This window comes from 'Nostoc azollae' 0708, assembly GCF_000196515.1.
Lineage (GTDB): Bacteria > Cyanobacteriota > Cyanobacteriia > Cyanobacteriales > Nostocaceae > Trichormus_B > Trichormus_B azollae.
In genome coordinates this window covers 3,729,730-3,845,072 of record NC_014248.1, presented here as the reverse complement: position 1 = coordinate 3,845,072, position 115,343 = coordinate 3,729,730, and the positions used below count along the sequence as shown (strand labels likewise).

The following is a 115,343-nucleotide window of genomic DNA, read 5'->3' as shown; positions in this document are numbered from 1 at the left end:
GATAGACCAGGACAGGTAGAGCATATTTTTCTTGACCTCACCTTGAATATCCCCAACCAAAGTTACTATGGTAATTGTAGTATTCGGTTATTGCCAATCCGTAATAATATTGATTGCTTGACCTTGGATGCTGTAAATTTGAATATCCAATCTGTACAGGTAGACGAAGCAGAACAGAAGTTTGAATATGACGGAGAAAAACTTGCAATTCTTCTTTCTGAGCCTACACAAATTGGTCAGCGTTTGTTAATTGCGATCGCTTACTCTGTAGAAAAACCCCAACGAGGCATTTACTTCATTCAACCAGACAAACACTACCCCCACAAGCCTACCCAAGTCTGGACACAAGGAGAAGACGAAGATTCGCGCTTCTGGTTCCCCTGCTTTGACTACCCAGGACAGCTATCCACATCAGAAATCTGTGTCCGTGTTGCCAAACCCCTGATTGCTATTTCTAATGGTGAACTAATTGATACCTTTGAAGATGGGAATCAGCAAATTTACCATTGGTCACAGCAGCAGGTTCATCCCACCTACTTAATGACCCTAGCAGTAGGTGATTTTGCAGAAATTCGGGATGCGTGGCAAGGTAAGCCCGTTACGTACTATGTAGACAAGGGACGAGAAGCAGATGCTAAACGCAGCATGGGCAAAACTCCCCGCATGATTGAATTTCTGAGCGAAAAGTATGGTTATCCCTATCCATTCCCGAAATATGCCCAAGTTTGTGTAGATGACTTCATCTTTGGGGGCATGGAAAACACTTCCACCACCTTATTAACAGATCGATGTTTGTTAGATGAAAGAGCATCATTAGATAACTTCAACACCGAAAGCTTAGTTGTCCATGAACTAGCACATCAATGGTTTGGTGATTTAATCGTCATTAAACATTGGTCTCATGCTTGGATTAAGGAAGGAATGGCTTCCTATTCGGAAGTAATGTGGACTGAACACGAATATGGCAAAGATGATGCAGCTTATTATCAGTTATTACAAGCTCGCAGTTATTTGAATGAAGATAGTAGTCGTTATCGTCGGCCAATGGTAACTCACGTTTACCGGGAAGCAATAGAGCTTTATGACCGCCACATTTATGAAAAAGGATCTTGTGTTTATAACATGATTCGCACAGAATTAGGCGATGAATTATTTTGGACAGCTATTCAAACATTTGTTCAAGATCATGCTCACCAAACTGTAGAAACAGTAGATTTATTGCGGGCAATTGAAAAAGCGACAGGACTTAATCTCACCTTCCTATTTGACCAGTATGTCTATCGTGGTGGTCATCCTGATTTTAAAGTTGCTTATTCTTGGGATGGGGATTCTAAATTGGCCAAGGTAACTGTTACCCAAACCCAAGTCAACAGTAATAATAAGGATTTATTTGATTTAAAAATCCCTATCGGCTTTGCTTACAGCCAACAAACATTAAACCTGACAAGTTTCACAGTGCGGGTCAATGAAAAAGAACAAAGTTTCTATTTCCCATTAGCAGAGAAGCCAGATTTTATCAGCTTTGATGTAGGTAATAATTATCTGAAAACTGTAACCTTAGAATACCCCATACCAGAGTTGAAAGCCCAATTAGAATTTGACCCTGATCCTATTTCTCGTATTTATGCAGCCGAAGCTTTAGCGAAAAAAGGTGGATTAGAAGTTACCAAAGTTCTATCAACAGCATTAAAAAATGATCCCTTTTGGGGTGTGCGTGTAGAAGTAGCCCAAAAATTATCAGAAATTCAGTTATATCAGGCCTTTGATGGTTTAGTAATTGGGTTACAAGACCCTAGCCCCTTTGTCCGCAAAGCAGTAGTTAGTTCCTTATCGCAAATCAAAACTCACCCTAGTTACAAGGCTGTCAAAGCTGTAGTGCAGAATGGAGATCCAAGCTACAATGTAGAAGCAGCAGCTTGTCGAACTATTGGTGCAATCGCAGCGGCTCATTTAGAAGAAAAACCCCATGAAGAAAAAGTCATCAAGCTGCTCAAATCAGTGTTAGAAGAAAGAGCAGGTTGGAATGAAGTAATACGTAGTGGGGCGATTTCTGGTTTAGCTGAATTTAAAACTTCAGAAACCGCTTTAAATTTGCTATTGGAATATACTAAAATCGGCGTGTCCCAACCGCTACGGCTATCTACTACTCGTGCTTTAGGAAAAATTTCTGTTGGTCAAACTCCTACTAATGTAGAACGAATTTTAGACCGATTAGCAGAAATAGCCAAAGAAGCATTCTTTTTAACCCAAGTTGCAGTAGTAACAGCATTAGGACAAATGGAAACCCCTAAAGCAATTGGAATTTTGCAATCTTTAGCCAGTCAAACAACAGATGGACGGGTGCGTCGTTATGCTGAAGAAGAAATTATCAAAGTTCAGAAAAATATTGGACCAGAAAAAACTTTGCGTCAGTTACGTGAAGAACTTAACCAACTCAAACAACAAAATCAAGAACTAAAAAGCCGCTTGGAAAATTTGGAGGCTAAATCAAAGTAAATTCCAACTAGGTACTTAGAGAAAAGAAAGGTGAGGAAGGTGAGGGGAATGAGGGGAATATGATTTTACTTCCCCGTCTTCCCAATCTTCCCCATCTCCCCACACCCCTAATTACTGATTAACCGATTCCTGTCCCTCACAGTGTAACCGCGTAGCAATGCGGAACATTTCTTGACCTGTATGTAAATAACGGTCATCATAATTTAAAGGGAAATAGGCCAATTCTTCTAATCGATCTCCAACTTGACTGAGGCTATAGTAAAGATGAGCAGCAGCCTTTGCTAAACTAGGGGGATTTGGTAAAGAACGAAAAGTATTGTGTGCCTGTTTTAAATCTTCACGACAGACTTTTAAATATTCTTGAAATTTGTCTATTAATTGATCATCAAAAGGATCGGGGGCTAGTTGGTCAATCTGTTCTTCTAGGGAATTAAGAATAACACAGAGAATCCGATTAACTGGTTTATACACCAAGCACAACCATTCTTCAACTTTTTCATCAGCATCTTTTCCAGTTTGCCGTTTTACTTGGTAATGTTTTTGGTCTGATGCTGTTTTCTGATGGTGAGAATGATGAACATTTTCCTGATAATGCTGATGATTACGTAGTTCTTCATCATAATTGAGCCTACTTTGAGTGTCACTCAAAAGTTCATAAGCAGCATTAATGGGAATAATTTCCTGATGATCTGTGGTTTCTTGATTGCTGTCAGAATGTAATACTCTTACCAAGCGGCGATTCAACAAGCCTATCGCCGCTTGGCTGGCATGATTACTAATTTTTAGAGTTTCGTAATGGTTAGAATCAGCCATGACCAGTTATCAGTTATCAGTTATCAGTTAATAAGTAGAAGACAGAAACCAAATTTCCAACTATATTTCACTCTTCAATATTCACTTGTGAAATCAGTAAGGGTTTAGCAATGCTAAACCCTTACTGATTTCTGAATTTTACTGAACCTAGCTGATTCCAGTTACTAACTTTGCGTCCAAGTCTTGAAACAATGGTGTGCTTAAATATCTTTCACCAAAACTGGGTTGAATCATGACAATTAAGCGTCCCTGATTTTCTGGACGTTGACCAACACGAATAGCAGCACACAAAGCCGCACCAGTGGAAATACCAGATAATAGCCCTTCTTCTCTGGCTAATCTGCGACTGTAAGCGATCGCTTCTTCATCACTAACAGTAATTACCTCATCAATCATTTCTACCTTCAACACCTGGGGAATAAAACCCGCCCCAATTCCCTGAATTCTATGGGGTCCTGGTTCTCCTCCAGATAATACAGGACTATTAGCAGGTTCTACTGCGATCGCTCTAAAACTAGGCTTTTTCGCTTTAATTACCTCTGCCACGCCAGTAATTGTACCACCCGTACCCACACCCGCCACGATCATATCCACCTGTCCATCAGTATCTTCCCAAATTTCCTCTGCTGTAGTTTCCCGATGAATTTTGGCATTTGCTGGATTACGGAACTGTTGTAACATATACGCATAGGGTGTTCTTTCCACTATTTCCTGCGCTCTACGAATTGCCCCACTCATGCCCTCAATTCCCGGTGTTAGTTCCAATTCAGCGCCATAAGCCCGCAACATAGCTCTACGTTCTGCACTCATGGTTTCCGGCATCGTCAGAATTAATTGATAACCTTTAGCTGCGGCTGTCATTGCCAAAGCAATCCCCGTATTACCCGATGTCGGCTCCACCAGCACAGTTTTCCCAGGAGTAATTAAGCCTTCCTCTTCGGCATCATTAATCATACTCACACCAATTCGGTCTTTTACCGATGCAGATGGGTTCATACTTTCTAGTTTCACCACAATTTCTGCTCCACAGCCTTCCTCCTGGGGAATACGGTTCAACTGTACTAGAGGAGTGCGACCAACCAGTTCTGTAATATTCCGAGCAATCCGCATAATACCTTTGATTCCTTTAAATGTAATACATGATATTTAACTGCCTTCGAGAATCTCGCTCTTGACAAAGAGCCTGAAGTGAATGTTTTTGCAAGACCGCATTTGCTGCTTGACGAGCTTCTTGCCAAATTTCGTCTACAATCGAACTGTCTACACTTTTGGAATTGGTATCATCTTCACCTGGTTTGATATCCAACCCTTCTAAACATTCCAAAATCTCAAAAACGCTAATTTTCCAAGGTTCTCGCGCTAACAAATAACCACCTTTAGAACCACGCTGACTCTTAACTATACCCCCACGCCTCAAAGTAGCTAATAGCTGCTCTAAATAGCGATCAGGTATATCTTGTTGGGCAGCTATTTGTCGAATTTGCATCGGTTCACCGCTTTCGTAATGAGTTGCCATCTCTAATAATGCCAGAATTGCGTATTGAGATTTACAGGATAGTTCCACAAGCTGCAATTTAAGAATAAAGGATGAATTCTTGACACTCTCCGGGAAGACAGCCACGGAGATTCTTAAGCAGTCCAAAAACGGACTCTTAAAGGCGTAGTCAATGCGCCTCTAGTAAATCCAATGAGATTTAATCCCAATGTCGCCTTTACTTTTCTCAAGATATTCGCTGCCCCATTGCAGTCGGCATTGATCTAGAAATTATTAGCTGTACCATACAAGCCGCGTTGAACAAGCTTTCCTGATTCTTTCCACTTGTCGGGTTTTTCACCCTATTCAGGGAGTAAATCATTATCCACAAAGGAAGCTTTTGACGTATAACTTTCTTCAGTTTCTACAAACCTAATACCCTATTGGTCACACATTTGAGTGATCCGGTCTTTAAGTTTAGCCGTAGGGATTTTAACAAAGCTTTGATTAGTTTTCTTACCCAAATCAACCTCTTGTCTTTCTCCTTTGTTCCACCCAAGAACAATTGTCCCAATCCCTTGTTGTAAGCAGTGATTAATTAGTAATCTCGCTGCTTTGTTTACGGCATCACACATTTGGCGATTACGCTTCTCAGTCATAGCTGCTAGTCTATTGCTCCAAAATCCTTGAGGTTTGTTCTCCTTGATATTTGAAACTATCTTATTGCACCACTGATTGACAGATTTTACATGTTTCCCATCAACAATGAATGATGTGCCAACATTAGAGATGCAGGTTAACCAATTATTTATTCCTGGATAAATTCCCAAACATTTATCCAGGGTTAGCTGTGGTTTGCCCTCTGGTTGTGATTGACAAACAAACTCGGCATAAAAACAGCGATTACGGGGGAGTATCCTAACTTCTTTGATGTCTCCAAAGTTTAGGTGAGAAAGCATTTTTAGCCAAAACCCTTCCAGACCAAACCATATTTTGACAGTTGTACCCAAGGGAATTCTGATTTTATCACCTACTGGTTTTAGTGCTTGCATTGGATATGTTACTAAAGCGAAGAAGCCGCTTTTTCTGTACTTAGGCAGCTTGGCTTTGTTGGTCGACTCTCCTTTTTTATACTTTTTATCTAATGCCTTAAATGATTTAAAAGATTCAGCTACAGAAATCAGGTTTTGTTGTGCAACCTGGGAATACAAAACTTGGTAATGTTTGTTGCTTTTGTATTCGTTAATCAAGTCAAATTTTTTAACAATCTTGCCAATTCTAAAATATATTTGTCTGGCATAGTAAATACCAAAGTTGGTTAATGTATGCGATTCAGAACAAATAAATTCTAAAACTGCCTTTAGCTGTTGGTTTGTGTTAATCAGATTTTGACTGTACAAAAACATCACCTCCTCAACTAAAAAATTCTAATAATCTACCATTCAGTGGCTGAGGCGTAAACGCCTCAAGTGGCTTTCATTCCTTGCCTTAAAGGACTGTTAAGTTTTTCCCCCACGCTCCAAAACTTAATCTCAAGGGTTGTTAGCCTTTTCTCTTATAATTCATATTCTCTTATAATTCATACCCTCTCCAGTATACTCCGGTTTTCCACTGGGGTTTATAATTTTTTTCTACCCAAAATAAAAAACCCGCCTTATGGCGGGTAAAAAAAATGTTAACAGTGTGTCAACGTTCTCAGTCTAGAAAGTGAAGGTTGTTCTCAGAGTACCGATAAAGGTATCCTCGCTGTTGTTATTTTGTCCAGTAGAAGGCAACCAAATGACACCAGGGGTAACGGAAATATTATCCGAAACGCGATACTTATAGAAACCTTCAACTTGGTAGGGAATATCACCAGAGTTAGCACCACCACCATTGTTAAAGGAATAAGGTTGCGCGCCACCAAAAATCCCTAATACGTTACCTCTCTTACCAAAGTCAGGTAATGCTACCCCAACTCCATAACTCCAAGCTTCATAATTATCATTAGCACCGAAGCCTATGACATCGTGGTAAGAAACAAAACCACTGATCGAAAGTTTTTCACTAGGTGTGAAGGCTGCGGAAATACCGTAGGAGTTGGTAGAAGAGCCGTTCGTACTGCGTAAGTTGTTAGCTAGATCAGTACCAACAATAGCACCATCATCAAGTCCTGAGTCAAACAAGGTACTACGAGCACCAAAGTAACCATGTACATAGGTAGCAGCTAAAGCAATGCGATTACCAACATTAAAGTTTAACTGACCTAAAGCAGCATAGTTACCATCGAACAAGCCATTACCATCTGTAGGATCATTAGCTTCAGAAGCCAAGTAACCCAGAGTTAATGAACTTGGTTTGAGGATACTACCTGGTTTACCAAAGGGTACATTTAAAGCAATACCAGATCCACCACCAATCCGATAGATGGGATTTTCAGAAGCAAAGGTACTTAAAGCACCGTTACCACCATCAGTTTTATCGAAGAAGTAGGGGTTGTTAACAGCGGCATAATGGCTGTGTTGACCACCTGTAGCTGCTATGTAGACTTGTGCTGGACCTACAGGAGCTTCATAGGTCAGTTTGTCTATATTAACACTGTTAGCAGTATTGCCACTAACTTCAAAGGTTTGTTTGCTTTCTCCACCGTTGATAAAGCCTTTGGCATTACCCGCACTTAAACGGGTATTCAAGATATCTCTACCAGTGAAGCTGCTTTGCAGGTTCAGACGCACGCGATCTTGAAAAACGGTTTTACCCGCAATATCACCATTAAGAGCATCAGTAACGGCAAAAATAGCTTCACCTTGCAACTTGGTGGTAGTAGAGAACTGGTTAGCTTCTAACTCTGCTGTACGCGCTTCCAAAGCATCTACACGACCGCGCAGAGTTGCCAATTCAGCAGAAAATTCTTCTTGTAAACGCTGTAAAGTAGCTAAATCCTGTTTTGTGACCAAATCAGCAGTTGTTGTGGCTATCAATTCATTAACCCGATCTAAACAGGCATTCAAACCAGCCGCAAATTCATAACGGGTTAATGCCCGGTTACCGCGATATGTACCGTTGGGATAACCAGCAATACAACCATAACGCTCAACTAAGGACTGTAACGCTTGAAAAGCCCAGTCAGTGGGTTGGACATCGGAAAACTGAGAAACAGATGTTACTTGAGACTGTAAATTTTGACCTTCGTTGCTGTAGGGTTGAACTTGGGCTAAAACCCCAGAACTCGCGGGTACTTCAGCTAATACTTCAGGTTGTTGGACAACCTCTGTTACAACTTGTGTTTCTACTGTTGAAACTTCAGTGGTGGTATTTGGAGCGGCGATCGCTGCTCCCGAAAGTAACAACGTTGCTCCCAAAACTGCGGGGCTAACTACCAAGGATTTCCACAAGAGATTAGACATCTTTACTTTTACTCCTCACACCTTATAGATGACTGTTTTTACTGTTTTTGTAGTACCTATTTATCAGAAACGCCACATCTTGGTTTAACCTGTAAATGAGGTATAGCTGGCACTACTACAATTCTAGTTTTTACAAAGCTAATAACTGATTAACAAATCGTTAAAATTTTATGCGATTAAATTAACTTATGTAACAGCCTCTACATTCCATTCTATAGTTCGATATTATATCATAAGATTGAACAAATGATCAAGATTACAATTTAGCTAAAAATATAAATAAAGAAAGTGATCCAATTTGGGATATTGGACTTACCCGTAAGGGATTCAGACGTTTGGGGTTCGGCGAAAGCTGAATCTATCCGTATAACGATTGTGGATTGATGCCACGGATAAATGAAGCGGAGGATGGAGAGGCAGGGGAGGTGGGAACTTAACTAGACACCGAAAATGCGTGTATTTCTGCGCTAGTAAGAGTTGTAACTAAAAACCTACACATTTAGGATGCGCCCTCAAAAAAAAGAGAACTTACCCATAAAAAAACTATCCGCCCTAAATTTAGATCAGATGATCTAATTTAGGGCGGCCTAGCGGGTCTTCAGCTTGCAAGGAGACTGCCGGAAGGAAGTCCGAGTTTTAGCCTAGCTAGATGATCTAACTGAGTATCTCAGCATAACTAAGGCTAACTTCTTAGAGAACAGCCCCGGCGCACAGCCGACTAACTGCAAGCTGATGACCCACGCGTATACTACTTTCTATCATGGGCATCACCTCCTTATTGCCTAAACGGTCTTAGTTTCAAAAAGGCAGAGTGAAAAACTCTGGGTTTGTAACCTTCAATTACTATAACACATCAAATTTGCTTGGCAATATTAACAATTAAAAAACCCCAGCCAAGTAGCCGGGGGTAACTTAAAAAATGATGAATGCTAAAGGAGTTAATTAATCCATCATCTAATTAGAGAGCGTTACCACGAGGTAATACCTCCTCAGGGAATACAAATTGTTCGTGGGGTTGATCTTGAGGAGCCATCCAAGCGCGGATACCCTCATTCAGCAAAATATTTTTGGTATAGAAAGTTTCAAACTCTGGGTCTTCTGCTGCCCGTAATTCTTGGGAAACGAAGTCATAAGCCCGTAGGTTTAATGCTAAACCCACAATTCCTACTGCACTCATCCACAAGCCTGTGACTGGGACAAACAACATGAAGAAGTGTAACCAACGTTTGTTAGAGAAAGCAATTCCGAAAATCTGTGACCAGAATCGGTTTGCTGTCACCATGGAGTAGGTTTCTTCCGCCTGGGTGGGATTAAATCCGGGGAAGGTATTGGAGCCTTCGCCATCTTCAAACAGGGTGTTTTCTACTGTTGCACCATGAATGGCAGATAGCAATGCACCACCTAATATTCCGGCTACACCCATCATGTGGAAGGGGTTGAGTGTCCAGTTGTGGAAACCTTGTAGGAATAACAAGAATCGGAAGATTGCTGCTACACCAAAGCTGGGTGCAAAGAACCAGCTAGATTGTCCCAAGGGATACATCAAGAAGACGCTGACGAATACGGCGATGGGGCCTGAGAAGGCGAGAGCGTTGTAAGGACGAATCCCTACTAGTCTGGCAATTTCAAATTGGCGCAACATGAAGCCGATTAGTCCGAATGCTCCGTGTAGAGCAACGAATGGCCATAGGCCACCTAGTTGAAACCAACGAGTTAAGTTACCTTGAGCTTCAGGTCCCCAGAGTAACAGTAGGGAGTGTCCCATGCTGTCTGCGGGTGTGGATACTGCTACTGTGAGGAAGTTTGCTCCTTCTAGATAGGAGGATGCTAATCCGTGGGTGTACCAGGAGGTGACGAAGGTTGTACCGGTTAGCCAGCCACCTAGTGCTAGGAAGGCGCAGGGGAATAGTAATATTCCTGACCAACCTACGAATACGAAGCGATCGCGCTTCAACCAGTCGTCTAGTACGTCAAACCACCCTCTTGACTGGGCGCGTCCAACTGCTATGGTCATTAGAAAGAATCTCCAAATGTTTATAAGTACAGGTTTTATATGCTTATAGGTGGCTATACCACCTATAAGCAGAAAGTTAACCGGGTTGTTAATCCAGTTTACAATTTTTCACGTTCTTTAATCATAATAGGTGAAAATCTCTAATTTTTCTAGGGACGATGGAAAAAATTTCATCTGTGAGACACCTGTGATCCTTCCAGAGCAATGAAACAACGATATAAAACGAAATCTCATAATTCTTGTCGCCCTTTCACAATCAACACCGAATCAACCAGGTAACGCTAGAATTAGTCCTACAGTCAGTGAAATGTGATTAATTCTAAATGTTTACCATCGACTTAAGCATCAAAAATACTGCTTTCCCGATATCTGTACAACGTAAGTCCACTGAAGATGCTGAAGCTGTTTATCAGCTGATTCTGGCAGCAATGCGTTCTGGCAATCCTGATATTGTGGAACTCAAATGCGAAGGCAAAACAGAGAAAAAAATTGCTGTCCGTGCTAGTGAAATTTCGGGAGTACAAATTGTGCAGAAAGATGGTACCGCCGTTGGTGGCGCTAGACCACCTGGATTTTTCGCCTTAGCCGCTGAGTAAACAAGGTGTACAAATGTCGGCAGTAGGCATCGAAGTTAATAATTTAAACTTCTTATGGACAAATGGGGAGCAAGCAATCAAATCTTGCTCTCTCAAAGTCCCTAAAGGCGAATTTTGGATGCTTTTGGGTACAAACGGCAGTGGCAAATCAACTCTTCTGAGACTGATAGCAGGGCTATTGGCTCCCCAATCTGGCGAAATTGGCATTTCACCTCCTGTGGGTTTTGTCTTCCAAAATCCTGATCATCAATTAGTTATGCCTACTGTTGGATCTGATGTGGCTTTTGGATTGGTGGCAGAAAAATTGCAGCCCGCTATGGTGAAAGCTAGGGTTGAGGAAGCTTTAGGGGCAGTTAATTTATTGTCCTTGCAAAAACGACCGATTTATGCGCTTTCTGGTGGACAAAAACAGCGCGTGGCAATTGCTGGTGCGATCGCACGTCACTGTGAAGTCCTATTGTTGGATGAACCCACTGCTTTATTAGATCCAGATAGTCAACTAGACTTGGTAGCTGGTGTTCGTAGTCTGGTTAAAAGTCGCGGTATCACAGCTTTGTGGGTGACACATCGCTTAGATGAGCTAAACTACTGTGATGGTGCTTTTTTCTTAGAAAGAGGTTCTTTAGTCGATTATGGTGAAGCGGAGCGTCTTAAACAGCGATTGATAGAATTACATAGCGAACCATCCTGAAGAAAATTCCACAAATTAATCATTCATTAGTACAAACATCTTTTGCTATGTTCATCTACTAAACTTCAGCACTAAAAATCAATACCCAGATGCCAAAGAACAGCTTTTTGTATAGGTATCTGGGTTTTCAATATGGAATTTTGACAACTTGGAAAAATTAATTATTCAATTCTCTGAAATTCCTACAAACCTGATTTTTGGTACTGTTGACCATCTCTTACTTCTGTCTTAAGGTTTATTTTTGCCAAAAGAAGATTTTTTTATTTTCTGTAACATAGTGTTACAGGCGATGCTTCAATTACTATAAGTCTTATGAATGATTTTTGTTAACTCTAGATAATTGTCATTAAAAACCATGCCCCCTTCCATCATCCCATCCATTTTGTTAGTGGATGGCTACAACATTATAGGTGCTTGGCCTTGCTTGAAAACAACTCGTGATGATGCCGGACTAGAGGCAGCACGCGGCGAATTAGTGGAAGCTATAACCAATTATAGTGCCTTCCAAGGGTATGAAACTCAAATAGTTTTTGATGCCCAATATCAAAACACCGCCAGCAAGAGAGAAACTATCACAGACTTTCTCACAGTTCATTACACAGATTTTGGACAAACCGCAGATACCTACATCGAAAAGGCTTGTGCGGGTTTGCGTCACCAAATAGCACAATGTTTAATTTACCGTGTAATTGTTGCGACATCAGACCGAGCGCAGCAGTTGATGGTTCAGGGGTATGGTGCTGAATGGTTATCAGCACAACAACTATGCGGTGAAGTAGATTCTACGGTTTGTCAGATGCGTCACAGATATCAACCACACAAACAATCCAAAAGGAGATTTTTAGCTAATGCCATAGACGCTAACTCCAGGCAGAAGTTAGCACAACTGAGGATGGGATTGTAGATGACAACATCAAGAAATGGCTGGATTACTCTTTTGGAGTGGCTTTGCACTGCGAAAAAGTATAAGAAATTATTATATTTTAGCAGCCTGCAAAAAAAATCAAAAACTAAATACAAACAAATTTCCCAAAGTAGTTGACATCTTCTATTTTTCGGTTTAATGTAATTGTTGTAAGCCTTCCTCAGTAGCTCAGTGGTAGAGCGATCGACTGTTAATCGATTGGTCGCTGGTTCGAATCCGGCCTGGGGAGTTTAAAAAAATCATGCATAAAGTTATGAAGGGAGAAACCAAGAATTTCATAATTGCTTGATGCTTTTGACTTTTAAGCATACTCAGTGATGCGAAAATCGTGATTAAGCCTTGACTGAGTCAAATTACTTTACTGTAATTTCAATTAGTTAAAGTACAGAGTTTAAACTTAGGGTGTAGGGTCTGGGGAATACCATAATTATATTCAGGGTTTTCAAGTCAGGACATTATATTTCTGGTGCTGTACGTCTTGAACTACATTTTTTTCTTCTCCATCACAAAAAAATGAGGGGATTGTACCTTTTAGGTTGTGGAACAAACGTCTTCCCCTACATCCCACACCCTATTTTCAGTCATCAACTTGATTGTAAAAGTAGCTGATTTCACAAATGAAATTTGATAAAATGTTTGCCTAAATTGCAGATAATGACCCCTAAGTCATAACCATTAAAGATAATAAGAATAATATTCATAATGGAGAAAAATAATTTATTTTCAGGCTTATAAGATATTGATATCTATGTTATTGTAGGGATAGGAATCAAAAAAAATGAAAGTTCACAAAACTTCAAGTAGAAATTGATGTAATCTCAACCAATTTCTTTTATTCTGGTAAATCCACGTCAAAACATTTATCTTTTCTTTAGGTCAAGATAAAACCAGATGAATGAAAAGAGTTACCCTCGTAACAACTTGAAGTCAATCAGAATTGCTTTGAGTATGTGCCAATAAAAATTGGCTAACTAGATAACATTATCTATCAGATTAGATTACCCTTGGAGTTTGGGAAGAAAGACTCTTTGAGGCTGTCTGGTACATATAGAGTCATCAGAACTGTTAGCGACTTATACCAAGTCTAAATGAGTGTAGATAGAACTGTAGAATAAAGAACATGGAAGATAAAGACTCATGAGGAAGCAATGGCACGCCCTTTCAATCTAGAAGTTCAAGAAAGTGCTGAGTATTTGTCAAAAAGCCTGAAAAATGCGCGGACAGCATTAGACAAAGAACGTTTACAAATGCTGTGGTGGATAAAAACAGAACAAGTAACCCAGCATCAAGAAGTGAGCCGAAGATTGGGCAGAGATGGGTCAACAATAACAGGATGGTTACAAAGGTATGGAAAAGGAGGACTATCTTCTCTTTGAGAGGTAAAAACTGCGCCTGGGGCAACTCCTTTAATACAAGGTGAAATGCTATCACAACTAATATCAAAGTTAGAATCCCCCCAAAGGTTTAGCAGTTATAGGCAAATTGTGGAATGGCTAGAGCAAGAATGGCACGTCCAAGTCAAATACAAGACAGTTTACAGTTTAGTGCCCTACAAACTAGGGGCAAAGTTGAAAGTACCTCGACCCATCAGCTCATCACAAGATGAGCAAGCTATAAACCTTTAAAAAAAAACATCCCCCTTGCCTTGGTAGCTTTAGAGAAACTATTGGGTGGGGGAAAACGACTGAGTTACCTGTGCCAGGACGAAACCAGATTAGGTTTGAAGACCGAAACTGGACGAGTGAGTGATTACGGCTCGTGGTGTTAAACCTGTAGTGAGGGTGCAGTGGCCACGAAAAGCATTTTGGCTTTATGGAGTTATTGAACCCACCTCTGGATGGCATTTTTGTCAGGAATATCCTCATCTAAACAGTGAAAATTTTCAGAAATTCTTGGATGTCCTATCTCAAGAATTAGGTTCTGATATGGGATTAATGCAGATGGATCAAGCTTCTGCACACCAAGCTTTGGCACTGTCTTGCCCTGAAAATATTATTCCCATTTTTCAACCATCTCACTCTCCTCAACTTAACCCCATGGAGCGATTATGGCAGTTTATTAAACGTCAGTTCAAAGGTGAAAGTTTCTCACATCTCGACCAATGCGTCAAGGAGTTCAACATGAATTAGCTCAATTATCTTCTGAGGTCATCTCCTCTTTGACCAGTTATGATTTCATCCTTGAAGCTCTGTTTCACCAAGCTTTATTCTGTGCAGCCTCATAGAGAATTCGTATTACCACAAGTAAGAAAAAGTATTTTTAACCGTGAACAATGATCACAATGGGATTTATCCTCCTGTATCAATCACGGTGAGATCTATTGATTCTGAAAAAATCTCTACAAGCAACAGCCATATAGCAATTTCCCAGAAATTAGGAAAATCATTTATTGGACTGGAAATGAGAAGTTTTCGACAGCCATGACCAAGCAAAATCGCATGAATTGTAGCAATCATTGAGAGTAAAATGCAATGTTGGTTGATTGGGTGGTTCAGGGGGAAAGTCTGCAAAAAGCTTAATCCCTATTGTAACCACTCTCCAAGAATAAACATCCTCTGAGGATGCCGTGACAATAAGCGATAATGCTGAATTTCAGCTGTTAAATAGTTCTTGATTAGGGTATGTGGATTTCTCCTAAACAAATTTCCCGTATCCATATCTTGTGTTCCTGAAAAATATAAATGTGGTTTTGGTAATGCTTTGAGTATATCTTAAGTCGCTATACCAATTCTGCCTTCTAATCGAACAACATCTCAAACCAAGTTTCAGACCTATCAACAAAATATATTGTAGGAAAACTCTCATCATGGCTATTGATAAAAAAATCAGACAGATTGCTTTTTACGGTAAAGGTGGTATTGGTAAATCTACCACTTCACAAAATACCCTGGCTGCTATGGCAGAAATGGGTCAACGCATATTAATTGTTGGTTGTGATCCCAAAGCTGACTCTACCCGTTTGATGCTTCACTCCAAGGCTCAAACCACAGTATTACACTTGGCTGCTGAAAGAGGTGCTGTTGAAGATTTAGAACTCCACGAAGTCATGTTAACCGGTTTCCGTGGTGTTAAGTGCGTAGAATCTGGTGGTCCAGAACCAGGTGTAGGTTGTGCAGGTCGTGGTATTATCACCGCTATTAACTTCTTGGAAGAAAACGGTGCTTACCAAGATGTTGACTTTGTATCTTATGACGTACTAGGTGACGTTGTATGCGGTGGTTTTGCTATGCCTATCCGTGAAGGTAAAGCTCAAGAAATATACATCGTTACCTCTGGGGAAATGATGGCGATGTATGCTGCTAACAACATTGCTCGTGGTATTTTGAAGTATGCTCACACTGGTGGTGTGCGTTTGGCTGGTTTGATTTGTAACAGCCGTAACGTTGACCGGGAAATCGAATTAATCGAAACCCTGGCAAAACGCTTGAATACCCACATGATTCACTATGTACCTCGTGACAATATTGTTCAACACGCAGAATTGCGTCGTATGACCGTTAATGAGTACGCACCTGATAGTGATCAGGGTAATGAATATCGGACATTGGCTAAAAAGATTATCAACAACAAAAATCTTACCATTCCTACACCTATTGAAATGGAAGAATTAGAAGAATTGTTGATTGAGTTTGGTATTCTTGAAAGTGATGAAAACACAGAAAAGCTGGTTGGTAAGTCAGCTACTGAAGCACCAGTAAAGAAATAGTACTAAAAAGTAATTAATGATTTACTTTGGGGAGGGTTACTCCCACCCTTTCCCAAATTTATTCAGATGTGAAAATTCAAATAGGTTTTTTCACATCTAATTTGTATTATTTAGGCAATATAAACCCACCACCAGAATTATATCTTATTGAGTTATGTAAATTATAAGCCTTTCTGCTTTCCTGTTTTAACCCGAGATGCTGCCTGAATCTAGTTTCCATTCATATTTGACTAATTCCTGGTAACTTGTTTCCTGAATCATCATTTGCTCGTACAGTTTAAGTAGAAATATCTGAGCTTGTTCACGAGATATCTGGTGTACTTGGTCGGCAACAATTCTGAGGCTAAATTCTTGTTCTAAAGATAATTTCATAGGCTGATTCATCGCTGGCGCCTATACCCAATTAGACCAAACCTAAAGCATCTATACTAGGTATTTAAGTTTTAAGTACTCATACACCCATTGAGTTTGAGGGTATTACCTTATTGAGGGGTATCGTCCATGAATTTTAGGGTTTACGAACTTATATAAATAAGTATAACAAGTATAACGAATTATTTACAATAATGATGTGATGAGACTCAGATAAACATGAAAAAAGACGATCAACTTGTGATAGAGTACGTTAGTCCTGAAGTGATACAGTTGATTAAGGTGTATGCGGTGGTTAATAACTACACACAGGCAGAGATATTGGGGCGTATTGTTGTGGAGTGGCAGGCGCAGCAAAGGTTAAGCGAAAAACCTCGACGGAATGAGGATGAGTAGGTTTAATGAACTACTTAATCTCCTAGCTGTTCCGTGGAGGAGAAATATTTCAAGTGTGAAAAACTACTGTTAATAAGGGTAGGAAAGCAAATAGAAAGATATGCCAGGATTGTAATTGAGCTTCTGGTGTTGTTTCTGGTGGTGTTAATAAAGCATCTATTCTTTGTTCTAACCGATCAACTCCAGAAGAACCCAAAGCTGCACAGCACACTTCTGATGCTAGGGGTTGACTATTTACGACTAATAACAAAGATTCTGCTAATACCAACGGATCTACTTGGGATGCTGCATAACTGTCAGCTCGTAATTCCCGCAACATTAACAGTTCTTGCCATAAGGATTCTGTATTGGGCAAACAAGCAGTGCAGGAACGCATCCAACCTAGCCAAAAGAACCAGAACGTATCCCTATACTGATAATGCCCTTGTTCGTGTGCTAAGACACTTTCTAGGTGGGCTGGAGAGAGTGTGTCTAGTAATCCTTGACTAAGTACTAGTTCTGGTTGCCAAAAACCCATTTGACCGGCAAATAAAGCCGCTGTTTGTAGGAGTCTGACTTGTTTACCAGCTAGATTTATTTGTGGACATTGACGGGCGGATTTAATGGATTTCCAGCCCTGAAAGGTGAGTTTGATGCCTAAGATGTTGAAAAGTACCAGGAAGATTAAGGCTAGTAGATAGCTGGAGGAGTTGGTATACATTCCTCCCATTTTCCCTTGTGTACCCATGCAAACTACTGCTGTTGCTGTCATGAAAATGAGTAGGGGGGGAAAGAGGAATAAAAATAGCGTTCGCTCCCATCGTAAATGCCAATTACCTTGGGGTATATTAGCGAAGTATCTTAAGCTGTAGGCTACGGTTACAGCAGTGAGAATCATTAGTAGATGCATAATTTTATTTTTCTCCCCTGGCTTCCCGTGCGGCTTGAATGCGTTTAGCGATCACTTCTATTTGGTCACTAGCAGCTTGATCTAAACTATCAGCAAAGGCGGCAACAACATCAGGATTACCCACTGCTAAAAATCTCTGTAACTGTTCATGTGCCTTAATCATCTCTGCTTGTTGCTTAGTTAGCAATGGCCGCCAATAGAATGCTTTTCCCTGTTTGTCGCAAGCTAACCAGCCTTTTTCAGTCAGACGACGGAGGACAGTCGTAACGGATGTATAAGCTAATTCGCGGTTAGGATCAGCCAGAATGCGGTCGTGTACATCTTTTACTGTAGCTGAACTCAGTTCCCAGACGATGCTGAGAATTTCTGCTTCTAAGGGACCGATGGATAATTGTTTAGGCCGATAATCGGGTAAAGGAGCCATGTCGATAATTTTAGCGAGGATGTTCTTTATATTTTTAGATTACAAGTTGACTGTCATTTTGCTCTAATTTAAAGATGAAGGTTTCGCGTAAAGACGGAATCTCCGTTACGAGATCCCACAGGGTAGAAGCAAAGGCCAAAAGGAAGAATATAGATTAAAACATTGTATCTATCGGCGGAATAAGTAGGGGTAAGAGAAAAAAAGAAAAAGTTGAGGGTGGGACACAGGGCGTTATAAAATATGAGACATGAGGCAAAAAATTTTAGCAAAAGACTTATCACAAACAGAGTTGGTGCAAAGCATTGAGGGAAAAGGAATTTCAGAGGAATCCATGGGTCAGAAAGTAGAGATATTACTGAGTCTAATAGAGCAGTTACAATCAGAAGTTAAAGAATTACGGGCAGAAAATCAAGGGTTAAGAGATGAAAACAACCGATTGAAGGGAGAAAACGGTCAGGCAGAGATAAAAGCCAAGAATCAAAAAGGCTTCACAAGTAATCACTCATTGGAGAAAGAGCGACAAACACCAAAAAAGGACAACAAAGGCAGTAAGAAGGCTGGGATTAAAATAGACAGAGAAGAAATACTAGAATATCCCCAAGAATTACTGCCAGCAGAGGCGCAGTTCAAAGGGTATGAAGAAGTAATCATCCAAGACATCATCCTGGCAACCGATAACGTACTATTCCGGAAAGAGAAATACTACTCACTATGAGAAGGAAAAACCTATTTGGCAGAACCTCCTTGGGGTTATGAGGGAGAATTCGGTCTAGGAATAAAAACCTTGATTATCAGCTTGTACTATGGGGGCAACATGACCCAAGGCAAGTTGTTAGAGTTCCTAGAGAATATTGACTTGCTCGAGCATTTTCAACTACCAACTAAATGGCAAAACCCTCTCCAAGTATTACCTCAAGAAACTGTGTTGAGTGAGGCAGAGTTTCATACCCTACTGGATATACATCTGCTTAAACTGGGTTCACAACAACGGACTCGGATTATGGAAGCAGCAGCTATTGCTTTCTATCATCAACAAACTGATTGGCCAGTGGTGCAAACTCTGGTCTGTGATGATGCTCCTCAATTGAAGTTACTGACTGATAATATCGTTTGGTGTTGGGTAGATGAAGGAAGAAATTATAAGAAGTTAAGTGCGTTTATTGCTTGTCACCAAAAGGTTTTAGATAAATTCCTGGATGATTTCTGCAATTACTACCGAGACTTACTCCCTTGTCAAGATTCTCCCAGTCAGCAAACGGCAGATAAACTCCGGTATAAGTTTTGGAAGTTGTTCCACACTGACAGTGGTTATCAACAATTGGATGAGCGAAAACCATTAACTCTGGTCAAAATTTCTGAGTTGCTTTATGTTTTAGAGCATCCTGAATTGCCTTTGCACAATAACCCGGCTGAGTTAGCTGCTAGAACTATGCTATGTATGGTGCAGCGAGGTAATATTAGTGATGCCACTCAGACTCTCGAAGGGACTCAGGCCTGGGATACTTTTATGTATCTTGTTGCTACTACTCGTAAGTTGGGAATTAGCTTTTTTGAATATATTCGTGACCGCATTTCTAAGGTTGGGAATATTCCCTGTTTGGCGACTACTTTTTACGAAAAATCTGCTCTCAATCCTTTTGGTTGCTCATGGATGCCTGAATAACTTCTTCCGCGAAGTATTCAGGGGATACAAAATTCCGGCATAAATATATTAAAACTTCTGTAAACTTACAACCCATATTCCGCAGTTCGATAAGTGGCATAAATAAACTACATTTACAGGGAATTCAGAACTATAGTTTTTTCGAAAATTCAGTAGCCATGAAAATATAAATTATGCACGTCAAAGTTCCAGCTTTCTCATTGTGTCAAAAAAAGCTAGTTAGACAACAATGTTTAATTTGAATTTTTCAATCACTTATGAAAATACAAGACTATGCAATAGTGAATTAGAGATTTGAAAGCTCAGAAAATAAATAATACCTTTGACAAGCTGTAGCTAGAAATTGGAAAATTCGACAACGTTCCTCTGTCAAGTTCAGAATCCTATGGATTATTTGTGTCATCAGAAAATAAATCCCTTGAAAACATACGCCAGTTGCTGCCTCTTTCAGAGGACCTTCCCTAACAAGTCGGGGCACTAGCCCAACGCACTGGCTCTGAAATGTCCAATAATTCTTGTCTTAAATTATTTAGGCAATTATTATACTCTCCATGCAAATGCAATGAGGTTGAACCTAAATGGGAATATTTGGTTGCTACTCCATATTCTTTTACTACTTCTAAGGCAATTATTAGGAAGAATTCAGTTAATCCATATTTGTATAGCTTATCCATTACTCTGCCTATTTTATCATCATTTAAATCTTCCCCTTCAATTCTCGCTCCTAATAAATGTTCTATGGCTTTTCCCTCAAAGAATTGAGGAAATAAACATCATAGTCTCCATAGGAGATCTAGTCCATAATGATTGCTTTGACTATTTCTCCTGCATTCACTTTCTCTCTACTCTCTATTAAGAATATCTCATTGATTCTTTCTACAATTCCTATGTCATCTATTATTCCTGTTATTATTCCCAATTGATCTAAGTTCTTACTCTTAAACTCTTCTTTTTAGTAATTCATATCTTTGAGTATTTTTACTTAATTCAGGCTCCTTTACATTCATTTTCTCATCTTTTATCCTGGATTTATTCTCAATACCCCACTACCTGAATCCTTACGTATTGTCTATTTTTTCTACTATTTAAAGTATGTGTTTACTACGTAGCTTTTTGTAAGTTTTTTGCATTGTAGTGTGTGTATACTTCAAAATGAAGTGCACAATGTGGGTTACATTAGCTCAATGAAAGGATACACAGAAATGACACAGAAACAGATTGCAGTATCTTTATATAAGCAAGACTATTTACTCTGGATTGAAGATATCGTCTAACAAGTTACGGAATAGGGATATTGAGGATTTGGATTTTAAGAATTTGATTGAAGAGATAGAGAGTTTGGGGCGATGCCTGCAGCAAGCGTAGCTATCGCAAAAACACGAGCTTGAAAATCGACCCGGTTTTTTCTATGTTTTCGATTAGAAGAAATTATACAAAGTCAGAAAGCTTAAAACCTTGCTTAGTAAGCTTTCTATAATTTCTTAGTAATTATGTATCAATTAAGAGATAGAGTTTTGTACTGTTAGTTGGTGACATGAAGTAGGTAGAATATAACCGCAGTAGTAGTATAGAGCAGGTATATCTAGCCCGTGAAGATATTTGTATATCATACTCCAGAATTAACCCCAACTGATGAAGCGCCAGAATGCGCGATCGCCGTCGATGTCTTGCGAGCCACTAGCACAATGGCGACAGTTTTAGCGGCTGGAGGCGAGGCGGTGCAAGTCTTCAGTGATTTAGACCTACTAATGGAAGTTAGCGAAAAATGGCCTGCTGAAAAACGATTACGGGCTGGAGAACGAGGTGGTGGTAAGGTAGATGGCTTTGAATTGGGCAATTCTCCCCTAGATTGCACCGCAGAACTGGTAGAGGGGAGGCGCTTATTTATTAGTACCACCAATGGTACTCGTGCCTTACAACGGATACAAGATGCCCCGATCGTCCTCGCAGCTGCTTTAATTAATCGAGCTTCGGTGGTGCAGTTTCTCCTAGAAAAACAACCAAAAACAGTCTGGATTGTTGGTTCTGGCTGGGAAGGCAGTTTTTCTTTAGAAGATACCGTTTGTGCTGGTGCGATCGCTCATAGTATTTGGCAACAAACCAACTCTTCCCTCGAAGAATTAGCTGGTAATGATGAAGTTGCGAGTGCGATTGCACTTTATTCTCAGTGGCAAAATGACTTATTGGGATTATTCCACCAAGCTAGTCATGGTAAGCGATTATTACGCCTGCAATGTTTAGAAGATTTAAAATATTGTTCCCAAACTGATATTTTGGATGTTCTAGCTATACAGCATGAACCAGGTGTTTTAAAAAGTCAAAATAAATAACTAAAAAGTTATTGTTTCTAGTTTTATTGTAAGAATTCAGGAGTCAGTAATCAGAATGTTTGAGAAATTGGTGAATTATCAAATAAGTAGGTAGACACAAAGAAACATAACTATGTAGCAAAATGTAAATTACTTGAAACCCTTGGGATTCCTTGATTCCCCTTTGCTGCATTCGCCATGACATAATGACATAGTTATAAATTTTTCCGCCCACCTACTTAGGTATTTTTGGCATTAGCCTGAAAAAGCTGATTACTGAGGCTGTTCGCGTAGCGTGCCGTTAGGCATTAGCTGAATGCTTACGTTTTATTTACCCCATTCTAGATAGAATTTTAGAATGGGGTAAATTTTAATTTTAGAGATGTAAAAATTTGCTAATAACATCAGTATTTTCTTATTTATCTACTTTACTTGGTAGATTATGATATGACACCAGCCAAATACTAACCCTGTAATACCTAATTATCCTCAATTTCTACCTGGCTGAATGCTTACGAATTTTTACCAAAAACTCGACAACTGCACACCTAACCAACCCGAAAAATTTTCTTGCTGAGTAGTATTAGGATTTTTTACTGGCCGCAACTGATATTTAGTCGGATGTTCTTTTCCTAAACTTACAGAATAGTTACGCAATTCATCTTGATGGAAAACCGTGATTTGGATAGTATCGTAAGGTTGGTAATCGTGCAAACGATCACTCAACTGGCTTGTTCCTACCTTAATTCCATCAATTGCTAATAACTCATCACCAGCATCAATTCCCACAATGTTTGCAGGGGACCCCATTTCCACAAACTTAATTATTTCTCGTCCATATTCAGTTTTTATTTTCACACCCAAATAAGGTTCTTGTTCAGATTCTTCTACCAATTGCAACCCAAAAGGTTCTAAATAATCATTAAAAGGTAAATCATCTAGTCCATGAATGTAGCTTTTAAAGAAATCCGATAAATCCATTCCAGCCACAGATTCAATGACTTCTTGTAGTTGTTCTGGAGTATAACCAATTTCAGCCTTACCAAATTGTTCCCACATTTTCAGCATAACATCATCAAGAGAAAGCTGATTATGATGACGAGAACGAATCAATAAATCCAGCAATAGCGATACCATTTCGCCCTTCAAATAGTAAGAAATTTGGGAATTAGCACTATTAGCATCTGGACGATAAAGTTTAATCCAAGCATCAAAACTGGACTCAGAAAGATGTTGTACGTTTCGTCCTGGTGTTAATTGATATTTGGTAATTTCTTGATCTAAATGATGAAAATAAGATTTGATATCATAAATTCCTGCCCGGAAAGGAATTATCAAATCATAGTAACTTGTGGTTCCCTCACAAAACCAAAGAGACTGTGTATAGTTCTCTTGATCATAATTAAAAACCTCGAAATCTTTGGGGCGAATTCGCTTCACATTCCACAAATGGAAAAATTCATGCGCTACTAATTGAATAAAACGTTCATATTTATCTTTCAGACGAAATCCAAACCGATGATAAAGTAATGAACAGGAATTTTTATGTTCTAATCCACCATAAGCTTGGTTGAATAAATGCAGCAGAAACACATACTTTTGATATGGCAAATCGCCAAATATTTCTGCTTCATATTCAATAATTCTCTTAAAGTCCTCTAATATCTTTTGGGGTTTACAGTTTCCCTGTCCCCAGATTGCTAACTCATGAGGTTTTCCCAATACCTCAAAATTAAACAATTGATGGTTACCAATCTCAAAAGGAGTATCAACAAGAGTATCAAAATCCGCAGCTAAAAAAGTATTAGTTTCTTCAGTAATTGATGATAAACCTGTCGTTATTTGCCATTCAGGGTTTGGTGGGACAATGGTAATATGAATTGGTTGTTCTTCCCAACCAGGAATTCGTAAAAACAGCGCCGCACCGTTAAAATAACCATGGGTAGCATCCAAATGATTTGTGCGTACTGACAACTCATTTGCAAAAACGCGGTAACCCAGAACTACTTCAGAAACATCTCCCTTTTCAATTTGCCAATGATTTTTACTAATTTTTCGCCAATTTAAAGGTTTAGACCCAGCAAAGGCAGCAAAGTTTTGTAAATTCTTAGCGTATTCTCGCACCAAGTAAGACCCTGGTGTCCATACTGGCATTTTCAAATCAAGAATTGGTAATGGGTAGCCTACAAGATGTAAAGTCACCTCAAACAGATGATTTTCTGGTTGGGGCATTGCTACCCAGTAATGAATTGCTGGTTCAATTTCCTGAACTTGAGTTTTCAAACTAACTGCTATTAGTTCAATCATCTTGTGTGCCAAGTCTAGAGTTATTAGTTAATGGTCAACACTTTATAGATAATAGTTAATAGTCAATATGCTATTAACTCATCCTACATCTACAGTCAGTACAGACTAGAACTTATTAGCCAAATTTTCAAGCTGTTTGAAGTTAATGACATAAATAGACTGGCTAGTAGGAACACATTTGATCCATCCTCTTTCATGAAGTTTCTCCATAATTTTGGTAGTTTCATCTAAGCTGATTTCGGCTACTTCTGCCAAATCTTTAAAAGGGATATAATAAATTTCCTTGCCTTGATCTGACTCCTGACCATAGTTATCATTCAGGCTAACTAAAGTATGAGCGAGTTTAACCGCTGGTGGTGAAGACCGCATTTGTAAGCGCATATTTATTTGCCTTACTCGTCGCACCATCAGTTGCAGCATTCGGTGATGTAACTGTGCATCTTTAAACAAGATTTGGATAAAACGTTCTCTGGAGACAGTCAACAATTTAACTGGAGAAAGGGCAACAACATCAGTTGAACGTGGGGATTCATCTAAAACCGCCATTTCACCAAAGAAATCGCCCCGACCCAAAATGGCTATTGTCACAGAATTATCGCCATTGGTACGCCGGACTTTCACCCAACCAGAAATCAAGAAATAAACTGCGTTACCCCAAGCATCTTCCATTAAAACTGCTCGTCCAGATGGGTACTCGTGTTCAACGGCTATGTTGAGTAGGCATTCTAAAGTTTGGGGACTGGCTGTACTCAACAAGGGGAAAAGATCGCTAAAAACCTCGGTTTGCATGAAAGAAATATTCACAAGGAATTAAGTCAATAGCGGAAAACTAAGTGTGTCAATTTTAGTTTCTTCACAGTTAATACTTACCATATCTTAATATGGCATAAGTTACTGGTGCAAGGAGACTGGGGTATGGGTGTAAGAGTGTAAGGGTGTAGGGGAGCAGAGGGGAAAATTTCAATGCCCAATGCCCAATGCCTAACTTCCATTAGATATAACTTTGAGCTTGGAATCTTGCAATCCAAAATTCAGTTATTGTTGAGTTCTTAAGGTTTGGGCGGCAAGATAGATTTTTGTCCATTCGCCTAAGACCTGATGGGTTTTTAGTTGTAAATTTTGGGCTATGGCTTCTATGGAGTCACCTTTTTTCAATAGATTGAGGATCTGTTTGCCCAGAGAAGTTAATTTTTCCTCCATTTGTTGCCATTGATGTTGTGTTAGACCTAAGTTGTGTTCTGGTAAGGAAATGGAGAGCCAGTTATCAACAAGTTCTGGCTTGCCTTTAATAGCAAAAACACGCACAGCATGATAGCTGATTTTTTCTCTGAGTCGGTATACTTTTTTAATGGGCTTATTTAATCTTTTGGCAATTTCTTCTTGAGTTTTCCCTTGGAGATATAATTGCAGCCAGTCTACTGCCTGTTGACCTAAGTTTTGCAGTAAGTATTGCTCAAATTCTTCATATACAGCTTGACGTAGTGATTGTTGTTCTTCTAGTTTTTGTGCTTCTTGATATTGAGTGATCGCTTGATTATCTACTAGGTTGAGTGGATTGTCTGTATCTTCTGTAAGCACTTCGTCAGAAACAAGTCTGATTAAGTTGTTAGTAGGAACTTGGGTTAATCCACCACGCTGAATGCGGCGTAGATAATTCACAAAGCGATACACTAATAGGGCTTGGTTACGCACTGGACGCAAACAATATTCTTCTATGGTGGCGAACAGTAAAATGTCCTGCAATCTTCTATCTGTGGTAATCTCCGCGATGGTGGACATTTCCTGCTGCATATATGAGTCACTTTGCAGCAGCTCTTGGAGGACTTCTTGTAATACGTCCATGACACTGCGCTGGCGATCGCGACTGAGAGCAACCCACCTCTGAATTTTATTTCTCAGGGTCATCACACTACCCAATCGACTGAGTAGGTTACGATAAGCGCGTTCTCGCCCCATACCTAAGTATCGCTGCTGTAAGATCCGCCAGCGATATTCCATTGCTTGTTTGGCAATTTCCAATTCTTTTGAGTTGAGTAGATCAAATCGCTGTAAGTCTGCCCCCAACAACCAAAGCATAATACTTTGTCTAATCGCCTCACTTTGTTCTGGACATTCCGCTGCGAGTCGCTGTTGCCAGTATTGCGCCAGTTTTGCGGCATCATTTTCCATAGTGAGATTGCGTTCCTCGAAGCTCTGCTTTAAAGTGTGCATCACAACCGCCATCGAAACCTATAGTTATTAACTACTAGTTTTCCCTGATCTGATAAATACTCAATCCACTTCTTCAGGAAATTTGTGTACTGATTTTCTAATACGTCTTACTCTACTCAAATCATGCATGAATATCTCAATAAGGTCGTTTAATTTCCCATTTATGGGGTAAAAATTATTAATTACTAGTTAAGACGTATATTTTCTATGTAAGTTTCAAGTTTTTCTAATGATTTTTGAGGTACTTCTTTACATTTATTGGTATTTGTTAGACAATACTATTAGTAAAGTTGCTTGTAAATTTTTTAAGCTGCCTAAAAGAGTAACTGTTGTATTGATACTCTCGCAGCCAAAGGCAGTTCTCAATAGTGAAATTGAGAACTCAAGTTAATCACAGGTTGAGATTTTTGAGTCGAAATACAGTTAGTTTATCCACAAAGGTTAGAAATTTACCTTGCTGAACGGGAAAAGCTCCTTGTGAATTCAGTATTAGAATACTAATATAAATAGGCTGTAGGTGTAATGTGACCGAGATCACTGAGTTTAAGTAATTCCTTTGGGCGATTTCCGCAATACATGGAATATCGCTAAAAGTATGAATTTTTCATGAACTAACACTTCCGATACTAAGGTAAGTAAGTTCCTATTGAGGAAGCAAGAGGTGAGTCAGCGCGGTCTTGGGACGCCACTGGGCTGGACGGGATTCCCCCAGGTTGCGACTGACTGACGTATCGCTAAAGCGTTCGCGCAGCGTGCCGGAGTATAACTCTCAAGGGGCAAAAGGTTATTCTTCACCTACACCCTTACACCCCTACACCCCTACACCCGTTCATCTATCTACTGTTGGAGGATCTAACGATGGGATTTTCTACAGAGTCTCGATACTGTTGAACTTCATCTGTATAGGCGATAGGAAGAACTGCTTCAACATTTTCATGGGGCCGGGGAATAATCACCCAGGATTCTAAGGTGCCACCATAAACATTTTCTGCAGCTTCGACACCAGCAGCCATAGCTGCCTTGACTTCAGAAACGTCACCACGAATATTGACTGTAAAGCGGGCGCTACCTACTCTGATGTAACCAACGAGGGTAACTCGTCCAGCTTTTACCATTGCATCTGCTGCTGCTAGTACACAGGGAAAACCCTTTGTCTCTAATGATCCAACTGCCTGTAGTGACACTATTAATCTCCTTTATGAATAAAATTATGTGCTACAAGTTAATTTGGGGAAGTTGCCTTCCTAAGGTTGCCAGTAAACTCACTTAAAAAATGCGGAAAGGTTCAGATTTTGAAGTGAAGTGGATGGGAAGAATAGTTTCCACATTTTCTGGAGGATTGGGAACTATGTAGTGAGTGATCACCTGACCACCATAAACTTCTTTTCCAGAAGCAATTCCAGCTGCAACTGCTGTTCTGACTTCTGCAACTTGTCCTCGGACAGCGACTAGTAAGCGTCCGCTTTCTGCAATGCCATAATATACGATTGTGACAGCGGCAGATTTGACCATTGCATCTGCTGCTGCTAGTACACAGGGAAAACCTAAAGTTTCAATTACGCCAACCGCCACTGGCATGGCTTGACTCTCCTGAATCAGCAATAAGTGATATTTATTGTACGAGGCTTTGGTCCCGATTATGACGTTTGGGAAAATTTTCTTTTTTGATTGTCAGTGGTCAGTTGTCAGGTAAACTGATGTTTATGTTTCCAAGTTTTTTACCTGCCGCAGTTGGGCAACTGAGTGAACCGACTTCTATCGCTTTGGCTCAAAGTATCCAAAGTCAGGCGATCGCAACTCCTTTAAGTCCTGAACCCATTACTACTACTTATGTACATCAAGGTAGTGGAGGTACACCGATTTTATTAGTTCACGGTTTTGATAGTTCTATTTTAGAATTTAGACGGTTGTTACCGTTGTTGGCCAGGAAGAACGAAACGTGGGCTATGGATCTATTGGGTTTTGGCTTTACAGATAGACAGCCGGATATTGCTTACAGCCCGGTGGGCATTAAAACTCATCTATATTTTTTTTGGAAAACCCTGATTAACCAACCTGTAATTTTAGTTGGTGCTTCTATGGGGGGTGCAGCGGCCATTGATTTCGCGCTGACTTACCCACAAGTGGTACAGAAACTGGTGTTAATAGACAGTGCTGGTTTAAAGGGCGCCTCGGCTTTGAGTAAATTAACGTTTGCGCCCTTATATTCTTTAGCGGCTGAGTTTTTGCGAAATGCCCAAGTGCGCAATCGCATTTGTCGTACTGCGTATAAAAACCCAAGTCTGATCTCCAGTGATGCCTTACATTGTGGAGACTTACACGTAAAAATGCCTAATTGGAATCAAGCGTTGATTGCTTTTACTAAAAGTGGCGGTTACAGTGCTTTTAAATTTAACCAGCTTGCACAAATTCGACAACCAACGCTGATTTTGTGGGGCGATACAGATAAAATTTTAGGAACCGGGGATGCTCAAAAGTTTAAGAAAGCAATTCCTCAAAGTCAACAGATTTGGATTAAAGATTCTGGTCATATCCCCCACTTGGAACAACCAGAAATCACAGCCCAACATATTTTAGATTTTTGAGGTTAGATTTTAATCGTACAACCAAGTGTTATTGGCAAAATCATCATTGGCTTGATTGGGAAGTTCCTGGAGTCTTTCAGGTGATCTGTATGACTTTTTAGGGTTAATGGATAAAGATTTGGAGATTTGTTTAACTGGTTCTCTAACTGCTTCCTTAACTGGTTCTTGAGGTTTCTTCAACACTTCAATTTCTGCTATTAATTGGGAATTATACTCGGCTAATTGCAAGGCTGTTTTCTTAGTTTCATGTAGTTCTGTAGTCAACCGTTCCACCAAAGCATTCTGTGTAGACAAATCTGCTTTTAAATCACTAATTTGCTCCCTGAGAGAAACTTCTTTTTTCTGTGATTTTTCCAGAGTTGTCGTCAAGTCTTTAATTGTGACTTCCAAATCTGCTTTAGTCGGATTTGTGCGCCTATTAGCAGTGGGTATATAATCTTCCGTAGTAGAAGAATGTTGTTCTACAACTTCTTGTGCAGTTACTTCAATTGCTGTTTCTCCCACCTGGGGTGTAAATCTTTGTACTTCTTCTTGTAGTAAATCAGAAAGATCTTTCTTAGCCATTATTTCCTCGAATCATACATTCCTTAAATTCATCAACCACACGACGGTAATCAGATGCAGCTTCCCGTGCGTTTTTTCCTCGCCATTGAGTAATTGTGACAACCTCAAGGGCCGCTCTTTCATCAGCTTTATAAGTACGAATGAAAGTATTAAAAACTAGAATACCTAGTTGTACAAGAATTATTTAAACCAATAATTCTCTGACGATGTAACCATTATAATCTCCTGCATTTAAATTCATATCTTTGACAAGATTTAGCACCTGTAATTACTTCACCTCTAGACAATGTGGCTAGATTTTTAACACCTAAATCTACACCCACAACACATCTAAATTTGAGATTGTCCGTTCTACTTTTATCTGAGAACTAATAAACAATCTGTCATCTTGAGGACTTATTGTTACTGATCTCGGTTTAACCTGTGGCAATCTTTCCTAGGTCTTTAATATAGATACCTATCTTGGGGACCTGAATTTTGTTATTACCTAGGATTTTTACAGTTCCTTCTAATGTAAAACTTTCATGCTTGCCTTTCTTTTTAAATCTTGGCACTCCTAAGATTTTTTGAAAATATCTATCCCAAGACTTTCTCAATGCTCTTAGTACTTCTTGAGGAGCAGATTTGGAAGATTCATAATACGATTAATTTTCAGGTTTTACTAATGCTACTTACGATTTATGTAACTCTATTGCTGTGGGAAATGTGATTTTATCGTCAGGTTTTTTTGGTTATGGTCTAATAATTGTTTAATTAATCCTAATCCCCAATTCCAAGCATGACGAGCTACTTCACAGTGTTTAACTATGTTTACTCCTAGATTCTCATTTAACTTTAACTCGGTTTTAAAGCCTAGTAGCAATATCTTTTGAGTCCTCCATTTTCTTGTTTCCATGACTTCTCTATCCATAAAGTCTAGCAGAGAATACTGTGATTATTTCTAATATATCTTGGACTAAATTCTCCCTAAGACTACTATCTTATGTGTGATTAATGATAACTACTTCTGTTCCAAATTGTTCACATAAACTAAAGATTAATTCAGTTCCAAATCTCAATAATCTGTCTTTGTGGGTAAAAACTAATTTTTCCACTTTACTTTTCAGTAATTAAGCGAATTAGTCTCTTTAATCCTCTTTTACTGTAATTCAATCCTGAACGTAAATCTTCAATGACTTCAAATTGCCAACCACGTTGAGCGCAATATAATTCCAGTACTTGTTTTTGGCGCTCTAAATAATCTTTTTGGTCATAGCTGGAGACTCTACAGTAACCAATGGTGTAAGATAATTCTGATTTTACTCCTAATAATTGAGCCAAATCATAACGTCTGTGTCCATTGGGAGTTATTTCAGGTATTAATTTAGCCTGTAATTCCCACGTCCTGACAGTGTAAATACCTATGGATTTTAAATTTGACGCCTCCGATATAGTTAATTTACTTATATTTTATATATAGCATACTTGTTGAGTAAATGTGAGTAGATTTAGAGAATTATTTTTATTCATTTCCCAGCTCCTTAACTGTGCGTATTGACTTTAGTTAACAGTACCCGATGGGGAGTAACCACGAGAATAGCAGCTTGTCTAACTATATCAATGAGAACAGTTCAGTCCATTGCTACTGGGGGTATGGGTAAAACCAAATAATCTGCAATCTCTACTACCTCTGCTAAAGCTTCAGAACGGAGTAGACCTGTCAGGAAAATTAGCTTGGTGTGAAAAAAATGGTAGAAGGGAATTTTGAGGGTGTACCAAAAGGGAAAATCCACTAAATTAACTATATTCAAGAATATCCACATCCTACAAAACAAATACTGGGAATAACTAACCATCAGTTTCAAGAGTTGTTAGCCCAAGGTGAAATGTGGCATAAAAAACTTCAAGGTGACATAGAAAGTAAAAACATAGGTATAAATCACAAAGGAGGAGGGGGGAAAGGCAAACTATAGATAAAACAACAGGTATGTCTATGCTTGTTCTATTGGAGGAAAATGCCACCATTTGAGGTTTTAGGTTTGCATTTCGGTATATGGAAAACGGAAGCAAAGGACACATTTCATTACTGGCTAGAGATATTAGGAAATGTTTCCCCTCCTAGTCTCCTTGAACAGCTAGAAAAACATGATAGCGATTATGCCATGGCGACTCAGAATAAAAGGCAGGAAACAAAGAGTTTTCCACCAAGGGTATTGTTGTTGAACAGGTCATTAGACTTGTAAAAATATTCCGGGTACCTCAACAAAGATTTCCCCTGAATTCCCCAATTTACTCACAAGTAATTCTTACTAACTATTTGTGGTTTAGTCACATTAGGAATTGGTTCATTAGTTTTGCCCATTTCATACATGTTATGGATATGAGGTCAGTTATGAATTTGTCATCAACATCTTCATGGATAGGGACTATCAGTTACTATTCCCAACCCTGATTTTTTCCTTGGCTCTTTCCTAATCTTAACACTATGGAAAGCCAGACACAGACTCGTTTCTAAATCTTCGAACGTGTCTAATTAGATGCTGTATAATTATTAAGGACTATAGAAGAAGAGTTTAATCTTGACATTTCTGATGCAGAAGCAGAGATTATCAGGACAGTTCAAGAACTCGTTAATTTCATTTCGTCTATCTAAATTAAAGTAACAGTAGTTCGAAATTTTTCCTAGTCTTGCTCTTGTAAAATACAAGAGATAAGCAAGCAGTAAGTTATTTAAAAATTACCTCTTCCCGAATTTCAATATCCAACGCACGTTGAACTTTCAAAATTTTTGTGAAACTAGAAGGAATTAGCATGTTGATTAGCCTCATCATGTTGAATCTGTTGTTCCTTCACGTTTGTTTGGTTTAAACGTTCCCCTAATTGTTCTTGAGTTAAACCGTGAACAATAAGAGCTTTAATTAAAGCTTCTGGTAATTATTCTAAAGGTTTACATTCTAACCTAGAATTTTCCTTGCTTTCAAATTTTTATATTCTTCTACTTGCTCTAATAGTTCTTCTAGTTCACCATTAAGTGAACCTAAATATGATTGATATCTTAACTTTTCATTTTTATTATCTTCGGGAGGTACTTTTTTTCTCGGATTTTCTATTGCTGATTGAAATTTTCTAATCTGAGCTTTAGTAATTATGTATTGACGTTCATTTTAAATCATACTTAACCTTTTGATTTACTCTTTATCTTGGTTAGCAATATTACCCTAGTTAGAGTAATATTATTTGGTTAATGTTCTACAAATCTATTGCAATTATGCCTATATATATATATATATATATATATATATTAAGATTCTTATCTTTTCGAAAAGATTCAAAAAAAGTTCATAATCATTGGCGTAAAGATAGACTTGAAAAATTTCACCTCCATAAGTCTTTGTTTGTGCTAATCTTTTATTCCTGCCAGCGCCAAGTAAATTTATATCTAACTAAAGATTGTAATATTCTGAAATCTACACCCTTCTCATCCCATAGAATATCAAACCATAGAAGATCAAAGTCTTTTGGATAGGTTTTTCTATTGAGAAAACTACCACCAATATAAATTCGATTAAATCCCGCTTATTTTAATATTTCACTAACTCTTTTCATACGTTCCAAAAGTTGTTGACGGTGTTCATTAGTTGACGGTGTTCATTAAAAGCTAGAACATCTTTGATCTCTTCCCAGGTGGAAACATAAATACTAGCAGGTAAATTTATTTCGATTTTGATCAAACTTTTGGGTTATTCTTACTTATCCTTGTTTTGTTAACTATAGTGAAAATGAGCATCTCCTTTATGCTTTATCTCTGAACCTCTAATAAATAATGTAACTATTACACAACTTTTTTGTTCTGTTGATCCTAGTGGGAAATTTACCCAAAAAAAACCGGGCTAACCGCTAATGCTTGGTTAACCCGTTCAGCTTTGGGAACGCACAGAGAAATTGTTATTGCAATACCAACTTAACGTTGGCATTTTGCAGGCCGCGCTGTTTTACTTCAGCCAAAGTCTTGTTAACGGCGTATTTTTGGTTAATAGAGTTAATCAACTCCGTTTGGTTGTGCTTCTTAGCAACGCCCCACAGGTCAGCGATTAGGTCAAAAGAATCATCGCTATTACGAGACCAACCTAAATCGTACTCGCCTTCCAATACAGCAACAATGTCGGAACGTACACGCTGACCGTTATAACCACGAACATCAGCGTCAGTCTTTAGGCTGATACCCAGGTCGCGCAAAGAAGCTTTGAGGATTTCGGCATCGGTGATTTTAGTACGCAGAGTGCTAAAGTGAGACATTTGGGTTTCCTCCAATGAGAAGATTGATGAGAAAAACGACAACAGTTTCTTTTTCAGCGAAGCCGCAATAATTGGGAAGCGGCTTTTTTCCTGATCTGTTAGCCTTCTGGCTAACCTTTCCCCTCTGGCATACAGAGGAAAGCTTTTAGAACTCCATTCGCTGATATTCAGCGACAGAGGATGCTGCGGGTCTGGCACGCTGTCTGGCCCAGTCTCTTAAAGCTGTGACCTGTTCTTGCATCGTTCGTGACAGCGGTAAAGTAGACTTCAATGCAGCAATAATATCTAGTTGGGTGAACTCCCGATCTTGGGCGAAAGCTTCATACATCGCCGCCACTATCGCCTGTTCAATTTCTGCCCCAGAAAAACCATCAGACATTTTTGCTAGTTGTTCCAGATCAAATCTAGCAATATCTTCACGGCGTTTGGTCAGGTGAATGTTGAAGATATCCTGACGTTCTTCAGGTGTGGGCAAATCCACAAAGAAAGTTTCATCAAAGCGACCTTTTCTCAAAAACTCCCCAGGTAGGCGTTCTACCCGGTTAGCAGTCGCCATTACAAATACTGGAGATTTCTTTTCTTGCATCCAGGTGAGAAAAGAACCAAAAATTCTGCTTGATGTCCCCCCATCGGAATCACCAGAACCTGCACTACCAGCGAAGGATTTATCCAATTCGTCGATAAACAGAATCGTTGGGGAAATTGATTCTGCTGTTTTCAGCGCGTTCCGCAAGTTTGCTTCACTCCGACCCACCATTGAGCCGTCGTAAACACGCCCCATATCTAATCGCAAGATTGGTAAACCCCACAGACGGGAAGTAGTTTTGGCAATTAGCGACTTACCACAACCAGGAACACCAAGAATTAACATCCCTTTAGGCTGGGGCAAACCATACTCTCTCGCTCTTTCTGTAAAGGCGTTAGAGCGTTGTTTTAGCCACTTTTTCAACTCTTCCAAACCGCCAACTGCTTCAATAGTTTCATCTTCTTCGATGTACTCTAGAATACCGTTACGGCGGATGAGTTGCTTTTTCTCAGATAAAACTATATCTACTTCATCTTCCGTTAAGCGTCCAGTTGTCACCTGAGCCTTACGATATACTTTCTCAGCTTCATCTTTAGTTAAACCTAAAGCTGCTCTAAGAAGCCTTTCTCTGGCCTCAGTTGTTAACCTGCGACCACGATGCTGCTCTTGATGCTGAGTTAAAACTTTGTTTAACTCTGACATATCCGGCAGTTGGAAGTCGATGACAACAACTTCTTTTTCTAGTTCTATTGGTACTTGCTGCATGGGAGACATCAAAATGATGTTCTTTTGCATTCCCTTAAAACTAGCAATCGCATCCCGAAGCGATCTCGTTGTTGCCGGAGCATCAATAAAAGGATGTAAATCTTTAAGTATAAATATACCGGGTTCTTTATGCCGAATTATCCACTCAATCGCCGCCTCTGGCGAAACGGTATTATGCTGAGTGACATTCCTGGGTTGACCGTACTCCACAATGCCGTGAGTTACCGTCCAAACGTAAACTCGTCGCTGAGGCTTTAACAATTGAGCGATTGTATGGATTGCTTGCTCTGCCCGTTCTTCCTCGGAGGTCACAAGGTATATTAAAGGGTATTGAGCTTGAATGAGAATATTGAGCTCTTCTTTCATACTATCGACCTACTTGAGACCTTATAGAGACAGTCAGTACAATCATCGCCGTTAATTAAAGACAAACTATGAACTTATCCATTCATAATTCCTAACTAGCAGGGGACTAATTCTTCCTCACCCTTGGGATGGGTTTGATCTTGTTCAATTTCATCAATGGGTAGATGATCTTGACCAATTATTCCTGGTTGATTGGCCAAAGTTACTAATTCACCATCTCGTAAAATTAGCGAACCTTCACAAATTGGACAGGAATATACCCTGTGCGTTCTGCCATAACTGCCATAAGAAGACTCTTCAAACTCTTCTACTAATTCTGAGTTGGTGAGGTAAAAATTAAGAGCGCGTTCTGCTAGGTCTGACATCGGTTCAGAGTCAACTGCGGAACGAATCTTCAGCCTTCTATGTAATTCCGGCGATAAATACAATGTTACCTTTTGCTTAGTTTGCATATAACTTATTAACGGTCTTACCCGGGTATGTATCTCACCTTATCGCCTCCTTTTTTCCTTGTCAAGACCGCAAGACGTTTTGACAGCTATTTCGTTATATATCTTTATATAAGTCAGGAGTTAGGAGTCAGGAGGATAAGAAAATAATTTCCAATGCCCAATGCCCAATGAAAATCTGAGTTGCAAAGCCAATCAGAATATACTGAAAGTAAAGTAGGGTAAAGGGTGTGACTTATGTCTATTGCTGTGTTAAAAACTCGCAGATGGATGCGAGTAATAGCGGGTGCAGTCTCCAGTATTGGCACTATTGGCACAGCAATTATTCTGTCTGAGTGTAATATCACCAATATTTATGCATCCGAAGTTACGTGGAAAACTTACAGCAACACGCAGTATAGTTTTGAGTTTCCCTATCCCAGCAATTGGAATTCTTCAGGAAATTCTGATAACAACGATGGTATTGCCTTTGTTACACCAAATAACAGGAATGTAGAGATGCGGGCGTGGGCTAGTAAGCACTTAGAAGTTAGTATTCACGAACAATACTCAAGAGAGCAGACAGAGAATTTTCAAACTGCTGAGGGAGTTTTTGGAGTGCTGTCTGTAGAGGTTGGTCAACAAACTACTTCTATGACACTGACCATAACTCAAGGTCAGGTGAAATATAATTGGCGGGGAGAAAGCAACAGCAAGGAATTTAAAGAGTACTATCGTTTGTTTTATTACATTGCCCAGCAGTATAAAATCAATTAAAAATTAAAAATTAAAAATTAAAAATTAAAAAAACTCCTGCCTTTTGCCTCCTGCCTTCTACCTGAACTGACCAGAATTAATGAGCGAGAGGGGACAGAAACCTGATAGATTTAGCTATCAGCGAGTAAAAACTGGTAAAAATGAAAGTCCTGGTTATTGGTGGCGATGGGTATTGCGGTTGGGCAACTGCACTCTACCTTTCTAATCGAGGTTATGAAGTTGGAATTTTAGACAGTTTGGTGCGCCGGCACTGGGATAATGAACTCGGTGTTGAGACTCTAACCCCAATTGCACCAATTCAGCAACGTCTCCAGCGATGGCAAGATTTAACTGGTAAATCTATCGACCTGTTTATCGGCGATATTACCAATTACAGTTTTCTGCACAAAGCTTTGCACCAATTTCAGCCAGATGCCATAGTACATTTTGGTGAACAGCGTTCAGCACCCTTTTCCATGATTGACCGTGAACACGCGGTACTCACTCAGGTTAACAACGTCGTTGGTACTTTGAACTTGCTATACATCATGAGAGAAGATTTCCCAGATTGTCATTTGGTGAAATTGGGAACAATGGGTGAGTATGGTACACCGAATATTGACATTGAAGAAGGTTATATCACTATTGAACACAACGGGCGTAAGGATACATTACCTTATCCTAAACAGCCCGGATCAATGTATCACTTAAGCAAAGTTCACGATAGTCATAATATTCACTTTGCTTGCCGGATTTGGGGTTTACGGGCAACAGATTTAAATCAAGGTATAGTTTATGGCGTTCTCACCGAAGAAACGGGGATGGACGAACTATTGATTAACCGCCTTGATTATGATGGTGTATTTGGTACAGCATTAAACCGTTTCTGCATTCAAGCTGCCGTAGGACATCCCCTCACTGTCTACGGTAAAGGTAGACAAACTCGCGGCTTTTTGGATATTCGGGATACGGTACGATGTATTGAACTAGCGATCACAAACCCAGCCCAACCAGGAGAATTCCGCGTATTTAACCAATTTACCGAAATATTCAGCGTTGGTGACTTGGGAATGATGGTCAAAAAAGCTGGTAACGCAATGGGGCTAAATATATATATCAACAACATTGATAACCCCAGAATTGAAAAAGAAGAACACTATTTCAATGCCAAAAACACCAAACTCTTAGATTTAGGTTTAGAACCTCACTATCTCTCAGATTCTTTACTTGATTCACTGTTAAACTTTGCTGTCAAGTATCAGAAGCGGGTTGATAATAACCAAATTCTGCCTACAGTCTCTTGGCATAGAAAATAACTTGTGACTGGGGATTGGGGACTAGGGATTGGGAATAAATTAATTCACTCCCATGACCCCATCCTCACAAGGGTAAGTATCACCCCCATAACCCTCATCTCCTCTGCCTCGAGCTTTCTAGTCTTTTATGAGAATTGCCCTATTCACCGAAACTTTTTTACCCAAGGTTGATGGGATTGTTACCCGTCTACGTCACACTGTTGATCATCTCCAACGGGATGGAAATCAAGTCTTAGTATTTGCCCCGGAAGGTGGAATTACAGAACACAAAGGAGCGAAAGTTTTCGGAGTTAGTGGTTTTCCTTTACCTCTTTATCCAGAGTTAAAATTAGCTCTGCCTCGTCCTGCCATTGGTCATGCTTTAGAAGAGTTTCAACCGGATATTATTCATGTTGTCAATCCTGCCGTTTTGGGATTATCGGGTATTTTTCATAGTAAAGTCTTAAAAATTCCTTTGATCGCTTCTTACCATACCCATTTACCTCAATATCTACAACATTACGGTTTGGGGATGCTAGAAGGATTACTATGGGAATTGCTTAAAGCTGGACACAATCAAGCAGCCTTAAATTTGTGTACCTCGACAGCGATGATAGAAGAACTCTCTGAACATGGGATTGAAAGATTAGATTTGTGGCAACGGGGAGTAGATACAGAATTATTCCATCCTAATTTAGCCAGCGAGGAAATGCGATTACACCTCACGCAAAATCATCCAAAAAGCCCCTTGTTGCTGTATGTTGGTCGTCTTTCAGCCGAAAAAGAAGTTGAACGCATTAAACCCATCTTAGAAGCCATTCCTGATGCACGATTGGCATTAGTAGGAGATGGACCAAACCGCCAAAATTTAGAAAGGCATTTTGCAGGTACAAATACTCATTTTGTTGGTTATCTGATGGGTAAAGAGTTGGGTTCAGCTTTTGCCAGTGCGGATGCTTTTATTTTTCCTTCCCGTACAGAAACATTAGGCTTAGTGCTACTAGAAGCAATGGCCGCAGGTTGTCCAGTAGTTGCAGCCCGTTCAGGTGGCATTCCTGACATTGTTACAGATGGTATAAATGGTTATCTTTTTAACCCAAAAGCTGATATTCAAGAGGCTATTGATGTTACTATCAAGTTGTTAAAACAAAGACAAGAAATAGCGATTATCCGTAAAAACGCCCATACAGAAGCAGAAAAATGGGGATGGGCTGCTGCTACACGACAACTACAAGATTACTATCAAAAGGTAATAGGAGTCAGGAATCAGGAGTCAGGAGTCAGGAGTCAGGAGAAGATTCATTAACTTTTGCCTTTTGCATTTTGCCTTTTGCCGTTTGCTACTGATAACTGATAACTGACTTTATGACACTTCCCAACGCCGGCAGCGTCTTGGCTACATTAACTGAACTGACACAAGTTAATCGCACCCACGCCCTACTGAGTCGCGTTAAAGACCTTTCGGTTAATGAATTTGTTTGCTTACTTGACTTTATCACGGCTGAATTTCAGCAATTTCTCAGAGCTATTGATCTTATCAATAATGAAGCTCTAGAAAGTATGCTCGAGAAAGTGCTAGAAGCCATCACACTCAAGATTGGTCAAATTCTCCAAGCAGAACATACAGCTATTTTTTTAGTGGACTATGATAAGGCTCAACTATGGTCAAAAGTTCCCCAAGATAATAGCCAAAAATTCCTAGAAATTCGCACTCCCTTAAATGTAGGTATTCCTGGTCAAGTAGCCAGCACAGGTAAATATCTCAATATTTCAGAAACAGCTGCTCATCCTCTTTTTAGTCCAGAGTTGGAAAAACAAATGGGCTATAAAATTCGCAATCTTTTATGTATGCCGGTTGTGAGTAGCAAAAAGCAAATTGTAGCTGTAGTACAACTGGCAAATAAAGCTGGTGATATTCCATTTGATCATGATGATGAAGAGTCTTTTCGAGACTTTGCTGCTTCTATTGGTATTATTTTGGAAAGTTGCCAATCTTTCTATGTAGCGGCTCGAAATCAACGGGGTGCAACGGCTTTGTTGCGTGCTACCCAAACTTTAGGACAAAGTTTGGATTTAGAAGCAACTTTGCAGATAGTCATGGAACAAGCCAGGATTTTAATGCAAGCAGACCGCAGTACACTATTTTTGTATCGCAAAGAAATGGGGGAACTTTGGACAAAAGTAGCGACTGTTAATGATACAAAATTGATAGAAGTCCGCATTCCTTCTAATCGTGGTATTGCTGGTTATGTCGCTTCTACAGGTCAAGCACTAAATATCCCCGATGCTTATCAAGATCCTCGCTTCGATCCAACTACAGATAACAAAACTGGATATATAACTCGTAATATTCTATGTTTACCAGTTTTTAATTCTGCTGGTGAGTTGATTGGTGTCACTCAGTTAATAAATAAACAACAAGGCAGTTTTACGACTTCAGATGAAGAGTTTATGCGAGCTTTTAATATCCAAGCAGGAATAGCTTTGGAAAATGCTCGCTTATTTGAAAGTGTTTTGTTAGAAAGACAGTATCAAAAAGATATTCTTCAGAGTTTATCTGATGCTGTAATTTCTACAGATATGCAAGGTCAAATAGTTACTATTAATGATGCAGCCCTAGAGTTACTTGGTTGTCCTTTGAAGTTAGCTAATGGTAAAACCAATAAGCTGTTGTGGAAACAAAATTTACTGGGTCGTCCAGTTTGGGAGGTTGTACCAGTTGAAAATTTGCAACCACGTCTGGAAGATAGTTTAAAGTATGCAGCTAGGCATTATGTCCCAGAGCAAAATTTACAAGTGGGATTGTATGACTTAGATAGCAATATAACTCAAAATCCAGGATTGAAAAATCAGAAGTTAATTTTGGCGGTGCGCGATCGCAATAATCATAATATTTTTATACCTTGGAATCAACCCCTTACCCCACAATCTGAGTTACTTAATGCTCATGTGGTCAAAATATTAGAACGTAGCATCAATCTAACTGTCAATCCCTTAACTAACCCAGAAGGAGGAGTGAGGGGTGGTTTAGTGGTCTTGGAAGATATCAGCAGAGAAAAACGCCTCAAAAGCACTATGTATCGTTATCTCACACCCCACGTAGCCGAGCAAGTTATGGCGCTGGGAGATGATAGTTTAATGGTCGGTGAACGTAAAGAAGTCACTATTTTATTTTCTGATATCCGTGGTTATACTAACCTCACAGAAAACCTGGGAGCAGCGGAGGTGGTATCCTTGCTCAATCAGTATTTTGAAACCATGGTGGAATCAGTTTTTTGCTATGAAGGAACTTTAGATAAGTTTATTGGTGATGCTTTAATGGCGGTATTTGGTGCGCCACTACCATTAACAGAAAATCACGCTTGGCGAGCAATACAATCAGCATTGGATATGCGCCAAAGACTGGAAGAATTTAATGAGAAGCGAATTATTCAATCCCAGCCGCAAATCCATTTTGGTATTGGTATTAGTTCAGGGGAAGTGGTTTCGGGAAATATTGGTTCTCGGAAACGCATGGATTATACAGTGATTGGCGATGGGGTGAATTTAAGTTCCCGCTTAGAAGGAGTGACAAAAGAATATGGATGTGATATTATTTTAAGTGAATTTACTTATAAGTTATGCGGTACTCGGGTCTGGGTGCGTCAACTAGATAGAATTCGTGTCAAAGGAAAACATCAGGCTGTAGATATTTATGAATTAATTGGTGATCGCACCATGCCCCTAGATGCCAACACCCAAGAATTTCTATACCATTATGATGCTGGACGTGGTGCTTATATATCACGAAATTTCACCCAAGCGATTGCCAGCTTTGAAATTGCCAAACGAATTCGACCTACAGACCAAGCCGTACATACCCACCTTGAACGTGCCTACAATTACCAAAAAACACCACCACCAACTTCCTGGGATGGTGTCTGGACAATAGTAACAAAGTAGCAGGGTGTAAGGGTGTAAGGGTGTAGGTAAAGAATGTTCTCCTTCATCTTCCCCATCTTCCCCATCTCCCAAATCTCCAATCACTCATTCTCTGAGTCAGAACCTTTGTCTTGAAAGGGGTCTTCACCTATTCTCAGTTGCTTTTTTGAGCGTTTTAACTGCTTCCACAGCATTTTGATTTGTTTGTAAGCTTCCCCTGGTGGAAGTTTGCCACTGGTTTCTAGGTTGCAGATGTAACTTACTCTCTGGGCAAATTCCTGTAAATTTGCATTAAAAACCAAGTTCTCAGGCTGTACATGACCGTAGTAGCGACCACGAGGATAGAGAAAATCATCTTTACTAACCATTTTTTTCTCCATATATTTAACTCTCCTCCTGATTTTCTTGTTTGTAGCATAACCACTAACCACTCTGATCTGTATTGTGTTCAGCGAGGAGAATGCTAATGATTAAAGCATGATTACGACAAAGTGATTCAGAGATTAGTCAGTATCAGCTTTGACTTAATGAATCAAGACTTAAGCTATTAAGTAAAAAGTTGTCAAAGAAAGTTTATGCGCATGGGAAACTGGCCAAGGCTATTTACGAACACTTACCCGGTATATAAATTATGTAAATAAATATTACAATCTCCTAGAGGAAGATTTCAACACTGCTCACATTCTCTCAATTATTTCATTTTATTCCTTAATTTACAAAAATGGGTTTTAATTAACTTCAACTAAAAGACAAGTAATTAAAGTATTAATATATATACTTTTTTACAATATTATAAAATTTTATTTACCGAAAATTACAAAAAGTTACCGAAAATCATGAAAATTTTGTGCAGAGTTTACCAGTTTCACCGAAAAGACAGGGGAATAGGAAACATGGAAAGTGGGGTGCAGGGTGCAGGGTGAAGAATTAATTCTTTGGTCTGAACTCCTGACTCCTGACTCCAACCTCAAGAGTTTCAAGCTTAACTATTTTCTTATAAAATAGTTAAGCTTGAAACCATGATCCTCTCAATACTACTTGGTACTTGGTGTTGTACACCTAACTGGACTTGGGAAAAGTTTACTGGGTTTGGGTTAAAGGTTTTTTCTTTCCCCAAATAAATATCAATTGTTCTCCAACTGTATCTACAATTATGTTTGTTCAAACTAAACTCTACGAAGGCAAAGCAAAAATCCTTTACACCACAGACGATCCGGACATTTTGCTGGCTGATTTTAAAGATGATGCAACGGCATTTAACGGACAAAAGCGTGGCAGTATCCAGGGGAAAGGCAGCATAAACTGTACCCTTTCCAGCAAATTGTTTCAACAGTTAGAATCCCATAATATTAGGACTCATTTTATTGATTCTCCAGCCCCTAATCAAATGCGGGTCAGAGCAGTTAAAATTTTGCCATTAGAAGTAGTTATCAGAAATATTGCGGCTGGGAGCCTGTGTCAACAAACAGGATTATCATTAGGTACAGTTCTGCTACAGCCTTTGGTAGAGTTTTATTACAAAGACGACAAATTAGGAGATCCATTGCTAACACGTGATCGCTTACTATTGCTAAAACTAGCTACAGAGGAACAATTTGACGGCATTACCGATCTGGCATTGCAAATCAACGAGTTTCTCAAGGACTTTTGGCAACAGTGTGGGATTACCCTAGTAGACTTTAAACTCGAATTTGGTTTTGACTCACAACAGCAGTTGCTTCTAGCAGATGAAATTAGTCCTGATACCTGTCGTTTGTGGGAAATGGCTGAAAACGATCCTAACCGTCGAGTAATGGATAAAGACCGTTTTCGCAGGGATTTAGGGAATATAGAGAATGCCTACCAGGAGGTTTTACAACGAGTATTAAAAGTGCTGGAAAGCCAAAAGCTTTGAATTTTTAATTTTTAATTTGAATTCCGCAAAGCGGTAAGTGTGGTAGTGAAGAGGAATATGAATAAAATGCATTTATCTCCGATGTTACTGGCAGTTGTGGCGATCACAACCCCTTTTGATAGTTCATTGAGTGCAACTGCACAAACTCCTGATTATACTCAGCAAGTAACAGAAGTTGCCACGGTAGGAACAAACCAACATCTGCCACAGAAAAGCAGTCAGAATCATCTTGATCAACAACAAGAATCAGTCATAGTCACGAAAACAGAAGTTAGAGAACCCGAGTCTCCATCCTCTATAACTCCCTCCATAACTCCTATTTCAGCCTTAACCATTGACTCAACAACAATAGCAACACCAGAAGTAATTCCTCCAAATATCAGCACCTCATCAAAAACAGCACAAGCTTTAAAAAAAGCAATAGCTCCTAACTCAGCAAACAGAGAAAGGAAAGCGGTAATTATCCCCACAGCACAAACCCTAAAAGCATCGCTATTATCTACCAATTCAGTAGGGATAGAGACATCACAAGCAATTATACCCAATATCACCACCCCATCCAAAACAGCACAAGAGCAAGAATCAGAAGCAACTGCTGACACAAATTATATACAGGAAAACGTCGAACCACCCACAGCACAACCAGCTTTCCCGACTAATCCCGAAACAACACCAACAGCAGAACCTCTTGTATTAGTTTCAGAAGTAGCAGTCAAATCTCTAACTGGTGCTATTGCAAAAGAACTAGAAGATAAAGTTTATCAAGCCATTCGTACCCAAGCAGGACAAACAACTACTCGCTCCCAACTCCAAGAAGATATTAATGCTATCTTTGCCACGGGCTTTTTCTCTAACGTGCAGGCCATGCCAGAAGATACGCCCTTGGGTGTAAGGGTAAGTTTCGTTGTTAGTCCTAACCCGGTTCTGAGTAAAGTACAAGTAGAAGCTAATCCGGGAACTGGTGTAGCTTCAGTCATACCTGCCAAAACTGTAGATGAAATCTTCAGTAAACAGTATGGACAAATCTTGAATTTGCGAGATTTACAAGAAGGAATTAAAGAACTAACCAAAAAGTATCAAGACCAAGGTTATGTGCTGGCCAACGTGATTGGAGCACCTAAAGTATCAGAGAATGGAGTTGTTACCCTACAAGTAGCAGAAGGGGTAGTAGAAAATATCAAAGTCCGTTTCCGCAACAAACAGCGTGAGGAAGTAGACGACAAAGGTAATCCCATTCGCGGACGAACAAAAGATTATGTAATTAAGCGAGAATCCGAATTAAAGCCTGGTCAGGTATTTAACCGCAACATCGTGCAGAAAGACCTGCAAAGGATATTTGGTTTAGGATTATTTGAAGATGTAAGTGTGTCCCTTGATCCTGGTACAGATCCAAGTAAGGTAGATGTGGTACTCAATGTGGCGGAACGCAGTAGTGGTTCAATCGCTGCTGGTGCGGGTATTAGTTCTGCCACTGGGTTATTTGGTACTGTTAGCTATCAACAGCAAAACCTGGGGGGTAGAGCGCAGAAACTGGGGGCTGAGGTACAGTTAGGAGAAAGAGAATTGCTGTTTGACCTGCGGTTTACAGATCCTTGGATTGCTGGTGATCCTTACCGTACTTCCTACACAGCTAATATTTTCCGTCGTCGTTCAATTTCTCTGATTTTCGAAGGTAAAAATGACGCTATAGAAACCTTTGACCCTAGTGATATTACTAATGAAGATGACCAGGATCGCCCCCGAATTACCCGTTTAGGCGGTGGTGTATCCTTTACCCGTCCTCTTGCTGCTAATCCTTACCAAAATTCAGAATGGACAGCTTCAGCAGGTTTGCAGTATCAACGAGTTTCTAGCCGTGATGCTGATGGCAATCTGAGAAAAGAAGGGGCGATATTTGATGATAATGGCAATCAAATTAGCCCTACAATTCCTCTGACGCAATCAGGTACAGGTGAAGACGATTTGCTATTATTGCAACTGGCCGCACAACGTGATCGCCGTAATAATCCCTTACAACCTACCAATGGTTCTTACCTCCGCGTCGGAGTTGACCAATCTGTACCCGTGGGACAAGGCAATATTTTACTGACTAGGCTACGGGGTAACTACAGCCAATATTTACCAGTAAAATTCATCGGCTTTGGTAAAGGCGCACAAACCCTAGCATTTAACCTCCAAGGGGGTACAATTCTTGGTGATGTACCTCCCTACGAAGCCTTTACCCTTGGTGGTAGTAATTCTGTGCGGGGTTACGATGAAGGGAGATTAGCAACTGGACGTAGCTATATACAAGCATCTGTTGAGTATCGTTTTCCTGTCTTTTCTGTAGTCAGTGGCGCTCTATTTTTTGATTACGGTAGTGACCTGGGAAGCAATACCAGAACAGCAGAAATTTTGAACAAAAATGGTACTGGCTATGGTTATGGTCTAGGTGTGCGTGTACAGTCACCATTAGGACCAATTCGTATAGACTACGGTATGAGCGATGATGGCGATAGCCGCATTAACTTCGGGATAGGGGAAAGGTTTTAAATTGGTCAGTGGTCAGTGGGTCATTAGCAATTGATAACTGATAACTGATAACTGATAACTGATAACTGATAACTGTTGAAAATCACGGTGTGTACTAAATCTAAATATCGAGCAGATGAGTAATAACAACGTAAATATATTGGCTTTTGGTCTATGCACCAACACACTTTAGCTGCGGAAGTTATCCAAAAGGGTGTGGGGCTGCATAGTGGTGTGAGTAGCAGTTTGAGGATACTACCAGCAGAACCGGGAAGTGATCGCTATTTTGTGCGGGTGGATTTGCCTAATTCTCCTATTATTCCCGCCACAGTTGCTGCTGTTAATCAGACTCTTCTTTCTACTCAGTTGGGTACAGAGGAGGTTTATGTCCGCACAGTAGAACATTTATTGGCAGCTTTGTCTGCTATGGGTGTAGATAATGCTCGCATTGAAATTGATGGTTCAGAAGTGCCGCTTTTGGATGGTTCAGCTCAGGTTTGGACTGATAGCATTGCCGCAGTGGGCTTAGTATTACAACCAGTCTGTGACAAACAATCACCGATATTTATTAAAGAACCGCTTTGGGTGCATCAGGGGGATGCTTTTATATACGCCATACCTGCGCCAGAAACCCGTTTTAGCTATGGGATTGATTTTGATTTACCAGCTATTGGTAATCAATGGCACAGTTGGTCATTATCTACTAATCTAGAAAATACCTTTATTACAGAAATTGCCCCGGCTCGTACTTTTGGTTTATTACATCAAATTGAATATCTACAAAAATCAGGATTAATCAAAGGTGGCACCTTGGATAATGCCCTGGTTTGTGGTTCTGATGGTTGGGTAAATCCACCATTGAGATTTGCAAATGAACCAGTACGCCATAAAATCCTGGATTTAGTAGGAGATATTAGCTTACTGGGCAAATTTCCCCTTGCTCATTTCTTGGCATACAAAGCCAGTCATAATCTGCATATTCAACTAGCACAGAAAATTTTAGAATCATTTTAGAATTTAATTCTGTCTCTTAGTTTTGACTCTGGTTACTAATCCAAGCAAGAAGGAATTAGTAATTAAGAACTACAAATTACTCATTACAAATTACCCATGTCAACTCTCACCCAAGCTAACTCTACCGACATGACTACATCTGAAGGAGATCATCAGGAAACCAATACACTGACAATTAAAACAACCTACTCTGTGGAAGAGATTCAACAATTACTACCGCACCGTTATCCCTTTTTACTGGTAGATAAAATTATTGACTATGTACCAGGAAAAATGGCTGTGGGTGTGAAAAATGTCACCTTTAATGAACCCCACTTTCAAGGTCATTTTCCCGGAGGTGCATTAATGCCTGGTGTACTCATTGTGGAAGCCATGGCGCAAGTCGGTGGGGTGGTCATGACCCAAATGTCTGATAGCCCCAGAGGACTGTTTGTATTTGCAGGTATTGATAAAGTCCGTTTTCGCCGTCAAGTAACACCTGGTGATCAGCTGGTTATGACCGTGGAACTGTTATGGGTTAAACAGCGTCGTTTCGGTAAAATGCAGGGTCGAGCCGAAGTTGATGGACAAATAGCTGCTGAAGGAGAATTGATGTTTTCTTTGGTTAGCTAAAATTCTGCTTTGCTGTTCTGGGCATAGCCGTGAAATGCCCTCAGCCAATTATAAGGGAGGATAACAGTAGTAATAAAAAACCACAAGCGTATTTACTGATATCTGGATTTTCGTCATCCTCACACATAGCTTGTTTTGCCCGACACTTTTTTTCACTGAACTCAGTTCTGGAGAGTCACCCTTGAAGACACTTATTCATCCAACTGCTGTAATACATCCAAATTCGGAACTCCACTCAACGGTGCAAGTCGGTGCTTATGCTGTGATTGGAGCGAATGTCAAAGTCGGACAGGAAACTGTTATTGGCTCTCATACTGTTCTAGAAGGTCCATGTGATATAGGAGCGCGAAATCATATTTTTCCTGGTGCTGCCATCGGTATGGAACCCCAAGACCTGAAGTATGTAGGAGAACCAACTTGGGTGAAAGTTGGCGACAATAATTCAATTCGTGAATATGTGACTATTAACCGTGCTACTGGTAGAGGGGAAGCGACGGTAATCGGTAATGGTAATTTATTTATGGCTTATGTTCATATAGGTCATAATTGCGTGATTGAAGACTCGGTGGTGATTGCTAATTCTGTGGCTTTAGCGGGTCATGTTCACATTGAGTCAAGAGCTAGATTAAGTGGCGTTTTAGGTGTGCATCAATTTGTACATATTGGTGGTATGTCCATGGTGGGCGGGATGACTCGCATTGATCGAGATGTAGCGCCTTATATGTTAGTTGAGGGTAATCCGTCACGGGTGCGATCGCTCAACTTGGTGGGAATAAAACGCTCAGGAATGTCTGCTAAAGAATTCGAACTTCTGAAAAAAGCTTTTCGTATTCTCTACCGTTCTAATTTGCTTTTTAAAGATGCTTTGGTCGAGTTAGAAATGTTGGGAGATACGGAACAATTGGAACACCTACACCGTTTCTTACGGCATTCACAAATGCCAGGAAGACGCGGTTTGATTCCTGGAAAGGCGAGAAAAGGCACAAGAGATGAGTCGTGATTTATCAGTGATGAATGATGGATGAATCACTCCTAAATTCATCATTCATTCATTGGATTCCATAAAAGTGAATACAAGAAGGAAGCAGAAAAACCAAACTTTAAAATCTAAAATCTAAAATTCAAATGCGGATATTTATCAGCACTGGGGAAGTTTCTGGAGATTTGCAGGGGGCGCTGTTAATTACGGCGCTTCAGCGTCAGGTTATGACGAGGGGGTTACAATTAGAGATTGTGGCTTTGGGTGGGGATAAAATGGCCGCAGCTGGGGCAACTATTTTGGGTGACACCAGCGGTATTGGTTCGATGGGAATAATTGAGGCTTTACCGTATTTTATACCTACTATACAGGTACAACGACGAGCAATCGCTTACTTGAAACAAAATCCCCCTGACTTAATAGTGCTAATTGACTACATGACCCCTAATATCGGGATTGGTAGTTATATGCATGAACATTTTCCTAATGTGCCTGTGGTGTATTACATCGCTCCCCAAGAGTGGGTTTGGTCGCTGAGTTTCGAGAGAACAAAACGCATAGTTAGCTTTACGGATAAGTTATTGGCGATTTTTCCTGAAGAAGCTCGTTATTATCAGGAGAAGGGGGCTAGAGTTCATTGGGTTGGTCATCCTTTAGTTGATAAGGTGGCCAATGCGCCGACTCGAGAAGCAGCGCGGACAAGTTTAGGAATTAAACCAGAAAAAATTGCGATCGCTCTTTTAACCGCTTCTCGTCATCAGGAATTAAAATATCTATTACCAGTAATTTTTCAAGCTGCTCAAAACCTACAATCTAAATTACCAGAAGTACATTTTTGGATTCCTCTATCTTTGGAAATATTTAGAGATAGAATTGAAAAAGGTATTCAACATTATGCTTTACAAGCAACAATTGTATCAGATCAAAAACAAGAAGTTTTTGCAGCTGTTGATTTTGCAATTACCAAATCTGGGACTGTAAATTTAGAATTAGCTCTGTTAAATGTACCGCAAGTAGTTGTTTATCGTCTTAGTCCTTTTACTGCTTGGGTAGGGCGTAATATTCTTAAAGGTTCTATTCCCTTCGCTTCACCAGTGAATTTAGTTGTGATGCGGGAAATTGTCCCAGAATTGCTACAAGAACAAGCCACAGCAGAGAATATTACTCAAGCTGCAATGGAATTATTATTAAATCATGAAAAGAAACAAAAAACTTTAGAAGGTTATCAAGAAATGCGGGAATATTTGGGGGAATTAGGAGTGTGTGATCGCGCTGCAAAAGAAATTTTAGAAATGAAAATATAGGTGATAGATTACAGATGACAGGTTGCAGATAATAACAGGTTACAGATAAAATGTTTAGACAACGGCCAATTGCAGTTGACTTATTTGCAGGTGCAGGAGGTATGACCCTTGGCTTTGAACAAGCAGGTTTTGATGTACTTGTATCTGTAGAACTAGACCCAATTCATTGTGCAATTCATAAATTTAACTTTCCCTTTTGGAAAGTCTTATGTAAAAGTGTAGAAGAAACAACAGGGTCAGAAATTAGAAATAGTTCTGACATTGGTAATCAAGAAATTGATGTAGTGTTTGGCGGTCCACCATGTCAAGGCTTTTCATTAATTGGTAAACGTTCTATCGATGACCCTAGAAATACTCTAGGTTTCCATTTTATTAGGTTGGTTTTGGAACTACAACCTAATTTTTTTGTTTTGGAAAATGTTAAAGGAATGACCGTAGGTAAACACAAAGAATTTACTACGGAAATAATTGATAAGTTTGAAAATAATGGTTATAAAGTAAATCGAAATTATCAATTATTAAATGCTGCTAATTATGGAGTACCACAAAATCGAGAAAGATTATTTTTATTAGGTTGTCGTCAAGATTTAAAATTACCAAATCATCCAGATAAAATTACCCATCCTGCCAAATCTAATAACTCTATAGCTTGCACCACAATTGCACTATCAAAATTACCATCAACACCTACAGTTTTGCAAGCTATTCAAGACCTACCGGAAATAGAAAATTATCCAGAATTATATCAACAGGATTGGGTAGTAACTGATTTTGGAAAACCTAGTAATTACGGGAAAAAAATGCGTCATCCTAGCCTATCCAAAAATAATTATTCCTATCAGCGTAAGTTTAATCATAACATTCTAACATCCAGTTTAAGAACAAAACATAATCCCGAATCCATCGAAAGATTTGCATTAACTCCCTATGGAAAAATCGAACCAATCAGCCGTTTTTATAAACTAGCTCCTGATGGCTTATGTAACACACTCAGAGCAGGAACAGCAAGTAATAAAGGTGCATTTACTTCCCCTCGTCCCATACATCCTTTTAAACCTAGATGTATTACTGTTAGAGAAGCTGCACGGTTGCATTCTTATCCTGATTGGTTTAGATTTCACCCTACAAAATGGCATGGTTTTAGACAAATCGGTAACTCTGTTCCTCCACTTTTAGCTCAAGCTGTAGCATCAGAAATTATTAAAGTGTTAGGTATAAAATCTTCCCAACTTAAGTTTGGTAAAGATTTAAAAGATTTAGGAGAAACCAGGTTATTAACATTTGATATGTCAGAAGCTGCTAAATATTTTGATGTTAATCCTGATGTTATAGAACCTAGAATTAGAAAGAAATGAATTATACAGCAGGAGTCAGGAGTAAAACTCTCTTGCTGTCTTGGTTTCAATTTAGATTCTGTACCTCATTGATCTGCAATATACTGTAAATATTAATAGGCAATCTAACCCACCCTTAACTAATATTATGTCACTACTCCAAGATTTTGTGTAAATGAGATAAGCCATTTTTTTCGCTTTATTATTTGCATCTTAGCGCGAAATAAAAGATCTGAAATGTAAGGTAAGCCACTACAACCAAACAGATAAAAATACTAAACTCAGATTCTATTACCAACAAAAATTATGCAAAAGCTGGGTTTATTTTTAATCATTATCTCATTTTTACCCTGGCTGGCGATGGCAATAATTTTGCCATTTATATCACTTTCCGTTGCCCAAAAAGCCCTGTTAGTACCAGCGTTATTGGTTTTGGCTGAAGTTATATTTTGGTTAGGTGCGCTACTGGTAGGAAAAGAAGTAGTGCAGCGATATCGACATTATTTGAATTTCCGTTACTTGCGGATATTGTTCAAAAGATGGAAGCGGAAAAACAGAAAAAGATTCTAATTGGATAGAATAAGTATTTAGAAACCTTTGTATAAATTAAGAAAATGGCAGGATACAAACTCAGCGAAACCGAACTACAACAAGCCCTCAATAGTTTACCAGGATGGCAAATTAAAGAAGGCAAGTTATACAAAGAATACAAATTTAATTCCTTTGCTACAGCCTTGGGTTGGATGGTAACTGTCGGCGTTCACGCGGAAATAATGGAACATCACCCGGAATGGTTTAATGTTTACAGCACGGTCTGGGTGAATCTTGTTACCCACGACAACGGTAATGCTATCAGCAATTTAGATATTGAACTAGCGAAGAAAATGGAAGAAATCTATAGTTCGTAATTGGGAATAGGAATTAATTAATCTCCTCCATTTTCCAGTCCCTAATCACCTAACTTGTTTCCTGAATTTGTAACCTAATCGTTTGTTCTCTTGGACCACTCAGTTGCAGTTCCATGACTTCTCCTCCCAGCGGTTCTACGCAACTGAGGAGCGCTCGCAAATTGGGGGTACTTGCACCAGTATCAACGTATAATCTATCAGCCAAGTTACTGATTTTTTTCCAAGTCATGTATAACTTGGCTATACTTTGTTCCATTTGAGATGCTTGATTTACTAAATCCGCCGCAATACTCAAACAGCCTATTCTTTGGGCTTCTTCTAATGCGGTTTCAATATCCACATTTTCTTCTGTCAGTGCCTGAACTTGGGCAGCAGATTTGAGATATTTTGCTAATTGACGGGCTTCTGTGGTGGCTTGTTTGAGAGTATCAATATCAGGATTAGCCGCTATATCCCTTTGTAATACCCTTCGGTGTGATTCTGGCAGTTTTTCCATTTCCTTGACCAGAGGGGCAATATAGCGAGCAGGAAGGCTATTATCTGCGGCTTTTTCCTTAACTGGTTCAGGTAAGAATTCTGAAGACATGGCTGTCCATTCGTCGCTGAGTTGACGGACTTCTCTGCGGGTGATGCGATCGCCTTTTTGGGCGGCTTCACTCACCATCTGTTGTACTTCTGGGGGGGCTTTGGCGGTTTCTACAAATGCCCGTTTACTAAAATTATTAACACTGCCTGGATCAAGTTTGCCTTCTTCTAGGAGAGTATCAGCACTGTTAGCCAATTGAATCCAGGAATAAGCTTGAGTTTTACTAATTTCCCGTTCCTTCAACCATTTGAGGAAACCAGTACCTCTGCTATCACCACCTTTTTTTTCTCTATCGCGGATAGCCCGTAAAATGCGACCTCGCCAAATTTCTGTTTGCAAATCAAAGCGATCACATACTTGCCAAGCTACATCTAACTGCTGTAAAAAGTCAGACTCAGCAATCTGTTCATCTTCTGGATCTGGGAGTTCAAAGTCTAAGTCTACTGGCTGTTGCAGTGCAGCAGCAAGGTCATTCATAGAGTCGGTATCTTGCACGATGGATAGCTGGTTGGTGTGTGCGATCGGTTGATTGTCACAAATACTGCGTACTTACACAGAATAGGCAACAACAAACAGCTAAATATTATATAGCAATCCGGTTTGATTTATGATGGCTTGCGTGCCGTAAGCCAGAATTACTCGTTAGGGCAGAGAATAGGCAATAGGGAATAACCAAGAATAAAACTTCTAGTGTACGGAACGGAATTTTTTCAAAAATAGAATAGAATCCTAGAGTTAAAAAATTAAACTAATTGTCTAGAAGCACAACAGCGATCGCCCAATATAAACCCGGTCTTCCCAGTAAAAATAACATTACCCATCCCCCTGGAGGAAAGGGATGGAAGAAATTACTCTGTAAAACATTACTGGTCATCGTAGTGTGTACAGACATATCCCCTTTAGGGGGAGCACAGTCAAAGGGAGTTATCAACCCGTCAATACCAGGAGCTGTAACTCCCACCAACACTATTTTGTTTTGGAAAGTCTGAGTAGGTATTTGTTGCTATACTACATCCACAAAGGAATATTGTGGTATCTTGTGGGCTTTAATGTACTTTTGCCTTGTCCACGGAAACTGTCCAAACTCATTTAAACTTTTATCATCTATTACCACTATTACCACACGCTCATCCTAGTTAGCTTCTCCGCGCAGGCGAAATAGGTATGATCCATTCCAGTGCTTAAAAGATTCCCAGCAGGACAATAACAGCCACTATCAACATTCACATCCAACTGGGGCGCAAACGCCAAATAAATCGATCTTTGTTTATTTTTATAGGTGACAGACCTGGAAAGTTTGCGAACTTCTAAGTAGCGGTTAACTCTTACCTGCAATTTATTCTGTGCTAATACTTGACGGATTGTTAACAACGTAACTACAGATACACCTAATAATAGCTAATGTCTTTTGATTCCGATGCTGCTATTTGATCCTCGTTTCTAACTTACGCGATACCAGGCACTTTCTAATTGTTTCCGATAATCTAGAAATTAGACTTCAGCTAAACAAAAATGAACCACGTAGACTATCTCCGCATTAGTTTATCGTTGTAATTTCCGTTGTCTGTACTGTATGCCAGAGGGTGCAGAATTAAACTATATCCTCAAACAACAGTTGTTAACTGGTGGGGAACTTCTCACTCTGATTCAAGAGGTATTTATTCCTGTCGGTTTTACCGAGTTTCGTTTGACTGGTAGTGAACCTCTGTTACGTCCTGGTGTGGTGGAGTTGGTGAAGGAAATTGCCAATTTTCCCCAAACTCAGGATTTAGCAATGACTACTAATAGATTTTGATTAGCACCCATAGCGAAGAATCTCTATGATGCAGGTTTAAGAAGGATTAATATTAGTTTAGATTCTCTTGACCCAGATACCTTTGAGCAAATTATGGGTAATCATGGGCGTGGACGTTGGCAACAAGTTTGGGAAGGGACTCAAGCTACCTATAATGTGGGTTTTGATCCGTTAAAGTTAAATGTATTTGTAATTAATTCCTGGTGTTAATGACCATGAAATTTTAGATTTAGCCGCGCTGACGATTGACAAAAATTGGCACGTCCGGTTTATTGAGTTTATGCCTATTGGTAATGGTCAATTATTTAGCGATCGCCCAAATCTTTGGTAATGGACCTGCTGGTGTGTTTCAAATTCCAGGAGGGAAGAGAATACTAGGTTTTATCAGCCAGATATTATAATGTTTTTGTGATCGTTGTAATCGATTAGGTCTACGTGCTGATGGCTGGTTAGGTCCCTGCTTATTAAATGAAACTGGTCAAATCGATTTAAAAACCTCTTTGCTTGCTGGTATTAGCACCGTTCAATTGCAACAACAAGTTCGACAACTATTAAACTTCAAATCTGAAATTAACTTTAAACAACGCGACTCAGGTACAGTCGGCTATTACACCCGTACCATGTCGCAAATTGGGGGTTAGTCATTAGTCATTAGGAACAGGGAACAGCGAACAGAAAAGAATAACAATTCATCACTGATAACTGATCACTGACTACTGACTACTGACCACTGACTATTACGCTTGACGTGAGTAGTATTCCACCACAAGCAGTTCATTAACTTGTAGTGCTACCCATTCTCTTTCAATCACACTATTAACTTTGCCAGTTAATTTATTTTTATCAAATTCTAAGTGATTGGGGAGGTTAGCTAAACCGGGATATTGCAAGTTAGATTCCACCAATTTCTTGGATGCTTCATTATCCCTCACAGCAATTTCTTCACCAGGACGGCACTGATAGCTGGCAATATTCACTACACGACCATTAACAGTGACGTGACCATGATTTACTAGTTGACGTGCTCCGGGAATGGTGGGGGCCATACCCATGCGAAAAACTGTATTGTCTAAGCGCATTTCGAGCAATTGCAGCAAAACCTGTCCAGTAGAGCCAGTTACACGCCTAGCTTTACGAACGTAGCGCAGCATTTGTTTTTCTGTTAACCCGTAGTTCAAGCGGAGTTTTTGCTTTTCTTCTAGACGGATAGCATACTCAGAACGTTTTTTACGGTTCTGACCATGTTGTCCTGGTGCATAGGCGCGTCTAGCACTTTTTCGAGTTAGGCCTGGTAATTCGCCCAAGCGGCGGACAATTCTGAGGCGAGGCCCTCTATATCGGGACATGAGTTTCCTTAATTTAATCCTGTTTAAACTTTACCCAAATTTTTAATTATTACATTCCTTGCTCCAATTAGCTAGAGGATTATCAATAAAATTATCTGTGAACAGATAGATATACAGCAGATTGCAGGTAAATAAAGTCCGCAGTTTCCATCAAAAAATGGCTTACGCCAAGCCCCACTATCAAGTATCAAGCGTATTTTACTCCTGACTCCTGAATTTTGCTGTAAATTCCGCATTTTTGATGCGTGCTTAGATTATACACAAGGAGAGAAAAATCAGCACAATCTGATCATTAAGGACATTATTGATGATTTAGGTTTAGTTATCAATTTGAGAAGCAAAAAATTCCTGAATTTTAGAACAGGGTGAGAAAATTCTAAGTTAGCATAGCCTTGGGTGTTTGGAGAATAACGGAGAATAGCAATGATAAAAAGGCTAAAACAAATTAGCAGCAGAATTTTCACAGTTCCAGTTGTAGCTATAGCTGGATTGTTAACAAATATTCTGCCGAGCCACGCTGTTATAGACTCTTATAGAAATGATTACCGTGCCTGTGCAGCGCAATTATTGAGTGTAGGAGTCGCAACACAAGCAGCATCTCAAGGTTGTGCCACAGCAATGCGACCCAGAGAGTTGTCTACCTGCGTGGCTCAAATTAAAAAGCAGACACAGATTAACCCTAAAGATGCCCTTTATTCCTGTGGTCAAGCCCGCCGTCCGGAAGATTTAGCTACCTGTATAGTGGGTATTAGCAAAAGCACTAAGGAGGAAATTAATCAAGCTACCTTAACCTACTGTGGACGTAGTTTATTACCGATGACTTTTGCTCAGTGTGTAGTTGGCTTGGGTCAAGAAATTGAGATGACTTCAATTCAGGCTTTGGATACTTGTATAGATACCAGTGATCGGTCTAGTGGCATTGGAACTGGAATGACAACACCACCGGTTTCTATGCCTCGTTTTGAGACTGTTCCCATGCCATCAGCTCCTAGCATTAAGTAAATTGGTAACGCTTTAAAGTTAGCAGTGAGTCGCATAATTCTAGGGTTGGGAAACTTTCCACCCGACTAGTCTGTCCAACCAAAGATGATGGGGTTAAGGCAAGTTTGAGGAGCAAATAAAATAAGGTTCCAGCTTTAACCCTCTCGAATTTGCTTTCACTGACTACTAAGATAATGTGAGAACTTTGCTTTCTACACATATCACATTTGTGTCAGATTACTGGTCTTGATTAGCAAACACCATTTGTAAGACCATAGGCATACCTCCATCTTGGTGATATTTATCTGCCCAAGCACGGATGATTTCATCTAATTCTTCCATAGCCTGCTGCATTTGTTCAATGGGGATATCCAATTCTTCCACAGCACGCATAGAATTGGCTTTTCTTTCCGCCCAATCTTTCATCATGCGGAAATAGCGAGCAGTATCTTCCACCATTGTGTAAGTACGCTCTTGGTCGTCTGCTGGGGCGTAAAAAGGACGAGTCAGTGCATAGAAGGGCATTCCCCAAGGTGAATCAATGCGTGTGACTGTACCTGAGTAGAGTAAACGGCGCTTGATATGTTCTGCTAAGGCTTCACTCAGGGGCATTTGGTGGTGAGGTGGTAACTCCTCTTGTGATCGCTTGTGGAGAAACTCAATCAACTCCAAAAACTCAAAGGAAGTAACTAACTGAGCATCTGGTAAGTTTTTGGGCAACTTGCGCTCAATTTGCTTTTTCTCTTCGCTTGTCAAGCTTGTACCAGGAACACGGGATCTTCCTGGATGCCAAGGATATTTTTCCATCCATAGATATGGCAGTTGAATCAAATAGCGCGGTTCTTGGGAACCCAGCATTTTTAGCAATTTACCTTCAGTCAGAGCTTGTCTTACTTCTTCAACAATGATTTTTACTCGCTTTGGCTCAAGGTGGTGCAAATGTCCTGTCATTCGCAGGTTTTGTCCCTGCTCCAGATAGGTCATATAAATTGCACACTTAGCTGCTGTTGCGGCTGCATCCAAAAATGCTCCATGCCTGTGTCCACTTGTACGCATGGCACTGAAAGCTAGATAAAGCATGATCTGATCCATCGCACTCGGACCCAGACGTTTGATCAGATCTATGTCGTTACTCATATTCACAGACAGATGAATGGCACGTTTACAAGAGTGATATTCAAATTAAACTACTCATCATACACCCAATTACAATTTTTGTCTTCACCTGAAATGAAGGTTTGTCATGCTTTCACCATAGTTTGGCTATGGTTTTGATGATATTAGGGTGTAGATCGCTAATTCTAACAGCAAAGGTGACTTAGCTCACCACTAAATTATGGCATTGCGCTACATCAAATTAAATCTAATTAATGCAGCTAATTTGCTTTTTTTGCCAACTGAACTTTTGGCTGCAATGCAATGCTGTTCACTCATAAAAGCTAATCCTAGTTTAGCACCTAATTTATCTTGATTTAGAAATATGAAAGTTACTTGAATTCAAAAGTCAATGTTCTCTCAAAATATGTAGTTTCATGTTTCTGCATCATTTAATTCTTGAAGCTAGAAGATTGCGATTGAGTTTGCACTTTCTCAAAGCTGAGAGCAACAGCACCACCAGTTACTAATAAAACTCCCAAGATTTGAATGAGATCCAGTTTTTCCTGAATCATTAATCCAGCAAAAATCACTGTTAAAATTGGAACAACAGCACCAATTATAGCCGAGCGTGGCCCACCTAATTTGCGAATTCCAAAGTTGTTAAATAAATATCCACAAAGAGTGAGAACACCCAACATAAAAGCACTTAAAATCACTTCCAGTAAATTGGATGATCTAATAGCTAAACTCCAATCGCTTGGTAATGGTACTAATAAACAGATGAAGCTTAATAGCAACATTGTGGCAAAGTTAATTAAAGCAAATGAAACTGGATGCAGTTTCGGAGCGCATAACCTAGTAAAAATTACGTAAATAGCAAAAGCTATTCCGGACATAATTCCAGAAATAATTCCTAAAGAGGTATTACTCGTACCAGTTGAATAACTACCCAAGATTAATAATTGACCAAAAAAGATGCTGGAAATTGCACCAGAACTAAATAAATTAGGACGCTCACGAAAGAGAAACCATGATAAGAGTCCAGTAATCATGGGATAGATAAAGAACAGTGCGATCGCGATTCCTGTTGTTACTTTACCAATAGCAATGTAAATCAGTACCTGTGACAAAAATAAAAAGCCACCACTTACAACTGATAACAATAAAACTGGTTTTGTTTTGTCACTATTGGTAGCAGTACTTATACTCACTGAATCAAATAAATTTTGTAGGTCTTGCCAAACTGGGGGATGTAAGATGGGAGCCAAAAGTAACATCAATGGCACAACCACCAATAACCGGAGCATTAAAATTAAGAAAATATTCCCCAAGGTTGGTGATATCAATTGCTGGGTTTCAAAATTTCCGAGCAAATCAGAACCTTCATTAAAAAGCGCCTTCACAGCTACGTTATAAAGCGATGACATCACTGTTGAGGATGCAACCAACAGAAAACCTCCCTGAATCGGCGACCAGTTTGGAGAATTGCGGGTTCTTTGTCGTCGATGTATTGTTTCCCCGTTGGGTGTTAGTGGGGGTTGGTATTTAGTTGATTGCTTTGCTGAGAAATCAGGAGAAAGAACAGAAATTGGCTCAGGTGTTTTGGATTGAGTTGGTGGTTCTGTGGTTAATTGTTGTGCTGAAGAATCAGCAGTGATAACAGAAGTTAACTCAGATATGTTTTGTTGAGTTGGTGGTTCTGTGGTGGATTGTTGTGCTGAAAAATCAGCAGTGATAACAGAAGTTGACTCAGATATGTTTTGTTGATTTGGTAATTCTGTGGTGGATTGTTGTGCTGAAAAATCAGCAGTGATAACAGAAGTTGATTCCGAGGGCTGATTTTCCTGGGGGAGTGGAAATGTAATCACAGCGTTGATTGCTGAATTTTCATTTTTTGGCGATTCCTGAGTTACCAAGGAAATTGGTTCAGCAATAATTCGTTCTGGTGATTTTTCCAAAAAACCGTTTTTGTGAGGTTCAGTTAGTTGTAAAACTGTTGGCGCACCTCCTGTTACCACCTTGAGAGGAATGGTTTCTCTGGTCTTCTCTAGTTCCCCTCGGAGGCGATTCACAAATTCTGATAAAATCTCTTCCCCTTGCTGCCGTTGGTCATGCATTCGTGATAGCTGCTGGGAAAGATGACTCTGATAATTTTTGAGTTCTTGTTGCAGCGAGCTAAAAGCAATGGTGACAGTATCATCGAGATTGTCCAGCATTTGGCTGACATTTTCACTGATCTCACTAGCTACTGTAGAGTTGATTTTAGCAGATCTGAGCGCGGCACGTTCAGAAGGCTCAACTTCAATTGATTGGGTAGCTAATGTCTTCAGTGAAGATTGCAATTGGGAGGATATGTGCTTTGCTAAAACTTCCGCCAGCTGACGAATTAGAACTTGTTGTTCGGTAATTTGTCGAGCCTGTTGTAACTTGTCTTTTTCCTCTATCAGTTTTTGGATATCATTCACTAAACGGGTTTTTTCAGCTTCTAGACGCTTTACATCGTCTTGCAAAGACTTGAGAAGATTTTTTTGTAGATTTTCTAGGTCTTCAACTATATCCCAGAGGGCATTTTCAGCTGCTCTAGATAGGTCGCCTCTGATTCGTGGGTTGTCTGGTCGCTTTTCAAATCGCCCCATTAGTTTCTAACCTCTAACACCTTGACGATAAATTCAGATACCAGTTGTCAGTTATCAGACTGATAACTGTTCACTGTTCACTGTTTGCTGTTCACTGTTTACTGTTTACTGTTTCAAAGCCTTGCAGATTGCTAGGTTGTTAAAAACCAAAATTTGTGCGAAGTGTAAATTGCGTGACAGTTTCCGTTGCTCTGAGGAATTAAAGTATTGTTCTGGGAAAAATAGAAGATAATACTATCTGGTTCCTGGACAATATTCTAATAAATGACTAACAATTCTGCAAAAATAGGCTTTAGTTTTGGGAGTATTTGCAGAATATACCAGTTTGTGATTGGGTTTAATTCGGATTGAATGTAGGGGTAAAGCACCAAAACTTTTAGAACTACTCAGTAGTATTACTCAGGTTATAAACGGCGGATGTATTGCACTCATGATGAGAACTGCTAGGTAAGAACCTCAATAGATTTCATTTTAAATTTAATATGATCCGGATAATACTGAATATTATGGCGCTGATTACAGCACTGATTGGGACTGTAATTACCCAGGCTGTGGCGATTCCTTGGAGTGTTTGAAATTTGATGGATTTGAGGTTTTGCACCAGTCCAATGCCTACTACACCACCAACAAGCGCATGAGAGGTAGATACAGGTAGACCTAATCGGGAAGCTAGTAAGATGGTAGTGGCTGTGGCTAGTTCGGCACAAAATCCGCTACTAGGTTGTAGGGAGATGATGTTTTCAGCGATGGTGGCTATGACTTTTTTGCCCCATATTGCCAAACCTGCGACTATGCCGACACCACCAAGAATCGTAATCCATAAGGGAATCGTGATTCCGTTGTTCGGGACGCTATGTGTTTGATTGATGTAGTAAATGACAGCTAGGGGTGCAATCGCATTGCCGACATCATTTGAACCATGTGCAAAAGCGACAAAGCAAGCACTTAATAGTTGGAAGCGTCCGAATAATTGCTCTGTGGGATTAGTGATTGGTGATTGGTGATTGGTGATTGGGGAGTTCAGTTTTCTCCAGCTATAGAGTATAAGTCCAATTGCTGCTGCTGCACCTGTGAAAATGGGGATGTCGTGAGCAGGGATGTTGAAACCGACTTTCTCAATTAAAAAGTTTGTCAGTGGTTTAGTTAAGGATGGTAGAACTATTACACCAAATATACTCAGTAAAGTTGTGCTTAACCAGGGAATCCATTCTTGTAATTGTAGGCGAGGGTCTGGTTGAGATAAGATCCAGTGTTGGATGAAAACGTAAAAAAAAGCAGCGATAATTGCACTAATAATGGGTGTTAATACCCAACCTATGGTTATTAAACGAATAGATGACCAATCTATTGCTTCTATGCCTAATGCTACCCAAGTAAAGCCTGCAATCGCACCGACTACTGCATGAGATGAGGAGACTGGTAAACCTAGTGCGGTGGCTATTTGCAGCCATACCCCGGCTGATATCAGTACCGTTACCATCCCTAAAGCGAGGGTTTGTGGTGTAGCGATAAATAAGTCGGGGTGGGCAATTTTCGTCCCTAGTGTTTCTGTCACTCCATGCCCGAATAATACAGCACCTGTAAATTCTAGGATTCCGGCAATAATGATTGCTTGTTTGAAGGTGACGGCTTTAGAACCTACAGATGTTCCCATGGCGTTAGCAACGTCATTTGCACCCAGGTTAAAAGCAACGTATAAGCCTAAGAAAGCGATTATAATCATAATTGTCTGATAGCGTAGCGTGGCGCAAGCCATATCAGGATGTCCAGGATTTAAGGATGAACAGGATTTTAGAATGAAAGGTATTCACTAAAAATCCTTTTCTTATTACCAATTACCCATTACCAAATTAGGGATAAATCAAAATTTTATACGTTTCTGGTGTGGGTGTGATCGCTTGGTTTACAGCTTGTGATAAATCTTGTAGGGGATAGTGATCGCTAATCAAGGCTTTAACATCAATGCGACGATTAAAAACTATATCCGCAGATAGACTTTGCAGACGGTAAGATGAACTATAACTACCCATTAGGTCAATTTCTCGATGATAAAGAATATTTGGGTTAATGGGAATTTCCACTTCATCGGGAAACTCAGCAAAAAAGAGAATTCTTCCACCTTTGCGGGTACAGTCTAATGCTTGAAAAAATGCTTTATCACTGGGGACAGCTAACAACGTGAAATCAACACCCATACCTCTAGTTAAAGCTTGAATCTTTCCTGGTAAATCAGGATCACGGGCATCAAAAGCCGCTTCTGCTCCTCCCACTTGCACAGCTTTTTCAATTCTAGAAGGTAGCAGGTCAGTTGCGATCGCTCTCCCACCAAAATACTTCACCAACATTATAAACATTAACCCAATTGGACCAGCCCCAGTTACTAACACAGTTTGTCCTGGTCCAACTTTAGCTTTATCAAGAGCTTTTAAACAGCAATTAGTCGGTTCAACAAAACTGGCTTCTTCAAAACTGATATCATCAGGAATAGGAATTAACCCACCATTCTGCACAATATGGCCTGGTACTTTCACATACTCAGCAAAACCACCACCACTAGGATTAAAACCTGCGGTAGTGGAGATATGTTTATAAACATCGCACATCGAGAAATTATCATTTAAGCAATAGGCGCAACGCATACATGGTATATGGTGCATCACCGCTACCCGTTGTCCTAGCATCCACCCTTGTACTTGAGAACCTACAGATGCGATCGTTCCAGCCGTTTCGTGTCCAAATATGCGAGGTGGTTCATACAAAGGATAACGAATTTTTTTAACATCTGACTGACACAAACCCACAACCCGCACCTGTACCAGGACTTCATCTGCTTCCAGTGTCGGAACTGGGATTTCTTCGTAGGATAATTGATTTACGCCTCTAAATACTTGTGCTTTCACGTTGGTTTCTTATCATTCAACGTTACTAGATTTAACATTTTTTGGTTGAGGTTAGGTTATGAAGTTTGATATTTCTTTCTTTTAGCTTCTTCTAATTGTTGCTCTAAGGTTTGTTCAAATATTTGGAATCCTTCAACATCTGCTGATGAAAGATATCCACCAATTACGCCATTCTCAAGGCTGAGAATATCACCACGGTTGTCTTTAGCAGTAATTGTTAAAATTTCTCCTTTTTGCCAGAGTCGATACCGTTTACCCTCATAGCATTTACCCCCTCCTGCTGCTGCCATACCTAGTCTACCCAAGGTCTTTTTGGCAGTTTGTACAATTTCATCAGCATAAAATTGGCAGTGAATACTACGAGTAAATTTTGGTACTTTATTCTTTCTTTTTAAATTATCGTTTTCTAACTTGTCAAGGGTTTCAGGAATACTCCTTGGAAGTTTAAGCTCATTAGACTGTTTCCAAATAACTTTAATCCTTGTTCCTGGATTTTGCTCATCAAAGTAGACTAAAAAATCATCTGGATGTCAAGTCTCAATCTCATAAGAAGCTAAAGATGCTTCAGGAAAGTCATCAAGGTTAGTAGTAACAATTACTGGTGCTGTAGCAACTATAGCAGCAGCGACAACATGATGATCGGCTGGCTCGTTTGTCATCCAATATCTCAATTAATAAAGGTATGGTTTTTTATTCTGATAGTTTTTGACCTGGTTTAATTTCTTAATTTCAAGAATGACCTTCAGTATATTCCTGCACATAAAAGTATTCATCCTGTTCATCAAAATATTCAAAAATCGTCGGAATTTGTTGATACTCTTCTCCCAATTTGCCTAATGCTTGGGTTTCTACTCTGAAAAGTCGCAGATATTCTTGCCAATATTGATTTAATATTTGTTGCTGTTCTGGAATAAGTAGGTGGGCGGAAAAATTTATAACTATGTCATGGCGAATGCAGCAAAGGGGAATCAAGCAATCCCAAGGGTTTCAAGTAATTTACATTTCGTTACAAAATTATGTTTATTTGTGTCTACGTATTTAGGAAGATTTTCAATATTTAATTTAGGTCCTATCGGTAGTTGGAGTTGTTTTAAAATCCGAATTGGTTGGTTTTGGTGATTAAAGTATCTGACTTTATAAGTAATTCCAAAATTAGTCTTGTTAGATAAAAGATCGGTAACTTCGTAAGTTATCTCAGCAAAGTACCTATTTTCAAGATTTTATTCATAAATAATCTCAATTTAATTTCAGTGAGTTACGCCAATAGTTAATCTAATGCAATATATAATCAGCATGACAAATTTCCTCAAGATATCAATATATGAATCAAACCTATACAACAGATGTCTTAGTGGTCGGAGGGGCAACCGGTGGAACTGCGGCCGCTATCCAAGCAGCACGACGAGGCGCTAAAACTATCCTGGTTAGCGAATTCTGCTGGTTAGGCGGAATGTTAACATATACTGGCGTATCTGCAACGGATGGCAATGAATTACAATCTTTCCAAACAGGTCTATGGGGAGCGTTTATACAAGAATTACACCAACGACAGCCAGGAGGATTAGATAATAGTTGGGTGAGCTTTTTTAGTTATGATCCGCGTATAGCTGCAGAAATTTTTGCAGCCTGGGTGCAGGAATTACCCAATCTACAATGGATATCGGGAAGAATCCCTTTAGGAGTATTGCATCAGGGAGACTGTATTACAGGTGTAAGCTTTGCAGATTTCACAGTCAACGCCAAAATTATTCTTGATGGTACAGAGTTAGGAGATTTGTTGGCTTTAGGGGAAGTACCTTACCGTTGGGGTTGGGAACTAAAGTCAGAGTGGGGAGAAACTAGCGCACCAGGAAATTTTAACTCTCTGACTGAAAAATATCCTGTGCAAGCACCGACTTGGGTTGTACTGATGGAGGATTTTGGGGAAAGTATCGCCCCAGAAATTCCATCTGCTCCTAATTATGACCCATTGCTGTTTACTGGGGCTTGGGATGACTATGGGGCAGAAAAATTTTTGAACTATGGACGTTTGCCTGGAAATCGGTTTATGATCAACTGGCCTATTTGTGGCAACGACTACGGCCAAGATGTCGGGCGTTTGATAAAGTCAGATATAGCAAGACGTGAGTTTAACCAAGAATGTTTCTGGCATAGTCAGAACTTTGCCCGTTTTATCCAAACTCAGCTTGGTAGACGCTACGGTTTAGCAGAAGGAGTTTTTCCTAGTCTCTCTCCAGCTTTTGCACTTCATCCCTATTTTCGGGAAAGTCGCCGCTTAGAGGGACTCATTACTGTCTGTGAGCAGGATATCCTACCATTAGCAGGTGGTACAGTTGCCGCTAAGTTTGATGATGCGATCGCAGTCGGTAACTACGCCAATGACCATCATTATCCTGGTGTCAAGTTCTTACTGCAACCCAAATCTATTCGCTGGGGGGGACGTTGGACAGGAACACCCTTTACTATACCCTATCGTTCTCTGATTCCTAAGTCTACAGATGGTTTGCTGGTCTGTGAGAAAAATATTTCTGTATCCCATATTGCTAATGGGGCTACCAGAGTGCAACCTGTAGTCATGGGTATTGGTCAAGCAGCGGGTATGGCAGCTGCTCTGTGTTGTGAGTTAAACTGTCAGCCCAGGGATTTGCCAGTGAGGAAGTTGCAAACAGCTTTATTAACTGATGAGCGATCACCTACTGCAATTGTTCCCTTGTTCAATTTACCAATGAATCATCCAGACTGGTTAGACTGGCAAATTCATTATTTAGATAACTCAGAAACCTATCCCACCAGTGGAAATTGTCCTTGTTTATCAGTTGAACCGCGTGATTACTCGAATCTTGATTGTTTCATAGGCATTTTTAATCGTCTAGACCAACAAGACTACAGGTTTACTATCACAAACTCAACTCAATTATTACCGAGAACTTGGCAAGTTGTGACTTTGGGATCATGCATTGATGAGCAACTGCAACTCCTGACCCAAAATCAAAAGCTTACTGTCTGGGGTCGTGCAAATTTATCTGGTAATTGGCTACTTGTCGAACATATCGACGAAGTATCAAATTGATTTTTTTGCAGTTAAATACAATACTTTTTTATAAATTGTCCGGATCATTATCTAAAAGCTAAGTATCAGTGAAGTAGAGAGTTCTAAAATAGACATCTACTATGCGTGCTGCCATTTCACTTTTAGTATCGAGTCTGGTATTCGGCTCCTTAGCTTTTAACTACGACGCAATGTTCACTAGCCTTTCCCATTTGCTGATTGCTAATTCTGGTTCAGGAAAGCTGCTTGCAGACAATTCCAAACCCGGTCCTAACCAACCAGAACAGCCAGCACCTCATCGCGGTAGTGGACGTAAGGAGTCCATAGAATTTTTCCTAAACATAAGTTCTGCCGTTTAACACCCCCTGGGTCAAACTGCTTTTAGGAGAATTGATTACCAGAACAGAAATCAATTTACCGGAATAATCGGGTGTCCCATATCCTGGACACAATTGGTCGGACAGAAACAAAGACAGCCTAAGCACTATACAACTCAACAACACTTCCAAATTTTATTTTCCTCGACAGAGATATAGACAGTTAAAGCACTACACAACTCAACAACCGTTCTGTAAATTCATCTTCTCTGACAGAGATAAAGACAGTTAAAGCACTACACAACTGACTGGAGTTTAGTACTTCTTCAAAACATCCGGTAATTGCAAAAACCTAACCTTGTATTGGTGACCCAGTTACTCATCACTGATATATAAGTGCTAACCTAGCTGAAAAGTTGATGCGATACCAAGTTGGATAGTTACAGCATTTTTCAGTATTTAGACCACACTCCTGTTGATGTATTTTTTTCTTTGTGCCTACTCTTCTCTATCTCTACGATATGCTATGCAGTCAGTGAGCTATGGAGGCAGGGTTTGACGATCCGCTACGCTAACGAAATGGTGAAGTGCCATTATATCTAGGTGCGAAAAAATATATGGTTAATTTACCTGAGAATCGCTGTAACTAGGCTTAATTAAGCCAAATTATGTCAAATCTTGTGAAGGAAACCGAGAATGGGGAAAGGGGAAAACCCTTGCCCTTTCCCCCGTTATTTTAAACCCTTTGGAATTCCCATTTTCTCTTCTTGACTGACAAGAAATTTGATTTTGGTGTACTGCTGGTAGCTATATCAGTCAGCAGTCGGCCGTTTACAACTCTTGTCTGATCAGGATGAAATTGTCAACGGTTACAATCCATAATTAAGCCTGCTTGTTAGCGATATAATAGTTACTAAAAAGGTACCTTCGCATCTAAATCTAACTAAACCCGCCCTTCTTCAAACGCTCTACCAAATCATCAGCAGTGTAATTCTTTTAGTAAGGTTCATGGAAGGTTTTTGGGAAATTGTTCATCATTAATTCCATTTCCGGTGAATCACTCAATTGAATCGAGTCACAAATAATAAAAGTTCCTCCTGGTTTTGTGACTCGGAAGCATTGCTCAATACCTATTTGACGCACAGACGCTGGCAACTCATGAAAGAGAAAAACAGACGTTACTGCATGAAATTAGTCATCTAGATAAGGCAATTCTTCGGCGTTGGCTTGTAGAAGTTGTGGTAATTCCACAGGATTTTGAGATCATAGCTCATTGGCTTTCGGCAAATAAGCTGGTGATAAATCAGTCCAGAATAAAGAAACTTGAGGTAAAGCGGCTCGAATCATTTTTAGAGTCAGACCAGTTCCATAAGCTACATCTAAAATTCGGATTTGTTTTTGTGGAAGAGATTGGAATTTTGCCAATCCCTGTTTCAGGGGAGCGAGAATAGGTCGCCGCATGGCATCAGCTAAACAACCAAACAAAATTTCTACCTGTAAGTCATATCAGTCATACAAATTAGCTCATAGGTCACTTAAATAACCGTTAGTTTGGTGATGAAAATTCTGCACACAGTAGCTGGGATAGCCTTCTTGATCTATTTCTGCTGAAAGATATTGCAGGCGATTTTTGGTGATTCGCTCCCATATCAGGGGTACCTCTAGCCATATTAATAGATAGTAGCGGAAAAAGTCTTCCCAAGAATGATCAAATAATCAACTGTGGGGATATATTCCTGTTTGGCCATCTTGCCAGTCTGTTTCTAGCAACTGGTTCAATCTGTTTTCCAGTTTGAGTATTAATTCTTGCGGGATATGTTGGCTCATCGGTAATAGTGTGGGATGCACTAGCTTCGTTAACTGTGAGGTTAGGGTCTTGCTCACAAGACTGAAAGAATTCTTTCCTTGTTGAACAGTCTGATAGGTTAGGTTTGTTAAGGTGTCGGACATAAAAAATAAGTTAAATTTTATTACTCTTAATTATTATTAAATTTGAATAGAAATTAATAATAGAGGATTCTTGCGAGAAAAATTCCTATTTTCAGCTATGGGATATCAAACCCTTGATATTCAGCGGTGATCTTTCTGGCTTTTGACTCGAATTCTGGAAGCTGCGATCACTTAAGTGTGAAGTTTTGTGATGAAATTGCTATTTCGTAGCTTACGATACAGAATTTCAGCTACTATCATAAATGTGTGAAAGAAAATTAATTCTATTAATAAAAAATAGAGAGGACTAAAGCTATGTCTATTCAAGAAAAGTCCCGTGCATTAATGGTTCGTCAACATCAGCAAGTTAAAAACCGTCAACAATCCATGCTGATGCGTGCGGCACAAGAACTTGGTCTTCCCGAAGAAGTATCTCACTATTGGAATCCCATTCAAGGGAAAGTAGATCCTACCACTCAGACCCTTTATAGCCGGAGTAATGCAGCGATGAGCTAAAGAGTAGGATTTCAGGAGTCAGAAGCCAGGAGTTCAGAGGAATAGATGATTCTCCCACCTCCCTCATCTCCCCTATACCGCTACTTCTATAAAAAAAGCCACCCTTGAGGGTGGCTTAAAAATTTACTATTATTGCTCAATTGCCATTAGCAATCGTAATACAAAAAAAATTCGTAGGGATGAGGACGCAACTGCATCTGCTTCACTTCGTTAGCCAGTTTGTAGTCAATCCAGTTTTGAATGAAATCTTTTGAGAATACGCCAGTTGCAGTTAAGAAAGCGTGGTCATCTTCCAGTGCTTCCAAAGCTAGTTCTAAAGAACCTGGAGTAGAAGGAATCTTAGCTAGTTCTTCTGGAGAAAGTTCATAGATATTCTTATCTAAGGGTTCACCAGGATGAATTTTGTTCTTGATACCGTCAATACCAGCGCAAAGCATGGCTGCGAAGGCTAAGTAAGGGTTAGAAGTGGCATCAGGACAACGAAACTCCAATCGCTTGGCTTTGGGGTTGTCTCCAGACAGAGGAATCCGCACAGAAGCAGAACGGTTTCCTTGGGAGTAAGCCAAGTTTACTGGTGCTTCATAACCTGGGACGAGGCGCTTGTAAGAGTTTGTAGTGGGGTTTGTGATTCCCAACAATGCTGGAGCGTGCTTGAGGATACCACCGATGTAGTAGAGTCCCATTTCGCTCATGTCAGCATATTTGTCACCTGCAAAAAGGGGTTGACCACCCTTCCAAATAGACTGGTGACAGTGCATACCAGAACCGTTATCACCAAAAATGGGTTTGGGCATGAAGGTAACGGTTTTGCCGTATTTTCTAGCCACGTTCTTGACAACGTATTTGTAGGTCATCAGCCAGTCAGCAGCTTCGATTAACTTACCAAATTTGAAACCGAGTTCGCACTGACCACCGGTTGCAACTTCATGGTGTTGCTTTTCAATGGGTACGCCACAAGCTGCCATTGTCAACAACATTTCTGTCCGAATATCTTGGAAGCTATCGGTTGGAGGAACTGGGAAGTAACCTTCTTTGAAGCGTGTTTTGTAACCCAGATTAGGACCATCCACTTCACCGTTTTTACCCTTTCTACCGGTGTTCCAACGACCTTCTACAGAGTCTACATGATAGTAGCCTTCATTGGCGGTTTGGTCGTAGCGGACATCATCAAAGATGAAGAATTCAGCTTCTGGACCGAAAAAGGCTGTGTCACCGAGTCCTGTGGAAGCCAGATAATCTATTGCTTTTTGGGCAATTACACGGGGGCAACGGTTGTACCATTCGCCTGTACGTGGTTCTTTAATGCTACAAATAATACTTAGAGTTGGCTCTTTCATAAACGGGTCGATCCAAGCTGTGTTGGGATCTAAGACCATTATCATGTCGGATTCTTCGATGCCTTTCCAACCCCGAATACTGGAACCGTCAAAGGGTACACCATCAGTAAATGAGCTTTCCTCAATTTGGTTCTGGTAAACCGTAAGGTGCTGCCATGTACCTGGTGTATCGATGAATTTCAGATCAATCATCTGAATTTTTTCATCTTTTATTCTTTTCAACACTTCTTGTGGGGTTGTCATTGTTACTCCTTGTGTACCCAATTTCCTAAAGTAAAACCACACTTTGCCAATATATCCTCACCCTGCGGCGGTAACCCAAGTTGTGACACACCACCTGGAATATCGTAAATAGTTGACTTGAGGAAAGTTTGTGGTTTTCGTTAAAGGTTGTCTGGATTACAGGTTATATTAACCTTTCTTTCTTAATCTGCACAAAACAAGAAACTTCATCTTAACGGGGTCAACTTTGGCATAGAATCCTTTAAGTGGTGGTATGGAAAGTTTTGTGCCGTATCTATAATTTATGCAGATGGCGCAAAATTTAATTGAGTCAGGTAGGGTGGGGCGCACCCGAACTCAAGCTTGAGGAGGTGTCTGTAAGGACACGCTATGCTTTGTAAGTCCGGGAGTGATTCACGGTTTGAGCAACCCAAGAATCTCACCTCTAAAGTTGTGAGAACGTCAATGGTGCATAACTGCAACCAAATTAATATCAAATCATAGATAGCAACGATTGGGAGAAAAAGGAATGCGCGATGCAGTTACAACTTTAATTAAGAATTATGACGTAATCGGCAGATATCTTGACCGGAATGCGATGGATAGCCTCAAGTCTTACTTTGAAACTGGTACGGCAAGAGTGCAAGCGGCAGCTGTGATTAATTCTAATGCGGCAGCTATTGTTAAACAAGCTGGTTCTAAATTGTTTGAAGAATTACCAGAATTGATTCGTCCTGGTGGTAATGCTTATACGACCCGTCGTTATGCAGCTTGTTTGCGTGATATGGATTATTACCTGCGTTATGCTACTTATGCGGTAGTGGCTGGTAATATGAATGTGTTAGATGAGCGTGTATTACAAGGGTTACGAGAAACCTACAATTCTTTGGGTGTACCCATTGGTTCGACTGTTCAAGGTATTCAGATTATGAAGGGTATTGTTAAGGAGCAAGTAGCAGCAGCTGGTGTTGCTAATACTGCTTTTGTTGATGAGCCTTTTGACCATATCACTCGTGAGTTGAGTGAACAGGATGTTTAACTAGTCCTGGTGATTAGAAATTAGAACTATACAAGCAAAGTTCGCGAAGGCGGACTAAATTAATATCGCACTTTGGCTGTTTGCACAAGGTGCGTTTACTTTTGTTAAAAACTGTCAGAATCGGAATTTACAGGATGTTGATGAAATATTATGGGCTTGCTACTAAATGTTGTTATCTAAAATAAAACTACAATTATCTGTCTGATTCATAAGCTATGTTTGCTCTGATATCACCAGATAAAACCCAAATTCCTCCTGGTGCAGTGGTGCGGATGCCTGCAACATGGGAAGAGTATCAAGCTCTATGTCAACAACGGTGCGCTCGCACAATTCCACGACTAAAATATCGAGATGGGGAAGTCATACTGATGTTACCTTTGCCACAACATGGACGAGATGCTCACCTGATCGCCAGTGTAATTACTACCCTTCTCGATTATCTTCAGCGTGAATTTGATGCTTTCATCCCGATAACGATGGAACTCCCTGAAGAAAGCGGACTAGTAGTCAACCAAGGCAATGTTGCTGGGTAAGCCCCTCTAATTGATAAACTAGTCAAAAAAGGGGTTAACCATGGCGAAAAAGTATGTTGTAGATTTAAGCGAAGAGGAAGTTTTACAACTGCAAGCAATCCTCAAAAAAGGAAAGCACAAAGCAAGAAGTATAAACCGTGCAAACATTCTTTGAATGGTATCTGAGGGAGAAAAGGAAACGGCGCTGCCGCAGTTCGAGTTCATGTTGCCAAGGTGGAAAGGACAAGAGAAAAGTTTGTGATTGGTGGATTAGAGTTTGCTTTAAAGGATGGGGAAAATCCACCAAAACCCAAAAAATTAGATGAAAAACAAGAAGCATTTTTGATTGCGACTGCTTGTTCTAATCCGCCAGAAGGAAGAGTGCGTTGGACAATGCAATTATTAGCGGAGCATTTAGTGAAGGTTGGTATCATAGATTGAATCTCAGACGAAACAATACGCCAAACTCTAAAAAAAATGAAATTAACCCGTGGTTAAAAGAACAGTGGTGTATTCCCGAAGTTAACCCAGAGTATGTGTTCAGAATGGAAGATGTTTTGGATTTGTACAATGAGCCATATGATCCGAAAAAACCTACACTCTGCCTAGATGAACGCCCATATCAATTAGTAGAAGAAGTAAGACTTCCTTTGCCACCAGAACCACATCAACCTGAAGGTTATGATTGTGAGTATAAACGCAATGGTGTTGTAAATTTATTTGCCTTTTTTGAACCAATAGCCGGGTGGAGGCATATTTAAGTTACACAAAGTCGGACAAAAGCTGATTTTGCTAAACAATTAAAAGATTTAGTAGATATTTATTACCCCCAATCTGATGTGATACCTTTACTTTTTGATAACCTAAACATTCATACTCCAAGTGTTTTATATGAAGTTTTCTCTCCACAAGAAGCATGCCGCATTATTCAAAAATTAGAGTTTCACTATACTCCTAAACACGCTTCCTGGTTGAATCAAGTAGAAATTGAATTATCAGTGTTATCTCGCTAATGCTTAGAACGACGTATTCCTAATGTAGGAATATTATCTTCTGAAATTGCTACTTGGGAGTCACAGCGTAATCAACAAAAACCCAGTGTTTATTGGGGTTTTAGAACCAAGGATGCACGTAAAAAAAGCAGCGTTTATATCCGAGTATTTAACCCAGCAAAATTGCCTTGGCAGACTACTAGAACCCGATTACTCTCTTTAAAAGAGACCTATTGCAAAACTCTTTATGTAGTATTATAGACAGATTTAGATTTTATGTGTTTTTGGTGTTCTTTGCGCTCCCTAATTCAAACATAACCGTGTAACTCTAACTTTTGGCTAAAACAAAGATAAACCTCCATTATTATAACATAAAATTAATTCTGCAAGAGGTATATTGATAACTGGCAAGCAGTATCTGGCAAAAATCGCATTATCTGTAGTATTGATCCACCACCGGATTTGGTGTTAGTAAGCAGTGTTACTACTTATACCGATATCAACGACTATCTACCCTATAGAGTTCCTCAAATTTGGCTGTACAAACAAAAGTAACTGTTTATTTATCAACTTTACCAAAACAGCTATTTACCTGAAACCCATAGCTACTATTTCCCCAATTTCAACTTACATAAGATTCTTCAGCAGTGTTTGGAAACTGCCTATAACCGCAATACAAGTGCAGCTATACGAGAATTGTATACAAGAATTGAAGAAATTTCTTAACTCGTGAAACCCAGTTGTTAGGTGATATGGAAAGTGTATGTATATGCAAAGCCGCTTTTATCAGAACAACTTGAGTTATGCGAGTATAAAGTATTCACTTATATGACTGTATAGTACATAAACTATGTTACTACATCTACCAATGCTCAGGGGAACATAATACTAATGAAGCTTCTCTGGAAGTAGAAGAAGGTGATTCTGAATCAGAAGAATTAGAAAACCTGGTTAACAGAGGAGAAATTATCCATCATGCTTTAGGTTTAAAATTACCAGGAGAATAGAATTAATTGGTTAAACAACGATTAGATACTTTATTAGTAGATTTGGGTCTATCTCCCTCTCGTCAGCAAGCACAACGGCTGATTCAAGCTGGTGAGGTAAGGGTCAATCAACAAGTAATTGATAAAGCTGGAACTGAAGTTGATATTACCGCACAAATTCAAGTTAAACAACGTCCTCCTTTTGTTTCTCGTGGCGGTGAAAAACTTGGTAAAGCTTTAGAATTTTTTGGAATTTCTGTAACTAGACGTATTTGTTTAGATGGGGGAATTTCTACAGGAGGTTTTACAGATTGTTTATTACAAGCTGGTGCAATTCAAGTTTATGGAATTGATGTTGGTTACGGACAAGTTGATTGGAAAATCAGAACTGATGAACGAGTTATTTTAAAAGAACGCACTAATTTACGTCAATTACAACCAGAAGAATTATATCCTGAAAATGCGACTTCGCCTGATTTAGCAGTGGTTGATGTGTCGTTTATTTCTTTAACTAAAGTTTTACCTGCGGTGTGGCGTTTAACTCAATTTCCTAAAGAAGCAGTTTTATTAGTAAAGCCTCAGTTTGAAGTTGGAAAAAACCGCGTCGGTAAAAAAGGTGTGGTGCGTGATGCAAAAGATCATGCTGAGGCGATTCTGCAAGTATTAAAAACAGCCTTGGAGTTAGGTTGGAAATATAAAGGTTTAACTTGGTCGCCAATAACTGGCCCTGCGGGAAATATTGAATATCTTTTGTGGTTAGGGATGGAAAGTGAGACAATATCACTGGCTTTAGATGCTGTTGAGGAAATGACTAAATCAGCTGTTGCGGATTTTCGTTAAAGATAATCATCATAAATGTGGGATAGTTGGTAATTAGATTTCCAATTACCAACTATCCCAAAAAATTTCATAAGTCGTAGATTAAGCACTCCAAAGCATCTGGATATATCTCGCAGTAACTTTCTAAGGGTGTTTGCCGATGTTGTGCCTGTTTCTGATGTGCTTTTTCTGCTTGTAATTCTTCTACAATATGCCAAGCTACTGCACAATTCGCTGAGTTCATGCCGCTTTCTTCACAGGTAGCACGAGCTTCCACAACTGCTTCGAGAATTGTTTGTTCAATGGTTTTAGATCTATTTTTATAGTATTTAATAGCAGAAACTCCATCTAAACTTGTCATGATATTTTCACCGTTTTCCAGTGAGATAAAGATATCTGGATCTTACACTTTTGGATTTGAGAAGAATGTTATTTATTAACCTTATTTAGATGCTATTGTCGAGAGTTTATAGATAAAAAATACTGTTGTGGATGAGTCAATATTTCAAACATCCCCTATTTTACCCCTGAATTCTTCCCGTAACCGATATAGAATTGTATTTTTATCAACTTGAGACAAAATCTCTTGGATAACGGTATTAGCACCTAATTGTCCCCAGGTACAGCCTTTTTCTAGATATACCTGTGCGGCTTTACCGATGATATAAGAACCATAACCAGCAATACTAGCTTGAGCAATACCTCCGGTGAGCTTTGCAAACAAACCACTGACTGTAATATTAAGGGGATTATCACCAGGTACGATCCCACCTGTAGTATTACCTAAACCTAACATTAAATTACTACCTATTTCTCCCAGCAGCAAACCACCAGAACTGAATAAAATACTTTTTAGTAAGTTAGTAGCTTCATAACCAGTCATTGGTAAACCATACAATTTAGCCAAAGAACGAATTAACGCTAAATCGGTAATTGCTCCACCAATAATATCTAAAACAGGAACGGGATTTAAACCGACAGCAAGGGCTTTATATTTAGTAAACTTCCAAATGATATCTTCAGCTTCTTGTTGACGGGAATCAATGGTTTTTTCAGCTATAGTGGCTTCTGCATCTCGCGCTTGAATCAGTGCATTTAAAGCCAATAATGATCGCCCTTCTCGATTTAGTATATTCAGAATAGTTTGCTTGAGTTCATCTACCTGGGGTGGTGGTGTTTCCCACTCATAACTTAAATTCCCATCCGGGTATTCTATCCTTACTTCGATTGGTGCAGGTTCAGCCGCTATCATCACAATTTCATCAGGTAATAACGGTTTATTGTGCAGATTTCCTGCTCCCAATTGTTGTAAATTTTTATAAATAGCTTTCCTATCTATTTCTGGGTACAAATCAACTTTATTAAACACCAAAATTAAGGGTTTTTGGGCTTTTCGTAATTCTAGCAACCCTTGATACTCAGTCCGGGTGATATCTCCAGACACCACAAACAAAATTAAATCTGCTTGACGTGCAACATCTCGCGCCATTTGCGCCCGTGATTCACCCTCAATTTCATCCAAACCAGGAGTATCAATTAATTCTACTAGCACCTTTCCTCCTGGTTTCCAACGCACAGAACGAGGCCATTGAGTTACACCATTGAGAGGTCCAGTTTGGAGAATTTTTTCCCCTAATAAAGAATTCAAAACCGCAGATTTTCCCCGACTCACCAAACCAAAAGCAGCTATTCTCACCACATTAGAATCTAGCTTGTTGAGTGTAGCTATTAAGGTTTCTATTTCTGGTTTTACCAAACCTGCCAGTTCTGGTTTTGATGATAACTGTCCTGACTTGCGGAGATAACTATACCAAGATATCGCTTGTGTGAGACTAGCACGGGCGCGGTTTAAATGAGTTTCTTGCAGATTACGGACTGAGTTAGGCTGAGACAAGGCAGAAAAAAATGGATTACATATCCACTTATAGCAGTTGCCAGGAAGATTAGGACATCAACTTTTTATGTCAGCGTACCGTAGATATTGGACTTCTTTCAGAAATTGGGGAAAGGGGTAAAGAGGATAAGAGGTAGAATTTTTCTTTACCCTTTAACCTTTTCCCCACTCTTGCGAAAATTACAGTGATGAGAGCAGAAAGCCCACCAGTGAAACCCTGAAATCTTTTTAGCTTTCAGGGTTTAACCTCCTTTAGGGGTGGGATGAATGCGATACACTTGAGGGGGTGATAAAGAACCGGGAAGGGTTTCTATATAAGGGTTATAGCCTTTACACCCTACTGATAAAATGTCCACTTGTTGCGAATAAAACTGATGACTTGTTCCATTAACAAGACCATTCTCTTCCTATCTTCAGGGTTGATGCTGACGTAGCTACCTGATAATTGCACAGTTTATTATCAATAAGCATCAGTTTTTTATCAATTTTTCCAAGGGTTTTTCAAGGGGTCTATCACGTAAAACCTTCGTCATATAATGGTTTCACCTTGCTTGTCGCCCCCTCAAGCGATATACTTTTTTATGGATATAAGGTGGCGATTTCAAAACTCGGAGAGGAGGTAAAAAAGCTCTCTCAGTGGGATAGCGTCAACTGGAGGGGAAATTTGAATTAAATAAATTAACTATAGGAGAAGAACTTATTACCACACCTTACAAAAAGCTAAGAAAAGCCGAACTTTCCGAAACTGAAAAAAAAGAGAATAAGGAATTATCTTCTAGAATTTGTTGAACATCTCATTTGTAGGCTGAAAATTTTTCGAGTCGCTAGTGACAGATTTCGTCTAGCTCGACATCGTTATAGTCAGGTGATAGAGAAGGTATGTGGATTAGTTAGGTTACATTTAAATACTTCATTTATACTAAGCCATAATATTTGAATGATCAGATTTCATATTTACCTTTTTAGAAAGCTATGTTTCTCAAAACTTTTGATGATTTTCAGATTTTCATCCCCAAACCCTGATTTTTACGTTCAGCAACGATAGCTCTTTTATCTCAATTATATCTCCTGTAATCCCTTCAAAGTAAGATTTTTAGCTTTTATGGATAGGTTTAATGCCCTAGGAAACAAAAAACAAGTGATAGCCGAATGTATCACTAGAGCAAATTATGGCATGATTATCGGCAACTTTGAACTCGATTTTAATGATGGGGAAATTCGCTACAAAACCAGCATTGATGCAGAAGGTGAGCGCCTCAGTTTTGCACTAATTAAACAGGTAGTTTACGCCAACGTAACATCGATCAACACCTGCCAGGAATTATGGCAGTAATTGAGAGTGATGTGTCCCCAGTAGATGCGTTTGCCCAAATCGAAAGCTAACAATTTGATCGGAAACAATAGCATGATAGTATTTAACAATGTTTTTGACGTTGAAGTTCCTAGACAAATCCTGTTGCAAATTAATCAAACCGATACGGAAGGTTGGAGAAAATACAGTATGGCACTTGCCACAAATAAAAAGGGTGATAAATTGGTGGTATTTGAATACTCTTTCAGTAGTTTGTGTACTGAACAATTCACGGGTCCTATAAACGATCTCTTAGAGAAAAAAATACAGGACTTACGCAACTGGCACAAATAGGGGGCCGGATGTAGCCCTGGCACGCAACAATTGAACTCAAACCAAGCAAATAGGAAGACTTGGGCGTTTTAGTTGCTGAATTAAATAATTAGAAAGCAATCTATGCTTGTTTTGATAAACAGTTTAACCAGTTTTATAGGCTAAATTCTTTAATCTAATCCAAACCAACATTGCACAAGCAATATGATTTCTCTAAAGCCTAGCTTTACGACATTGACAAGATTCAATACCAGTTATTTGTTTAATCTCTCGGTGAAAATACTCGATTTTTCCAACGAATTTTACATACCTCTTGTACAACATTCGTAGAACTTTGAGATAAATCGTTAGTAGCGATATAATCCGTTCTGTTGGTAGAAACAGCAACCCGGAATAGTTTCACTTTTTTCTGAGCGGGAAACCCTTTAATTTTTATAATTTTACCACATTCTAACTCTTCAGTACTCCATTCTCATAATTTAATAGGTTTATCTTTTTCTTTGGCAAATGTATCATCAACTAACCGATCCTTTTCTAAAGGGCAATAATAAATTTTGTCTAAACTATTAATATACAGCATGGAACTATTCACTGCATACCATGTGCCCATAAAAACCGTATCAGACGGTAAAAGCTGATGATACACAAGGTTGTGCAGCATATCTTTCACATAGTCTATCTTGGTTTTACCATCCACATCAGGATTAAAAATGCGGTAATCTATTCCCCAAAATCTTTGAACTTTAGGATTCACATATACACAACTGACTACACCAATTCCTTGGAGTATGCCATGTTCATTACCACTATATTATCTCCTCACCATCTCTATTTCTTCAGAATATCTTTCGTGTAAAACAATATCATCAAATATGATGTACCCATTACCATCAGGTTCTACTACCTCTTTCACCTTATCCCATAGTAAACGAGATGTTAACTTTTCGGTTTTTAAATAATAGTTAATTACATTATGGCTAATACTTTCTAAATGCTCTGCTCAATTAGTAATTGTATATATAATTAATTTGACTACTTTATAAGTATTGGTAGTAATCAAGTTTAGTAAACCTCATTACCGTCAGCAACATTTATCTAATACAATCTCCTACCTATTTTCTCATGAATATTTGAATAATGTTTCCTGTTGCAGCTACTTCTTATGGGTTGATAAAGCTTTCGGTATCCGATTTATTTAATAGCGATGTACTATATTTCACCCATCGCCTGTGCCAGTTACCTAAGTCCTGATCATGACTTAGTATAAATGAATAATTTAGATCTAACCTAACTAATCCACATACTCCCATTATCACCGGATTATAACAATGTCCAGCTAAAGGAAATCTATCACTAGCTACTCGAAAAGTTTCGACTCTATATATGAGATGTTCAACACCAATTCTTCTTGATAATATTTTCTTATTTTCTTCTTTTTGAATCTCTGAAATTTCAGCCTTTTTGGGCTTATTATAAGGTCTGGTAATAAATTCTTCTCCTATATAAGCTTTGTCTCCCAAGAATCTTGGTTTGACATGTAGGTTTCGGTGATTATTTCTAAATAGTGTAATATTGCTTATATTAGCTAATTCTCCAATATAAATATCAACTATATCTTCACCTCCTGGCAATACTCTAAATTTATTTTCCAGAGTGTGTATTTTCTTATTGCATGAATAATATTTTCTCTGCTCTTGGGAGTTACCTAGTCTTTCTATAGCTTTTTCTGCACTATCTATTAGTAATTCATACTGACTCAGTTCTTCCCATAACTCTTGATATTTTTGCTCATCTTTTTTTGCTTCTTCTACTTGGGAGACAGGTAAAATTTTCCTCAAAATTTCTACCCAATGATTAAATATGATTAAATGTATTATTTGCTTTTATCCTCCATAGATCAAACAATAATCCTAGAATTTCAAATGTTGACTTCTCTCTGAGGTCTACTAGGCATAGACATACTCCCTCCTTTGGGGCCATTTCTGCTCTACGTCCTCCTCCAGACGCTATTAACCTAATTTTTCTTTTTTCAATTTCTGCCTGTTTCTCTAGATGCCTTTTTTCTGCTAATGCTACTAATGTGATAAAGTCTTCATACTTAATGCCAATTAGTCTTTTTAATTCCTGGGGGTATAATTCTATTCTTTCCAGGGGACTGGATATTACTGGTATACAGAGTTACATCTTCTCTATTTATTTTCCCACAACATTTATTTTAAAGATAGGTCTAATGGAAACTTACCAAATTTTTGTGGAAGAACACAAAGGTAAAATAAGCTGTCTTTCTGGCCCTGAACAAGGTACATAATTTCAAATTGACATTCCTATTAAAGTTATTGAAGAAAAGACGTTTTAAAAACTGGAGTGACATAGTTGCATAAGACATAAAAAATTAGATCTTATACACATCCCTTTAAAGGGAATAAATTAGGTAATAAATTATTACTGCACTTTAAAAAAATGAATTTAGAAAAATATAGATTCAACTATTCTTTAGCAGGTAATCTTCAGAAACCTTTAATTCTGTTTTTACACGGCTTCATAGGTAACATTGAAGAATTTGATGAAGCTATAAGATTACTAGGTGAAGATTTTTCCTATCTTATCCTTGACCTACCCGGACATGGTAAAACCCAAGTTTTAGGAAATGATAAATATCATCAAATCGAATGTATTGCCAAAGGCATAATCCATTTATTAGAAGAATTAAAAATAGAAAAATGCTTTTTAGTGGGTTATTCCATGGGAGGAAGATTAGCCTTATATTTAACCCTACATTTACCTGAAAAATTTATCAAAGTTATTTTAGAATCAGCTTCTCCAGGTTTAGCGACAAACATAGAAAGATTAGCCAGAATTAAAAGTGATAGTCAAATTGCCAGGAAATTAACGACAATTACGGAAAAAAGTGATTTTCGGATTTTCCTAAACAATTGGTATAATCAGCCTATATTTAGTAAGATCAAAAATCATCCCAAATATCAAAAAATGCTAGAAAGTAGGTTAGAAAATAAACCTTTAGAATTAGCAAAATCATTACAATTTATGGGTACAGGATACCAGCCTTCCTTGTGGGAAAATATTAAAGAAAATAAAATACCTTTGCTTTTATTAGTTGGAGAAAATGACGAAAAATTTATCAACATTAATACAGTGATGTCCTACAGATGTAAAACTGCCCAACTAAAAATCATTAGTCAAGCTGGACATAATACACACGTGGAAAATACATTGTCATTTGTCCAGAATCTGCATCACTTTATTAGTGTAGGATGTGGAGTGTGAGGAGATGGGGAAAATTATTTATTACCTCCTGACTCCTGACTCCTATTATTTAATATTTGCCGGTTTAGGTTGACTAGCAGCTCTTAATTCTTCAGCCAATACTTTTTGATAAATTTTAGGTAAGACTTGGGTATTAGAATTAGTTTCTATGCCATACCCTAAACTTGTCCAAGTAGGGGAAAGTCGGCGTAAAACTTCATTTAACTGCTGCTGACGCAACAGTTTAGAAAGATCAGTTCCCCAAACTTTTGGATCATTCAACCAACGATAAACAACTATATCTTGATACTCACGTTCAAAACTGTAACTAGACCAAAATATTACCTGAGACGGGTTGGGATGATAGCGAGGTGCAATTTCAGCCCAAGTAGTATTAATAATTTGATATCTACCCGCAGCCGTAGAACAATTACCTGTATTTGGTCCAACGACAATAGTCACACATATCTGAGGATGACGACTCAGGTCATTTACTTGTTGACCACCATATAATAGAGAATAAGGACGTTTACTATTAGCCTCACTGAACGAAATAGTCCGCATTAAGGCTCGAATATAAGGATCACCTTCCGTCATAACTAAAGGAGGTTGTTTTTGCTCAAAAACGGGGTCATAAGATAAAGGCAAATTGTCACCAATATACCACTGTAATAAATAGACAAACCCCAAAAGCGAGGCTATCGGGGCTATTAGTTTTTCTACACCTTTGAGTTTAAAAGTCATTAGTCATTAGTCGTTAGTCGTTAGTCGTTAGTCATTAATAACTTTTTCTCTGTTCCCTATTCCCTATTTGTTGAAACAATTCCTGGAAGGTTTTGGGCGTAGCTTCAGGTTTAGCGACAATTTCCACAATTTTATTGCGTGCAGCAGGTTCAAAGATAGACTCTACACAAACCTGAGCTACTTTTTGCCGGGGGATGCTACCATCAAACAAAGTATCAGCACCCTCCATTACTACGGCATCAGAGTTATCTTCATTTTTCAGCCCTCCAGGTCGCACAATTGTATAGGTGAGTCCACTTTTTTCGATGTATTCCTCAGCTTGCTTTTTCCACACTAAAATTAACCAAAACAGGTTTAGGGGATGAAAAAACTGAGAAACACATAAAGAAGAAACTAAGATAAAATGTTCAACTTGCTTGGTTCTAGCTGCTTCTACTAAATTTTTTGTACCTTCAAAATCTACTTTATAGGGGGCTGTGGGGTCGAAACTGGGTTTTGCACCAGTAGCGCATATTACTACCGTACTATCACCTAAAACCGCAGTCAGGCTTTCTGCTTGTAATACATCACCTATAACTAACTCGACTTCAGGAGACAGAATAGCTTTGGCTGTTGCTGAATCCCTGACCAAGGCACGGACTTTGATATTTCTGGCTACTAACTCTTGTACTATGCGACGACCTGTTTCACCTGTTGCACCTGCTACAAATATTTTCATGATTGACGCTATACTAGCAAACTAATGTGTACTGGTTTCGTTCTTAATTGTAGTGGTTCTATGGAGTTGATGACAGTTTATTGATGTTTTCATGAAATTTACATTTTTGTGTGAAAAATCTTTCTGTAATTGGGAATTCTAAATATAGACAAACTGCCAACTATACAAAAAACGCATTTATTATGGTAGCAAATAACTGGGAATGTCAATCCTTGGAAAGAACAGAATCAGTTTTACTAGTGGGTTCAAGTGTCGCAGTAGATGAAACTCTATCGAAAAAGAGCCATTCGGGACCAAGTAAATTTTATAGTCATCATCAAGACTGCATGGAAATGTATGCCCCGATTGAAAAGGTGGCTGAATATCTTAATAGTCACTCTTCATGGTTTGCACACTGTGCTGAACCGATGACGGTACAACCTTTGGGTGATAATGGCTATGGGTTGGTAATTGGTCGGTTTGGTGCTTTTGGTTATGAAGTTGAACCAAAAATTGGTTTGGAACTGTTGGACCCACAGGAAGGTAAATACCGTATCCGTACAATTCCCATCCAAAACTATCAAGCTCCTGGTTATCATGTGGACTATAATGCATGCATGGAATTGGTAGAAAGTTTGCCTGAGATGACACGGGTAGAATGGGAATTAGATTTGATGGTTGAGCTTCATTTTCCTAGCTTTATTAAGCGTTTACCAAATTCTTTAATTCAATCTACAGGGGATCGATTACTTAATCAAATTGTCCGTCAAGTCTCCTGTCGCTTAACCCGCAAAGTCCAAGAAGATTTTCATCAGTCTCTCGGTATCCCCTTTCTGGTCAATTCTAAGAAAAAGCGTCATTAGTCATTGGTCATTAGGAACAGGGAACAGGGAATGTTTATCTTTCTCCTGCCTCCTGCCTCCTGCCTCATGACTATTCTTTGGTAAGAATTCTGATGATAATTTCTACACCAGAAAACGCTTGCCAAATAAACAGACCTAAAATACTGAAATTCAGCAATATATGAGTCGCCCGCGCCCAATTTGCTCCTTTTTGCATAAAGGGCGATAGAGACGCGGAAAGTGCTATCAAACCTGTCATCCCTAAGCCTGCTAACAGGTGGGGTCCAACAAATAATTTGCCGTTATTGATGTAAGTAACAGCCATACCTCCAATTGAACCCGCTACCATCAAAGCTAAGAGAATCGACCCAATTTGGTGGTGTTTAATTGTATATTTGCCTTTAATCAATTGTTTTTTCTCTTCACCTTGAGCATTTCTGGTACGCTGTATTTGTAAGCCTAAGTAAGCTGCATACAAGGATAATGCTAATAATATCCACATGATTGCTGGGTGAAAGAAGTTCAACCCGTATTTCACTGCTGGAGAAAGTTCAAGGCTCATCGTGTGTTCATCCAATGATTAAATCTTAATAAAACTTAGCATACCTTAGTTTCGCAATCACTACTCCGTACCCGGATTTCTTCTTGCCTCTTGGGAAAGTGGTTAAACAATCTCAGAGTGAACTACCCAAACTGACCTGACGGTAGAGTCTGGGCTTCCTGTCCCACAGAAAGCACAGTAGTAGATTTCTTTGGTCCTCTATTACTGTGACTTAGAGTAATCCAAGGAAAAAATGATCCAAAACCAGGGATACTGAGAGAATAATTAGTGCACAGTACGGTTTATGTCTCCAAAATCACTAATCTAACTAAGTGATAGTCTAAGGTCGTTGTATATCAAGACAGCACAAAAGCTAAAGAGTAATACTTTGACGATTCTTGTCGCCCCCTCAAGCGAAAACGATTAACGCAGCTCAAAATTTCCGAGTTGCTATATGTTTTAGAGCATCCTGAATTAGCATTACATAATAACCCGGCTGAGTTAGTTGCTAGGACGATGGTGCAACAGCGTAATATTAGTTATGCCACTCAGATTCTTGAGGGGACTGAGGCTTGGGATACTTTTATGTCTCTTGTTGCTACTACTCGTAAGTTAGGAATTAGCTTTTTTGAATATATCCGTGACGGGATTTCTCAGGTTGGAAATATTCCCTCTTTGGGCACTATTATTCGCGAAAAATCTCTTCTCAATCCCTTTGGTTGCTCATGGATACCTCAATAACTCCTTCCCCCTCCAGTTTTTTCACCGTGTTTACCACCACCTTCCTCGATACTTCTTCCACCAGTATTAAGTTGTGATTGATGGAATAATACCCCTGCTCTTGCTACTCGCTCTCAAAGTCCTGCTGTAATCGGACTATGTCGTAAACATGGACGTGGTACATCCCGGTTGTGGTTTTTACATACACATCATTTCGGTAGCCTTTGGCGATAGCTTCTATCTCATCGCCTTCGTCATTATATAAGTAGGTGGGCGGAAAAATTTATAACCATGTCATGGCGAATGCAGCAAAGGGGAATCAAGCAATCCCAAGGGTTTCCAGTAATTTACATTTTGTTACATACTTATGTTTATTTGTGTCTACCTACTTAGGTAATCAATTTCCATTTCTATTTCTTCCTTATATTAATATACGGATGGTGGATGCCTTAGAGTTTAGTTAAATTTTTTTACTGTTGCACTATCTATTAGTATTGATCCTCGACTTTTTCTAGTACTACTTGTGTCAACTCATTTTTGAATTCTTCAAAGTCCAGTTTTCCATTTTCACCAGGACAATCTCGAAGTAGTTTGGATCATTGCCACGCTGAATGATTTTGGGACTTTTAGGGATGCTCTTGACTTCACAAGTACCTCCGAATTTCCTAAAGTCTTTTTTCTTGTCAAAAAGGGACACGCCATGGGTGTTCTTCAGCTTTTTTGTTTGGCTATCCTAGACTTGCTATGCAAAATTAATACTTAATACGAGCTTAAATTCATTAGATAGCAAGGGATTCAATATTTTGCACCACTATTGAAACACCAATTCCTGTTTCCATTGCTGGTTCGTTACGTACATAACTGATATCAACAATACAAAGCATCTCAAATTTTTCAGAAGCCAACCGTGATATTTTTAAGCAAAATGCAGGTTCAATTGGTTCAAAATAAACAGGACTTAGGCAACTGGCACAGGCGATGGGTGAAATATAGTACATCGGTATTAAATAAATCGGATACCGAAAGCTTTATCAACCCATAAGAAGTAGCTGCAACAGGAAACATTATTCAAATATTCATGAGAAAATAGGTAGGAGATTGTATTAGATAAATGTTGCTGACGGTAATGAGATTTACTAAACTTGATTACTACCAATACTTATAAAGTAGTCAAATTAATTATATATACAATTACTAATTGAGCAGAGCATTTAGAAAGTATTAGCCATAATGTAATTAACTATTATTTAAAAACCGAAAAGTTAACATCTCGTTTACTATGGGATAAGGTGAAAGAGGTAGTAGAACCTGATGGTAATGGGTACATCATATTTGATGATATTGTTTTACACGAAAGATATTCTGAAGAAATAGAGATGGTGAGGAGATAATATAGTGGTAATGAACATGGCATACTCCAAGGAATTGGTGTAGTCAGTTGTGTATATGTGAATCCTAAAGTTCAAAGATTTTGGGGAATAGATTACCGCATTTTTAATCCTGATGTGGATGGTAAAACCAAGATAGACTATGTGAAAGATATGCTGCACAACCTTGTGTATCATCAGCTTTTACCGTCTGATACGGTTTTTATGGGCACATGGTATGCAGTAAACAGTTTCATGCTCTATATTGAGTAGGTTAGACAAAATTTATTATTGCCCTTTAGAAAAGGATCGGTTAGTTGATGATACATTTGCCAAAGAAAAAGATAAACCTATTAAATTATGAGAATGGAGTACTGAAGAGTTAGAATGTGGTAAAATTATAAAAATTAAAGGGTTTCCCGCTCAGAAAAAAGTGAAACTATTCCGGGTTGCTGTTTCTACCAACAGAACGGATTATATCGCTACTAACGATTTATCTCAAAGTTCTACGAATGTTGTACAAGAGGTATGTAAAATTCGTTGGAAAAATCGAGTATTTTCACCGAGAGATTAAACAAATAACTGGTATTGAATCTTGTCAATGTCGTAAAGCTAGGCTTTAGAGAAATCATATTGCTTGTGCAATGTTGGTTTGGATTAGATTAAAGAATTTAGCCTATAAAACTGGTTAAACTGTTTATCAAAACAAGCATAGATTGCTTTCTAATTATTTAATTCAGCAACTAAAACGCCCAAGTCTTCCTATTTGCTTGGTTTGAGTTCAATTGTTGCGTGCCAGGGCTACATCCGGCCCCCTATTTGTGCCAGTTGCGTAAGTCCTGGATACGTATAAATCAGAAAGGAGGAGGGGGGAAACGGAAACTAGAGATAAAAGAATAGGTATGTCTATGCTTGTTCTATTTGAGGAAGATGCCACCATTTGAGGTTTTAGGTTTGCATTTCGGTATATGGAAAACGGAAGCAAAGGACACATTTCATTACTGGCTAGAGATATTACGAGATGTTTTCCCTCCTAGTCTCCGTGAACAGCTAGAAAAACATGATAGCAATTATATCATGGCGACTCAGAACAAAATGCAGGAAACAAAGAGTTTTCCACCAAGGGTATTTTTGTTGAACAGGTCATTAGACTTGTAAAAATATTCCAGGTACCTCAACAAAGATTTACCCTGGATTCCCCAATTTACTCACAAGTAATTCTTACTAACTATTGGTGGTTTAGTCACATTAGGAATTGGTTCATTAGTTTTGCCCATTTCATACATGTTATGGATATGAGGTCAGTTATGAATTTGTCATCAACATCTTCATGGATAGGAACTATCAGTTACTATTCCCAACCCTGATTCTTTCCTTGGCTCTTTCCTCATCTTAACACTATGGAAAGCCAGATACAGACTCATTTGTAAATTTTCCGACGTCTCTATTCTGATTTAATAAAATTTAGATCAATTAGTTTTGTAAAAATCTTTATTTCTATTTCTGTGTCAATGTTGAGATGATTTTTTTCATAAAGGTCTATTAATTTTATTAAGTCTGTGATATATCGTTGAGCATGAGGAAGATTAGGATGGTTAAAATTGATAGCATTATTAAGTTCTTCAGCTATTCCGGCAACAAGTTTCCCCAAGCTAAACATTTTTTCTTTTTGAATTTGATCTTCCCAGTTGATGATGGCAGATGATGGCAACTGATTTTTTATGAGTTCGCTAAGGTAAAAACCTGTCTAAAGCAGCTTTAAGTTGGGCTATTTCTACATCTATATTACCTTCTTGTGCTGCTCTACCTATACACTCGGTTAAATGTTCATCTAAAACAATCCGTGCTACTTTATCTAATGCACCTCTAACAGCGGCAATTTGTAATAAAACATCAGGACAAGGAGTATTTTGTTGTATCATTGTTTTTATACCGCGAATATGTCCTTCTATTCGTGAAATTCGGTTAACAATACGCCGTAAAGATTCTTCACTATGTATATGAGGATGAACGGATTCGCCTTCCACCGCAGTATGATCTGTATGTTCGTGGTTGTGATCGTGATAGTGATGGTATGTGTGTTCTGCTTTCTGAGATGAAGATGAGGATTCTTCTATTAATCGGTTTGATCCATTCATGAGTGATCACAGTTTTGGTATTATTTCAGATCCTAACCTAGAGCGCCTATAGAGATTTGAGATTTTGGGTTTTGAATTTGAGGTTGGTGGAATAACCGAACCTAGTACTGGCAAATTTCCATAATAGCCTGGTTGCTGAATATTCCAGTAACTTGATTAAAGATAGTCAGTAAATCGAAATATCATTTTTGCAATCTGTTATTCTTGTTCCCTACACTCTATACCCTGTCTTTGATTAGGTTGTGACTATGCAAATTTTCAAATTACCCCGGTCTATACGCCAAGTTAGTACCCATGTTTTAGCGATTTTCCTAGGAGTTTTGCTGACGGTTACTTCTTTGGAAGTTTTGCCATCTCAAGCTGAACCTGCTCCTCCTCTGGTTCCTCAAAAATCATCTCCTGTGGCTGCGGCTATTGGTAATAGTAGTTTTGTGACGGCTGCAGTGAATCGTGTTGGACCGGCTGTGGTCAGGATTGATACAGAACGGACGATTACTCGTCCTACTGATCCTTTGATGGATGACCCGTTTTTGCGGAGGTTTTTTGGTGATGGGTTTCCTCAACAGTCACCGACTGAACAATTACGCGGTCTGGGTTCTGGGTTTATTTTCGATAAAAGCGGGATAGTTCTGACTAATGCTCATGTAGTTGATCAAGCTGATAAGGTGACAGTCCGCCTCAAAGATGGCCGCACTTTTGAAGGTAAAGTTAAAGGTATTGATGAAGTGACTGATTTGGCGGTGGTTAAGATTAATGCTGGTAATGATTTACCTGTTGCTTCTTTAGGTTCTTCTCAGAATGTCCAGGTGGGAGACTGGGCGATCGCAGTGGGAAATCCTTTAGGATTTGATAATACTGTAACTTTAGGTATTATTAGTACCTTAAAACGTTCTAGTGCCCAAGTGGGAATTAGTGATAAACGTTTAGATTTCATTCAAACTGATGCTGCTATTAACCCTGGTAACTCCGGTGGTCCTTTATTAAATGCTGAAGGAGAAGTGATTGGGATAAATACAGCGATTCGTGCAGATGCTATGGGGATTGGGTTTGCAATTCCTATTGATAAAGCTAAGGCCATCGCAACTCAATTGCAACGAGATGGTAAAGTTGCTCACCCCTATTTGGGCGTACAAATGGTGACATTGACACCCCAGTTAGCGCAACAAAATAACATTGATCCAAATTCCATGTTTGAGATTCCAGAAGTGCGCGGCGTTTTGGTGATGAGGGTTGTACCCGGTTCTCCTGCTGCTACTGCGGGTATCCGTCGCGGAGATGTCATTGTTAAAATTGATGATCAAGTAATTACAAGCGCCGATCAATTGCAAAGGGTAGTAGAAGATAGTCGTCTAGGTCAAACTTTCCAGCTAAAAGTGCAACGAGGTAATCAAACACAAATACTTTCAGTGCGTACTGCTGAGTTGAAAGATATTCAGTAGGTAGAAGGGAACAGGTGACAGGTGATAGGTGACAAAAGGTATTCTTCCCCTACACCCTACACCCTACACCCTTTCTTCACTTGCTAACTTGATTAAATTATCCAATTGTTGCTGCATTTGGTTTTTGACTAATTCATAGCATTTATTCACATAAGTGCGATCGCTTGCCGCTTCTTTTCCATAGCGTTCAAAAACTATGGGTGGACAAACCCTGGTATACATCCGCACAGGCAAAGGAATATTAGGCAGAGGCCCGACAGCTAAACCCCAAGGTAATCCCAAATAAACAGGAAACACTAAGGGATCTACATCAAAAAGCCAAGGCATACCCCATTTATGAAATTGCTGCATAATTTTATACAAATCAGTTAACACAATCAAGGTGTCATGGGCTCCCCAGGAAATTGCTGGAACAATCGGTACATTCTCCCGCAGTGCTACTTTTATAAAACCCTGACGGTCAGCGAAGTAAATCTTATCTCGCATTTGATGAGGTCGAAATACATCCTCTGCTCCACCAGGATAAACTAATATACTAGCTCCAGAACGCAAAGCAGCATAAGCCATTTTGGGATGAGCCATAATAGCACCGCCTTTCATAGCCATTTCTGCCGCTGGGGGAAAAACTTCCCAGACTTTCGGATGCATCAAACCGTAAATTGGTTTTTGGGTACCAAACCGACGCAACCAGTCGTACAGCATCATTGATGTATCCGGTGATGCGAGTCCCCCGTTGTGAGAACCGACAAAGAGGACTTTTCCTTCTGGGATATTTTCCCAGCCACTAGTTTGGACTTGAAAATAGTAGTTATACAAAATGCCCAATATAGGCATGAGATTTTCAATGAACTTTGGATCTCGCTCCTCCAAAGACCACCCTGGTTTTGTATTCTGGGTATGTTTTATTTGTAACATCGAGAGCTTGTATTAAGATAAATTAAGAATCTTAAATCATTTCCGAAAAATCTTCAGTTGGGTGGGCATGAGTTACCAAAAACTTTTAACCTGTAACCACTCCCCAGTACCTAGTCCCCAGGTTTCCAAGTACCGTGGAAGCTGTGGGGAATAACGCTGGGTAATCCTATTTTACAAACTGGTTCTTCATCCAAGCGTGGACTGCCCCCACCTAGAGTATTGCTATTAAATAGCCAAACTTCGCTACTATCAGTATTACCATCATAAACCACAGTTAAGACCCAACCTCGGTGGGAATTTTGATGATCAGGAGCATAAATAGGTTCAGAAGGATAAAGATTTTCACGTAAATTAGCTTCTGTCAGAGTTGCAGTTTGATGATCAAAACTAGCAATGCTATTTAAGATTTCTCCCTTTGTATCTGTTCCTTCCCGAAAAATAGACATATAGCTATAACGAGAGAACTTACCCACATTTTTGGTAGGAACATGAGGAAATTCACAAGTTCTATTTAACAAAGTTTCAATTCCCGTTACTTTGCCAGATTGTGGATTAACTTGTACCCGCGTCAAAGTATTTTTAGGAACTGTTTGAGTTTCCCCGGTCGCTACTTGGCGCAAATATTCATTAGTCTGAAAATCTGCATATTTCGCAAAATCAATAATTACTGTACCGCTATCATCAACATAACCATTAGCAAAATGCCACTGAAACCAAGGATCAGTTACACCACGACTGACTACAGACAAAGTTTCTCTATCAATCACTATAATCTTAGTTCCCTGATCCGGTTGCCAGGTTAAGGAATCACTATAGGTACTAGTTCCAAACAGAACAGACCAAATATTTAACCGCACCGCAGGAGCAAAAAATACTAAATATTGTCCTGCTAACACAAAATCATGTATTATGGGAAAACCTTTTAAGGTCAACTTTGCTTTTTTGAGAATCTTACCAGTGAAGTCACTTTTATAAATATGCAGTATGGCATTAGGACCCGGACTCATGCCAAAATTAAAGATTTCTCCTGTTCCATAGTCAATTTTAGGATGAGCAGAATAGGGTTGTCCTTTAGCCAAACCACCTAAATTATTTAAACCTTTGGTCTCTAAAGACTCTAAATCTAGTGCATAGGGATTATCCCCTTCCCATAAGGCTAAAAGTTGATCAGGTAATGCCAAAACCGAAGTATTCGCTGTGTGTTTGACTGGTTTTCGCCATTGATTCCAAATAGCCCCCGGTGCAGTCATACCATAATTACCATACAGCCACTTACCCCTAGCAGTTTCTTCTTGATAACCAGCAGTCTGCACATAGCGATAAACCCCGGTAGCACCAGCATCGGTAAAATGGACAGCTAAAATAGCCCCATCCCCATCAAACCAGTGTCCTACTGATACACCACCCCGTTCTAATCTGGCTGCACCGTTGCGGTAAAGTGTACCCCGTAGACCATCAGGGATTTTACCCGCGAGAACAGATAATTGTGTAGGAGGAAATTCAGTTGCAGGTTGAGATATAGCTTTTGCCCAACTTTTTTTATTTGACTTTTTATCAATTGTTTGCATAGTAATTTTGCTGCTATAGAGTTTTGCTGATTACGAGTTCTTCTCAATTACCTACTAGTACAGTACGGCGTAAATAAACCAACCATTCCAAATCTCTGAAAAGCTAAGGCCATATTCATTTTGAATTTTGTTAGCGTAGGGTCTCCGAAGGAGATATATTTGTTAGGGTAGCTCTTCTGAAAAAAGCATTTTGAATTCACGGTGGTACTAGCTATCTCTTTTTGGCTAGTAACTGATAACTGATAACTGATAACTGCCTGATTAAATCAATTTTGCTGATTCATAAAGTCTTTTAAACATGGCTTTAATTTTAGTACCATAATCTAAGTCTGCTGACCATCTTCCTGATAACTGATCAACAGAAGGAGCTACACCTCTAGTTACAAATCTAAACCGAGGATCTACCTCTTGTTGTACCAAAGGTTCTAAACTGGCATAGGCTTTTAAATGTTGGATATGCGCTCTCACTCCAATTCTGGCACTAGAAAAAGAAGCTGCTTGTGTTCCACCACCTATTGCACCTAAACCAGCAAAATTATTTTGTTGAGGTTTAATATCACTACCAAATCGTAAAAAGACAGTTTCCAAACACATCTGACAAAACGCAATATCATGATTTACTCCTTCCATTGCCGCTTCTTCTCGATAGAGTTTGGGAATATCAGGAAACTGGACGAGAGCATTTTCATTGTTATTTCGCAAAAATAATTGTAGCTGTAATTCTGTGGTATTACCATTAGAAACAATTTGGTTAATTTGTCCTGGACAAACTGATAAAATTGAACGTAGGTTCAGAGTTTTTGTTGCACTATCCCATTCAATAGAAACATTAAACTCTCGAAGTTCAATGGCTTTAATGTAAACTACTCGCTGATAGGTAACACGAACAACATTAGGTGATTTGGATAAATCAATCCGTAAGCGATCTACTAAATCAATAGGGATATAAGAGTTACCATTAATCAATACACCTTGCTCTGCATAATTTCGACCATTAATGTTAATATTAATGGGTGGATAAGTTCGTTGTGGGGGAGTTCCCGGATTAGGGTCAACTGCCCTACTCCAAGCCACCAATCCATCCACTATTCCTAAAGCAAAATCACGGCGACGAGTTTGTAACAAACTGTGATCATCTGGACTGCTAATAAAGCCTACTTGCATTAATAAAGCAGGGACATTTGTCTGACGACAGAATTGTAAACTACCTAAGCCGCTATCTGTATCGGGTTTAACTCCACGATTAGGTAATTGAGGGACACGACGTAACAATCCCATCAGCACCATTTCTGCATTTTGCTTGCGTTGATTGTTGTTAGCAATATAAAAAACTCCAGCCCCCCTAACTGTAGGACTACCAGCAGCATCGGTGTGAATTTCTACGGCGACATCACCAGTTCGACCGCGAGAATTAATCCAGGTAATAGTTTGAGCAGCACTTAAATCATCAGGAACAGCTAAGACTTCCACCGTACGCACTCTAATTTCTGTAACAATTAAATCCCGTAACAGAATCATTTCTTTTGCTTCAGTTGTACCACCTGCGATCGCACCAGAATCAATTCCACCCGCTTCCCTGCCCCCATGCGCCGCCGAAATGAAAATACGTCCCATTTTGGTTATTCCAGTTGTTAAGCTCCAGCGTATGCAATTTTAGCGATTATTCTGGGCTGAGAACAAGAATATAATTGTTAGTTGGCATTAGTCATTAGGAAAATTACTTCCCCAGTTGCCAGTTCACAGTTGCCAGTTCACAGTTGCCAGTCCCCAGTCCCATGCAAATCCCTCGCTTACATCCAGATACCATAGAAGAAGTTAAACACCGGGCTGATATTGTTGATCTTGTTTCAGAGTACGTAGTTTTGCGTAAGCGTGGAAAGGTTTTTGTCGGGTTATGCCCCTTCCATGATGAAAAAAGCCCTAGTTTCACGGTTAGTCCCAGCAAGCAGATGTATTATTGCTTCGGTTGTCAAGCTGCCGGTAACGCCATTAAATTTCTCATGGATTTGGGTAAATACCAGTTTACAGAAGTGGTGTTAGATTTAGCACGGCGTTATCAAGTACCTGTCAAAACCTTAGAACCGGAACAAAGACAAGAATTACAACATCAGTTGTCTTTGCGTGAGCAGTTATATGAGGTTTTAGCGTCCACAGCCCAATTTTATCAACACGCCCTCAGACAAAGTTTAGGACAAAAAGGGATGCAGTATTTACAAGAACATCGTCAATTCAAAACCGAAACAATTCAACAATTTGGTTTGGGTTATGCACCCGCAGGTTGGGAAACCTTACATCGGTATTTGGTGGAAGATAAACATTACCCAGTCCAGTTGGTGGAAAAAGCGGGTTTGATTAAACCCAGGAAAGATGGAGGCGGTTATTATGATGTATTTCGTGATCGCTTAATGATTCCCATCCGTGATATACAAGGACGAGTTATTGCTTTTGGTGGGAGAACGCTGACAGAAGAACAACCAAAATATTTAAACTCCCCAGAAACAGAACTTTTTAGTAAAGGTAAAACCTTATTTGCATTAGATCACGCCAAAGATGGTATTTCTAAATTAGATCAAGGAGTAGTTGTAGAGGGATATTTTGATGCGATCGCTCTCCATGCAGCAGGGATTAATAACGCCGTCGCTTCCCTGGGTACAGCTTTAAGCATGGAACAAGTCCGGTTGCTATTACGCTACACCGATTCAAAACAATTAGTTCTAAACTTTGATGCAGATAAAGCCGGAATCAACGCCGCAGAAAGGGCTATTGGTGAAATCGCGACATTAGCCTATAAAGGCGAAGTGCAGTTAAAAATCCTTAATATACCCCATGCAAAAGATGCCGATGAATACTTGCACAGTCATACAGCAGAGGAATATCAACAACTATTAGCAAACGCCCCACTTTGGTTAAATTGGCAAATTGCGGAAATCATCAAACACAAAGATTTAAGACAAGCTACTGCTTTTCAAAAAGTTACAAAAGAAATCGTAAAACTCTTGCAAAATATAGTTAATAGTGATACACTAAATTATTACATTTCCTACTGTGCAGAAATACTCAGCTTAGGGGACGCTAGATTAATACCCCTCAGAGTTGAGAATTTACTAACTCAAATTGCACCCACTAGTGTGCAAAGTCTACCACTGCGCTCGCGCAAACAGAAGTTGAAAACGCCGAAGCTATCTCTAGTAACCACTGAACGGAGTTTATTAGAACAAGCAGAGGCGTTATTATTACAAATATATTTACATTGTCCAGAACAGCGCCAAGTAATAATTGATGAACTAGAAGAGCGAAATTTAGAATTTAGCCTTTCTCATCATCGCTTTTTTTGGCAACAGAGTTTAGAGTTTCCAGTAGAAGAAGTAGATTTAATTTTTAGTTTGGAAAACAAGTATTTAGAATTATCAGAAGACTTAATATTAATTTCTCATTTATTTCATTTGAATGAAAAAACCAACAAAGAAATACTGCGCACTCCCCAAGTACTTCAAGCCACATTTGCTTGTATGGAAATAGTCTTGAGAGAAAAACGCTATCGTTATTTTATGGAACTGTGGGAAAAAACTGATCCACTAACAGAACCAGAGAAAGATAAGTTTTATGCTGATGCTATGTATGCTGAAAAAATGCGTTTACAAGAATTAGATAAACAACGGTATTTTTCAATTAGAGAATTACTTTAGTATATATGGGGCATTGGGCATTGGGTTTGTTTACGTTTCATATAGGATTGCTGTATAATTGATACATCAGCTTGAATTTCTGGCAGGACCTTGATAATTATTGAATACTTCTAGCGTTTCATTAGTTTCAGTTAGCTGTTGACCAGAAGCCTGAAATCAAGTTTTTTTTGAGGTGTGCCAAAATCGTCTCTAGATTACGCCCCTAGACTCTGTTTCAGAGGGCAGAGTTTAAATTTACTAAATCCCCTCAAGGGGACTGAAACTAGTCTTAACTTGTGCTTTGCTGAAGGTAAAATGGTATCTTTCAATTTACTAAATCCCCCTCAACCCTCAAGGGGACTGAAAGGATTTTTCAGCCGCCACCATAACTTTGGTACTGGCTTGTTTCAATTTACTAAATCCCCCCAAGGGGACTAAAATCTTACTCCATCATTAGTTCTGCATCCTGGTAGCTGTTTCAATTTAATATACTGAAAACGGTTTAAAAGTGTCATTCTGAACGTTCGCGGAGCGTCTATGAAAGAGATAGTGAAGAATCTCGGAGATACTAGAGCCTACTACGGCACGCTCCGCGTTCACCCAGTATCCCAAAGGAATACGCTGCACTACGTTACCCATGGCTTACGCCACCCTGCACTATCAGTATGATATAAGTCCAAGTTTCACCGGTTTCCGGTATAAATCCCCGCAAGGAGAATAAAACAGTCTTCAATAACACAAAGTCCTCAATGCCCAATTACCAATTACCAATTACCAATTCTCTAATCTTTGATTGATAATTCTTTTAATAGACGAATATAACCATCAAGACCATGATCTTTAAATCGTGCAGAAATAACATTTAACCTAAATCTTGAACCTATCTGTAGTTCCTTATCCACATGACTATATCCTTGCCACCATCTTGGTAATGCAGAAACTATATCCATACCATGAACAAATCTATAACTTTTAGGAATTTGTTCATTATAGGGCTTGGAAAATCCATTACTTCCCACTTTTGGCGCTCCAAAAGTATAACCTTCTATGGAAGTTAATTTTTTAACAAACTTGTACTGAACATCTACTACACATAATGTTCCTAATGCACCTCCTAAAATGTTACCAGTTACAGTAACATTAGTAGTATTATTATTTATTGATATATTTGTGAATCTGACTTCTGAGAGAACAGTAAGCGTTAGTAAAGCCACGATGCGTTAATGAACCAGAAGTATTTTTTGTTTTATAGGTATAAGTTTTATCTTTTTGAGCAACAATTTGTCCACGAATTACTTCTTGCTCAAATGCTTTCCACTCTTGACTGGTATCAAAATTTGTTTGCCAGTCAAACGATGAACTACTACCTTGAACAACAAGAATAATTCCTGATGAATCTGATAAAATAGCGAGTTGAGTATCAGTAGTTGTTTCATTAATTAAAATTTATTTTTCCTTCCCATTAGAAAAGATAATCTTTGAAAAATCTTGATAAACTTCTTTGCAGCAAAGTACCATTTTGAAAGCTTTGCAATAATCAAAGGTCATAAATTTATCCTGTGGTTATAAAAATTGATTTCAAGAAATAAAGGGGAATCGGAAAAACCTATTTAAGTAGGTTGGCGTTAAAAATTGTCCTTATGACAGGCAAAAGACAAGAGGTGAAGCAGCGCGGTCTTGGGGAGCCACTGCGGTGGATGGGTTTCCCGGCATAAAGCAAGTGGCGTGGTTTCCTCTATGTAGGCGCTTCGCCTTCCCCAGGGTCCCACTGGAGAAACCGAAGGGCACTCATGCAACAGGGAAGAGGGTTTTGGTGATTTTACTTTTTGTTACATACTTCTGTTTTTTCCCGCCGAGGTACTTAGTAAGTTCTTCAAAATCAGAAATGGAATTCCAGAAAAGAGTCTGCTTTTTCTGTGCTTCATTTATAAAACAGCAGCAAAAAAATGCTATAGCAGGAGTCACAATTCAGAATTCAGGTGTAAGAGAACTCCACAAAAAGAAATACCCAATGTCATTCTGTTAGCGAAGCTTGGCGTAAGCCATACGCAACGACATAGGAATTATAGGCTACGTTTCGCCTTCACGGAGTGTCCCGAAGGGATACAGTATGACAAAACAGGATCATTTATTTTGTGGCTTACTCTAAAACCATTTTTTAGAAGGAGTTTCATTATCACTTGATTTCCTAAGCTCATTTCCCGTTGCTATATTCAAATTTTTCTTGTCTAGTAGTAATTACTTAGCTAACTGTCACAATCAAGTCTATTGTAGAGTGCTTTATATGTCAAAGATCTGTTATTATTAAATAATATATGGATAGGTCCCATGCACCCTATTAATATGCCAGTTGTGTAAGTCCTATCTAGTTTAAACTCTCGGTAGGTGATGTAGCAAATATATTTTTTAATTTAATAAGTTTTAATTCTTTTAAAATTTAGCTACTTTGTGTAATTTCAAATTGAATTACATCTTTTAAACTGTCTTGGGTTTTTAAGTTGGTAAAAATGAAGAGTTGATCACCACGCATTTTTTTTTGCGTCTCGTTCACAGTTAAATCAGCACCAAAATAGGGTGCAAGGTCAGTTTTATTAATGACTAATAAATCAGATTTAGTTATATCTGGTCCACCCTTGGGGCGAATTTTATTACCAGCAGTAACGTCAATTACATATATTGTTAAATATACTAATTTGGAACTAAAGGTAGCAGCTCAGTTATCACCACAACTTTCTAAAAAGACTAGATCTAAATCTGTAAATTTTTCTTCTACTTGTTCAATTGCAGCTAAATTCATGGAAGCATCTTCACAGACAGCTGTCTGGGGACAGCCTCCTATTTCAACTCCCAAAATGCCGCTCTCCAAAGCCTGAGAACGTACCAAAAACTGGGTATCCTCTTGAGTATATATGTCATTTGTCACCACTGCCAAGTTATAGTTCTCCCGCAGTGCTTTACACAAAGCATTCACTAAAGCCGTTTTTCCTAAACCTACAGGGCCAGCTACGCCAACTCGAAAAGTATTCAATTTAGTCATTGGTAATTGGTGATTGGTGATTGGTGATTGGTGATTGGTGATTGGTGATTGGTGATTGGTGATTGGTGATTGGTGATTGGTGATTGGTGATTGGTGATTGGTGATTGGTGATTGGTGATTGGTGATTGGTGATTGGTGAAATTATTACATATTCCCTGTCACCTATTCTTTAACTCCTAAATAACCTTGTATGTATATTGGGTTTCATGCTACATACTTGCTAACGATAATCCCCAACTGCAATAAGCGAGGTCATCATCCTCCAAAGCGAGAATTTCCAACATGGTATCAGTTAATAATGTTTGTAATTCTAATAACAATACTTGTCCAGCAGTTTGGCCGAGGGGAATGAGTTTTATTCCCGCAGTAATTAAATTATTTACCCAACTAACTATGCATATATGCTAATAATGCAGCTTGGTGGTTAATTTGCCAGTGAGATGAAGCAATGCCAAAAGCGAGCGCATAATTGCAAGGATAACCCACAGCAGTAGCTAAGGGAATAGTTGACGGTGCGAGTTTACCCAATAATTGTATGAGCGCCCCATTTGCCAACTAGAACCCCGTCACTCTTCCGTATCCCTCACCGCAGATAACCACAAATTCCACCGTTTTAAATCTTGCCGATCTCCTAAATTTGCAGCCTGTAATCCCCTCATCATCACCGCTTTATCTATGGGAATAGACCCATCTTTCAACTCAGATCCTAACCAATCTTTTAGATTATTACTATCATTAATAGTGCCATCTTCCACCAAAATTTCTAAACCTTCCGAATAGCTATAAGGCCCCACAGGTAAAGCTGGACTAGCCAATTGCAAAATAGATAAAAAATGAAAATTAGTGAGCTGGATTAGTTCCATAAGCTCCTAATTCTGGTTGAAAAGGTACAACTTAGTCCTTAATTTCCAAGCCTAATTTTACCAACATCGTTTGTAAAATCGGGTCAGGAGACAAGCGTAAATAGTTCTGTGTAATTCCTACAGGTACATGACGATTTCCCAAATCATAAGCAGCCCTTAATAACAAAGGTATGTCTGCAACCACAGTTAAAACAGATTCAGGTTTTGCAACAATTTTCATGAAATTACACTGGCTTTCATGTGTCAGAACATCACCATCATGGAAAACCGTACCTCTTGGTAAACGCAAAAACACGACCGTACCATCAGGTAAAGTAAATCGGTGACGGCTGCGGGTGCGTTCTTCTGCGGTAAGTTCCAGGATCAAATGAACCGCAATATCAACATCAAAATCAAATAGTTTACCTTGCATTAAGGTCAGCATAAATAGGTTAGCGTTAAAAATCGTCGTTATGAGAAAGCAAAAGGCAGAAGGTTGTAGAGGATGTTTGGAAAGTTATAAAGTTTATCCAAAAACCTCCACTCCCTACAAGGGAATGGGGGTAGGGGGTTAGGTTGAGGACAATTACTGGGTTCATATAATACTTTTCAAACAATCTCTTAGAGGATATTTGAAAAGTCCTTGCTTATGTATCAAGCGAAAAAGTTTTCAAACACGCTCTTAGCGGGACTTAAACAAAAGTTAAGAGTAAAAAGGAGTATAATGGGATTTCGGTGTAGCTTTCACGTTAAAAGAAGCTGATGACAGAAACCACTGCCGCGGCAATGGCACCATGGTTTGAAAGATGGTGTCACTTGATGATGTATTTACTCATCAAGCGCAAAAAAGAGAGTTTAGACATGATTTAGGGGGATGATTGGGTAAAAGTGAGAGAAAAAACCTATTTCAAATGGCAGAGAATGCCATAGGGGTGACTTACCACCGATTAGACCACTTTTTAACTGAAGCACCTTTTTTAACTGAAGCACCTTGGTCCAGTTCCCAAGTCAATGAGCATTGGTTAGAGATTATGAACAAGTGTAGTCAGAGGAGAATCACCAGAGGATTTAGCTTAATAATTGATGATTATGGCCATAGAAAAAGGGGGAATTTTAGGGATGGAGTAGTAGTAACAACACATACATCTATTATGATGGCAGTAAAAGCTTACCATTACATATAGAGTTATATCACCACAGTGATTCTTGACCCAAAGGGAAACAAGAGCCTCTATTTGAGAATAAACCTGAGTTAGGAATTAAATTAATACATCTGACCTTAAGCCATCGTTATCAACCAGGAATAGTAATTATAGATCCTGGATATGGCCACAATAGATCTTTCTTATTAAAGATAGAAAATCGGCATTTAAAGTAGTTAGGAGGATTAGCTAAAAATCCCAAAATCCTTGCTAGTGAGTGACCAAGAGGATAGTCCAACAATAATTAGGTTAGATGAATTAGTACAAAGTTTACCCCAAGAGGCTTTTACAGAAATTCAACTGGAGTTAGATAAAACTAAAACATTATGAGTAGTAACTAAAGAAGTAGAAATATCACCCTTAACTGGAAAGGGCAATATTGCTATCGTCATCAACGGTTCTACTTTCTCTCAAGCCACTGATATGGACTACTTTATGACCAATGTTTCTTCATCAACTGTCACACCCCAATGGATAGTTGATACATATTCTTAAAGAAATTAGGTAGAAGTTGTTTACAGGGAAGCCAAGGGATGGTTAGGACTCAAAGAATATCAAGTTGGAGATAACAGCAGTTGACTGCGCCATTTTATTTTGGTTTTCTGTGCCTACACTTTTATTCTTAGCCATCAGTGGACTGGAGGATTAAGACCAAGGTGGGCTAAGAAACCTTTGAATACTTTTACTCAAGCTTTAGAAGGGTTTAGAATAGCCATATCTTTTATATTTATTGATTGGTTCAACTTGAATCCGGACGTGTTTCCTTCTTATCAAGCCAGTTTGGGCTACATTTGGGCTTGATTTTCGTTTACGTCCCGTTAGATAATTTTACTGTTCGTTACACGCTTCGGTTTTTTTGTGCCTTTCTGCATAATTACGAATTAGGAATTAGCGATTAGGAATTAATCTAATTCCCGTCGTCCTTCCAAAGCTCTAACCAGTGTCACCTCATCAGCATACTCTAAATCACCACCCACAGGTAAACCAAAAGCAATCCGCGTAACTTTCGTAAAAGGTTTGAGTAACTCACCTATATATAAAGTAGTGGTTTCCCCTTCTACACTAGGACTAATAGCCATAATTACTTCTTGTGGCTGTTGTTGACTGACTCTCCGCACCAAAGCTTGAGCCGTCAACTGTTCAGGTCCAATACCATCCATGGGAGAAATCACCCCACCTAAGACATGATATTTACCTTTATACTCGCGGGTTTTTTCCAATGCAATCACATCACGGGAATCTGCAACCACACAGATAGTTGTATTATCCCGGTTAGGATTGCGGCAGATATCACATACAGGTTCAGATGAGAGGTGATAGCAAACTTGACACAACCCTACCTGTTTTTTCGCATCAATTAGTGCCTGTGCCAAAGCTTCAACTTCTGCCTCTGGGCGCTTTAAAATATGCAACGCTAGACGCTGGGCGGATTTGGGTCCCACTCCGGGGAGGCGTTGCAGTTGTTCAATCAACCGGGCTAAAGGGCGTGCGTAAACCGTGGTCTTGTCTCCTATCTGTTTTTATCTCTACTATGATGACATTTTTAGGGTGTTTTGGAACAAGGGTTGGAAAGTGATTAAGTTAATTATCTAAACTTACACATTTCAAGGATATTTGTATGGATTTGGTTACGGGATCAATCAGATTACATCCCAATAGACTTAAGTACAGGACTTAGGCAACTGGCACAGGCGATGGGTGAAATATAGTACATCGGTATTAAATAAATCGGATATGGAAAGCTTTATCAACCCATCAGAAGTAGCTGCAACAGGAAATATTATTGAAATATTCATGAGAAAATAGGTAGGAGGTGGTATTAGATAAATGTTCCTGACGGTAATGATATTGACTAAACTTGATTACTGCCAATACTTATTAAGTAGTCAAATTAATTATATAATTACTAATTTAGCAGAGCATTTAGAAAGTATTAGCCATGATGCAATTAACTATTATTTAAAAACCGAAAAGTTAACATCTCGTTTACTCTAGGATAAGGTGAAAGAGTTAGTGGAACCTGATGGTAATGGGTACATCATATTTGATGATAGTGTTTTAGACAACAGATATTCTGAAGAAATAGAGATGGTGAGGAGACAATATAGTAGTAATAAACATGGCATACTTAAAGGAATTGGTGTAGTCAGTTGTGTATATGTGAATCCTAAAGTTTAAAGATTTGGGGTAACAGATTACCGCATTCTTAATGCTGATGTGGATGGTAAAACCAAGATAGACCATGTGGAAGATATGCTACAAAACCTGGTGTATCATCAGCTTTTCCCCTTTGATACGGTTTTGATGGACACATGGTATGCAGTAAACAGTTTCATGCTGTATATTGATAGCTTAGACAAAATCTATTATTGCCCTAAAAAAAAAATCGGTTAGTTAATGATACATTTGCCAAGGGAAAAGATAAACATATTGAATTATGAGAATGGAGTACTGAAGAGTTAGAATGTGGTAAAATTATAAAAATTAAAGGGTTTCCCGCTCAGAAAAAAGTGAAACTACTCCGAGTTACTGTTTATACTAACACAACGGATTATGTCGCTACTAAGGATTTATCTCAAAGTTCTACGAATGTTGTACAAGAGGTATGTAAAATTCGTTGAAACATCGAGGATTTTCACCGAGACATTAAACAAATAACTGGGATTGAATCTTGTCAATGTCGTAAAGCTAGGCTTTAAAGAAATCATATTGCTTGTACAATGTTGGGTTGGATTAGATTAAAGAATCTAGGCTATCAAACTGGTCAAACTGTTTATCAAAACAAGCATAGATTCCTTTCTAATTATTTAATTCAGCAACTAAAACGCCCAAGTCTTCCTATGTGCTTGGTTTGAGTTCAATTGTTCCGTGCCAGGGCTACATCCCGCCCCCTATTTGTGCCAGTTGCGTAAGTCCTGAAGTATTATCAACAAGGTCTAAGAGCTATGAGGCTTATAGAGCATATCTTGTAGCTGATTTCATCCGCCCTTCAGATTCGGATCAGGATTGGTTATGCTCTAAGTGCCTGTATTCATGGATGATGCTACTAAACTAAATTCTCAGGAAATACAAGTATCTATTTTGAAGCTAGTTAGTAAACAATCACATAATGCTTATTTCTTTGATTCAGAAGTCTTAGCAAAAGACCTGTCAGGAACACTAATTTGGTGTCAAACAAATGCTAGAAAGAAATTGTGAGGGTGTACCAAAAGGAAAAGTCCACTAAATTAATTATATTCAAGAATATCCACATCCTACAAAACAAATACTGGGAATAAATAACCATCAGTTTTAAGACTTGTTAGCCCAAGTTAAGTTGAAATGTAGGATAAAAAACTTCAAGGGGAGATAGAAAGTAAAAACATAGGTATAAATCAGAAAGGAGGAGGGGGGAAAGGGAAACTAGAGATAAAACAACAGGTATGTCTATCCTTGTTCTATTGGAGGACAATGCCAACATTTGATGTTTTAGGTTTGCATTTCGGTATATGGAAAACGGAAGCAAAGGACACATTTCATTACTGGCTAGAGATATTACGAGATGTTTTCCCTCCTAGTCTCCGTGAACAGCTAGAAAAACATGATAGCGATTATGCCATGGTGACTCAGAACAAAAGGCAGGAAACAAAGAGTTTTCCACTAAGAGTATTTTTGTTGAACAGGTCATTAGACTTGTAAAAATATTCCGGGTACCTCAACAAAGATTTCCCCTGAATTCGCCAATTTACTCACAAGTAATTCTTACTATTTGTGGTTTAGTCACATTAGGAATTGGTTAATGAGTGTTGCCCATTTCATCAATGTTATGGATATGAGGTCAGTTATGAATTTGTCATCAACATCTTTATGGATAGGAACTATCCGTAACTATTACCAACCCTGATTCTTTCCTTAGCTATTTCCTCATCTTAATACTATGGAAAGCCAGATACAGACTCTTTTCTAAATTTTCGGACCTCTCTAAGATAAAATTTATGCTCAATAGACTGAAATAGTGGACTAACTTAATTGATAAAGTTACCCGAAAATTATATCTGTGGGTAGCTATTTTGATCTTCGGAGTTTCTAGTACAGTAACTTGTATTTTAATAGAAATAGTATCTCAACATTTAATAAGCGATTGTAATCCCATTTCTTGGTGTAATGTTTTATTTGTAGGAAACCTGTGTAACTTAATAGGTTTATTGATCATTTATTGGCACTACTAGAACAAAGCAACTCTCAGGCAAATTTCTGTAGAAGATAGCTTTTATCTCACTAAAGTATAGCAATCCTAAATGAATCATGAGTAAATAGTGTTACTGCATTTGTAACTTATGAAACTAGAATTTAAAGCTATGAATTACCCTTAATATACCACTTTAGCCACAAAACACAAATCTATTTGGTGTTTATGTTATCTTTAATAAATTCAGTATTTTCTCACCAATGATTCCGGATTGCTATATTATATATAGTGTTGTAATTGTAGTTTTAGGTCAATTACTTTGGGTGAGAGGCTTCAAAACTTCCCCTGTATCCACAACTTCCTTCGTGAGTTCAGTGACACCGCTAATCAGTATTTTAGGATCTTTCTTATAGAATCTTGGGTGAAATTCCTACTCAGGCACAATATATTGGTGGTAGCTTGGTTTTAGTGGGAATATTTTTAAGCCAAATCAAAACTAAACGCCAAATTAATCAATTTGTATCCCAGATGAGTGTAACTCAAATTAAACAAAAGATCGAAGCAGAAATGGGATTTAAGGGGTTTTAACTACAGTTTGATTTCTGCTAAAATAGTCAAATCAAGCTAAAATGTAAACATAGTCTGCCTTTCCCATTCAATGATACCTATGCTGGAGAATCTGCAAACCCAAATTTATCAACTCGAACAATTCGCAAACACCCTTGTTGCTAACCAACTCACCCATGTCAGTATCGTAAGTATTGCCATTATTTTTGCAGCTGGCTTACTCACTAGTCTTACCCCATGTATGCTGTCTATGCTGCCTATTACTATTGGTTATATTGGTGGTTATGAAGCAAAAAGCCGACTTCAAGCAGCTGCACAATCAACTTGGTTTGCTTTAGGATTAGCCACAACATTGGCAGGTTTAGGAATTGTAGCAGGTTTAGTGGGAAAAGTATACGGTCAAGTAGGAATTGGTTTACCAATTATTGTTAGTATTATTGCTATTATTATGGGCTTGAATTTATTAGAAGCTCTACCCATACAATTTCCATCTTTGAACGAAACAAATTGTATTTCTCAAGATTTACCTCCTAGAGTTCGTTCATACTCTATCGGGTTAACTTTTGGTTTAGTTGCTTCCCCTTGCAGTACACCAGTTTTAGCCAGTTTATTAGGTTGGGTTGCTAATACCCAAGATTTGATTTTAGGTGCAGTTTTACTACTTTCCTACACAGCCGGATATGTTGCACCATTGATTTTGGCAGGTACGTTTACTGCCACAATTAGAAAACTATTAGAATTGCGTCGTTGGTCTGGTTGGATTAATCCAGTTAGCGGTGCATTATTGGTTGGGTTTGGTGTATTTTCTTTACTTTCTCGTATTCCCCTTGGTAGTTTCTAGACAATGACTGTAGATAACACAACATCCAAAGACTTAAATTTGTTTTCCCTACCTATTCGCTTTTTACGACGAGAAATTTTACCTGTGCTTACAGATTTAAGATTAGCAATTATCTTGTTGCTAATAATTGCTTTCTTCAGTATTGGTGGTACGGTAATTGAACAAGGACAAGTACCGACTTTTTATCAAGCCAATTATCCAGAACATCCGGCTTTATTTGGTTTTCTAACTTGGAAGGTAATTCAAGTCCTTGGTTTAGATCATGTTTATCGCACTTGGTGGTTTTTAGCTTTATTAGTTTTATTTGGAACAAGTTTAACAGCTTGTACTTTTACTAGGCAATTACCAGCTTTAAAAGCTGCCCAGAAATGGCAATATTACGATGAACCACGCAAATTTAATAAATTAGCCTTAAGTGCAGAATTAGATGGTATCTCTGTTAGTTCACTGACACTAATTTTAACGAAAACCCGTTATAAAATATTTCAAGAACAGGAAGAAGATAATCTTCTTTATGCCCGTAAAGGTGTAGTCGGACGCATTGGACCGATTATTGTGCATATTGGTATCGTCATGATTTTATTGGGAGGAATTTGGGGTTCGATGACAGGTTTCATGGCTCAGGAAATGATTTGTAGTGGTGATACCTTCCAAGTAAAAAACATTATTGATGCTGGTGCTTGGTCTTCTCAAAAAGTTCTGAAAGATTGGGCTGTGAGAGTTAATAAATTTTGGATTGATTATACTCCAAAAGGAGGAATTGACCAATTTTATTCAGATTTATCTGTTTTGGATAATGATGGCAAAGAAGTCAACCATGAGAAGATTTATGTAAATAAACCTCTCCGTTATCATGGTGTAGTCTTTTATCAAACAGATTGGGGTATTTCTGCTGTTCAGGTGAAATTAAATAAAAGTCCAATTTTCCAATTACCAATGGCACAATTAGACACTAAAGCTAGAGGCAGAATTTGGGGAACTTGGATACCGACTAAGCCTGATTTAAGTGAAGGTGTTTCGTTATTAGCAAAAGATTTGCAAGGAATGGTATTAATATATGATACTAAAGGTAAATTGATTAATACGGTTCGCACCGGAATGTCTATACCTGTGAATGGTATAAATCTCAAAATTATTGATGTCCTTGGTAGCACTGGTTTACAAATTAAATATGACCCAGGAATACCGATTGTATATATGGGCTTTGCTTTATTAATGCTGGGTGTGGTGATGAGTTATTTTTCCCATTCCCAAATTTGGGCTTTACAAATAGGAGAAAAACTTTATATTGGTGGTAAAACTAACCGCGCTCAAGTTAGCTTTGAAAGAGAAGTGTTGGGAATTTTAGACCAGCTTAATGACCAAGGAAAAAAATAATTTTTCTTTCTTATTGGGGCATAGTAGCAATTGGGTGGTGTATTTTATTATTGTGATACCACTCAAGATGGTGCATATATGTTATGGATCAATCCCACATTCAGTGACTGATTGCAAGTATTCAGCAAGAACTGATCCCACAATTAATTGTCGAAAGTGTCCATCCTCACAACCCAGCAGAAGTGCGCTATCTTCCCTCACCTTGGGAACTACTAGGTACAGGAAACTACGCAGCAGTAGTTTATCATCCTGGATACCCAGACATGGTGGTCAAAATCTACGCACCTGGTCGTCCTGGGTTTGAGGAGGAACTAGAAGTTTACCTTCGTCTTGGTTCCCATCCAACTTTTTCTGAGTGTTTTTATGCTCAAGAAGGGTTGTTAGTCTTAAAAAGATTATATGGTGTTACCCTTTATGACTGTCTTCACAGGGGTTTGCGTATTCCTCCCAAAGTTATCAAAGATATTGATAGTGCTTTGGACTATGCACAGACTCGTGGACTTTACCCTCATGATGTTCATGGCAAGAATGTCATGATATTTGAGGGTCGGGGTTTAGTTGTTGATATTTCTGATTTTCTGCACCAGGAAAAATGCTCAAAATGGGATAATTTAAAAAAGGCTTATTATTGTCTATATCTGCCTATTTTATATCCTTTGCGGTTACGAGTAACTTATTCACTTTTAGATATGGTTCGCAAAACCTACCGCTTTGCAAGTTCTTTTGTAGGTAGGGTATTTAAATCTCTGCTGCCATAACCATAATGTTTTTATTAGAATAAACAAGGAAATAAGCAGAAATTATGCTCACTGGGATTAAACAAAAGGCAAACGTTGGTAAAAATGGCAAGATTGAATTACCTACAACTGATTTAGCAGAAGGGACAATTGTAGAAGATGAAACAACCTATCTTTTTCAATCAGAAGTAAACAAACAATGTCTACTAAAAGCAAGAGAAAATCTTGAAAAAAGAAACTTAATCTAAGTTGATTTAGATGAATATAAAAAAAGTAGCATTTCAAGAATTAGGACAATGGGTAACAGAAGACAAAAAAGTCTTCAAAAAAATATTTTCCTTGATTAAGGATATTTAAAGAGAACCATTTTCAGGAATAGTTTGTAGTCCGGACTTAACTCCTCACTACAAACATATTCTCTATTAAAAAATCACTTCTTTTTTGTGTTTTACTTCCACAACAGTATGTACATTCCCACGGGGAGTAAAATCAGCTTTTACTGTCATTTCTAAAGGATCGCAAGCAGCTACAAAATCATCTAAAATTTCATTTGCTGATTCTTCGTGAGAAATGTAGCGATCACGATAACTATTAATATACAGTTTTAAAGCCTTCAACTCTACTACTCGTTGATCAGGGATGTAGGATATATGAATAGTTGCAAAGTCTGGATAACCGGAAAACGGGCATTTACAAGTAAATTCTGGTAAAGTAATGTCAATATTATAACGCCTACCCACACGCGGATTAGGGAATATGATTAGTTGTCCTTCCGCTATCTCGCGTTCACCATATTTCATTTCTTGATTTACTGGGGTTACAGTGTCAGGCAAAGAATTACTCATAAAATTATGCTTGAAAAAGTGGAGAGATTCATAAATACTAATTTAACACTCTCTGTGATTTTTTTCCCAATCTGGACAACTCGCTTCATCCCAACCTTGGGGGTGTATGGCACAAACTAACAAATTACCACCATAAACTTGACCATGATAATTACTACAACCTATACAAGCTGGTTGGTGTTCGCTTGTGGCTTCTACTGTATAGGGAAAACCAGGATCTACATCTGCTACTATGTCTTCTAGTTCCCAGTAAACTTCCAGAAGCGGTTCAGCTAATTCCTGTAAATACTGGTCAAGATCTGTAGCAATGTTGTTGTGTACTTGTTCAGTAATTTCTTCTGTTAGCTCAAAAAATGCATCTACCATGTCATTAATTCCTTGGAAGAAGCTTTCTACTTCATCAGCCACAGTTTCGATGATATCAATTAAGTCTTTTTGCCACGGTTCCATAAGCTTAACAGTCTTACTGGCTATCAATATGGCGCTTCTGGACACCTGGTTCTAAATGCAAGAGTAGGCAATAAGGAATGCACATCAAACCAGTTTTGGGTATAACGCCTTTCCCAAACTAAAAAGTAACAACTTAATAGTGATCGCAAAATCCATCATCTGCCTTTACTGATCGCGTTTGACGCGTTTGAGTTGTTTTAACTCTTTTTGAGTTGTTTTAACTCTTGTTGTAGTTCTAGAACTTGCTGACGTAGGTGATCCACGTTTTCTTTTGGGGCTTCTTTGACAGTTAGTTCTTCATCTACCTCCAAAATTTCGATGCGACGAGGTTCAGAAGGGGCTGTTTTTTCCGTTGTTTCACCAGATCTTGGGGGCTGGTGGGCTTGGTTCATCATATCTTCTACGAAATGACGAGCTTCTTCTGTATTCATTTCGCCCTTAGCCACCATTTCGTCAGCCAGTTTTTGGACTTCTGATCGCAGTTCGGCTAATTTCCCCCTTGCTTTTTCACCAGCGTAAGAAGCCAAGCCTACACCAAGGTAAAAAGCCTTTTGAACAATATCTCCAAAACCAGGCATTGCTGCAAAGCACTCCTAAAAATGGGGTGACCCGGAGACTACGCCTACCACAAGCATCCCTTATTGCTGCTACCTTCCGGTTCTGACAAGGTTTGGGCGTTGAAGTCGCATAGATCCAGGTCTTCAATAATCATAGCATCAAAAGTTTGTAATTGTGTGTCATTCCATAACAATTTGCCATTCGTAAAGTTTATAACTGACACAATCGTTCTGTACCAAGGGATCAGCAGCTACTATCGCCAGGGCTTCATCCATGGAAGCTGCCTCAAAGAGCATCATGCCCCCACCCCGTTGCACCCAATAGCCGGTTTTGGCTTTATGTCCTTTATTTATCAATTCTTGTACATAAGCTGTGTGGGCGGGGACATATTGATCAAAGGTTGGTTTATGCACTCTACCTGCTTCAATCTTTACAAACCAGGGCATATCAATTTGAGATTTTCGATTTAGGACTGAGAATAAATTATCATAATTTATTCTCATCTTTTTTGTTCTTGATCTATTTACGTTATCATTTAACTTAATAAAATCCGTATCTCCGACTTTTCAAAGCAGTTAGATATCTATTACCGATAAAAATCCCAAATCGAAAATCTGATGAGTCGCTTTTTTATTGCCCTGTTACCACCGAAAGAGATTCAGGACTACGCCAACGAAGTTAAACAGTATTTCATCGATAAATATGCTAGTCGTGGCGCACAAAATTCTCCACCACATATCACCCTACAATCACCATTTAAAATGGTAGATCAGAATTTAACACTTTTAGAATCATCCCTCAAAAATTTTGCTGAAAACAGACAGTCAGTACCGATAATACTTATTAATTTTGCCGCTTTTGTTCCGCGTGTTATATACATTGATGTTGTTAAAACTCAAGCACTCTTATCACTACAAGCAGATTTAATGACTGATGTAGAAAATAATTTAGGTTTTGTTGATAAAGTTGACCAAAGTCGTCCCTTTACGCCCCATTTAACAGTTGCGTTTCGGGACTTAGCAAAACAGAATTTTCACGCTGCTTGGCCAGAATTTAAAGAACGTCAGTTATATTTTGAATTTACCGCGACTTATCTTACCTTGCTAGTGCACGACGGTAAACGGTGGAATATCAAATCAGAGTTTTCTTTTTCGTCTTCAATCCAAAATCATTAAGATTAAATAAGTTGTTGCTCAGACTTTTTATACAGAATATTTATATCTACCAAGATAGGTTTGATACTCTAGAGTGTCAAATCTTGATCAGGTAAGTTCCTATGTCTGAACCTTTTATCAGTGAAATTAGGATGTTTGCAGGCAACTTTGCCCCCAAATACTGGGTATTTTGTGATGGTCAACTTCTTTCCATCCCTGAGAACACTGCTCTGTTTAGCATTCCTGGTACAATCTATGCAGGTAATAGACACCTTCTAAGGCATTAGGTGAAACAATTACCAAAGAAGAAGCAGAAGAGTTATTGATGATGCAGCTAGAGAAAAGCTATTTAGCACCACTGCAAAGAATTCCTGTCTTGAACAAATTGAACACCAACAGGGTGCTTTATATAACTTAGTATTACGTGCTAACCTCTATAGTGTATCTAATTTCCAGAGCATTACTAGAGTCTTGCAAAAAAGCAGTGGGATCAAATTGAAGAGACATTTGTAAAATATAGAAATCCTGCTAGTAATGTTGAAGCGGGTTTAAAATGCAGGAGCCTGGTTGAGGCTAAACTATTTTTGACACAAGTAGATTAGCTTTGCTTGAATAGTACCAGTTAAGGGGACGGTAAACTCTTAGATCAATCAAGAAGAATAAAGTTGAGTATCGTCCCATGAATCATCCAACTGATAGAAAAATTAGCTCCCTGTTTTGCTCTTTTACAAGAAGTTACAAACGAATTCGATATTAAAACTTACTCACTCCACCAGAACGACGATAAAGCAACTAAATAAACAACGGTCAACCCAGCAAAGCAGTCAGTGAACCTACAGGAAGTTCTACTGCACCCAGTCGCGCTAATAAATCTGCAAACATCAGTAACCATGCAACAGCTAATGCTGAGAATTGTAAAACAAGACGGTTATCTGTTCCTATAATTAAACGCACCGCATGAGGAACTAGTAAACTGACAAAACCCCGATTAAACCAGCGATACTAACAGCACCTGCAGCTAATAAAGTGGCAATACCGCCAACTAATCAACTCGCTGGCAATAAGGAGGAAACTCCCAACCCTACAGTTAAATCATCACCTAATGCTAAAACATTGAGCGATCGCGCTAACAAATAACCGCACAATAAAGCCACAATAATATAAGGACTAGGTGTAGAAATTTCTGTCCAACTCTGACCATTTAAACTACCAACCAACCAGCTTAACCCGATTTGTAACTGTCAATCTTCAGCCATTAATAAGAGCGTACTCTGCACATAACTAAATAAAGCACTAACAGCAACCCCTCCTAAAATCAATCTTTCTACAGCAATTCTCCCATCAGTACGACCGACATAAATAACTATAGCAGAAGTCAAAACTACACCCAACCATGCTGCGAAAGGAATGGCTATAGGGAAAACTTGTAAAACAATCATGATAATTACAATTAGTCCTGCACCTGCGGAAATTTCTAATATAAAAGGGTCAGCTAAACTATTACGTAACATTCCTTGCAACAATGCTCCAGACATTCCCAAAACCGCGCCAAAAATTAATGCTGCGACAATGCGAGGTAAGCGTAAGTCCCAAATAATAGTCTGTTTAATTGGGTCTCCTTGGCATGTCAGTGCTTGGTAAAATTCAGAGATATTAAAAGTGCCTGCTCCTTGAGAAAGGGAAAGTACAAGGGTGATTACCAAGGCGCTAGTAAGAAGTAAAATTGCCTAGATTAGGCGATGTTATAGGAAAATTGTCTGCATTTTTTATTTTCATTAAAGATAGATAATATCAGTAATTTGAGAAGTTATTTTTCTCTGGATCCAAAAAATATGATATTTATTATATTAAGCTAAATGCTTATCACTAAGTTAGCAGGATAAAGGTTTCTAGTTTTTTGCATAGATAGATTTGGGAATTATAACTAATTAACCGGACATAAAATGAATCATAATTACAGCAGGAGTCACGAGTCAGGAATAAAAGGCTCTTGCTGTCTAGCTTTCAATTTAGATTCTGTGCCTAATTGATCCGTAATCTGCTGTAGAATATCCCCGACTTTCGAAAAAATTTTCATACTTTAATTACAGTTATCTTCAACTGTAAAGCACACAAGACTTTCGTGAAAATTGAATATGAGTCCTATAGACAGTTGTTTATCAATACCGGGAATAATCTAAAGTTCTGTTATTTATAAGACAAAGTAATATTTCTTAAATGTACAGTACTAGACATCAAAATCATTTCTTTTTATTTCATAATATTTAAAGAAAGCAAGGGTAGTGAAATTATCATATTCTCTTTCCAAGACTTGTCGGTTCAATGGGATAATGGCAAGGGTTTAAGGGAAATAAAAAACCTGTAACTCGTAACCTCTA

At 38.9% G+C, this 115,343-nt stretch carries 104 protein-coding genes, 1 tRNA gene, 1 other RNA gene and 12 pseudogenes (1 of these 118 running past the window's edge); 57 read left to right on the top strand and 61 right to left on the bottom strand.

The features are described 5' to 3' along the window. Positions 1–2,496, top strand: partial view of a M1 family metallopeptidase gene (locus AAZO_RS17995; protein WP_013192332.1) — the 3' portion only. 81 nt of this gene lie to the left of the window's left edge; only the last 2,496 of its 2,577 coding nucleotides appear in the window; its start codon lies off the left edge, out of view; the stop codon is at positions 2,494–2,496. A gap of 111 nt (positions 2,497–2,607) precedes the next feature. Here AAZO_RS17995 and AAZO_RS17990 read toward each other — a convergent pair whose 3' ends face one another. From AAZO_RS17990 to psbD, 6 genes are all read right to left on the bottom strand, one after another. Continuing rightward, a complete protein-coding gene (locus AAZO_RS17990; RefSeq protein WP_013192331.1) occupies positions 2,608–3,309 on the bottom strand; it encodes a DnaJ domain-containing protein in 702 nt (233 codons plus the stop codon). A 147-nt stretch (positions 3,310–3,456) separates the two neighbouring features. After that, positions 3,457–4,419 carry a cysteine synthase A gene (gene cysK, locus AAZO_RS17985; protein ID WP_013192330.1) on the bottom strand — a complete coding sequence of 321 codons (963 nt, stop codon included), beginning with the start codon at positions 4,417–4,419 and terminating at the stop codon, positions 3,457–3,459. Positions 4,420–4,435: 16 nt separating this feature from the next. Then, on the bottom strand, positions 4,436–4,873 hold the full coding sequence (locus tag AAZO_RS17980) for an RrF2 family transcriptional regulator (RefSeq protein WP_013192329.1): 438 nt from the start codon (positions 4,871–4,873) through the stop codon (positions 4,436–4,438). A 350-nt stretch (positions 4,874–5,223) separates the two neighbouring features. After that, positions 5,224–6,189, bottom strand: a complete 966-nt coding sequence (locus AAZO_RS35605) for an RNA-guided endonuclease InsQ/TnpB family protein (RefSeq protein ID WP_338027211.1) — start codon at positions 6,187–6,189, stop codon at positions 5,224–5,226. A gap of 294 nt (positions 6,190–6,483) precedes the next feature. Next, a complete protein-coding gene (locus AAZO_RS17970; RefSeq protein WP_013192328.1) occupies positions 6,484–8,169 on the bottom strand; it encodes an iron uptake porin in 1,686 nt (561 codons plus the stop codon). A 958-nt stretch (positions 8,170–9,127) separates the two neighbouring features. Beyond that, positions 9,128–10,183 carry a photosystem II D2 protein (photosystem q(a) protein) gene (psbD, locus tag AAZO_RS17965; RefSeq protein WP_013190434.1) on the bottom strand — a complete coding sequence of 352 codons (1,056 nt, stop codon included), beginning with the start codon at positions 10,181–10,183 and terminating at the stop codon, positions 9,128–9,130. Positions 10,184–10,506: 323 nt separating this feature from the next. Here psbD and AAZO_RS17960 point away from each other — a divergent pair, with 323 nt between their 5' ends. The 8 genes from AAZO_RS17960 to nifH all read left to right on the top strand — a co-directional run bounded on the left by AAZO_RS17960 (position 10,507) and on the right by nifH (position 16,101). After that, on the top strand, positions 10,507–10,779 hold the full coding sequence (locus AAZO_RS17960) for a UPF0367 protein family (RefSeq protein ID WP_013192327.1): 273 nt from the start codon (positions 10,507–10,509) through the stop codon (positions 10,777–10,779). Positions 10,780–10,792: 13 nt separating this feature from the next. Further along, positions 10,793–11,470: an ABC transporter ATP-binding protein gene (locus AAZO_RS17955; protein WP_013192326.1), complete on the top strand. Its 678-nt coding sequence runs from the start codon at positions 10,793–10,795 to the stop codon at positions 11,468–11,470. Between the two features lie 355 nt (positions 11,471–11,825). Then, a complete protein-coding gene (locus AAZO_RS17950) occupies positions 11,826–12,374 on the top strand; it encodes an NYN domain-containing protein (RefSeq protein WP_013192325.1) in 549 nt (182 codons plus the stop codon). A gap of 178 nt (positions 12,375–12,552) precedes the next feature. Then, positions 12,553–12,624 (top strand) — tRNA-Asn (locus AAZO_RS17945). 919 nt (positions 12,625–13,543) lie between these two features. Continuing rightward, complete coding sequence (locus AAZO_RS34160) at positions 13,544–13,771, top strand: helix-turn-helix domain-containing protein (protein ID WP_041640488.1); 228 nt, start codon at positions 13,544–13,546, stop codon at positions 13,769–13,771. Between the two features lie 45 nt (positions 13,772–13,816). Continuing rightward, the gene (locus AAZO_RS43990; RefSeq protein WP_049790750.1) at positions 13,817–14,020 is read left to right on the top strand and encodes a winged helix-turn-helix domain-containing protein; all 204 of its coding nucleotides are present in this window, start codon (positions 13,817–13,819) and stop codon (positions 14,018–14,020) included. Positions 14,021–14,140: 120 nt separating this feature from the next. Continuing rightward, positions 14,141–14,524: a transposase gene (locus AAZO_RS17935; protein WP_144031327.1), complete on the top strand. Its 384-nt coding sequence runs from the start codon at positions 14,141–14,143 to the stop codon at positions 14,522–14,524. Between the two features lie 677 nt (positions 14,525–15,201). Then, positions 15,202–16,101, top strand: coding sequence for a nitrogenase iron protein (gene nifH, locus AAZO_RS17930; RefSeq protein WP_013192322.1), 900 nt, complete (start codon positions 15,202–15,204; stop codon positions 16,099–16,101). A 186-nt stretch (positions 16,102–16,287) separates the two neighbouring features. Here nifH and AAZO_RS17925 read toward each other — a convergent pair whose 3' ends face one another. After that, positions 16,288–16,485 carry an NblA/ycf18 family protein gene (locus AAZO_RS17925; RefSeq protein WP_013192321.1) on the bottom strand — a complete coding sequence of 66 codons (198 nt, stop codon included), beginning with the start codon at positions 16,483–16,485 and terminating at the stop codon, positions 16,288–16,290. Positions 16,486–16,713: 228 nt separating this feature from the next. Here AAZO_RS17925 and AAZO_RS35600 point away from each other — a divergent pair, with 228 nt between their 5' ends. Further along, positions 16,714–16,869, top strand: coding sequence for a hypothetical protein (locus AAZO_RS35600; RefSeq protein ID WP_187289676.1), 156 nt, complete (start codon positions 16,714–16,716; stop codon positions 16,867–16,869). Between the two features lie 49 nt (positions 16,870–16,918). On the opposite strand, the gene AAZO_RS17920 is transcribed toward AAZO_RS35600, so the two are convergent. Both AAZO_RS17920 and AAZO_RS17915 read right to left on the bottom strand, forming a co-directional pair. After that, positions 16,919–17,758, bottom strand: coding sequence for a M56 family metallopeptidase (locus AAZO_RS17920; RefSeq protein ID WP_013192319.1), 840 nt, complete (start codon positions 17,756–17,758; stop codon positions 16,919–16,921). 4 nt (positions 17,759–17,762) lie between these two features. Then, entirely contained in the window at positions 17,763–18,182 is a 420-nt protein-coding gene (locus tag AAZO_RS17915) for a BlaI/MecI/CopY family transcriptional regulator (protein WP_013192318.1), read from the bottom strand. Positions 18,183–18,429: 247 nt separating this feature from the next. On the opposite strand from AAZO_RS17915, the gene AAZO_RS17910 reads away from it, so the two are divergent. Together AAZO_RS17910 and AAZO_RS31220 are read left to right on the top strand one after the other, a co-directional pair. Continuing rightward, positions 18,430–18,897, top strand: coding sequence for a hypothetical protein (locus AAZO_RS17910; RefSeq protein ID WP_041641372.1), 468 nt, complete (start codon positions 18,430–18,432; stop codon positions 18,895–18,897). 15 nt (positions 18,898–18,912) lie between these two features. Continuing rightward, positions 18,913–19,845, top strand: a complete 933-nt coding sequence (locus AAZO_RS31220) for a hypothetical protein (protein WP_228371274.1) — start codon at positions 18,913–18,915, stop codon at positions 19,843–19,845. 512 nt (positions 19,846–20,357) lie between these two features. Here the strand turns inward: AAZO_RS31220 and AAZO_RS34150 are convergent. After that, positions 20,358–20,764: pseudogene (locus tag AAZO_RS34150) on the bottom strand (DUF4277 domain-containing protein); the annotation flags it as partial. 299 nt (positions 20,765–21,063) lie between these two features. Here AAZO_RS34150 and AAZO_RS42750 point away from each other — a divergent pair. Both AAZO_RS42750 and AAZO_RS17895 read left to right on the top strand, forming a co-directional pair. Further along, a complete protein-coding gene (locus AAZO_RS42750) occupies positions 21,064–21,210 on the top strand; it encodes a DUF29 family protein (RefSeq protein WP_338026924.1) in 147 nt (48 codons plus the stop codon). Between the two features lie 224 nt (positions 21,211–21,434). Next, on the top strand, positions 21,435–22,175 hold the full coding sequence (locus tag AAZO_RS17895) for a 2-phosphosulfolactate phosphatase family protein (protein WP_013192317.1): 741 nt from the start codon (positions 21,435–21,437) through the stop codon (positions 22,173–22,175). A 501-nt stretch (positions 22,176–22,676) separates the two neighbouring features. On the opposite strand, the gene AAZO_RS17890 is transcribed toward AAZO_RS17895, so the two are convergent. From AAZO_RS17890 to AAZO_RS17870, 5 genes are all read right to left on the bottom strand, one after another. Further along, positions 22,677–24,461, bottom strand: coding sequence for a M61 family metallopeptidase (locus tag AAZO_RS17890; RefSeq protein WP_013192316.1), 1,785 nt, complete (start codon positions 24,459–24,461; stop codon positions 22,677–22,679). A gap of 105 nt (positions 24,462–24,566) precedes the next feature. Then, positions 24,567–25,250, bottom strand: a complete 684-nt coding sequence (locus AAZO_RS17885; RefSeq protein WP_013192315.1) for a Crp/Fnr family transcriptional regulator — start codon at positions 25,248–25,250, stop codon at positions 24,567–24,569. 246 nt (positions 25,251–25,496) lie between these two features. Further along, the gene (locus tag AAZO_RS17880) at positions 25,497–26,684 is read right to left on the bottom strand and encodes a HetZ-related protein 2 (RefSeq protein WP_013192314.1); all 1,188 of its coding nucleotides are present in this window, start codon (positions 26,682–26,684) and stop codon (positions 25,497–25,499) included. Positions 26,685–27,505: 821 nt separating this feature from the next. Beyond that, positions 27,506–27,856, bottom strand: a complete 351-nt coding sequence (locus AAZO_RS17875) for a carbon dioxide-concentrating mechanism protein CcmK (RefSeq protein WP_013192313.1) — start codon at positions 27,854–27,856, stop codon at positions 27,506–27,508. Positions 27,857–27,938: 82 nt separating this feature from the next. Next, entirely contained in the window at positions 27,939–28,250 is a 312-nt protein-coding gene (locus AAZO_RS17870) for a carbon dioxide-concentrating mechanism protein CcmK (protein ID WP_013192312.1), read from the bottom strand. 125 nt (positions 28,251–28,375) lie between these two features. On the opposite strand from AAZO_RS17870, the gene AAZO_RS17865 reads away from it, so the two are divergent. Continuing rightward, positions 28,376–29,257: an alpha/beta fold hydrolase gene (locus tag AAZO_RS17865; RefSeq protein ID WP_041643399.1), complete on the top strand. Its 882-nt coding sequence runs from the start codon at positions 28,376–28,378 to the stop codon at positions 29,255–29,257. A gap of 9 nt (positions 29,258–29,266) precedes the next feature. Here AAZO_RS17865 and AAZO_RS17860 read toward each other — a convergent pair whose 3' ends face one another. From AAZO_RS17860 to AAZO_RS42745, 5 genes and pseudogenes are all read right to left on the bottom strand, one after another. Continuing rightward, entirely contained in the window at positions 29,267–29,821 is a 555-nt protein-coding gene (locus tag AAZO_RS17860) for a hypothetical protein (RefSeq protein ID WP_013192310.1), read from the bottom strand. Between the two features lie 416 nt (positions 29,822–30,237). Further along, positions 30,238–30,417, bottom strand: a complete 180-nt coding sequence (locus AAZO_RS39115) for a hypothetical protein (protein ID WP_049790800.1) — start codon at positions 30,415–30,417, stop codon at positions 30,238–30,240. Between the two features lie 92 nt (positions 30,418–30,509). After that, positions 30,510–30,716, bottom strand: coding sequence for a helix-turn-helix domain-containing protein (locus AAZO_RS39110; RefSeq protein ID WP_228371273.1), 207 nt, complete (start codon positions 30,714–30,716; stop codon positions 30,510–30,512). 7 nt (positions 30,717–30,723) lie between these two features. Then, a pseudogene (locus AAZO_RS17850) lies at positions 30,724–31,267 on the bottom strand (IS607 family transposase). Positions 31,268–31,431: 164 nt separating this feature from the next. Then, the gene (locus AAZO_RS42745; RefSeq protein WP_187289515.1) at positions 31,432–31,593 is read right to left on the bottom strand and encodes a hypothetical protein; all 162 of its coding nucleotides are present in this window, start codon (positions 31,591–31,593) and stop codon (positions 31,432–31,434) included. 180 nt (positions 31,594–31,773) lie between these two features. Between AAZO_RS42745 and AAZO_RS35590 the strand changes: the two genes are divergently transcribed. Further along, positions 31,774–32,043, top strand: coding sequence for a helix-turn-helix domain-containing protein (locus tag AAZO_RS35590; protein WP_228371737.1), 270 nt, complete (start codon positions 31,774–31,776; stop codon positions 32,041–32,043). A 1,165-nt stretch (positions 32,044–33,208) separates the two neighbouring features. Here the strand turns inward: AAZO_RS35590 and AAZO_RS43985 are convergent. The 4 genes from AAZO_RS43985 to AAZO_RS17825 all read right to left on the bottom strand — a co-directional run bounded on the left by AAZO_RS43985 (position 33,209) and on the right by AAZO_RS17825 (position 36,205). Further along, positions 33,209–33,361 carry a hypothetical protein gene (locus AAZO_RS43985; protein ID WP_420807071.1) on the bottom strand — a complete coding sequence of 51 codons (153 nt, stop codon included), beginning with the start codon at positions 33,359–33,361 and terminating at the stop codon, positions 33,209–33,211. A gap of 384 nt (positions 33,362–33,745) precedes the next feature. Further along, positions 33,746–34,096 carry a DUF1257 domain-containing protein gene (locus tag AAZO_RS17835; protein ID WP_013192307.1) on the bottom strand — a complete coding sequence of 117 codons (351 nt, stop codon included), beginning with the start codon at positions 34,094–34,096 and terminating at the stop codon, positions 33,746–33,748. Between the two features lie 145 nt (positions 34,097–34,241). Beyond that, positions 34,242–35,753, bottom strand: a complete 1,512-nt coding sequence (ycf46, locus tag AAZO_RS17830) for a stress-responsive protein Ycf46 (protein WP_013192306.1) — start codon at positions 35,751–35,753, stop codon at positions 34,242–34,244. A 95-nt stretch (positions 35,754–35,848) separates the two neighbouring features. After that, a complete protein-coding gene (locus AAZO_RS17825) occupies positions 35,849–36,205 on the bottom strand; it encodes a slr0373 family blue light stress response protein (RefSeq protein WP_013192305.1) in 357 nt (118 codons plus the stop codon). A gap of 234 nt (positions 36,206–36,439) precedes the next feature. On the opposite strand from AAZO_RS17825, the gene AAZO_RS17820 reads away from it, so the two are divergent. From AAZO_RS17820 to AAZO_RS17805, 4 genes are all read left to right on the top strand, one after another. Then, complete coding sequence (locus tag AAZO_RS17820) at positions 36,440–36,958, top strand: hypothetical protein (RefSeq protein WP_013192304.1); 519 nt, start codon at positions 36,440–36,442, stop codon at positions 36,956–36,958. A gap of 140 nt (positions 36,959–37,098) precedes the next feature. Next, complete coding sequence (locus AAZO_RS17815) at positions 37,099–38,253, top strand: NAD-dependent epimerase/dehydratase family protein (protein ID WP_013192303.1); 1,155 nt, start codon at positions 37,099–37,101, stop codon at positions 38,251–38,253. A gap of 127 nt (positions 38,254–38,380) precedes the next feature. Then, positions 38,381–39,538 (top strand): glycosyltransferase family 4 protein, encoded by a 1,158-nt coding sequence (locus AAZO_RS17810; protein WP_013192302.1) that lies wholly within the window; start codon positions 38,381–38,383, stop codon positions 39,536–39,538. A gap of 59 nt (positions 39,539–39,597) precedes the next feature. Next, on the top strand, positions 39,598–42,174 hold the full coding sequence (locus AAZO_RS17805) for an adenylate/guanylate cyclase domain-containing protein (RefSeq protein ID WP_013192301.1): 2,577 nt from the start codon (positions 39,598–39,600) through the stop codon (positions 42,172–42,174). Positions 42,175–42,254: 80 nt separating this feature from the next. Here the strand turns inward: AAZO_RS17805 and AAZO_RS17800 are convergent, their stop codons facing one another. After that, positions 42,255–42,533 (bottom strand): DUF7219 family protein, encoded by a 279-nt coding sequence (locus tag AAZO_RS17800; protein ID WP_013192300.1) that lies wholly within the window; start codon positions 42,531–42,533, stop codon positions 42,255–42,257. 773 nt (positions 42,534–43,306) lie between these two features. Between AAZO_RS17800 and purC the strand changes: the two genes are divergently transcribed. The 9 genes from purC (at position 43,307) to AAZO_RS17755 (ending at position 52,709) form a co-directional block, all read left to right on the top strand. After that, a complete protein-coding gene (gene purC, locus AAZO_RS17795; protein ID WP_013192299.1) occupies positions 43,307–44,047 on the top strand; it encodes a phosphoribosylaminoimidazolesuccinocarboxamide synthase in 741 nt (246 codons plus the stop codon). Positions 44,048–44,113: 66 nt separating this feature from the next. Then, positions 44,114–46,579 carry a BamA/TamA family outer membrane protein gene (locus AAZO_RS17790; RefSeq protein WP_013192298.1) on the top strand — a complete coding sequence of 822 codons (2,466 nt, stop codon included), beginning with the start codon at positions 44,114–44,116 and terminating at the stop codon, positions 46,577–46,579. Positions 46,580–46,732: 153 nt separating this feature from the next. Then, positions 46,733–47,572 (top strand): UDP-3-O-acyl-N-acetylglucosamine deacetylase, encoded by an 840-nt coding sequence (gene lpxC / locus AAZO_RS17785; protein WP_013192297.1) that lies wholly within the window; start codon positions 46,733–46,735, stop codon positions 47,570–47,572. Positions 47,573–47,668: 96 nt separating this feature from the next. Next, on the top strand, positions 47,669–48,184 hold the full coding sequence (gene fabZ / locus AAZO_RS17780; RefSeq protein WP_013192296.1) for a 3-hydroxyacyl-ACP dehydratase FabZ: 516 nt from the start codon (positions 47,669–47,671) through the stop codon (positions 48,182–48,184). A gap of 181 nt (positions 48,185–48,365) precedes the next feature. After that, positions 48,366–49,184 (top strand): acyl-ACP--UDP-N-acetylglucosamine O-acyltransferase, encoded by an 819-nt coding sequence (gene lpxA, locus AAZO_RS17775; RefSeq protein ID WP_013192295.1) that lies wholly within the window; start codon positions 48,366–48,368, stop codon positions 49,182–49,184. Between the two features lie 125 nt (positions 49,185–49,309). Continuing rightward, entirely contained in the window at positions 49,310–50,467 is a 1,158-nt protein-coding gene (gene lpxB, locus AAZO_RS17770; RefSeq protein ID WP_013192294.1) for a lipid-A-disaccharide synthase, read from the top strand. A gap of 50 nt (positions 50,468–50,517) precedes the next feature. Next, positions 50,518–51,822, top strand: a complete 1,305-nt coding sequence (locus AAZO_RS17765) for a DNA cytosine methyltransferase (protein WP_013192293.1) — start codon at positions 50,518–50,520, stop codon at positions 51,820–51,822. A gap of 285 nt (positions 51,823–52,107) precedes the next feature. Continuing rightward, positions 52,108–52,371, top strand: coding sequence for a transporter suffix domain-containing protein (locus AAZO_RS17760; RefSeq protein WP_013192292.1), 264 nt, complete (start codon positions 52,108–52,110; stop codon positions 52,369–52,371). 44 nt (positions 52,372–52,415) lie between these two features. Next, positions 52,416–52,709, top strand: coding sequence for a 4a-hydroxytetrahydrobiopterin dehydratase (locus AAZO_RS17755; protein ID WP_013192291.1), 294 nt, complete (start codon positions 52,416–52,418; stop codon positions 52,707–52,709). Between the two features lie 49 nt (positions 52,710–52,758). On the opposite strand, the gene AAZO_RS17750 is transcribed toward AAZO_RS17755, so the two are convergent. Continuing rightward, positions 52,759–53,772, bottom strand: a complete 1,014-nt coding sequence (locus tag AAZO_RS17750) for a hypothetical protein (RefSeq protein WP_013192290.1) — start codon at positions 53,770–53,772, stop codon at positions 52,759–52,761. Between the two features lie 271 nt (positions 53,773–54,043). Then, positions 54,044–54,292: a CHASE2 domain-containing protein gene (locus tag AAZO_RS17745; RefSeq protein ID WP_081462820.1), complete on the bottom strand. Its 249-nt coding sequence runs from the start codon at positions 54,290–54,292 to the stop codon at positions 54,044–54,046. A gap of 515 nt (positions 54,293–54,807) precedes the next feature. Here AAZO_RS17745 and AAZO_RS17740 point away from each other — a divergent pair. Next, positions 54,808–55,731: pseudogene (locus tag AAZO_RS17740) on the top strand (GTP 3',8-cyclase MoaA). Between the two features lie 96 nt (positions 55,732–55,827). Here AAZO_RS17740 and rpsD read toward each other — a convergent pair. Continuing rightward, positions 55,828–56,436 (bottom strand): 30S ribosomal protein S4, encoded by a 609-nt coding sequence (rpsD, locus tag AAZO_RS17735; protein WP_013192288.1) that lies wholly within the window; start codon positions 56,434–56,436, stop codon positions 55,828–55,830. A gap of 423 nt (positions 56,437–56,859) precedes the next feature. Here rpsD and AAZO_RS17730 point away from each other — a divergent pair, with 423 nt between their 5' ends. After that, a complete protein-coding gene (locus tag AAZO_RS17730) occupies positions 56,860–57,438 on the top strand; it encodes a hypothetical protein (RefSeq protein ID WP_013192287.1) in 579 nt (192 codons plus the stop codon). A gap of 216 nt (positions 57,439–57,654) precedes the next feature. Here the strand turns inward: AAZO_RS17730 and hetR are convergent, their stop codons facing one another. The 7 genes from hetR to AAZO_RS17700 form a co-directional block, all read right to left on the bottom strand. After that, positions 57,655–58,554, bottom strand: a complete 900-nt coding sequence (gene hetR, locus AAZO_RS17725) for a heterocyst differentiation master regulator HetR (RefSeq protein ID WP_013192285.1) — start codon at positions 58,552–58,554, stop codon at positions 57,655–57,657. Between the two features lie 410 nt (positions 58,555–58,964). Then, on the bottom strand, positions 58,965–61,151 hold the full coding sequence (locus tag AAZO_RS17720) for an EamA family transporter (RefSeq protein WP_013192283.1): 2,187 nt from the start codon (positions 61,149–61,151) through the stop codon (positions 58,965–58,967). A 466-nt stretch (positions 61,152–61,617) separates the two neighbouring features. Further along, on the bottom strand, positions 61,618–62,907 hold the full coding sequence (locus AAZO_RS17715; protein WP_013192282.1) for an inorganic phosphate transporter: 1,290 nt from the start codon (positions 62,905–62,907) through the stop codon (positions 61,618–61,620). A 94-nt stretch (positions 62,908–63,001) separates the two neighbouring features. Continuing rightward, the gene (locus AAZO_RS17710; RefSeq protein ID WP_013192281.1) at positions 63,002–64,051 is read right to left on the bottom strand and encodes a zinc-dependent dehydrogenase; all 1,050 of its coding nucleotides are present in this window, start codon (positions 64,049–64,051) and stop codon (positions 63,002–63,004) included. A gap of 56 nt (positions 64,052–64,107) precedes the next feature. Beyond that, positions 64,108–64,356, bottom strand: coding sequence for a hypothetical protein (locus tag AAZO_RS27180; RefSeq protein ID WP_187289512.1), 249 nt, complete (start codon positions 64,354–64,356; stop codon positions 64,108–64,110). A gap of 225 nt (positions 64,357–64,581) precedes the next feature. After that, positions 64,582–64,710: a hypothetical protein gene (locus AAZO_RS41600; RefSeq protein WP_013192279.1), complete on the bottom strand. Its 129-nt coding sequence runs from the start codon at positions 64,708–64,710 to the stop codon at positions 64,582–64,584. A 70-nt stretch (positions 64,711–64,780) separates the two neighbouring features. Next, complete coding sequence (locus AAZO_RS17700; protein ID WP_041641359.1) at positions 64,781–65,023, bottom strand: hypothetical protein; 243 nt, start codon at positions 65,021–65,023, stop codon at positions 64,781–64,783. A 349-nt stretch (positions 65,024–65,372) separates the two neighbouring features. Here AAZO_RS17700 and AAZO_RS17695 point away from each other — a divergent pair, with 349 nt between their 5' ends. Both AAZO_RS17695 and patX read left to right on the top strand, forming a co-directional pair. Then, the gene (locus AAZO_RS17695) at positions 65,373–67,121 is read left to right on the top strand and encodes an FAD-dependent oxidoreductase (protein WP_013192278.1); all 1,749 of its coding nucleotides are present in this window, start codon (positions 65,373–65,375) and stop codon (positions 67,119–67,121) included. A 101-nt stretch (positions 67,122–67,222) separates the two neighbouring features. Beyond that, positions 67,223–67,459, top strand: a complete 237-nt coding sequence (gene patX / locus AAZO_RS17690) for a heterocyst-inhibiting protein PatX (protein ID WP_013192277.1) — start codon at positions 67,223–67,225, stop codon at positions 67,457–67,459. A gap of 957 nt (positions 67,460–68,416) precedes the next feature. Here the strand turns inward: patX and AAZO_RS17685 are convergent. Then, positions 68,417–69,367 (bottom strand): annotated as a pseudogene (locus tag AAZO_RS17685) (class I SAM-dependent methyltransferase); the annotation flags it as partial. A gap of 294 nt (positions 69,368–69,661) precedes the next feature. On the opposite strand from AAZO_RS17685, the gene gifA reads away from it, so the two are divergent. Further along, on the top strand, positions 69,662–69,862 hold the full coding sequence (gene gifA / locus AAZO_RS17680; RefSeq protein ID WP_013192276.1) for a glutamine synthetase inactivation factor IF7A: 201 nt from the start codon (positions 69,662–69,664) through the stop codon (positions 69,860–69,862). 146 nt (positions 69,863–70,008) lie between these two features. Here gifA and glnA read toward each other — a convergent pair whose 3' ends face one another. Continuing rightward, positions 70,009–71,442: a type I glutamate--ammonia ligase gene (gene glnA / locus AAZO_RS17675; protein ID WP_013192275.1), complete on the bottom strand. Its 1,434-nt coding sequence runs from the start codon at positions 71,440–71,442 to the stop codon at positions 70,009–70,011. A gap of 508 nt (positions 71,443–71,950) precedes the next feature. Between glnA and apcB the strand changes: the two genes are divergently transcribed. From apcB to AAZO_RS17650, 4 genes and pseudogenes are all read left to right on the top strand, one after another. Further along, positions 71,951–72,460: an allophycocyanin subunit beta gene (apcB, locus tag AAZO_RS17670; RefSeq protein WP_013192274.1), complete on the top strand. Its 510-nt coding sequence runs from the start codon at positions 71,951–71,953 to the stop codon at positions 72,458–72,460. Positions 72,461–72,675: 215 nt separating this feature from the next. Beyond that, positions 72,676–72,993 (top strand): PDDEXK family nuclease, encoded by a 318-nt coding sequence (locus AAZO_RS17665; RefSeq protein WP_228371272.1) that lies wholly within the window; start codon positions 72,676–72,678, stop codon positions 72,991–72,993. 40 nt (positions 72,994–73,033) lie between these two features. After that, positions 73,034–74,137 (top strand): annotated as a pseudogene (locus AAZO_RS31175) (IS630 family transposase). 840 nt (positions 74,138–74,977) lie between these two features. Then, positions 74,978–75,790 (top strand): TlyA family RNA methyltransferase, encoded by an 813-nt coding sequence (locus AAZO_RS17650; RefSeq protein WP_013192273.1) that lies wholly within the window; start codon positions 74,978–74,980, stop codon positions 75,788–75,790. A 67-nt stretch (positions 75,791–75,857) separates the two neighbouring features. Here the strand turns inward: AAZO_RS17650 and AAZO_RS17645 are convergent, their stop codons facing one another. Together AAZO_RS17645 and AAZO_RS17640 are read right to left on the bottom strand one after the other, a co-directional pair. Then, positions 75,858–76,130 (bottom strand): Calvin cycle protein CP12, encoded by a 273-nt coding sequence (locus AAZO_RS17645; protein WP_013192272.1) that lies wholly within the window; start codon positions 76,128–76,130, stop codon positions 75,858–75,860. 144 nt (positions 76,131–76,274) lie between these two features. Beyond that, the gene (locus AAZO_RS17640) at positions 76,275–77,663 is read right to left on the bottom strand and encodes a GTP-binding protein (protein WP_013192271.1); all 1,389 of its coding nucleotides are present in this window, start codon (positions 77,661–77,663) and stop codon (positions 76,275–76,277) included. A 1,102-nt stretch (positions 77,664–78,765) separates the two neighbouring features. Here AAZO_RS17640 and AAZO_RS17635 point away from each other — a divergent pair. Next, positions 78,766–78,996 carry a type III secretion system chaperone family protein gene (locus tag AAZO_RS17635; protein WP_049790798.1) on the top strand — a complete coding sequence of 77 codons (231 nt, stop codon included), beginning with the start codon at positions 78,766–78,768 and terminating at the stop codon, positions 78,994–78,996. Between the two features lie 348 nt (positions 78,997–79,344). On the opposite strand, the pseudogene AAZO_RS27175 reads toward AAZO_RS17635, so the two are convergent. Then, positions 79,345–80,363 (bottom strand): annotated as a pseudogene (locus tag AAZO_RS27175) (IS701 family transposase). A gap of 84 nt (positions 80,364–80,447) precedes the next feature. Continuing rightward, positions 80,448–81,125 (bottom strand): transposase family protein, encoded by a 678-nt coding sequence (locus AAZO_RS17620; protein ID WP_049790796.1) that lies wholly within the window; start codon positions 81,123–81,125, stop codon positions 80,448–80,450. Between the two features lie 622 nt (positions 81,126–81,747). Between AAZO_RS17620 and menH the strand changes: the two genes are divergently transcribed. Next, entirely contained in the window at positions 81,748–82,572 is an 825-nt protein-coding gene (gene menH, locus AAZO_RS17615; RefSeq protein ID WP_013192269.1) for a 2-succinyl-6-hydroxy-2,4-cyclohexadiene-1-carboxylate synthase, read from the top strand. Between the two features lie 45 nt (positions 82,573–82,617). On the opposite strand, the gene AAZO_RS17610 is transcribed toward menH, so the two are convergent. Together AAZO_RS17610 and AAZO_RS17605 are read right to left on the bottom strand one after the other, a co-directional pair. Continuing rightward, entirely contained in the window at positions 82,618–83,295 is a 678-nt protein-coding gene (locus AAZO_RS17610) for a glycoside hydrolase family 24 protein (protein ID WP_013192268.1), read from the bottom strand. A 34-nt stretch (positions 83,296–83,329) separates the two neighbouring features. Continuing rightward, positions 83,330–84,013 (bottom strand): NAD(P)H-binding protein, encoded by a 684-nt coding sequence (locus tag AAZO_RS17605; protein ID WP_013192267.1) that lies wholly within the window; start codon positions 84,011–84,013, stop codon positions 83,330–83,332. Between the two features lie 182 nt (positions 84,014–84,195). Here AAZO_RS17605 and AAZO_RS17600 point away from each other — a divergent pair, with 182 nt between their 5' ends. Then, positions 84,196–84,855 (top strand): DUF1997 domain-containing protein, encoded by a 660-nt coding sequence (locus AAZO_RS17600; RefSeq protein WP_041641355.1) that lies wholly within the window; start codon positions 84,196–84,198, stop codon positions 84,853–84,855. A 70-nt stretch (positions 84,856–84,925) separates the two neighbouring features. On the opposite strand, the gene AAZO_RS17595 is transcribed toward AAZO_RS17600, so the two are convergent. Continuing rightward, positions 84,926–85,396, bottom strand: a complete 471-nt coding sequence (locus AAZO_RS17595) for a DUF4079 domain-containing protein (RefSeq protein WP_013192265.1) — start codon at positions 85,394–85,396, stop codon at positions 84,926–84,928. Positions 85,397–85,822: 426 nt separating this feature from the next. On the opposite strand from AAZO_RS17595, the gene AAZO_RS17590 reads away from it, so the two are divergent. Further along, entirely contained in the window at positions 85,823–86,116 is a 294-nt protein-coding gene (locus AAZO_RS17590; RefSeq protein ID WP_013192264.1) for a hypothetical protein, read from the top strand. A 758-nt stretch (positions 86,117–86,874) separates the two neighbouring features. Here the strand turns inward: AAZO_RS17590 and AAZO_RS17585 are convergent. Further along, positions 86,875–87,093, bottom strand: a complete 219-nt coding sequence (locus AAZO_RS17585) for a hypothetical protein (RefSeq protein WP_013192262.1) — start codon at positions 87,091–87,093, stop codon at positions 86,875–86,877. 128 nt (positions 87,094–87,221) lie between these two features. On the opposite strand from AAZO_RS17585, the pseudogene AAZO_RS27170 reads away from it, so the two are divergent. After that, positions 87,222–88,241, top strand: a pseudogene (locus tag AAZO_RS27170) (IS701 family transposase). 133 nt (positions 88,242–88,374) lie between these two features. Then, complete coding sequence (locus tag AAZO_RS17575) at positions 88,375–88,620, top strand: helix-turn-helix domain-containing protein (protein ID WP_081462818.1); 246 nt, start codon at positions 88,375–88,377, stop codon at positions 88,618–88,620. 286 nt (positions 88,621–88,906) lie between these two features. On the opposite strand, the gene AAZO_RS17570 is transcribed toward AAZO_RS17575, so the two are convergent. After that, a complete protein-coding gene (locus AAZO_RS17570; RefSeq protein WP_041641350.1) occupies positions 88,907–89,173 on the bottom strand; it encodes a hypothetical protein in 267 nt (88 codons plus the stop codon). A gap of 19 nt (positions 89,174–89,192) precedes the next feature. Further along, positions 89,193–89,600 (bottom strand): metal-sensing transcriptional repressor, encoded by a 408-nt coding sequence (locus AAZO_RS17565; RefSeq protein WP_013192260.1) that lies wholly within the window; start codon positions 89,598–89,600, stop codon positions 89,193–89,195. Between the two features lie 248 nt (positions 89,601–89,848). On the opposite strand from AAZO_RS17565, the gene AAZO_RS17560 reads away from it, so the two are divergent. After that, complete coding sequence (locus tag AAZO_RS17560; protein ID WP_013192259.1) at positions 89,849–91,039, top strand: HhoA/HhoB/HtrA family serine endopeptidase; 1,191 nt, start codon at positions 89,849–89,851, stop codon at positions 91,037–91,039. 63 nt (positions 91,040–91,102) lie between these two features. Here AAZO_RS17560 and AAZO_RS17555 read toward each other — a convergent pair whose 3' ends face one another. The 3 genes from AAZO_RS17555 to tftA form a co-directional block, all read right to left on the bottom strand. Next, positions 91,103–91,954, bottom strand: coding sequence for a lysophospholipid acyltransferase family protein (locus AAZO_RS17555; RefSeq protein WP_013192258.1), 852 nt, complete (start codon positions 91,952–91,954; stop codon positions 91,103–91,105). 110 nt (positions 91,955–92,064) lie between these two features. Further along, entirely contained in the window at positions 92,065–93,522 is a 1,458-nt protein-coding gene (locus tag AAZO_RS17550; RefSeq protein ID WP_013192257.1) for a carotenoid oxygenase family protein, read from the bottom strand. 261 nt (positions 93,523–93,783) lie between these two features. Beyond that, positions 93,784–95,136 carry a hormogonium tapered terminus morphoprotein TftA gene (gene tftA, locus AAZO_RS17545; RefSeq protein ID WP_013192256.1) on the bottom strand — a complete coding sequence of 451 codons (1,353 nt, stop codon included), beginning with the start codon at positions 95,134–95,136 and terminating at the stop codon, positions 93,784–93,786. A gap of 161 nt (positions 95,137–95,297) precedes the next feature. On the opposite strand from tftA, the gene dnaG reads away from it, so the two are divergent. Beyond that, the gene (gene dnaG / locus AAZO_RS17540) at positions 95,298–97,208 is read left to right on the top strand and encodes a DNA primase (protein WP_013192255.1); all 1,911 of its coding nucleotides are present in this window, start codon (positions 95,298–95,300) and stop codon (positions 97,206–97,208) included. Between the two features lie 761 nt (positions 97,209–97,969). On the opposite strand, the gene AAZO_RS39100 is transcribed toward dnaG, so the two are convergent. The 4 genes and pseudogenes from AAZO_RS39100 to AAZO_RS17520 form a co-directional block, all read right to left on the bottom strand. After that, on the bottom strand, positions 97,970–98,401 hold the full coding sequence (locus tag AAZO_RS39100; RefSeq protein ID WP_228371271.1) for a lipase family protein: 432 nt from the start codon (positions 98,399–98,401) through the stop codon (positions 97,970–97,972). 1,223 nt (positions 98,402–99,624) lie between these two features. Beyond that, a pseudogene (ureG, locus tag AAZO_RS17530) lies at positions 99,625–100,215 on the bottom strand (urease accessory protein UreG). Positions 100,216–100,433: 218 nt separating this feature from the next. After that, positions 100,434–101,087, bottom strand: a pseudogene (locus AAZO_RS17525) (urease accessory protein UreF). Between the two features lie 31 nt (positions 101,088–101,118). Then, the gene (locus AAZO_RS17520) at positions 101,119–101,511 is read right to left on the bottom strand and encodes an urease accessory protein UreE (protein WP_013192254.1); all 393 of its coding nucleotides are present in this window, start codon (positions 101,509–101,511) and stop codon (positions 101,119–101,121) included. 317 nt (positions 101,512–101,828) lie between these two features. On the opposite strand from AAZO_RS17520, the pseudogene AAZO_RS31160 reads away from it, so the two are divergent. Beyond that, a pseudogene (locus AAZO_RS31160) lies at positions 101,829–103,069 on the top strand (IS701 family transposase). A gap of 101 nt (positions 103,070–103,170) precedes the next feature. On the opposite strand, the gene recR reads toward AAZO_RS31160, so the two are convergent. Beyond that, on the bottom strand, positions 103,171–103,728 hold the full coding sequence (gene recR, locus AAZO_RS17510) for a recombination mediator RecR (RefSeq protein ID WP_266889620.1): 558 nt from the start codon (positions 103,726–103,728) through the stop codon (positions 103,171–103,173). A 382-nt stretch (positions 103,729–104,110) separates the two neighbouring features. On the opposite strand from recR, the pseudogene AAZO_RS27155 reads away from it, so the two are divergent. The 8 genes and pseudogenes from AAZO_RS27155 (at position 104,111) to AAZO_RS17475 (ending at position 110,206) form a co-directional block, all read left to right on the top strand. After that, a pseudogene (locus tag AAZO_RS27155) lies at positions 104,111–105,123 on the top strand (IS701 family transposase). A 595-nt stretch (positions 105,124–105,718) separates the two neighbouring features. After that, positions 105,719–105,946, top strand: a complete 228-nt coding sequence (locus AAZO_RS17495; protein ID WP_013192251.1) for a transposase family protein — start codon at positions 105,719–105,721, stop codon at positions 105,944–105,946. Beyond that, entirely contained in the window at positions 105,916–106,047 is a 132-nt protein-coding gene (locus AAZO_RS31155; RefSeq protein ID WP_081462918.1) for a hypothetical protein, read from the top strand. The genes AAZO_RS17495 and AAZO_RS31155 overlap by 31 nt, the downstream gene beginning before the upstream one ends. 806 nt (positions 106,048–106,853) lie before the next feature. Beyond that, positions 106,854–107,024 (top strand): hypothetical protein, encoded by a 171-nt coding sequence (locus AAZO_RS35585; protein WP_187289511.1) that lies wholly within the window; start codon positions 106,854–106,856, stop codon positions 107,022–107,024. Between the two features lie 79 nt (positions 107,025–107,103). Beyond that, the gene (locus AAZO_RS17490; protein WP_041643384.1) at positions 107,104–107,844 is read left to right on the top strand and encodes a cytochrome c biogenesis protein CcdA; all 741 of its coding nucleotides are present in this window, start codon (positions 107,104–107,106) and stop codon (positions 107,842–107,844) included. Positions 107,845–107,847: 3 nt separating this feature from the next. Beyond that, a complete protein-coding gene (locus AAZO_RS17485) occupies positions 107,848–109,221 on the top strand; it encodes a cytochrome c biogenesis protein (protein ID WP_013192249.1) in 1,374 nt (457 codons plus the stop codon). Between the two features lie 107 nt (positions 109,222–109,328). Further along, complete coding sequence (locus AAZO_RS17480) at positions 109,329–109,979, top strand: serine/threonine-protein kinase (RefSeq protein ID WP_228371735.1); 651 nt, start codon at positions 109,329–109,331, stop codon at positions 109,977–109,979. A gap of 44 nt (positions 109,980–110,023) precedes the next feature. Further along, entirely contained in the window at positions 110,024–110,206 is a 183-nt protein-coding gene (locus tag AAZO_RS17475; RefSeq protein ID WP_013192248.1) for a hypothetical protein, read from the top strand. 174 nt (positions 110,207–110,380) lie between these two features. Here the strand turns inward: AAZO_RS17475 and queF are convergent, their stop codons facing one another. The 5 genes from queF to AAZO_RS17455 all read right to left on the bottom strand — a co-directional run bounded on the left by queF (position 110,381) and on the right by AAZO_RS17455 (position 112,257). Next, on the bottom strand, positions 110,381–110,803 hold the full coding sequence (gene queF / locus AAZO_RS17470) for a preQ(1) synthase (protein ID WP_013192246.1): 423 nt from the start codon (positions 110,801–110,803) through the stop codon (positions 110,381–110,383). Between the two features lie 42 nt (positions 110,804–110,845). Then, positions 110,846–111,253 (bottom strand): hypothetical protein, encoded by a 408-nt coding sequence (locus tag AAZO_RS17465; protein WP_013192245.1) that lies wholly within the window; start codon positions 111,251–111,253, stop codon positions 110,846–110,848. Between the two features lie 197 nt (positions 111,254–111,450). After that, complete coding sequence (locus AAZO_RS17460) at positions 111,451–111,831, bottom strand: phasin family protein (RefSeq protein WP_013192244.1); 381 nt, start codon at positions 111,829–111,831, stop codon at positions 111,451–111,453. 25 nt (positions 111,832–111,856) lie between these two features. Then, positions 111,857–111,953, bottom strand: an RNA gene (gene ffs, locus AAZO_RS31145) — signal recognition particle sRNA small type. Between the two features lie 37 nt (positions 111,954–111,990). Next, positions 111,991–112,257: a YciI family protein gene (locus AAZO_RS17455; protein WP_013192243.1), complete on the bottom strand. Its 267-nt coding sequence runs from the start codon at positions 112,255–112,257 to the stop codon at positions 111,991–111,993. A 171-nt stretch (positions 112,258–112,428) separates the two neighbouring features. Between AAZO_RS17455 and AAZO_RS17450 the strand changes: the two genes are divergently transcribed. Together AAZO_RS17450 and AAZO_RS43980 are read left to right on the top strand one after the other, a co-directional pair. Beyond that, positions 112,429–112,986, top strand: coding sequence for a 2'-5' RNA ligase family protein (locus tag AAZO_RS17450; protein ID WP_013192242.1), 558 nt, complete (start codon positions 112,429–112,431; stop codon positions 112,984–112,986). 101 nt (positions 112,987–113,087) lie between these two features. Further along, positions 113,088–113,252: a phage tail protein gene (locus tag AAZO_RS43980; RefSeq protein ID WP_081462814.1), complete on the top strand. Its 165-nt coding sequence runs from the start codon at positions 113,088–113,090 to the stop codon at positions 113,250–113,252. A 520-nt stretch (positions 113,253–113,772) separates the two neighbouring features. On the opposite strand, the pseudogene AAZO_RS17445 reads toward AAZO_RS43980, so the two are convergent. After that, positions 113,773–114,689 (bottom strand): annotated as a pseudogene (locus tag AAZO_RS17445) (FecCD family ABC transporter permease). Positions 114,690–115,343: the final 654 nt, after the last annotated feature.

Bases quoted from the DNA above. Each gene is read 5' to 3' on its own strand.
- AAZO_RS17990 (WP_013192331.1), bottom strand. From the start codon at position 3,309: ATGGCTGATTCTAACCATTACGAAACTCTAAAAATTAGTAATCATGCC.
- cysK (WP_013192330.1), bottom strand. From the start codon at position 4,419: ATGCGGATTGCTCGGAATATTACAGAACTGGTTGGTCGCACTCCTCTA.
- AAZO_RS35605 (WP_338027211.1), bottom strand. From the start codon at position 6,189: ATGTTTTTGTACAGTCAAAATCTGATTAACACAAACCAACAGCTAAAG.
- AAZO_RS17970 (WP_013192328.1), bottom strand. From the start codon at position 8,169: ATGTCTAATCTCTTGTGGAAATCCTTGGTAGTTAGCCCCGCAGTTTTG.
- psbD (WP_013190434.1), bottom strand. From the start codon at position 10,183: ATGACCATAGCAGTTGGACGCGCCCAGTCAAGAGGGTGGTTTGACGTA.
- AAZO_RS17960 (WP_013192327.1), top strand. From the start codon at position 10,507: ATGTTTACCATCGACTTAAGCATCAAAAATACTGCTTTCCCGATATCT.
- AAZO_RS17955 (WP_013192326.1), top strand. From the start codon at position 10,793: ATGTCGGCAGTAGGCATCGAAGTTAATAATTTAAACTTCTTATGGACA.
- AAZO_RS17950 (WP_013192325.1), top strand. From the start codon at position 11,826: ATGCCCCCTTCCATCATCCCATCCATTTTGTTAGTGGATGGCTACAAC.
- AAZO_RS34160 (WP_041640488.1), top strand. From the start codon at position 13,544: ATGGCACGCCCTTTCAATCTAGAAGTTCAAGAAAGTGCTGAGTATTTG.
- AAZO_RS43990 (WP_049790750.1), top strand. From the start codon at position 13,817: ATGCTATCACAACTAATATCAAAGTTAGAATCCCCCCAAAGGTTTAGC.
- nifH (WP_013192322.1), top strand. From the start codon at position 15,202: ATGGCTATTGATAAAAAAATCAGACAGATTGCTTTTTACGGTAAAGGT.
- AAZO_RS17925 (WP_013192321.1), bottom strand. From the start codon at position 16,485: ATGAATCAGCCTATGAAATTATCTTTAGAACAAGAATTTAGCCTCAGA.
- AAZO_RS17920 (WP_013192319.1), bottom strand. From the start codon at position 17,758: ATGCATCTACTAATGATTCTCACTGCTGTAACCGTAGCCTACAGCTTA.
- AAZO_RS17915 (WP_013192318.1), bottom strand. From the start codon at position 18,182: ATGGCTCCTTTACCCGATTATCGGCCTAAACAATTATCCATCGGTCCC.
- AAZO_RS17910 (WP_041641372.1), top strand. From the start codon at position 18,430: ATGAGGCAAAAAATTTTAGCAAAAGACTTATCACAAACAGAGTTGGTG.
- AAZO_RS17890 (WP_013192316.1), bottom strand. From the start codon at position 24,461: ATGATTGAACTAATAGCAGTTAGTTTGAAAACTCAAGTTCAGGAAATT.
- AAZO_RS17885 (WP_013192315.1), bottom strand. From the start codon at position 25,250: ATGCAAACCGAGGTTTTTAGCGATCTTTTCCCCTTGTTGAGTACAGCC.
- AAZO_RS17880 (WP_013192314.1), bottom strand. From the start codon at position 26,684: ATGGCGGTTGTGATGCACACTTTAAAGCAGAGCTTCGAGGAACGCAAT.
- AAZO_RS17870 (WP_013192312.1), bottom strand. From the start codon at position 28,250: ATGCCAGTGGCGGTTGGCGTAATTGAAACTTTAGGTTTTCCCTGTGTA.
- AAZO_RS17865 (WP_041643399.1), top strand. From the start codon at position 28,376: ATGTTTCCAAGTTTTTTACCTGCCGCAGTTGGGCAACTGAGTGAACCG.
- AAZO_RS17860 (WP_013192310.1), bottom strand. From the start codon at position 29,821: ATGGCTAAGAAAGATCTTTCTGATTTACTACAAGAAGAAGTACAAAGA.
- AAZO_RS39110 (WP_228371273.1), bottom strand. From the start codon at position 30,716: ATGGAAACAAGAAAATGGAGGACTCAAAAGATATTGCTACTAGGCTTT.
- AAZO_RS17835 (WP_013192307.1), bottom strand. From the start codon at position 34,096: ATGTCTCACTTTAGCACTCTGCGTACTAAAATCACCGATGCCGAAATC.
- ycf46 (WP_013192306.1), bottom strand. From the start codon at position 35,753: ATGAAAGAAGAGCTCAATATTCTCATTCAAGCTCAATACCCTTTAATA.
- AAZO_RS17825 (WP_013192305.1), bottom strand. From the start codon at position 36,205: ATGCAAACTAAGCAAAAGGTAACATTGTATTTATCGCCGGAATTACAT.
- AAZO_RS17820 (WP_013192304.1), top strand. From the start codon at position 36,440: ATGTCTATTGCTGTGTTAAAAACTCGCAGATGGATGCGAGTAATAGCG.
- AAZO_RS17815 (WP_013192303.1), top strand. From the start codon at position 37,099: ATGAAAGTCCTGGTTATTGGTGGCGATGGGTATTGCGGTTGGGCAACT.
- AAZO_RS17810 (WP_013192302.1), top strand. From the start codon at position 38,381: ATGAGAATTGCCCTATTCACCGAAACTTTTTTACCCAAGGTTGATGGG.
- AAZO_RS17805 (WP_013192301.1), top strand. From the start codon at position 39,598: ATGACACTTCCCAACGCCGGCAGCGTCTTGGCTACATTAACTGAACTG.
- AAZO_RS17800 (WP_013192300.1), bottom strand. From the start codon at position 42,533: ATGGAGAAAAAAATGGTTAGTAAAGATGATTTTCTCTATCCTCGTGGT.
- purC (WP_013192299.1), top strand. From the start codon at position 43,307: ATGTTTGTTCAAACTAAACTCTACGAAGGCAAAGCAAAAATCCTTTAC.
- AAZO_RS17790 (WP_013192298.1), top strand. From the start codon at position 44,114: ATGCATTTATCTCCGATGTTACTGGCAGTTGTGGCGATCACAACCCCT.
- lpxC (WP_013192297.1), top strand. From the start codon at position 46,733: ATGCACCAACACACTTTAGCTGCGGAAGTTATCCAAAAGGGTGTGGGG.
- fabZ (WP_013192296.1), top strand. From the start codon at position 47,669: ATGTCAACTCTCACCCAAGCTAACTCTACCGACATGACTACATCTGAA.
- lpxB (WP_013192294.1), top strand. From the start codon at position 49,310: ATGCGGATATTTATCAGCACTGGGGAAGTTTCTGGAGATTTGCAGGGG.
- AAZO_RS17765 (WP_013192293.1), top strand. From the start codon at position 50,518: ATGTTTAGACAACGGCCAATTGCAGTTGACTTATTTGCAGGTGCAGGA.
- AAZO_RS17760 (WP_013192292.1), top strand. From the start codon at position 52,108: ATGCAAAAGCTGGGTTTATTTTTAATCATTATCTCATTTTTACCCTGG.
- AAZO_RS17755 (WP_013192291.1), top strand. From the start codon at position 52,416: ATGGCAGGATACAAACTCAGCGAAACCGAACTACAACAAGCCCTCAAT.
- AAZO_RS17750 (WP_013192290.1), bottom strand. From the start codon at position 53,772: ATGAATGACCTTGCTGCTGCACTGCAACAGCCAGTAGACTTAGACTTT.
- rpsD (WP_013192288.1), bottom strand. From the start codon at position 56,436: ATGTCCCGATATAGAGGGCCTCGCCTCAGAATTGTCCGCCGCTTGGGC.
- AAZO_RS17730 (WP_013192287.1), top strand. From the start codon at position 56,860: ATGATAAAAAGGCTAAAACAAATTAGCAGCAGAATTTTCACAGTTCCA.
- hetR (WP_013192285.1), bottom strand. From the start codon at position 58,554: ATGAGTAACGACATAGATCTGATCAAACGTCTGGGTCCGAGTGCGATG.
- AAZO_RS17720 (WP_013192283.1), bottom strand. From the start codon at position 61,151: ATGGGGCGATTTGAAAAGCGACCAGACAACCCACGAATCAGAGGCGAC.
- AAZO_RS17715 (WP_013192282.1), bottom strand. From the start codon at position 62,907: ATGGCTTGCGCCACGCTACGCTATCAGACAATTATGATTATAATCGCT.
- AAZO_RS41600 (WP_013192279.1), bottom strand. From the start codon at position 64,710: ATGACAAACGAGCCAGCCGATCATCATGTTGTCGCTGCTGCTATAGTT.
- AAZO_RS17695 (WP_013192278.1), top strand. From the start codon at position 65,373: ATGAATCAAACCTATACAACAGATGTCTTAGTGGTCGGAGGGGCAACC.
- patX (WP_013192277.1), top strand. From the start codon at position 67,223: ATGCGTGCTGCCATTTCACTTTTAGTATCGAGTCTGGTATTCGGCTCC.
- gifA (WP_013192276.1), top strand. From the start codon at position 69,662: ATGTCTATTCAAGAAAAGTCCCGTGCATTAATGGTTCGTCAACATCAG.
- glnA (WP_013192275.1), bottom strand. From the start codon at position 71,442: ATGACAACCCCACAAGAAGTGTTGAAAAGAATAAAAGATGAAAAAATT.
- apcB (WP_013192274.1), top strand. From the start codon at position 71,951: ATGCGCGATGCAGTTACAACTTTAATTAAGAATTATGACGTAATCGGC.
- AAZO_RS17665 (WP_228371272.1), top strand. From the start codon at position 72,676: ATGTTTGCTCTGATATCACCAGATAAAACCCAAATTCCTCCTGGTGCA.
- AAZO_RS17645 (WP_013192272.1), bottom strand. From the start codon at position 76,130: ATGACAAGTTTAGATGGAGTTTCTGCTATTAAATACTATAAAAATAGA.
- AAZO_RS17635 (WP_049790798.1), top strand. From the start codon at position 78,766: ATGGATAGGTTTAATGCCCTAGGAAACAAAAAACAAGTGATAGCCGAA.
- menH (WP_013192269.1), top strand. From the start codon at position 81,748: ATGAATTTAGAAAAATATAGATTCAACTATTCTTTAGCAGGTAATCTT.
- AAZO_RS17610 (WP_013192268.1), bottom strand. From the start codon at position 83,295: ATGACTTTTAAACTCAAAGGTGTAGAAAAACTAATAGCCCCGATAGCC.
- AAZO_RS17605 (WP_013192267.1), bottom strand. From the start codon at position 84,013: ATGAAAATATTTGTAGCAGGTGCAACAGGTGAAACAGGTCGTCGCATA.
- AAZO_RS17600 (WP_041641355.1), top strand. From the start codon at position 84,196: ATGGTAGCAAATAACTGGGAATGTCAATCCTTGGAAAGAACAGAATCA.
- AAZO_RS17595 (WP_013192265.1), bottom strand. From the start codon at position 85,396: ATGAGCCTTGAACTTTCTCCAGCAGTGAAATACGGGTTGAACTTCTTT.
- AAZO_RS17585 (WP_013192262.1), bottom strand. From the start codon at position 87,093: ATGTACTATATTTCACCCATCGCCTGTGCCAGTTGCCTAAGTCCTGTT.
- AAZO_RS17565 (WP_013192260.1), bottom strand. From the start codon at position 89,600: ATGAATGGATCAAACCGATTAATAGAAGAATCCTCATCTTCATCTCAG.
- AAZO_RS17560 (WP_013192259.1), top strand. From the start codon at position 89,849: ATGCAAATTTTCAAATTACCCCGGTCTATACGCCAAGTTAGTACCCAT.
- AAZO_RS17555 (WP_013192258.1), bottom strand. From the start codon at position 91,954: ATGTTACAAATAAAACATACCCAGAATACAAAACCAGGGTGGTCTTTG.
- AAZO_RS17550 (WP_013192257.1), bottom strand. From the start codon at position 93,522: ATGCAAACAATTGATAAAAAGTCAAATAAAAAAAGTTGGGCAAAAGCT.
- tftA (WP_013192256.1), bottom strand. From the start codon at position 95,136: ATGGGACGTATTTTCATTTCGGCGGCGCATGGGGGCAGGGAAGCGGGT.
- dnaG (WP_013192255.1), top strand. From the start codon at position 95,298: ATGCAAATCCCTCGCTTACATCCAGATACCATAGAAGAAGTTAAACAC.
- AAZO_RS17520 (WP_013192254.1), bottom strand. From the start codon at position 101,511: ATGCTGACCTTAATGCAAGGTAAACTATTTGATTTTGATGTTGATATT.
- AAZO_RS17495 (WP_013192251.1), top strand. From the start codon at position 105,719: ATGCCAACATTTGATGTTTTAGGTTTGCATTTCGGTATATGGAAAACG.
- AAZO_RS17490 (WP_041643384.1), top strand. From the start codon at position 107,104: ATGCTGGAGAATCTGCAAACCCAAATTTATCAACTCGAACAATTCGCA.
- AAZO_RS17485 (WP_013192249.1), top strand. From the start codon at position 107,848: ATGACTGTAGATAACACAACATCCAAAGACTTAAATTTGTTTTCCCTA.
- AAZO_RS17475 (WP_013192248.1), top strand. From the start codon at position 110,024: ATGCTCACTGGGATTAAACAAAAGGCAAACGTTGGTAAAAATGGCAAG.
- queF (WP_013192246.1), bottom strand. From the start codon at position 110,803: ATGAGTAATTCTTTGCCTGACACTGTAACCCCAGTAAATCAAGAAATG.
- AAZO_RS17465 (WP_013192245.1), bottom strand. From the start codon at position 111,253: ATGGAACCGTGGCAAAAAGACTTAATTGATATCATCGAAACTGTGGCT.
- AAZO_RS17460 (WP_013192244.1), bottom strand. From the start codon at position 111,831: ATGCCTGGTTTTGGAGATATTGTTCAAAAGGCTTTTTACCTTGGTGTA.
- AAZO_RS17455 (WP_013192243.1), bottom strand. From the start codon at position 112,257: ATGCCCTGGTTTGTAAAGATTGAAGCAGGTAGAGTGCATAAACCAACC.
- AAZO_RS17450 (WP_013192242.1), top strand. From the start codon at position 112,429: ATGAGTCGCTTTTTTATTGCCCTGTTACCACCGAAAGAGATTCAGGAC.
- AAZO_RS43980 (WP_081462814.1), top strand. From the start codon at position 113,088: ATGTCTGAACCTTTTATCAGTGAAATTAGGATGTTTGCAGGCAACTTT.